Origin of the sequence: Bradyrhizobium sp. Bra78 (genome assembly GCF_024519855.1) — a bacterium.
In the GTDB taxonomy this organism is placed as follows: Bacteria; Pseudomonadota; Alphaproteobacteria; order Rhizobiales; family Xanthobacteraceae; genus Bradyrhizobium; species Bradyrhizobium japonicum_G.
This window is the reverse complement of the sequence record NZ_JALJRE010000005.1, coordinates 306,340-421,682: the sequence shown is the minus strand read 5'-3', so window position 1 is coordinate 421,682 and position 115,343 is coordinate 306,340. Positions and strand designations below refer to the sequence as shown.

General features: G+C 62.4%; 101 protein-coding genes and 1 pseudogene (2 of these 102 only partly in view). 51 read left to right on the top strand and 51 right to left on the bottom strand.

The genetic code is table 11. The features are described 5' to 3' along the window. A protein-coding gene (locus OC450_RS15000; RefSeq protein ID WP_262048181.1) for a PD-(D/E)XK nuclease family protein crosses the window boundary here: on the bottom strand, window positions 1-355 show its 5' end (the start). Its footprint begins 689 nt before the window's first position; only the first 355 of its 1,044 coding nucleotides appear in the window; it begins with the start codon at window positions 353-355; its stop codon lies off the left edge, out of view. Window positions 356-692: 337 nt separating this feature from the next. Then, window positions 693-2,009 carry an alpha/beta hydrolase gene (locus tag OC450_RS14995; RefSeq protein WP_262048180.1) on the bottom strand — a complete coding sequence of 439 codons (1,317 nt, stop codon included), beginning with the start codon at window positions 2,007-2,009 and terminating at the stop codon, window positions 693-695. Window positions 2,010-2,565: 556 nt separating this feature from the next. On the opposite strand from OC450_RS14995, the gene OC450_RS14990 reads away from it, so the two are divergent. The 5 genes from OC450_RS14990 to OC450_RS14970 all read left to right on the top strand — a co-directional run bounded on the left by OC450_RS14990 (window position 2,566) and on the right by OC450_RS14970 (window position 11,086). Further along, window positions 2,566-7,470: a CHAT domain-containing protein gene (locus OC450_RS14990; protein WP_262048179.1), complete on the top strand. Its 4,905-nt coding sequence runs from the start codon at window positions 2,566-2,568 to the stop codon at window positions 7,468-7,470. A gap of 73 nt (window positions 7,471-7,543) precedes the next feature. Further along, window positions 7,544-8,998, top strand: a complete 1,455-nt coding sequence (locus OC450_RS14985; protein ID WP_262048178.1) for a S8 family serine peptidase — start codon at window positions 7,544-7,546, stop codon at window positions 8,996-8,998. Between the two features lie 552 nt (window positions 8,999-9,550). After that, window positions 9,551-9,994, top strand: a complete 444-nt coding sequence (locus tag OC450_RS14980) for a hypothetical protein (RefSeq protein ID WP_262048177.1) — start codon at window positions 9,551-9,553, stop codon at window positions 9,992-9,994. Window positions 9,995-10,133: 139 nt separating this feature from the next. Continuing rightward, complete coding sequence (locus OC450_RS14975) at window positions 10,134-10,409, top strand: hypothetical protein (RefSeq protein ID WP_262048176.1); 276 nt, start codon at window positions 10,134-10,136, stop codon at window positions 10,407-10,409. Window positions 10,410-10,612: 203 nt separating this feature from the next. Beyond that, window positions 10,613-11,086: a hypothetical protein gene (locus OC450_RS14970; RefSeq protein ID WP_262048175.1), complete on the top strand. Its 474-nt coding sequence runs from the start codon at window positions 10,613-10,615 to the stop codon at window positions 11,084-11,086. A 64-nt stretch (window positions 11,087-11,150) separates the two neighbouring features. Here OC450_RS14970 and OC450_RS14965 read toward each other — a convergent pair whose 3' ends face one another. Next, the gene (locus tag OC450_RS14965; RefSeq protein WP_262048174.1) at window positions 11,151-11,282 is read right to left on the bottom strand and encodes a hypothetical protein; all 132 of its coding nucleotides are present in this window, start codon (window positions 11,280-11,282) and stop codon (window positions 11,151-11,153) included. A 454-nt stretch (window positions 11,283-11,736) separates the two neighbouring features. Beyond that, entirely contained in the window at window positions 11,737-12,498 is a 762-nt protein-coding gene (locus OC450_RS14960) for a hypothetical protein (RefSeq protein ID WP_262048173.1), read from the bottom strand. A gap of 141 nt (window positions 12,499-12,639) precedes the next feature. Between OC450_RS14960 and OC450_RS14955 the strand changes: the two genes are divergently transcribed. Next, window positions 12,640-12,927: a hypothetical protein gene (locus OC450_RS14955; protein WP_262048172.1), complete on the top strand. Its 288-nt coding sequence runs from the start codon at window positions 12,640-12,642 to the stop codon at window positions 12,925-12,927. A gap of 124 nt (window positions 12,928-13,051) precedes the next feature. On the opposite strand, the gene OC450_RS14950 is transcribed toward OC450_RS14955, so the two are convergent. After that, complete coding sequence (locus tag OC450_RS14950) at window positions 13,052-13,750, bottom strand: hypothetical protein (RefSeq protein ID WP_262048171.1); 699 nt, start codon at window positions 13,748-13,750, stop codon at window positions 13,052-13,054. Window positions 13,751-13,947: 197 nt separating this feature from the next. On the opposite strand from OC450_RS14950, the gene OC450_RS14945 reads away from it, so the two are divergent. Both OC450_RS14945 and OC450_RS14940 read left to right on the top strand, forming a co-directional pair. Then, entirely contained in the window at window positions 13,948-14,691 is a 744-nt protein-coding gene (locus OC450_RS14945) for a DUF2786 domain-containing protein (protein WP_262048170.1), read from the top strand. A 380-nt stretch (window positions 14,692-15,071) separates the two neighbouring features. Beyond that, window positions 15,072-15,263: a hypothetical protein gene (locus OC450_RS14940; RefSeq protein ID WP_262048205.1), complete on the top strand. Its 192-nt coding sequence runs from the start codon at window positions 15,072-15,074 to the stop codon at window positions 15,261-15,263. A 137-nt stretch (window positions 15,264-15,400) separates the two neighbouring features. Here OC450_RS14940 and OC450_RS14935 read toward each other — a convergent pair whose 3' ends face one another. Further along, window positions 15,401-15,625 carry a hypothetical protein gene (locus tag OC450_RS14935; RefSeq protein WP_211386455.1) on the bottom strand — a complete coding sequence of 75 codons (225 nt, stop codon included), beginning with the start codon at window positions 15,623-15,625 and terminating at the stop codon, window positions 15,401-15,403. Between the two features lie 254 nt (window positions 15,626-15,879). Between OC450_RS14935 and OC450_RS14930 the strand changes: the two genes are divergently transcribed. Further along, the gene (locus tag OC450_RS14930; RefSeq protein WP_211386456.1) at window positions 15,880-16,197 is read left to right on the top strand and encodes a DUF1476 domain-containing protein; all 318 of its coding nucleotides are present in this window, start codon (window positions 15,880-15,882) and stop codon (window positions 16,195-16,197) included. A 19-nt stretch (window positions 16,198-16,216) separates the two neighbouring features. On the opposite strand, the gene OC450_RS14925 is transcribed toward OC450_RS14930, so the two are convergent. Further along, window positions 16,217-16,807 carry a TIGR00645 family protein gene (locus tag OC450_RS14925; RefSeq protein WP_211386457.1) on the bottom strand — a complete coding sequence of 197 codons (591 nt, stop codon included), beginning with the start codon at window positions 16,805-16,807 and terminating at the stop codon, window positions 16,217-16,219. A gap of 151 nt (window positions 16,808-16,958) precedes the next feature. On the opposite strand from OC450_RS14925, the gene OC450_RS14920 reads away from it, so the two are divergent. Next, entirely contained in the window at window positions 16,959-17,249 is a 291-nt protein-coding gene (locus tag OC450_RS14920; protein WP_262048169.1) for a hypothetical protein, read from the top strand. Between the two features lie 32 nt (window positions 17,250-17,281). On the opposite strand, the gene OC450_RS14915 is transcribed toward OC450_RS14920, so the two are convergent. Next, window positions 17,282-17,410, bottom strand: a complete 129-nt coding sequence (locus OC450_RS14915; protein ID WP_008132129.1) for a hypothetical protein — start codon at window positions 17,408-17,410, stop codon at window positions 17,282-17,284. 802 nt (window positions 17,411-18,212) lie between these two features. On the opposite strand from OC450_RS14915, the gene OC450_RS14910 reads away from it, so the two are divergent. Further along, window positions 18,213-19,151: a septal ring lytic transglycosylase RlpA family protein gene (locus OC450_RS14910; RefSeq protein ID WP_262048168.1), complete on the top strand. Its 939-nt coding sequence runs from the start codon at window positions 18,213-18,215 to the stop codon at window positions 19,149-19,151. Between the two features lie 65 nt (window positions 19,152-19,216). Here OC450_RS14910 and OC450_RS14905 read toward each other — a convergent pair whose 3' ends face one another. After that, complete coding sequence (locus tag OC450_RS14905) at window positions 19,217-19,741, bottom strand: hypothetical protein (protein ID WP_349643116.1); 525 nt, start codon at window positions 19,739-19,741, stop codon at window positions 19,217-19,219. 138 nt (window positions 19,742-19,879) lie between these two features. Here OC450_RS14905 and OC450_RS14900 point away from each other — a divergent pair, with 138 nt between their 5' ends. Then, window positions 19,880-20,407, top strand: coding sequence for a GNAT family N-acetyltransferase (locus OC450_RS14900; protein WP_262048167.1), 528 nt, complete (start codon window positions 19,880-19,882; stop codon window positions 20,405-20,407). Here OC450_RS14900 and OC450_RS14895 read toward each other — a convergent pair. After that, window positions 20,404-21,360 (bottom strand): alpha/beta fold hydrolase, encoded by a 957-nt coding sequence (locus tag OC450_RS14895; RefSeq protein ID WP_262048166.1) that lies wholly within the window; start codon window positions 21,358-21,360, stop codon window positions 20,404-20,406. The two genes, OC450_RS14900 and OC450_RS14895, sit on opposite strands and share 4 nt — an antisense overlap. Before the next feature lie 152 nt (window positions 21,361-21,512). Here OC450_RS14895 and OC450_RS14890 point away from each other — a divergent pair, with 152 nt between their 5' ends. From OC450_RS14890 to OC450_RS14850, 9 genes are all read left to right on the top strand, one after another. Continuing rightward, a complete protein-coding gene (locus tag OC450_RS14890) occupies window positions 21,513-22,775 on the top strand; it encodes a D-alanyl-D-alanine carboxypeptidase family protein (protein ID WP_256806674.1) in 1,263 nt (420 codons plus the stop codon). A gap of 2 nt (window positions 22,776-22,777) precedes the next feature. Continuing rightward, a complete protein-coding gene (tmk, locus tag OC450_RS14885; RefSeq protein WP_211386462.1) occupies window positions 22,778-23,464 on the top strand; it encodes a dTMP kinase in 687 nt (228 codons plus the stop codon). Further along, window positions 23,461-24,507: a DNA polymerase III subunit delta' gene (locus tag OC450_RS14880; RefSeq protein WP_262048165.1), complete on the top strand. Its 1,047-nt coding sequence runs from the start codon at window positions 23,461-23,463 to the stop codon at window positions 24,505-24,507. Before tmk ends, OC450_RS14880 begins: the two co-directional genes overlap by 4 nt. Before the next feature lie 109 nt (window positions 24,508-24,616). Next, window positions 24,617-26,545, top strand: a complete 1,929-nt coding sequence (gene metG / locus OC450_RS14875; RefSeq protein WP_211386464.1) for a methionine--tRNA ligase — start codon at window positions 24,617-24,619, stop codon at window positions 26,543-26,545. Window positions 26,546-26,557: 12 nt separating this feature from the next. Further along, the gene (locus OC450_RS14870) at window positions 26,558-27,334 is read left to right on the top strand and encodes a TatD family hydrolase (protein WP_211386465.1); all 777 of its coding nucleotides are present in this window, start codon (window positions 26,558-26,560) and stop codon (window positions 27,332-27,334) included. A 13-nt stretch (window positions 27,335-27,347) separates the two neighbouring features. Beyond that, the gene (locus tag OC450_RS14865; protein ID WP_211386466.1) at window positions 27,348-28,145 is read left to right on the top strand and encodes an MBL fold metallo-hydrolase; all 798 of its coding nucleotides are present in this window, start codon (window positions 27,348-27,350) and stop codon (window positions 28,143-28,145) included. Between the two features lie 166 nt (window positions 28,146-28,311). Continuing rightward, complete coding sequence (locus tag OC450_RS14860) at window positions 28,312-28,905, top strand: TRAP transporter small permease (RefSeq protein ID WP_211386467.1); 594 nt, start codon at window positions 28,312-28,314, stop codon at window positions 28,903-28,905. Between the two features lie 2 nt (window positions 28,906-28,907). Next, the gene (locus OC450_RS14855; protein WP_262048164.1) at window positions 28,908-30,221 is read left to right on the top strand and encodes a TRAP transporter large permease; all 1,314 of its coding nucleotides are present in this window, start codon (window positions 28,908-28,910) and stop codon (window positions 30,219-30,221) included. Window positions 30,222-30,260: 39 nt separating this feature from the next. Beyond that, the gene (locus OC450_RS14850) at window positions 30,261-31,238 is read left to right on the top strand and encodes a TRAP transporter substrate-binding protein (RefSeq protein WP_211386469.1); all 978 of its coding nucleotides are present in this window, start codon (window positions 30,261-30,263) and stop codon (window positions 31,236-31,238) included. A 69-nt stretch (window positions 31,239-31,307) separates the two neighbouring features. On the opposite strand, the gene OC450_RS14845 is transcribed toward OC450_RS14850, so the two are convergent. From OC450_RS14845 to OC450_RS14780, 14 genes are all read right to left on the bottom strand, one after another. Further along, the gene (locus OC450_RS14845; RefSeq protein WP_262048163.1) at window positions 31,308-32,708 is read right to left on the bottom strand and encodes an autotransporter outer membrane beta-barrel domain-containing protein; all 1,401 of its coding nucleotides are present in this window, start codon (window positions 32,706-32,708) and stop codon (window positions 31,308-31,310) included. A gap of 242 nt (window positions 32,709-32,950) precedes the next feature. Further along, entirely contained in the window at window positions 32,951-34,600 is a 1,650-nt protein-coding gene (locus OC450_RS14840) for an acyl-CoA synthetase (RefSeq protein ID WP_211386471.1), read from the bottom strand. Between the two features lie 23 nt (window positions 34,601-34,623). After that, entirely contained in the window at window positions 34,624-36,513 is a 1,890-nt protein-coding gene (locus OC450_RS14835; protein ID WP_262048162.1) for a TRAP transporter large permease subunit, read from the bottom strand. A 15-nt stretch (window positions 36,514-36,528) separates the two neighbouring features. Further along, window positions 36,529-37,548, bottom strand: coding sequence for a TRAP transporter substrate-binding protein (locus OC450_RS14830; protein ID WP_211386473.1), 1,020 nt, complete (start codon window positions 37,546-37,548; stop codon window positions 36,529-36,531). Window positions 37,549-38,028: 480 nt separating this feature from the next. Further along, window positions 38,029-39,162, bottom strand: coding sequence for a DUF2235 domain-containing protein (locus tag OC450_RS14825; protein ID WP_262048161.1), 1,134 nt, complete (start codon window positions 39,160-39,162; stop codon window positions 38,029-38,031). Then, a complete protein-coding gene (locus tag OC450_RS14820; protein WP_262048160.1) occupies window positions 39,159-39,980 on the bottom strand; it encodes a hypothetical protein in 822 nt (273 codons plus the stop codon). The genes OC450_RS14825 and OC450_RS14820 overlap by 4 nt, the downstream gene beginning before the upstream one ends. Continuing rightward, window positions 39,977-42,274, bottom strand: a complete 2,298-nt coding sequence (locus OC450_RS14815; RefSeq protein ID WP_262048159.1) for a thiamine biosynthesis protein ThiF — start codon at window positions 42,272-42,274, stop codon at window positions 39,977-39,979. The genes OC450_RS14820 and OC450_RS14815 overlap by 4 nt, the downstream gene beginning before the upstream one ends. Before the next feature lie 2 nt (window positions 42,275-42,276). Further along, on the bottom strand, window positions 42,277-43,449 hold the full coding sequence (locus OC450_RS14810; protein ID WP_262048158.1) for a metallohydrolase: 1,173 nt from the start codon (window positions 43,447-43,449) through the stop codon (window positions 42,277-42,279). 1,200 nt (window positions 43,450-44,649) lie between these two features. Further along, window positions 44,650-45,096 carry a hypothetical protein gene (locus OC450_RS14805; protein WP_262048157.1) on the bottom strand — a complete coding sequence of 149 codons (447 nt, stop codon included), beginning with the start codon at window positions 45,094-45,096 and terminating at the stop codon, window positions 44,650-44,652. Between the two features lie 559 nt (window positions 45,097-45,655). Beyond that, the gene (hxsC, locus tag OC450_RS14800) at window positions 45,656-46,837 is read right to left on the bottom strand and encodes a His-Xaa-Ser system radical SAM maturase HxsC (protein ID WP_262048156.1); all 1,182 of its coding nucleotides are present in this window, start codon (window positions 46,835-46,837) and stop codon (window positions 45,656-45,658) included. Further along, on the bottom strand, window positions 46,834-48,282 hold the full coding sequence (hxsB, locus tag OC450_RS14795; RefSeq protein WP_262048155.1) for a His-Xaa-Ser system radical SAM maturase HxsB: 1,449 nt from the start codon (window positions 48,280-48,282) through the stop codon (window positions 46,834-46,836). The genes hxsC and hxsB overlap by 4 nt, the downstream gene beginning before the upstream one ends. Window positions 48,283-48,299: 17 nt before the next feature. Next, window positions 48,300-48,659: a hypothetical protein gene (locus OC450_RS14790; RefSeq protein ID WP_262048154.1), complete on the bottom strand. Its 360-nt coding sequence runs from the start codon at window positions 48,657-48,659 to the stop codon at window positions 48,300-48,302. Then, window positions 48,634-48,915, bottom strand: a complete 282-nt coding sequence (gene hxsA2, locus OC450_RS14785; RefSeq protein WP_262048153.1) for a His-Xaa-Ser repeat protein HxsA2 — start codon at window positions 48,913-48,915, stop codon at window positions 48,634-48,636. Before hxsA2 ends, OC450_RS14790 begins: the two co-directional genes overlap by 26 nt. Window positions 48,916-49,332: 417 nt before the next feature. Next, window positions 49,333-50,187 (bottom strand): DUF3883 domain-containing protein, encoded by an 855-nt coding sequence (locus tag OC450_RS14780; protein WP_262048152.1) that lies wholly within the window; start codon window positions 50,185-50,187, stop codon window positions 49,333-49,335. 1,156 nt (window positions 50,188-51,343) lie between these two features. Here OC450_RS14780 and OC450_RS34435 point away from each other — a divergent pair. The 5 genes and pseudogenes from OC450_RS34435 to OC450_RS14755 all read left to right on the top strand — a co-directional run. Next, window positions 51,344-51,682, top strand: a pseudogene (locus OC450_RS34435) (sulfite exporter TauE/SafE family protein); the annotation flags it as partial. A gap of 100 nt (window positions 51,683-51,782) precedes the next feature. Continuing rightward, window positions 51,783-52,064, top strand: coding sequence for a metal-sensing transcriptional repressor (locus OC450_RS14770; RefSeq protein ID WP_262048150.1), 282 nt, complete (start codon window positions 51,783-51,785; stop codon window positions 52,062-52,064). Window positions 52,065-52,075: 11 nt separating this feature from the next. Further along, window positions 52,076-53,236: an efflux RND transporter periplasmic adaptor subunit gene (locus tag OC450_RS14765; protein WP_262048149.1), complete on the top strand. Its 1,161-nt coding sequence runs from the start codon at window positions 52,076-52,078 to the stop codon at window positions 53,234-53,236. A 3-nt stretch (window positions 53,237-53,239) separates the two neighbouring features. Continuing rightward, window positions 53,240-56,488, top strand: coding sequence for an efflux RND transporter permease subunit (locus OC450_RS14760; RefSeq protein WP_262048148.1), 3,249 nt, complete (start codon window positions 53,240-53,242; stop codon window positions 56,486-56,488). Window positions 56,489-56,494: 6 nt separating this feature from the next. After that, window positions 56,495-57,817, top strand: a complete 1,323-nt coding sequence (locus OC450_RS14755) for an MFS transporter (RefSeq protein WP_262048147.1) — start codon at window positions 56,495-56,497, stop codon at window positions 57,815-57,817. A 119-nt stretch (window positions 57,818-57,936) separates the two neighbouring features. Here OC450_RS14755 and OC450_RS14750 read toward each other — a convergent pair whose 3' ends face one another. Beyond that, the gene (locus OC450_RS14750; RefSeq protein WP_410050513.1) at window positions 57,937-59,805 is read right to left on the bottom strand and encodes an FTR1 family protein; all 1,869 of its coding nucleotides are present in this window, start codon (window positions 59,803-59,805) and stop codon (window positions 57,937-57,939) included. Between the two features lie 693 nt (window positions 59,806-60,498). Between OC450_RS14750 and OC450_RS14745 the strand changes: the two genes are divergently transcribed. From OC450_RS14745 to OC450_RS14735, 3 genes are all read left to right on the top strand, one after another. After that, the gene (locus tag OC450_RS14745) at window positions 60,499-60,735 is read left to right on the top strand and encodes a DUF6894 family protein (protein ID WP_262048145.1); all 237 of its coding nucleotides are present in this window, start codon (window positions 60,499-60,501) and stop codon (window positions 60,733-60,735) included. Window positions 60,736-61,458: 723 nt separating this feature from the next. After that, a complete protein-coding gene (locus OC450_RS14740; RefSeq protein WP_262048144.1) occupies window positions 61,459-61,599 on the top strand; it encodes a hypothetical protein in 141 nt (46 codons plus the stop codon). Window positions 61,600-62,305: 706 nt separating this feature from the next. Then, window positions 62,306-62,473: a hypothetical protein gene (locus OC450_RS14735; protein WP_262048143.1), complete on the top strand. Its 168-nt coding sequence runs from the start codon at window positions 62,306-62,308 to the stop codon at window positions 62,471-62,473. A gap of 483 nt (window positions 62,474-62,956) precedes the next feature. Here OC450_RS14735 and OC450_RS14730 read toward each other — a convergent pair whose 3' ends face one another. The 7 genes from OC450_RS14730 to OC450_RS14700 all read right to left on the bottom strand — a co-directional run bounded on the left by OC450_RS14730 (window position 62,957) and on the right by OC450_RS14700 (window position 69,464). Continuing rightward, complete coding sequence (locus OC450_RS14730; RefSeq protein ID WP_262048142.1) at window positions 62,957-64,195, bottom strand: efflux RND transporter periplasmic adaptor subunit; 1,239 nt, start codon at window positions 64,193-64,195, stop codon at window positions 62,957-62,959. Between the two features lie 2 nt (window positions 64,196-64,197). Then, a complete protein-coding gene (locus tag OC450_RS14725; RefSeq protein ID WP_262048141.1) occupies window positions 64,198-66,561 on the bottom strand; it encodes an ABC transporter permease in 2,364 nt (787 codons plus the stop codon). Window positions 66,562-66,565: 4 nt separating this feature from the next. Beyond that, window positions 66,566-67,273 (bottom strand): ABC transporter ATP-binding protein, encoded by a 708-nt coding sequence (locus OC450_RS14720; protein ID WP_262048140.1) that lies wholly within the window; start codon window positions 67,271-67,273, stop codon window positions 66,566-66,568. Continuing rightward, the gene (locus OC450_RS14715) at window positions 67,270-67,710 is read right to left on the bottom strand and encodes a hypothetical protein (RefSeq protein WP_262048139.1); all 441 of its coding nucleotides are present in this window, start codon (window positions 67,708-67,710) and stop codon (window positions 67,270-67,272) included. The genes OC450_RS14720 and OC450_RS14715 overlap by 4 nt, the downstream gene beginning before the upstream one ends. A gap of 13 nt (window positions 67,711-67,723) precedes the next feature. Further along, a complete protein-coding gene (locus OC450_RS14710) occupies window positions 67,724-68,398 on the bottom strand; it encodes a methyltransferase family protein (RefSeq protein WP_262048138.1) in 675 nt (224 codons plus the stop codon). Next, window positions 68,398-68,655 (bottom strand): DUF2933 domain-containing protein, encoded by a 258-nt coding sequence (locus tag OC450_RS14705; protein ID WP_262048137.1) that lies wholly within the window; start codon window positions 68,653-68,655, stop codon window positions 68,398-68,400. The genes OC450_RS14710 and OC450_RS14705 overlap by 1 nt, the downstream gene beginning before the upstream one ends. Window positions 68,656-68,804: 149 nt before the next feature. Beyond that, window positions 68,805-69,464 carry a Spy/CpxP family protein refolding chaperone gene (locus tag OC450_RS14700; RefSeq protein WP_262048136.1) on the bottom strand — a complete coding sequence of 220 codons (660 nt, stop codon included), beginning with the start codon at window positions 69,462-69,464 and terminating at the stop codon, window positions 68,805-68,807. A 185-nt stretch (window positions 69,465-69,649) separates the two neighbouring features. Here OC450_RS14700 and OC450_RS14695 point away from each other — a divergent pair, with 185 nt between their 5' ends. Then, window positions 69,650-69,919: a hypothetical protein gene (locus OC450_RS14695; RefSeq protein ID WP_262048135.1), complete on the top strand. Its 270-nt coding sequence runs from the start codon at window positions 69,650-69,652 to the stop codon at window positions 69,917-69,919. 90 nt (window positions 69,920-70,009) lie between these two features. On the opposite strand, the gene OC450_RS14690 is transcribed toward OC450_RS14695, so the two are convergent. The 4 genes from OC450_RS14690 to OC450_RS14675 all read right to left on the bottom strand — a co-directional run bounded on the left by OC450_RS14690 (window position 70,010) and on the right by OC450_RS14675 (window position 72,272). Further along, entirely contained in the window at window positions 70,010-70,492 is a 483-nt protein-coding gene (locus OC450_RS14690) for a DUF411 domain-containing protein (RefSeq protein WP_262048134.1), read from the bottom strand. 13 nt (window positions 70,493-70,505) lie between these two features. Next, entirely contained in the window at window positions 70,506-70,946 is a 441-nt protein-coding gene (locus OC450_RS14685; RefSeq protein WP_262048204.1) for a cupredoxin family protein, read from the bottom strand. 35 nt (window positions 70,947-70,981) lie between these two features. Then, on the bottom strand, window positions 70,982-71,518 hold the full coding sequence (locus OC450_RS14680; RefSeq protein ID WP_262048133.1) for a Spy/CpxP family protein refolding chaperone: 537 nt from the start codon (window positions 71,516-71,518) through the stop codon (window positions 70,982-70,984). A 133-nt stretch (window positions 71,519-71,651) separates the two neighbouring features. After that, the gene (locus OC450_RS14675) at window positions 71,652-72,272 is read right to left on the bottom strand and encodes a class I SAM-dependent methyltransferase (RefSeq protein ID WP_262048132.1); all 621 of its coding nucleotides are present in this window, start codon (window positions 72,270-72,272) and stop codon (window positions 71,652-71,654) included. A gap of 34 nt (window positions 72,273-72,306) precedes the next feature. On the opposite strand from OC450_RS14675, the gene OC450_RS14670 reads away from it, so the two are divergent. Further along, complete coding sequence (locus OC450_RS14670; protein ID WP_262048131.1) at window positions 72,307-73,095, top strand: nucleoside phosphorylase; 789 nt, start codon at window positions 72,307-72,309, stop codon at window positions 73,093-73,095. A 154-nt stretch (window positions 73,096-73,249) separates the two neighbouring features. Continuing rightward, on the top strand, window positions 73,250-73,453 hold the full coding sequence (locus tag OC450_RS14665; RefSeq protein WP_262048130.1) for a GDCCVxC domain-containing (seleno)protein: 204 nt from the start codon (window positions 73,250-73,252) through the stop codon (window positions 73,451-73,453). A gap of 216 nt (window positions 73,454-73,669) precedes the next feature. Here the strand turns inward: OC450_RS14665 and OC450_RS14660 are convergent, their stop codons facing one another. From OC450_RS14660 to OC450_RS14640, 5 genes are all read right to left on the bottom strand, one after another. Next, window positions 73,670-76,861, bottom strand: a complete 3,192-nt coding sequence (locus OC450_RS14660) for an efflux RND transporter permease subunit (protein WP_262048129.1) — start codon at window positions 76,859-76,861, stop codon at window positions 73,670-73,672. Then, window positions 76,858-78,285, bottom strand: a complete 1,428-nt coding sequence (locus OC450_RS14655; RefSeq protein WP_262048128.1) for an efflux RND transporter periplasmic adaptor subunit — start codon at window positions 78,283-78,285, stop codon at window positions 76,858-76,860. The genes OC450_RS14660 and OC450_RS14655 overlap by 4 nt, the downstream gene beginning before the upstream one ends. A gap of 82 nt (window positions 78,286-78,367) precedes the next feature. Beyond that, a complete protein-coding gene (locus OC450_RS14650) occupies window positions 78,368-78,760 on the bottom strand; it encodes a FixH family protein (protein WP_262048127.1) in 393 nt (130 codons plus the stop codon). Window positions 78,761-78,858: 98 nt separating this feature from the next. After that, window positions 78,859-79,224 (bottom strand): hypothetical protein, encoded by a 366-nt coding sequence (locus tag OC450_RS14645; protein WP_262048203.1) that lies wholly within the window; start codon window positions 79,222-79,224, stop codon window positions 78,859-78,861. Window positions 79,225-79,325: 101 nt separating this feature from the next. Beyond that, window positions 79,326-79,601: a metal-sensitive transcriptional regulator gene (locus OC450_RS14640; RefSeq protein ID WP_262048126.1), complete on the bottom strand. Its 276-nt coding sequence runs from the start codon at window positions 79,599-79,601 to the stop codon at window positions 79,326-79,328. Between the two features lie 50 nt (window positions 79,602-79,651). On the opposite strand from OC450_RS14640, the gene OC450_RS14635 reads away from it, so the two are divergent. Next, window positions 79,652-82,081: a heavy metal translocating P-type ATPase gene (locus tag OC450_RS14635; RefSeq protein WP_262048125.1), complete on the top strand. Its 2,430-nt coding sequence runs from the start codon at window positions 79,652-79,654 to the stop codon at window positions 82,079-82,081. A gap of 215 nt (window positions 82,082-82,296) precedes the next feature. On the opposite strand, the gene OC450_RS14630 is transcribed toward OC450_RS14635, so the two are convergent. Further along, window positions 82,297-82,524 carry a hypothetical protein gene (locus tag OC450_RS14630; RefSeq protein ID WP_262048124.1) on the bottom strand — a complete coding sequence of 76 codons (228 nt, stop codon included), beginning with the start codon at window positions 82,522-82,524 and terminating at the stop codon, window positions 82,297-82,299. 258 nt (window positions 82,525-82,782) lie between these two features. Between OC450_RS14630 and OC450_RS14625 the strand changes: the two genes are divergently transcribed. From OC450_RS14625 to xerC, 5 genes are all read left to right on the top strand, one after another. Further along, window positions 82,783-83,448 (top strand): hypothetical protein, encoded by a 666-nt coding sequence (locus tag OC450_RS14625; protein WP_262048123.1) that lies wholly within the window; start codon window positions 82,783-82,785, stop codon window positions 83,446-83,448. Continuing rightward, complete coding sequence (locus tag OC450_RS14620) at window positions 83,445-83,981, top strand: hypothetical protein (RefSeq protein WP_262048122.1); 537 nt, start codon at window positions 83,445-83,447, stop codon at window positions 83,979-83,981. The genes OC450_RS14625 and OC450_RS14620 overlap by 4 nt, the downstream gene beginning before the upstream one ends. A 150-nt stretch (window positions 83,982-84,131) precedes the next feature. Next, on the top strand, window positions 84,132-84,620 hold the full coding sequence (locus OC450_RS14615) for a hypothetical protein (protein ID WP_262048121.1): 489 nt from the start codon (window positions 84,132-84,134) through the stop codon (window positions 84,618-84,620). Continuing rightward, entirely contained in the window at window positions 84,617-86,572 is a 1,956-nt protein-coding gene (locus tag OC450_RS14610; protein ID WP_262048120.1) for an AAA family ATPase, read from the top strand. The genes OC450_RS14615 and OC450_RS14610 overlap by 4 nt, the downstream gene beginning before the upstream one ends. Before the next feature lie 104 nt (window positions 86,573-86,676). Continuing rightward, window positions 86,677-87,537, top strand: coding sequence for a tyrosine recombinase XerC (gene xerC, locus OC450_RS14605; protein WP_262048119.1), 861 nt, complete (start codon window positions 86,677-86,679; stop codon window positions 87,535-87,537). Here xerC and OC450_RS14600 read toward each other — a convergent pair. Further along, entirely contained in the window at window positions 87,509-87,955 is a 447-nt protein-coding gene (locus tag OC450_RS14600; RefSeq protein WP_262048118.1) for a site-specific integrase, read from the bottom strand. The genes xerC and OC450_RS14600 overlap by 29 nt on opposite strands. A gap of 603 nt (window positions 87,956-88,558) precedes the next feature. Between OC450_RS14600 and OC450_RS14595 the strand changes: the two genes are divergently transcribed. The 6 genes from OC450_RS14595 (at window position 88,559) to OC450_RS14570 (ending at window position 99,062) form a co-directional block, all read left to right on the top strand. Further along, a complete protein-coding gene (locus OC450_RS14595; protein WP_262048117.1) occupies window positions 88,559-89,431 on the top strand; it encodes a hypothetical protein in 873 nt (290 codons plus the stop codon). Continuing rightward, on the top strand, window positions 89,425-91,662 hold the full coding sequence (locus tag OC450_RS14590) for a hypothetical protein (protein WP_262048116.1): 2,238 nt from the start codon (window positions 89,425-89,427) through the stop codon (window positions 91,660-91,662). The genes OC450_RS14595 and OC450_RS14590 overlap by 7 nt, the downstream gene beginning before the upstream one ends. After that, the gene (locus OC450_RS14585; protein WP_262048115.1) at window positions 91,659-92,666 is read left to right on the top strand and encodes a TniB family NTP-binding protein; all 1,008 of its coding nucleotides are present in this window, start codon (window positions 91,659-91,661) and stop codon (window positions 92,664-92,666) included. Before OC450_RS14590 ends, OC450_RS14585 begins: the two co-directional genes overlap by 4 nt. Window positions 92,667-93,160: 494 nt before the next feature. Next, the gene (locus OC450_RS14580) at window positions 93,161-93,544 is read left to right on the top strand and encodes a hypothetical protein (protein WP_262048114.1); all 384 of its coding nucleotides are present in this window, start codon (window positions 93,161-93,163) and stop codon (window positions 93,542-93,544) included. Next, complete coding sequence (locus tag OC450_RS14575) at window positions 93,541-94,473, top strand: hypothetical protein (protein WP_262048113.1); 933 nt, start codon at window positions 93,541-93,543, stop codon at window positions 94,471-94,473. The genes OC450_RS14580 and OC450_RS14575 overlap by 4 nt, the downstream gene beginning before the upstream one ends. Window positions 94,474-95,246: 773 nt before the next feature. Further along, complete coding sequence (locus tag OC450_RS14570) at window positions 95,247-99,062, top strand: Dyp-type peroxidase (protein WP_262048112.1); 3,816 nt, start codon at window positions 95,247-95,249, stop codon at window positions 99,060-99,062. 46 nt (window positions 99,063-99,108) lie between these two features. Here OC450_RS14570 and OC450_RS14565 read toward each other — a convergent pair whose 3' ends face one another. Beyond that, window positions 99,109-102,222, bottom strand: a complete 3,114-nt coding sequence (locus OC450_RS14565; protein ID WP_211386475.1) for an ATP-binding protein — start codon at window positions 102,220-102,222, stop codon at window positions 99,109-99,111. Window positions 102,223-102,636: 414 nt separating this feature from the next. On the opposite strand from OC450_RS14565, the gene OC450_RS14560 reads away from it, so the two are divergent. From OC450_RS14560 to OC450_RS14545, 4 genes are all read left to right on the top strand, one after another. Continuing rightward, on the top strand, window positions 102,637-103,833 hold the full coding sequence (locus OC450_RS14560; RefSeq protein ID WP_211386476.1) for a M24 family metallopeptidase: 1,197 nt from the start codon (window positions 102,637-102,639) through the stop codon (window positions 103,831-103,833). Between the two features lie 165 nt (window positions 103,834-103,998). Then, window positions 103,999-104,793, top strand: coding sequence for a sensor histidine kinase (locus tag OC450_RS14555; protein ID WP_262048111.1), 795 nt, complete (start codon window positions 103,999-104,001; stop codon window positions 104,791-104,793). 193 nt (window positions 104,794-104,986) lie between these two features. Next, window positions 104,987-106,933, top strand: coding sequence for an ABC transporter ATP-binding protein/permease (locus OC450_RS14550; RefSeq protein ID WP_262048110.1), 1,947 nt, complete (start codon window positions 104,987-104,989; stop codon window positions 106,931-106,933). A 198-nt stretch (window positions 106,934-107,131) separates the two neighbouring features. Continuing rightward, window positions 107,132-107,650, top strand: a complete 519-nt coding sequence (locus tag OC450_RS14545) for an Hsp20/alpha crystallin family protein (RefSeq protein WP_211386479.1) — start codon at window positions 107,132-107,134, stop codon at window positions 107,648-107,650. A gap of 207 nt (window positions 107,651-107,857) precedes the next feature. Here OC450_RS14545 and OC450_RS14540 read toward each other — a convergent pair whose 3' ends face one another. The 6 genes from OC450_RS14540 to OC450_RS14515 form a co-directional block, all read right to left on the bottom strand. After that, the gene (locus OC450_RS14540) at window positions 107,858-108,685 is read right to left on the bottom strand and encodes a hypothetical protein (protein WP_262048109.1); all 828 of its coding nucleotides are present in this window, start codon (window positions 108,683-108,685) and stop codon (window positions 107,858-107,860) included. Window positions 108,686-108,801: 116 nt separating this feature from the next. Further along, the gene (locus OC450_RS14535; RefSeq protein WP_256806682.1) at window positions 108,802-109,020 is read right to left on the bottom strand and encodes a DUF6894 family protein; all 219 of its coding nucleotides are present in this window, start codon (window positions 109,018-109,020) and stop codon (window positions 108,802-108,804) included. 201 nt (window positions 109,021-109,221) lie between these two features. Further along, the gene (gene fsrB, locus OC450_RS14530; RefSeq protein ID WP_262048108.1) at window positions 109,222-110,514 is read right to left on the bottom strand and encodes a siderophore utilization protein FsrB; all 1,293 of its coding nucleotides are present in this window, start codon (window positions 110,512-110,514) and stop codon (window positions 109,222-109,224) included. Between the two features lie 228 nt (window positions 110,515-110,742). Next, window positions 110,743-111,438 carry an anion permease gene (locus tag OC450_RS14525; protein ID WP_262048107.1) on the bottom strand — a complete coding sequence of 232 codons (696 nt, stop codon included), beginning with the start codon at window positions 111,436-111,438 and terminating at the stop codon, window positions 110,743-110,745. A gap of 113 nt (window positions 111,439-111,551) precedes the next feature. Then, entirely contained in the window at window positions 111,552-112,358 is an 807-nt protein-coding gene (locus tag OC450_RS14520; RefSeq protein WP_262048106.1) for an enoyl-CoA hydratase/isomerase family protein, read from the bottom strand. Between the two features lie 31 nt (window positions 112,359-112,389). Then, entirely contained in the window at window positions 112,390-113,148 is a 759-nt protein-coding gene (locus OC450_RS14515) for a hypothetical protein (protein WP_211386484.1), read from the bottom strand. A 63-nt stretch (window positions 113,149-113,211) separates the two neighbouring features. Between OC450_RS14515 and nthA the strand changes: the two genes are divergently transcribed. The 3 genes from nthA to OC450_RS14500 are packed head-to-tail and all read left to right on the top strand — an operon-like array spanning window position 113,212 to window position 114,871. Continuing rightward, window positions 113,212-113,838, top strand: a complete 627-nt coding sequence (nthA, locus tag OC450_RS14510) for a nitrile hydratase subunit alpha (RefSeq protein ID WP_211386485.1) — start codon at window positions 113,212-113,214, stop codon at window positions 113,836-113,838. Next, entirely contained in the window at window positions 113,835-114,494 is a 660-nt protein-coding gene (gene nthB / locus OC450_RS14505; protein WP_262048105.1) for a nitrile hydratase subunit beta, read from the top strand. Before nthA ends, nthB begins: the two co-directional genes overlap by 4 nt. Then, window positions 114,494-114,871 (top strand): nitrile hydratase accessory protein, encoded by a 378-nt coding sequence (locus OC450_RS14500; protein ID WP_262048104.1) that lies wholly within the window; start codon window positions 114,494-114,496, stop codon window positions 114,869-114,871. Before nthB ends, OC450_RS14500 begins: the two co-directional genes overlap by 1 nt. 116 nt (window positions 114,872-114,987) lie before the next feature. Here the strand turns inward: OC450_RS14500 and queC are convergent, their stop codons facing one another. Continuing rightward, a protein-coding gene (queC, locus tag OC450_RS14495) for a 7-cyano-7-deazaguanine synthase QueC (RefSeq protein ID WP_262048103.1) crosses the window boundary here: on the bottom strand, window positions 114,988-115,343 show its end. It continues 358 nt past the right edge of the window; 356 of the gene's 714 nt are visible here — the last part of the coding sequence; its start codon lies off the right edge, out of view — the gene reads right to left on this strand; the stop codon is at window positions 114,988-114,990.

The following is a 115,343-nucleotide window of genomic DNA, read 5'->3' as shown; positions in this document are numbered from 1 at the left end:
TCCCTTCGCCACCTCTCATGAACTCGGGCGGCGGCGAGGTGAGGTGGGTCAGTAGACACACGACGGCCAACCGACGCGAACGCGCCGCGGCCTTTATCCAACGACCATAAGACGTGAGTTGGTCATCCTGAAACTGTGCGGCTATTTTGTTCTCGATGGCAACAATCGGAACGTCGTCAGCCAGAAGCACCATGTCGATCCGACCGGACCCGATCTGGCGCTGAGTTTCAAGCCTAAACGACGTGACCTCCGCGACGACAGCGGCAAACGCGGCCAACAGACCGTCTGGTATAAATATCCGCGAAACAAAGGCACTTTGGAGCGGTAAAGGCAACCGATTAAAAAAATCGGCCAAGCATTCGCTGAGGTAATCCTCGCGAGGAGACCTCAGCTCGCTTTCCCGATATCTGAAGAGATTGCCGTATAGAGAAGACATTAGGCTAAGGGGAATTACCTGAAAAAGACACCATACATAAACCGTCATCAATCGCAATGTGAGATTGTATCATCATAAAGAGTCGTGCGCCGCAAGCTAGGTCAGCTTCTATGGATTGAAACAGTCGGCGAGTTGGCGGATACAGCATCCGCCAAGTTGGCCTAAGTTTCCCGAGCGTTCCGATGTTTTCTTATTTTTGCTCCACGGCGTCACCCCCGCTAAAGATGCCAAAACACACAATACCAGGTTGCGCCTGCTATTTTATCGTCCACCAAATATTCGGTGGGGTGCCTAGGCGTGAGAGGTTTCGTTGATCGGCGCCCATTTGCCCTGTCAATGTTTGAGCGATGTCTTTGATGACATCAGCGCTATCAACGACGTAGGAATGGCCAAAAGATCTGATGAGCGGGGCCGCCGCCGAGACGTCAATAGTTTCAAATTGCGGGAAGATTCCGACGCCGCCGTCCGTCTCGCCCACCCGACGGTAGTCATGCACAATTTTAGAAGCGCGCAAAGCGACGTCCGAACTCGAAGCGTAGATAGTTCTATGTGTGTCAATTCCGGCGATCACTGGGGCAATTTTTTCTTGGAAAAGCTCTGAGTTGATATCGGGCGCTGCTAGCAATATCTCCCGAACATGTGGCGTTGGCTTCCCTCTAGCTATGCGATTAGCCAGTACCGTTGTAACAAGCCGATTCCCCATGCTGTGAGCAATTAGGAAGATGTCATCGGAGCCAAAGCTATCGATCCTGTCTAAGAACTCATCGAAAGCCGCTTCGGAAAGTTGGACAGCTTCTTCGTCATGCCAATAGCCCCTTGCGGTCGCGGCAGACGGCCAGCTGAAAAATAGTGTGGCGCCTTGAAACGCGAGATCATGTGCGAGTTGAGCGCTTCGCAGCGCAGCGTCAGAGAAGCCAACATTGTATCCGTGCACAAATATGAGAAGTGAACGTTTCGTACTGCTCGCAAGATACGACTCAAGTTCGTGTTGAATACCGTCTGAGCTAATAGAAACAATGTCTTTCAGGACGAAATGTTTGCGAGGATCGGGGCTGAATTCAAGCTTCCACATCTTCGGGAGATTTAAGTCGCCAGGCTTTCGATTGGTCGGGATGGAAACAACGACTTTTCCGTACTGAAGAGTCTGTTGGCGATCGGGGCCGAAGTACGTATCGAGCGTGCCGTTGCCAGTTGGCTTGCGGTTGGTCGCGAAGAATGTTGCTATATCTACCCAGGCCGGTGGCGGATCGGATGGTCCTCGCAAGACCTGTATTTTGAAATCCGATCGCGCACATTCTTGCTCAAAGAGGAGCGTCAGTAATTGCTCTTGAACCTCCACAAGCTGCTTTTCGAGAGTGCTTCGTTCTAGGCTCTCTAGCTGAGCGTTGGTGATGCTTGATTTGATATCGGCGGCCCTTTTGTTCAGCGTCTCGATGCGAGCCTTAACGTTGGCATCAAGGGATGTTTGGACGGCGATACAAGGCTGTGAGGAAGTGATTGCTGATTCAGTTTGTGCCAGGCAAGGCTCGTAGGAAAGGAAAAAGAGCACCAGGTAGGTCAAAGGTCGATACACTGTCTAGTTCTCCAGTATTGGGGAGCTCGTTCCGTCTGGGAGGAGCGGTGATTTGTGGCCGGCACCGAAATATGGACCAGGCTATCATGTCTGGTTGCCGAGTGGGCAACAATCTACTATAGATCTACTCATAGTGTTCTTACCGACTAGTATGTTCTGACCGACGATCTCGTACTCGCCGAAAAGTTAGTTCAAGCCGCAGTTGGCTGCCGTTTTTTTGCGGTGCATCATGATGGCCCGTGCTCTGCTATTGCGTCGAATTGCTGCGTTGGTCGATCGTGCGCGAGACCTAAGGTCCGTGTCGTTACGTTTGCTGCGGTCAGTCCGTTGTTCGGGTGTGCCAGCTATTTCGATTATGCTTTCGCTTTGCTTCTCCATCGAAGCAGCTCTTGCGTCGAACGAGAGATCACACAGAAGAGATCCCGCCATCCATCATCATGTTCGCCGGTCGCCCCAGCCACTCGACCTGCGACAAGGCGCCGAAGACGCTGCAACGCAAGGAGACTACGACAGAGCCTTGACGCTCCAACTCGCTGCTGTGGAGAGGCGAATCCGGTTGAGCGACCCAGCTCTGAAATCCGAACAATTGAGCTATCTTGCTTGGCTTTATCAGGCGAAGGGGCAATTCCGCGAGGCGCAGGCTGCGGCCGCGCGGGCCGTGACAGAGGATGAAACCGCGAATGTGCGTGGTGCTCCGCTGGCTCGTGTATTGGCGCGACTTGCGAGGATATATCACGGGACGGCGAGATACCGAGACTCCGAGTCGACCTATCTCCGGGCTCTCAATGAAGTTCGCGGAGATCCTGCGGCGAGTAAGTTGGCCGAAGCCGAGGTGTTGAGCGGTCTTGCTTGGCTCTTTACAACGACGGGGCGCTACGACGAGAGTCTATCGCTCGCTAAGCAATCCTTGGCCATTAGAGAGGCCGCCCTCGGCAGAGATCAAGTTGAGACCGCGGAGAGCGAATATCGCCTCGGATCGCTGTACGACAGCTTGGGCCAGCACGAAGACGCAAAAACCCACTATGAACGTTCGCTGACGATAAGAGAACATAAGCTCGGGCAGCTCCACCCCGATGTGGGCCTGTCTTTGTCGGGTTTGGGTAGCTTGCGCTACGCGGAAGGTGATTTTAATGGCGCAAAGCGGCTCTACGAGCGGGCTGCCGCAATTTTTGCCAAACGTTTGGGTCCCAATAGCCCTGACTTTGCGCAATCACTTAGCAGTCTAGCAGGCGTCTACAAGCAGCTCGGGAACTACTCCAAGGCGGAAAGTCTATACCGGCAAGCCGCAAGCATTATTAAAAGGTCGTTGGGCGACCAACATCCGATTCTTGCCTCGATAAATTGGGGACTCGGAAATCTCTATCGTCTGGAGAGCAAATACGAACAGGCCGGGCAACTCTTGAGGCGAACCATGGAGATTCGTGAGAGTGTGTTTCATGAAGGCCACCCGACCATTGCATCGGCGCTGCTTGAGCTAGGTAGTATTTACAAGGCTCAAGCGCGGTACTCCGATGCTCAGGCTGCTTTTGACCGGTCGGCCGAAATCTACAAGCAGACGGTAGGCGATGCGCACCCATGGTTCGCGACTGCAACTACGTATATTGCGGGACTTTGTATTACGAGGGCAGAGTTCGATAGGGCCGACGCGCTTTATCGCAGAGCTATTGAGATATACGAGAGTGTCCCGTGGTCGGATCCACGCGACTTGGCAAATTCGATCGCTAGTTTGGGTTGGCTCTATGTTTCGCTGGAAAAGAATAGGGAGGCGGGCGACCTGTTCTCTCGTGCTTTTGAAATCCGAAAGAGAGTCGACGGTCCAGACGCGCCTAGCGTTGCCTATTCGCTTGAAGCACTTGCGAGAATGGCTGTCTCTGAAGGAAGGTTTAGGGACGCAGAAAACCAGTACAAAAGGGCGATGATCATTTTGCAGCAGCGCCTAGGTCCGAAGACTATTGAGGTTGCATGGCTCTTCAATTCAATGGGGGCTCTGTACGATCGCGAGGACCGGAATTCCGAGGCGGCAGGTTTCTACAAGCGAGCGCTTGTTCTCGACGAAGAGATTCTCGGGCGGAACCACCCTACCTTAGCGCAGTACCTTGAAAATCTAGCATCGGCCTACAATGATCAGGATCGATTAGATGAGGCCGAATCGCTTCTCAAACGAGCTCTCTCCATACGCGAGAATTCGTTCGGCGCCGATCATCCCGAAGTTGCTTCGAATCTAGAGAGGTTGGCCAGCCTCTATTATTCGATCGATAGAAACGCGGATGCGGAACAGGCGTACAGCCGAGCGCTCTCCATCAATAGAAAGGCTTACGGGGCTTGGCATCCGTCGCTAGCGGTGGACCTGGACGGTCTCGCAGCAATCTACAGAGATCAGGAGCGCTATAGCGAAGCAGAGCAGTTTTACAAACAAGCGCTGGAGATCAGAGAGAAGATCTTTGGCTCAGATAGCGCGTCGCTGACTGTCAGTCTGATCGGGTTAGCTAGGCTATACAACGCCATGGACAGGTTCGGAGAAGCAGAAGCTCTGTGCAAGAGGGCTGTATTCCTTGATGTGAAAAAGTATGGCCCCGATCATACCGAAGTCGCTGCTGATTTGCTCCTTTTAGGTACCCTGTACAATAATCTCGATCGGTACGTTGAAGCAGACGAACAGTACAAGCGTGCTCGGGATATCCGTATAAGAGTGAATGGCCCGAATTCAGCTGCGGTTGCTGAAGTGTTAGCCTCGATGGCCTCGAACTATTTCGACCAAAGCCGAAATAGCGAGGCCGAGCAGCTATTCAAGCAGGCGCTAACGATTAGAGAGAAAGCGTTTGGTCGTAACAGCTCAAGTGTGAGCGATACGCTGACTGGCTTGGCTCGTTTATACAAAGACGAAGGACGGAACGATGAGGCCGAGCCTCTGCTCAAGGAAGTGATAGTAATCGACGAGCGCGTATTTGGTTTGGATGACAATGCTGTTGGTGAGGATTTGTCGGATCTCGGGTCTTTTTACTATAAGTCGGGTCGGTACAACGAAGCTGAGCCGCTTCTAATCAGGGCTCGATCGATCATGGAGAAGACGGACGGGCCTGATAGCTCATCGATGTCGGACGTCTTGGATGTCCTTTGCCCACTTTACGACGATATGAAACGATATCTTGAGGCGGAGCCGGTCTGCAAAAAGTCGCTAGCTATTAAAGAGAAGGTGTTTGGGTCCGAGTCGTATAGCACTGGAGTGGCCCTCAGCAACTTGGCATCCTTGTATCTCGATATTGAAAGACCTGCGGAGGCCGAAGAGCTGTTTGCTCGGGTCATGGCCATCGACGAGAGAAAATTCGGCGGGAGCAATCCAGAGGTTGCTATTGATCTGGGAAATATTGCGAGGGCCTACATCGCCCAGAAGCGCTACGCGGAAGCAGAATCGGCGGCTCGCCGGGCTTTGAAAATTCGAGAGGAGAGTTTCGGCCCGGAAAGCCGCTTGGTCGCGAGTACCCTCCGTTTGCTTGGTCGCGTGTACTCTGTGCAAGGAAAATGGCTTGAGACCTTCGAGTCCTTATCTCGCGCAATAGCGATTCAGGTCGAGAAGAGCAAGATTTCTGGTGTTGACGTAGATAGGTCGCTGACGCGCAATGATCAGTTGGCTTTGGGCGATCTGAATGTCACGTTCAATCGATTGTTGAAAGCGATGATTCGATTAGCTGAACAAGATCATTCCCGCGCGAAAGTGTTGGAGGATGCAATGTTCGAATTTGCGCAAAGGGCTACGAGCACCGAGGCGTCGTCGGCATTTGCAGATATGGCCGCTCGTCACGCAGGTGGTGGTTCGTCCTATGCAGGCCTCATTCGCGAAAGGCAAGACCTGGAGCGGGAGTGGCACGCGGTTGACAACGGTGTGATGGACGCACTTGGCAGAGCTTCTGGCGAAAGAACTCCCGCCAAAGAAGAATTGCTTAGGACGAAGCTCGTAACGATAAAAGCGCGCTTAAGCGAAATTGACGAAGTGCTATCGCGGAATCACGAGTACACAGAATTCGCGGCGTTTTTGAACCCCGAACCCGTAAGCTTGCAAAGGATGCAATCCGAACTCTCGCCGGATCAGGCGTTGATCTTCATCTATGTATCAGCCGCCGTGGACACCGCTCCGGACGAGGCGTTTGTATGGGTCGTAACTAGGAGCAGTAGGCCGAGCTTCAAACGAATAGAGGTGGATCGCAAGGTATTGGTGAACGAGGTCCTAACCCTGCGTTGCGGATTAGACAAAGCCAATTGGAACGAGTGGGCAAAGCTCAGCGACCGCACAGATAACGAACGAGTGTTCAAGAGCGAGCAGAAGGAACGCTTTGAGACCTGTTGGTCGTTGGTAAAGGGCGGCATGAAGCAGGGCCTCCCCCCCTTCAATCTCCGTGTGGCGTACAGCTTGTATAAGCGGTTTCTTGAACCTGTGCAGGATCTCATTGAAGGCAAGCAGCTACTGGTCTCTGTACCCGATCCATTGGCGCAATTGCCATTTGGAGTACTTGTGACCGAAACGCCAAGCGAGGACCTACCTGCGACGATTGCTGGTTATCGGAGTGTTAAATGGTTGGGAGCGGAACACGCGATCACGGTATTGCCATCGCTTGCTGCGTTGACACAGGTGCGCGAACGAAGCCGAGCGGCACATCCGTTCCTTGGGTTCGGAAATCCACTCCTGAGTGGAAAAGACGGCACCGATCGTACAGCCTGGGCCAGGCAGAGTTGCCGGGAGCGAACTGGAGAGCCCAAGGAAATGTCTTCAGAGTTGGCAGCGTGGACTCTCTTCGTTGTGCGTGGAGAAGGGGCGGCAGCTGATTTGAATGCGCTGCGCCGTTTGCAACCGTTGCCAGAAACCGCCGACGAGCTCTGCGCCGTCGGAAAGAGTCTCGATGCTGTTAACTCCGACATTTTTCTTGGAATGAACGCCACTGAAGCGGCAGTAAAGGAGTTGAGCCGCAGTGGAAAGCTAGCTGGTTATGGAATCGTTCAATTTGCAACCCATGGGCTCCTGCCGAGCGATGGGGCAAAGGGAGCGCAGCCGGGCCTAGTGCTCACACCGCCATCGAATGGAACGGCGGAAGATGACGGGTTTCTCTCTGCTTCGGAGATCGTGGAGCTAAAACTGGATGCAGATTGGGTAATTTTGTCGGCTTGTAATACTGGTAGCGGTCAGACGGCGCAGGGAGAGGCTCTATCGGGCCTTGCACGAGCGTTCTTCCTCGCTGGTGCACGTTCGTTGTTGGTCTCCTATTGGCATGTTTACTCAGAGGCGGCCGTAGATATTCTAACAACCACGTTTCAAGAGCTCAAATCAGGGAGCGCGCTTCCTGTGCCGATTAACCGAGCCGAAGCCCTGCGGCGCGCCGTAAACAAAGTTAGGTTATCTCCAAAGTTCAGCGAATTTGCACATCCCGCTATGTGGGGGCCGCTAACGCTAGTTGGTAGTGGCAAGTTCTAGCTACTATTGCGGGCCAACGGAGATGAATTGAATGCGATGTTCTCTCAGCTGTCTTCTAACCGCAGCCGGTCTGGTGGTCGGCGTGATAATTGCCAGCGGAACGATCGCCCAAACGACACTGCCAGAATTCGAGCACGGCGAGCTCATCATCGGTTACACGTCTGGTGCTTCGAGAGAGAAGGCTGTTCAAGAGCTGAATGAGGCTGCGAGACGTCTTAAAGTGCGCGGTGACGATGTCGAAGATATGCGGTTGCAAAAAATTGGCACCTCTGCTCTGAAAGTCAAGATCAAGTTACCAACCTCCGTACGAGGAGACGCTGCAAAGGACAGTGCGTTCGAACTTCAGTTGTTGCGTGAGACAGCAGACAACATCAAAAGGAGCGATGGTCGGGTCCTCTATGCTCATCCGAACTGGATCCTTAGAACCAATCGAAGTCCGCCGCGCGTTCCTCTCGATGTAAGACCGCTGGAAGGCTGGTTGCGTACTCAGTCAGTTGGCGATCCTGGAACTCCGGACGATTACGCATTTGTTCGAGGACTTCATTGGAGTTATTCAAAACTTCCAGTGGGTATCAATGCTGTTGGCGCCTGGAAATCTGTAACGGGAAGCAAGGACGTAGTCGTTGCAGTTATTGACACCGGATTGGTTGCCGACCACCCCGACATTGTGAACTCGGGAAATGTGATCACAGGATACAACTTTGTTTCTGCAACTGGCCGTGGCCCGGACCCGCGGGATCCAGGTTTGGCTTGTATCGATGCAGGAGAAACAGCTCCCTCGTGGCACGGGACGCTCGTCGCGGGCATAGTAGGGGCGGCCGGATCAAACAATAAGCGGGGGATCACCGGGATAAATTGGGACGTTTCGGTAATACCGGTAAGAGCGGTAGGCACCTGTGGAGGATCACTCGTCGACATTGTCGATGGCATGCGATGGGCCGCAGGCTTGCCTGTTGATGGTGTTCCTCCCAACGAGCGGCCAGCGGACATTATTAACCTGAGCCTTGGCGGCGTAATTCCGTGCACAGCAGAGCAGGCTGGTCTGATGATTGATGCGCTGGCTGCCATACGCGCCGCGGGAACGGTTGTCGTCGTGGCTGCTGGAAATGACGGACTGGACGTAAACGCCACGACTCCTGCGGGATGTTCCGGGGTAATCTCCGTCGCCGCGGCCGACAAAGACGGCCGCTTAGGCTGGTATTCAAACCATGGAAAAGTGACAATAATGGCGCCCGGTGGCGACATGAAAGTTAAGCTCGCGGAGTTTCCGGCGGGTGTGTGGAGCACTATTCAGACAAGCCCCATCAATCCCGAAGGGATCGAGCCTGAGGAAGGTACCTCGATGGCAGCGCCGCATGTGACCGGAGCACTAGCGCTGGCACTTGCGAAACATCCGGAATGGCGACGCAAACCAGAGCTGATCGAGCGCAAGCTGATATCGACGGCGGTCGCGGTGGCTAATGAACGCTGTGCGAGCCCTTGCGGGGCGGGGCAACTTGAGGCGGAAAGACTAGTCAATGCACCATAGGGCTCAGGTGGGCAGGTCACATTGCCTTCCGCTCTCGGGCTATCATTCAAGATGTTGAAGTTGGTGGCGAGCTTTGAGCGTCGGCCGGGAGTGGCAGCAACACGGGTCAAGCGACGTTAAACGAAGGGGGAGTGCTTAGCAGCACTAGTGCATGTGCTAGCGTTGATCCACCGCGCACCGGTCGTCATTTATTCCAACCTTGACTGAGATTAAATCATCTGGCGAATTGGCGGATGCAGCTTCCTCCTAACGCCGTTGATCTTACTGGATCTTTTAACTGATCTTGTTTTCATTCCACGGCGCAGTCCCCGTTTCCTTTCAACGCGAGACGCTACCTTGCGAATCACGGTCAGTTGAGCGGAACGCGCATCAGTCTACTGGTCACAGAAATCGGCGGCGCTGCTAGCGATCTTGCGGGCTGAACCAGAGGACACGATCTGCGTACACTAAGTAGGTTGTTGATCAACAGGGCCGGGGCAATGCATGAGAGAATCGGGCGGTCTCCGATCGGTCGGTCTAAATCAATGAAACAGGGCTCAGGGAGAGAAACAGGTGCGCTTCCAGTCAGGCAAATACGAGGGAAAGACTACGGAGGAGGTGCTGCTCAAGTATCCGGACTGGGCGCGCTGGAATACGCAAAACTATCGTGAGGCTAAGCACTCAAGAGAGTTCGGTGCGCTGGCAAAGAAGTTTACGGCCAAGCCCTACGTGATCGACTGCGCCAGCACGCACTGCGGTAATAAAGCCACAAGGGCAAGTGCGTATCGAGGTAGTGGCGACTTGATGTTTTGGTGCGATGGCTGCAACCCGAGCCAGTCAGGAGCAGAGCCGTCGAAGTTGAAGATCGTGAAGACGATCGGCGATGTATTGAACCACGTGGAGTACACTATGGATGCTAGCCGCAGCTGGGCTAGGACAATGGTGCGGTCCTTGGCGGAAGCAAAGGGACTTCCAAAGCGAGTCGGTGAAAAGCAGGCTCTCGCGTTCTTCCGATAGCTGAACAATGCAGAAGAATTCGCGACTTCCGGTCGGGCAAGACGCCCGTCAGCGCAGGTTAGCGCATTTAAGGCCAGGCGTTCGCCGGACCTAGCGAAAGAAGTTTGACGGCGACTGAACCGCTAAATTGGGGAACACGATGGAAGGGTTTGGAATTGTATTTCAGTCGGTAGGGGCGATCCTGCTTATGTACTCGCAGTTTGAGATGAACCGGACGGTTTCGCTGTGGCTGCAATCACTTGACCTAGCAATTTATCAGGTCGTGAGCGGTTCGGACATCACTCGAATCCGCGGGATCGATATGCACTGGGGTCGTGATCTGCAGCGGGATAAGTGGCTCGCGCTATTCGGCTGGCTGTTTTTCGTTGGCGGCTATTTGCTGCTTATCTGGCACGTCGTCAACGTCAAGGCGTGACAATTCTTTCGTCTATCACGTCTCTGCGTGCTTAGTGAGTTCGATGTCCGTGCTGGCTGCTCCCGTATGCTTGCGCCAACGCGCTTCATCGCTGCTCTGGTAAAGGTCGCACTGATGATAGGCCTTTGGATTGTGGGATGGAGCAACTTTTTATGGGTTATGGAGGCCCGTAAAGTGCTGAGGCGACTCGGGGGAGGACTGCTATGTCGATAATCGACTCCAAATACGAAGCGGAAGAGAACGACCAGTTTGCACAATCGCGGAGTCATGAGGCATCAAAGATAGCCTATGACTTCAGCAAGTCTTCGGCTCAAGCCTGCTTAGTCATCAATGGTGGTGCCGCGACTGCTGTAATTGCCTTGGTGGGTAAGAGCGATGTCAGCAACGTTCGCGTGATTGGTTGGTGTCTGGTGCTGTATGCGGTCGGAGTGGCTGCCGGTGCCTTTATGATGTTCGCCTCGATGCGAATGGCCGACCACTGGAATTACTTCTGGTACCACATGTCCTATACCGGCGAAGAGGAGCGCGGTCGGCAGCATGAAAAACATGCCAGCAGATGGGACAATGGTGTGAGAAGCTCGTTCGGGCTTTCGATCGTCTGTTTCATCGTGGCCAGCATTATACTTTCATACTCGCTGACCGCCAAGATCACTGCAGGACTTTCGGCAGCACCATGATGATCTGAACGTCGCACTTGACGATGGAGGCGGCGATGATGGAGATGTGCAGGGCAAAATTGTCCTAGATCTCGGCAGCGGTCTCCTCATCCTTGGCATAGACGAAGAGGATATCGCCATGCGGCTGATCGCCGGGGTCGGCAGCTGCGCTGCCCGCTCTGCTCGTCCACTTTTTCGGCTGGCGGGTGGGTCTCATGGTGCGAACTAGGAGGCAGAAGCTGGCCGCGCGTAGCAACGTGGAGCACGTCGTGGACCAGGTAACCGATCCACCAAAGTCCAAAGCGAGATCAATAACGCTTGGCGGAGGGTAGATCCGCCATGGTGCCGCTGCGCGTCAGGGACGTCAGCGCGCCGCTGCGCGCGCTCGCTAATGGGCACGATTCTTACGCTAGACCCGCAATCGCTTCATCGAAATGGACGGAGGCAGCTAATATTGTGGCGTTGAAGGGTCCGAGACCCTGTCGTAAGCAACCGCCGTTTCATTGATCTGGCCTCGATTCTACGTTCGGTGTAACAGGTCAGGGACCCCCAGACCGCATGCCTCGGGGACTAGATGGAAGGCCCATAATCGTCACGCGGCTCTTGAGCAAGCTAGTTGAAGGCGGTGAGGTCGTGAAGTCCGGAGACAATAGACAGGCGTAATAAAGGCCTTAACGTGATCTTAGGGAACGGGGACTGAGGATCGCGCTTTGGGGCCACACGGCGGTTGCGTCGTCCGCAGGACGCCTGAAATCGACGGGTTTAAATCTATCTAAGTCAGGCTGAGCTGCCTCGAATATGCTCTCCCGCTTCTCATCGCCCCAAAGCTCTGCACGCGCTTTCAACTTCGCCTTGTTGACGCCGTGACGCTCCCAAAACAAGGGAGAATTGACTCTGAGCGGCACGGGGTTGCCTTTGTCATCCCGCTTGAACGGCTGCCCGGTGTCGAAGGAGAGGAGGGTATCCGAACGCCTGCCATGCCTATCGCAATAATGATAGTGCCAGCCGACGACGTCGTGACGTTCACCGTGCAGCACGGCATCCGGGAAGCCTCTGACCTTTAGATAGAGGACTAGGCCAGGATCGTGCCTTAACGCGACGGTGCGAACGTGTTCAACGTACCCCCTAAGGATGGGGCGGACGTCGTCGACCACATGGATGGGTACGAATTCGTCGCCTGAGTCATTGCGTTCTTGCTCATACAGCAAGCCAAGTTCGCTCAATCCATCCAGAACCTCATTTAGCTCTGGGCAATCCCAAACGAATCCGGGGGCAGGAGTCACAAGCGTGCCCTTCGAGTCTATTTGGGAAAATTCCGAACGAATGTGGCCGAACGTTCGAATGTCGGAGAGAATGCCAAGCGTGACACGGCTCTCCTTGGCGATCTCGGAGCCTTGCAAGTAGGCGCGAGGAAACGTTTCGTATTTCGGCATCTGGTTTCTTCCGGCCAACCGTGCAATCGACCGTGCAGCATGGCACGATGCGTCGGCCTCAGCTGGCCGCTCGAGCTTTTGGCAGCCGCCCCACAGCTACGTTTATTGTTTCGATGAGACGTGAGCTTGCGGTGGAGCTGCATGCTTGATCAGTTCGGCGAGATCGTTCGGGTCAATGGACATAGGAACCAAAATGGCAGTTCGTTCGATGGTTGTAAATGGCGAAGCCGCTACTTCGAACTCTCCGAGATTCTAGGCGATGCGAAAAAAGGTTGTCAGTCCAAGGGCCAGCTTATTGCGGCTTTCCCCGCTGTTGTTGAGCGTGTCTTGCCGGAACTGTTTCTCGAAACGATTACTGGGCACCTTGGCGTCTTGGTCGGTGTACCGCTTGCAGCTTTGGTCAACATTACTCGCCGGCTGTGGCGGTAGCCACGCGCTGAAATCTATCCCATGAACAGCGGCCGATACCCAATGTGTCGGATGCGATACGGCAGTTGATCGAAATCGGATTGATGGCGCCACGGGCGAAGGATCGCGACTGAAGCGCCAACGTTCACTTTGGCGGATGAGACTGGCCAAAGTACTCGCCCAGGCCGGCCAGAAGACCACCGCTCGGCAACGGAGGCGGCTTCAACGTTTTAAGCGCGTCCGATAAATAATCGGCCAACCGATGATACATGAACATCTTCAAAGTCGGGGCGAGAGTAGGGGAAGGTAGCTTCAGAGATATGCCCGTGACGTCTTCAACAATTTTCCCGTTGCCTTGCTGCTCTTCGGCGAGGATGTCCTGAAGCGTTCGGTGCATGTTCCGAACGTTATGCGCGTAGCGGTTCCTCACCCTGGCGACGCCTTCGATAAATCGGACTTGATCCGGTCGGAGCAGACCCAAACCTTTCGCTAGCGCCACTTTCCCCGTGCGTCCTGAGATGCTCAGCCGCGCAACAAACCCTTGGAAGCTCTCTTCGCTTTCGTCTTGCGACGTCACACCAAAAACCGACCGTGGCCGGCGCGTGGAGATTAGGTCATTCAACATCGGCTCGATGACCGCATAGGTCTTCACCGTTGCGACGTAATCCGGATCGTGCAGGATCGATGAGATCGTTGCGGTCGGAACCTCTAAATATTGCTCCGCGGCGGTCACACTCTTTTCGACCTCCGCGGCGTACTTTGGCCACCAGACGTCGAAGGGTTCTTTGGCGGGCTCCGTGATAAGGCTTTCGGGAATTGCCCCGGAGATCGGCTGCTTTGGCATTCTGCTCTCGAATCGAACCGTCATGCGTTTGTAGCATATGGATATAGTGGCCCGGTTTGCGCACGTGGGGCAGGGCGTGGGTCAAACCGTAGAAAATCAAAATAGCACAACAATTCCAGTGCCCTTCGGTTGACACCCCTTCCGCCAGTATGATCCGACCGGGGTCTGTTGGTTGGGCTTTCCCGGGCAGGTGATCGGTGAATCAGACGTCCAATCCAACCGCGCTCGACAAGCTGAAGCTCCGCATTCACGCGTTGCGCGCCAAGACGATCGCCAATGGCTGCACCGAGGACGAGGCGCTGTCGGCCGCCGCCAAGGTCGCCGAGCTGCTGGATCGCCACGATCTGTCGCTCTCCGACGTCGAGCTGCGCGCCTCGCCGTGCGAACGGAGGGTCTTTGAGACCCATCGCAAGAAGCGCATTCCCCTGGACGACTGCATCGGCGCGATCGCTCATTTCTGCGATTGCCGGGTCTGGCGCGAGAAGAACGCGGCGGGCGAGAGCAGCTATGTGTTCTTCGGTCTCGGCGCGGATGTCGAGGTCGCGCATTATCTGGCCGAATTGATCGACGGCGCCGTGCGCGCCGAGCTCGGCCGCTTCAAGACCTCGGTCGACTACAGCAGGTTCCGGCACCAGGAGCGCCATCTGGCCAATGCCTCCTTCGCGCTCGGGATGGTGGCATCAGTCGCGGACAGGCTGCTGGCGATCAAGGCCAGTCGCGATCAGGTCAACGAAAGCACCGGCCGCGGGCTGGTCGTCCTCAAGACCTCGGTGGTCGATGCGGAATTCGACAAGCTCGACCTCAGGATCCGAACCCAGCGCAGCACCAGCCGCATGGTGTCGATGACGGCCTATGAAGCCGGCGGCGCCGCCGGCGCGTCGCTGGCCATCAATCCCGGCCTTGGCGGGTCGCAGTCGGGGACCGCTCCCAAAGGAAGCTGAACGCCCAGGCTTTCGATTGACGGTAGGGGCCCTGGGGCACGGCAAGCGATCGTCAAATCCGCGAGCCTGGGGGCAAGTGACGATGCGCCGATCGATTTCGGAATAATGGCATTATGCCACTGTTTTGCCCGACGGGTCAAATGGGTTTTGATCCGAAACGGATCGGCTACTGTGCATGGGGTTGTTTTCGAATTTTTGTTGGAGAAGCCCGCGGGCAGGCGGCCGGGCCGAATTCCCTCTTGGAAGGCCGCCGGCAGATTGAGGTTTTCGGGCCATTATGTCCTCAACGAGCGGGACATTCCGGTTGGCTCACGCCGGCCGGACGGTTCGACTCATGGAACTCCTTTGGAACTCTTTTGCCGTGTCCGCGTTGTCGGTTCATGACTGAAGACGTTTCCTACCGACGCAAACCCCTGACCCCCGAACAGCGCCAGGCGCGCGATGCGGTGCGCCGCATCGAGGCCGAAAAGGCCATGCGCGATCACGAAGAGGCGCAGAAGCAGTTTTATGCCAACAAGGAGCGGCTGAAGGCCGAACGCCTTGCGCGTGAACAGGCGGACGCGAAGGGCTGACCATACGTGGTCGGTCGCGCCGGCAATTTTCGGTGCCTAAAGCATGATCCGGAAAAGTGCGAAGCGGTTTTCCGAAAAGATCATGCTCAAACAAGAACCTGAAGCGCGATGACGATTCATCCCAATCTCATCGCGCTTTAGTGCCGGCTGGGAATGCGCGTCGCGCTTAAGGCATGCTTGAGCGCGTGGACGGCGCCTGCCAATGCCCCACGCGGCGGTTGCGCCTCGATGGCTTCGGCCGCCATCCGACAATCGTCGGCGACCTTGAGCAGCCCGCTACGCGCGAGATCCATGGTGGAGAGGGCGGCCTGCTCCAGGCAGACCCGTTCAAGCCTTCGAAACTCCCGCAGCTCTCTGTTCATGCGTCGGCTCTCGATGTCCCCCGCGCCATGCGGCGCTGAGTCTGCTTAACAAATGGTTAACATCCCGCCCTAGCCGTCCTGGCTGGCGCGGAGCTGGAGCGTGCGGTGCACAGCCCGGTCCGCGGCAGCAGCTGCGGGCTTGACGCCATTTGGCTTCCGCCGGAAGCTTCAAATGTGCCTAAACTGACGTGAACACGGAGACGTTCGCTTCCAGCCAGTCCGATCCCATCAGCGACAACGCAATGGAGCTGACCATGACCACGTTCGACAAGCGCGAGCAGGGCTTTGAGGCCAAATTCGCCCACGACGAGGAACTCATGTTCAAGGCCACGGCCCGATCCAACAAGCTGCTCGGGCTCTGGGCTGCAAGCCAGCTTGGCCTCGGCGGCGATGCTGCGGCCGGTTATGCAACGGCGCTGGTAACGGACCATCTGGAGCACCAGACGATGGACGAGGTCCTGGACAAGGTGTCAGGCGATCTTGCCGCCAGGGGTGTGGCGCGCGAGCAGGTCGCGGCCAAGCTTCAGGAATGCCTGCACCAGGCGTTGCAGCAACTCGAAGCGGACAAGTGAGACAAGCCTGCCTTTGACCTCACTCCGCATGCTTCCGCGTCCCGGAATCGCTGAGCCTGTCGACATAGGCTATGCCGATCGCCGAGACGACGAAGGTGAGGTGAATCAGCACCTGCCACATCACGCCGGTCTCGGTATAGCCGGCCCGGTTCGAACCGAGATTGCCGGCCTCGATGAAGGTCCGGAGCAGCGCGATCGAGGAAATGCCGATGATGGCCATGGCGAGCTTGATCTTCAGGACGCTCGCATTGACGTGGCCGAGCCATTCCGGCTCGTCAGGATGGCCCTGGAGGTCGAGCCGCGAGACAAATGTCTCGTAGCCGCCGACGATGACCATCACCAGCAGGTTGGAGATCATCACGACGTCGATCAACGCGAGCACGCTCATCATGATCTGCTGCTCGGTGAGATCGAGGGCGTGCCAGGAGAGATGCCAGAGCTCCTTGAGGAACAGTGCGATGTAGACGCATTGCGCCACGATCAGCCCGAGATACAACGGCAGTTGCAGCCAGCGCGAGCCGAAGATGATCATCGGCAGCAGGGCCAGGCGCGGCAAGGGCGGGCGGGGCTCGGCGCGAAGGTCCGACTTGGGTCCAGGCTCAACCGACATTCAGGCAACATCCTCGCATCGAGAGATCTCGCTGTCGTGTAACCCGGCACGATGGCCGGCGGAAGACGCGATGCGTTCCGGGGACCGTGCCGTTTCGTGCTAACGTGCCGGGCAGCCGTCGTGCGGCGACCTGACGGGGAGGAGTCGCATCGTGTTTTGGAGCGGTTTTGGCAAATGGCCCGGCGCGATCGCGCTCGCTGCCGCGATCCTGGCTTGTGCAAGCGGCGCAGAGGTGTCGGCGACGCCGCTGACGCCGTTTCGCTACGAGGCGCTGGCGCAGCGTCATTGCCCGCACGACCAGGTGGTCTGGCTCGATTTCAGGAAGGGCGTCTACTACGGCAAAGGCCAGAAGCGGTACGGCCAAGGCTCCGACGGCAGCTTCGTCTGCCTGAACGAGGCCCGCGACAGCTCCTATCGCCGCTCGCTATTGGGCCTGCGCTGAGCGGCCCTGCTCGGGAAGTTCGTGGACGCCGGCTATTTCTGACCAGGCAGCTTTACCGGCACATGCGCGGATGTGCTGATGACCCGGGGACTTCCGTCAGGATAGGTGCGGTCGCCGCGGATCAGCGATTCAAGAACCAGGAAAAATTTCTCAGCAAGCATTTGCGTCACCTTCGTTGGTGATGGCCTCTTGAAATGCGTCGAGGCGCCGAACGCAAGAATTCAATCAACTAAATGGGAGCGCGGTAATCCAAATCGGATCCCATGCTGCATCGCGGTTTAGTTGTGTTTGAAATAAGGAAAGTGATGGTAGTGGTGCTCAGCCGAAGGCCAACGCCACGAGGCTCGAGCAGAGCAGGAACAGGCCGCCGGCGGTCAATGCCAGGAAGCTGTCGGATACGAGGTCATGGTTGCGCATGGGACACCTGCCGCTCTCGTCTTCGATGCTCGATCGGATCGATTAAGATTGTCCGAACGTGCCGTCTTGAAAGAGGTGATGCTTGCCGCCCGCGCGAGTGCCTCAGGCCCTCGTGCGGTAACCTTCAAACGCATGGGCCAGGAATATGCCCGCGCTTACCAAACCCATCAGTGCCGAAACCGTCTCGATCATCGTCCAATTCCATTCCGCCCTGTGCGCGAGAAAGCGCGTGCGGCCTTGCACAGTCAAAAGAATTCCAGTGCGCGGCTCGACAATGGGAGTGGAGTGAGGATTCGGCGCAACAGAACGTCCAGCGGTGGCACAGAGCAGGGTGCCTGTGCTCCGTAGATCAACGGGGAGAAAGCGAACGCCCCGTTTACCATGCCGGAGTGATCGCTGCGGGCTCCCCATTTCCGCCGTGTTCGGGTTGCGTTATCCTTACTGCTTCCGACGCGGTGGTGGGCCGCCTCGGATTGAAGAACCGGACAGCGCTCCCCGTAACCAAGCGGGTTGGGTACGCCTCCGGCAAAGTGGTATTTGGGGCGCATGGGGATCCGACGGTCAGATTCGGTTTTGCGGGCCGCGCGCGGTTTTGCCGCGGTCGCGACCTGCCTCGCGCTCGCCAATTGCGCGTCCTCCGGTAAATTCGCCAGCCGCGTCGATCCGAAATACGGCGTGTCCTCGAGCCCCCGGGTCGTGGCTTTGGGCGATCCTGTCCCGAAGGGCGGCGGCACCTACCGCGTCGGCAAGCCCTATGTGGTCGCCGGGCGAACCTACGTGCCCGAGGAGGACGTCAACTACCGTGCCGAGGGCATGGCATCTTGGTACGGCGACGATTTCCACGGCCGCCTGACCGCCAATGGCGAAGTGTTCGACATGGGCTCGCTGACCGCGGCGCATCCGACCCTGCCGATGCCGTCCTATGCCCGGGTAACCAACATGTCGAACGGCAAGTCCCTGATCGTCCGCGTCAACGACCGCGGGCCCTATCACGGCAACCGGCTCATCGACGTCTCGAACAAAGCCGCCGAACTGCTTGAATTCAAAGGCAATGGCGTCGCCAAGGTCCGTGTCGAATATGTCGGTCGGGCGCCCCTCGAGGGCTCTGATGACCGCCAGCTGATGGCCACCTTGCGCACCGGCGTCCCGGCGCCGTCACCCTCCATGGTCCGGGTCGCCTCCGCCAGGCCGTTCGTGCCGGAATTGCCGTCGTCGAACCGCGGCGCCATACGTGGCGAGGTTCCGATGCCGGAGGGACGTCCCTACAGTCTCGGCAATACGACCGCCGACATGGCTTCGCTCAATGCGACTTCGGAGATGTCGGCCTCGAGCCGCAGCCGGGGCCGGGCGCTCCAGAACGCGCGCGCCGTGTCCTATGACGAAGATGGCCGCTACGCGGCCGGGAGCGCGGCGTCCGCCGCCTACGTCTCCGATGGCGGCGCTGCCGAGGCTCGCGGGATCCTGAGCGGCCGCGGCCTCTACTAAACGACACCAGGCGGGCAAGACCGGCTGGCTGCGCGGCACGGCAGACTCGCCATTGTTGGCAGGGATCAGAACGGGATGCGCGCCCGTCCCGTGAAGGTCCATATCTGCGTGTTGCCGCCGATGCCGCCGAGCTCGGCACCGAAGCCGACCGTAGATCCGCCCGCAAGCCGGGCGCCAATGCCGCCGGTAACGCGCGCCGACCAGCCCTGAAGCAGTGGTGTGGATGCCAGCGGAATACCGCCGGCGGCAACGATCGCCGCCGCGTCGTCCTGGGTGAAATAGTAGTCGGCATAGACGCCGGCAAAGGGCATCAGCAGCACGCTATCGAGCCACGGTATGGGGTAGGAGACCCTGTTGCCGGCCGAGGCGCGGCCGCTGGAGAAGGTCCGCGCCGCCTGCTGGGTGCCGAGGGAATCGACATAGGCGTTTTCCCGCTCCCACAACGCGTAGACCTTCGCGGACGGCTCGACGTTGAAATTGGCCCAGCGGTAGCTGCCGGTGAAGCCGGTGGCGAACATCCAGCGATTGCCGTTGAAATTGCCTTGGGCCGTGCCGGCGGTGCCGTCATAGCCGATGCCCGAATAGGTCACCGCCGCGTCGTAGCGGAGCGTCGGGATGATCTTCCAGCCGAGATAGGCGCCGACGGTCCGACACGCAGCCCACCCAGGCGATCGTCTGGTGTATCGCCTATGCGGGAATGTTTCCGTCCTTCTCCTGAACGATATCGAGTGCGCGACGGCATGATTGACGGCGCGGCGCTACACATCGTCCCGGACGATCCGGCTCTGCGGCTTCGGCCCGCAGGGCCGCTCGACGAGCCTTTCATCCGGCGTCTCTTCGAGGAGGTGCGGACGGGGCAATTCACCGCGACCGGATTGCCGGGCCCGATCGTCAGCCAGATCATCGCGCAACAATTCCGCAGCCAGGCGGCCGGCTATGCCGCGCAATTTCCGGGCGCGGTATCGCTGATCGTGACACGCAACGGCACCGCGATCGGCCGGCTGCTGCTCCATTGCGCAAGCGAGCGCTGGCACATCGTGGACGTCGCGCTGCTGTCGGCTGATTGCGGTCACGGCGCCGGGACGAAGATCATCGACGCTCTCGCAGCCGGCGCGCGGCAGCAGGGTATCGCAGCGCTGACGCTCACGGTACTTGCGAACAATGTGGCCGCGCGCCGGTTTTACCTGCGGCACGGCTTCATAGAGACGCGGCGGGCAGGTAATGCGCACATCGCTATGAGAAGGGACCTGGCTTAGCGCGCGGCCGCCTCGCGCAGGAATTTTAGCAACGCAGCGTTGACCTCGTCGGGCCGCTCCTGCTGCACCCAATGGCCCGCACCCTCGATGATCAGCTTTCGCGTCAGATTGGGCAGCACGCGCTCGAGTTCGTTGACGCGCTTGGCCCCGATCAGGCCGGTGATGACGGCGTCTTTCGAGCCGGCGATGAACAGCGAGGGCTGGTGGATCTGCGCGTCCTGCCAGGGCGCCGTCAGCTCCCAGTTGCGATCGAGGTTGCGATACCAGTTCAACCCGCCGCGGAAGCCGGAGTTGCGGAAGGTCTCGGTGAAATAGGCCAGGTCGGTCTCGCTGAGCCAGTCCGGCAACGGTTCCTCGGTTGTCGCGTGGCCGAGGAATCCCTTGCCTTCCTGAACGAACATGGCCGCGGAGGGATCGGCAAGACCGCGGCCGCCGAGCACGATGCGCATGGTGCGGGCGACGTCGCGCTCGAACTCGGCTTCGGCAACGCCGGGCGTCTGGAAATACTGCCAGTAGAAATTGGTGACGCCGCCCTGACGCAGTAGGTCGAGCGGCTTGCCGCGACCGCGGAATGGCGGCGGCACGCTGAGGCCCGCCACCGCCGTGAAGATGTCGGGCCGGAACAGCGCCGCGTGCCAGGCCACCGGCGCCCCCCAATCGTGACCGACCACCATGGCCTTGCTCTCGCCAAGCGCCTGCACCAGGCCGACGATGTCACCGACCGTGTCGAAGATCGAATAGGCGCTCACATCAGACGGCGCCGCGCTCTGGCCGTAGCCGCGCATGTCAGGGGCGACGACGTGAAACCCGGCGGCCGCCATTGCCGGGATCTGGTGGCGCCAGGAATAGGACAATTCCGGCCAGCCATGGCACAGCACCACCAGCGGTCCCTGGCCGGCCTCGCGGATGAACAGATCGATCCCGTTGGCCTTGATCACGCGGGTGGAGGACATCGCTTTTCCGCCTTGTTTCAGGGGTTTGGTCAGCAAATATGAGGTGCCACGATAGGGGCCGGACGAGAATCGTGCAATCTCGGGACAAGCGGCCAGCCTCGTGTTGTTCGCACCGGTTCCAACTGTTAGAACGCCGCTCTCAGGGCTTGGCCATGGCATTTCGTCTTTCTTCGCTTCCTCGCACCCGGTTCACCGCCGGAGCGCTGGCGCGCGGGCTGATCGCTGCGGTCTTGGTGGCGAGCGTCGGCTGGGGCGGAGCCCTCTATGCCGCCAACCAGAGCGTCCAGGGAGCCAAGAAGGCCGAAGATTCCGGCTTCGACGGCGATGCCCCGACCGCGATCCTGATCGAGGCCTCCAGCGGCAGCGTGCTGTTCGAGAAGAACGCCGACGAACTGCGTGCGCCCTCCAGCATGATGAAGCTGATGACGGCGGAGGTCGTCTTCAATGCCATCAAGCAGGGCAACATGAAGCTGACCGACGAATACCGGATCAGCGAGAACGCGTGGCGCAAGGGTGGCGCGCCGTCGGGCGGCTCGACCATGTTCGCCGCCATCAACAGCAAGGTTTCGGTCGACGACCTCCTGCACGGTGCGATCATCCAGAGCGGCAATGACGCCTGCATCGCGCTGGCCGAAGGCATTGCCGGCAATGAGCGCATCTTCGCCGCCGACTTCATGACCAAGCGCGCCCGCGAGCTCGGCATGACCAGGTCGACCTTCGGCAATTCCAATGGCTTGCCCGATCCCGGCAACAAGATGACGGTGCGCGAGCTCGGCATCCTCGCCCGGCACATCATTCTAGACTTCCCGGAATTCTATAAGCTCTTTGGCGAGAAGGAGTACACCTGGAACAAGATCCGCCAGCCCAACCGCAATCCGCTGCTCAATTCGATGGAAGGCGCCGACGGTCTGAAGACCGGCTACACCAAGGAAGGCGGCTACGGCATGGTCGGCTCGGCGGTGCAGAACGGCACGCGGCTGATCGTCGTCGTCAACGGGCTTGAAGACCCCGAGGACCGCGCCACCGAAGCCAAGAAGATGCTGGAATGGGGCTTTCGCAATTTCGAGACCCGCACGCTGATCGCGGCCGACCAGCCCGTCGGCTACGCCAAGGTGTTCGGTGGCGAGAGCCGCTCGGTGAAGCTGGTCGCCAAGACGCCGGTGAAGGTGATGGTGCACAAGAACGGCAGCGACAAGCTGATCGCGCGGGTCGTGTATCGCGGTCCGGTGCGAGCGCCCGTCGCGCCCGGCCAGCAGGTCGGCGTGGTCAGGGTCTGGCGCAGCGGCAACATCGCGGTGGAGACACCGGTCTATGCCGCGGAGGCGATCGGCACCGGCTCGACCGTGCGGCGTGCAATCGACGGCGCCAGCGAGCTCGTCATCGGCATGTTCCGCGCGGGCGCCGAGAAGCTCTGATCATGAGTGAAAGCGCGGTAAAGTGGCCGTCCGGACGCGGGCGCTTCGTCACCTTTGAAGGCGGCGAGGGGACGGGCAAGTCGACCCAGATCAAGAAGCTTGCCGACCGCCTGAAGGCGGCAAGGATGCGCATTCTCGTCACGCGCGAGCCGGGCGGCTCGCCGGGTGCCGAGATCATGCGCCATCTGGTGCTGTCGGGCATGGGCAAGCTGCTGGGACCCGAGGCCGAGACGCTGCTGTTCGCGGCCGCCCGCGACGACCATGTCCGCACCGTGATCCAGCCCGCGCTCAACCAGGGTTCCTGGGTGCTGTGCGACCGCTTCGCCGACTCGACGCGGGCCTATCAGGGCAGCCTCGGCCGCGTGCCGGCCGGGCTAATCAACGCGATGCAGCGTGTCACGATCGGCGATCTCAAGCCGGACCTCACCATCATCCTCGACCTGCCGGTCGAGATCGGCTTGCAGCGCGCGGCTGCACGCCGCGGCAGCGGCACGCCAGACAGGTTCGAGGCCGAGAAGCTCGGCTTCCATCAGGGCCTGCGCGAGGCCTATCGCCAGATCGCGGCGGACGATCCCGGGCGCTGCGTGCTGATCGATGCAAATTCCGATCCCGATACGGTCGCCGGACGTGTCTGGGCGGCGCTGCGCGATCGCCTGCTTCCAACGCCGGCATCGGTGGTGTCGGCATGAGCCCGCGTCAGACCGAGCGCGAAACCGCCATTCCTCATCCGCGCGAGACGAGCCGCCTGTTCGGCCATCGCGAGGCCGAAACTGCGCTGCTGGCGGCGTATCGCAGCGGGCGCATCCCGCATGCCTGGCTGATCGGCGGCCCGCAAGGCATAGGCAAGGCGACGCTGGCCTACCGCATGGCGCGCTTCGTGCTCGCTCACGGCCAGCCGCTGGCGCCTTCGGTGCAGCGCGCCGAGGACCTCGCGATCGATCCTGGTCACGCCGCGGCGCGGCAGGTTGCGGCGAGCTCGCATGGCGGCCTGCTGACGCTGGAGCGCACCGCCAACGACCGCGGCGTGATGCGCACCGTGATCACCGTGGACGAGACCCGCGAGACGATCGGCTTCTTCGGCTCGACGGCCGCCGCCGAAGGATGGCGCGTCTGCATCGTCGACACCGTCGACGAGCTCAATCCGAATGCCGCCAACGCGCTGCTGAAGATTCTCGAGGAACCGCCGCAGCAATCGCTGTTCCTTTTGGTGAGCCATGCGCCTGCACGCGTGCTCGCAACGATCCAGTCGCGTTGCCGCAAGCTGCGCCTGCGCGCGCTCGCAACCGAGGACGTGATTGCTGCAGCCGCCGCAGCCGCCGAACTCGATCCGAACGATCCCGCGCTGCGCGAGGCGGCGGAGGCCTCCGAGGGCAGCGTCGCGCGGACGCTGACGTTGCTCGGCGGCGATGCCCTGAAGCTCCAGCAGCGCACGGTGGCTCTGCTGGCGCGGCTGCCGCAGGTCGATCCGCGCGAATTGCACACGCTCGGCGATTCGCTTGGCACCAGCGACCGCGTCGCGCTCGCCGCCTTCATCGACGGCATCGACCGCTGGATCGCCGAACGCCTGCATGCGGACGAGGCCAATGCGAACCAGAACCTGCCGCGCCTTGCGCGCCTAGCTGAGGTATGGGAAAAGATCGTCCGCGCCGCGCGCGACACCGAAACCTACAATCTGGAGCGAAAGCCCTTGGTTTTCTCGGTGTTCGGCTGGCTGGCGGACGCAACGCGCTAGAGCATGATCCGGAAAAGTGTGCAGCGGTTTTCCGAGAGGATCATGCTCAGAACAATAACCTAACGCAGGTTCGTTTCCAGATTTCGAGAAGCCGGTAAAGGAATTCGTCGTGGCCACGCGAACTAAGAAAACCGCCAAAGGCAAAAGCAGCAAGAAGGCTGCCAAGAAAGCCGTGAAGAAAGCCGCGAAAAAGGCCGTGACGGCGCGCGCGTCCAAGAAGACCAAGAAGGTCGCCAAGAAGAGCGTGAAGAAGAGCGCTGCGAAGAGGGCAAAGAAAGCCGGCAAGAAGGCTGCGAAGAAGCAGGTCGTCGCCAAGAAAGCGGCGAAGCAAGCGGCCAGGAAGGCGAGGGTGACCGCGCCTGCCGTGATCGCCACGCCGGCTCCCGTCGCCACGCCGCCGAAGGCCGTGAAGCCCAAGGTATCGAAACCAAAAGCGCCGCGCGCGCCGAAGCCCGTCGCGGTGCCGCAAGCCACCGCGCCCGTGATCGCTCCCGCGCGCGACAACGTCTTCTACATCACGACCGCGATCGCCTATCCCAACGGCAACCCGCATATCGGCCACGCCTACGAGGCGATCGCCACCGACACGCTGGCCCGATTTGCAAGGCTCGACGGCAAGGACGTGTTCTTCCTGACCGGGACCGACGAGCACGGCTTGAAGATGATTCAGACCGCGCAGAACGAGGGCCTGACCCCGTCCGCGCTAGCGGCCCGCAACGCGGCCCGCTTCAAGGCGATGGATGAGCGGCTGAACGTGTCGTTCGACCGTTTCATCCGTACCACCGAAGAGCAGCACCACCGCTCGAGCCAGGAAATCTGGCGGCGCATGGAAGCGAACGGCGACATCTATGCCGATACCTATGCAGGCTGGTATTCGGTGCGAGACGAAGCCTATTACGCCGAGGACGAGACGCGCCTGAACGACGACGGCGTGCGCCTCGGACCGCAGGGCACTCCGGTCGAATGGGTCGAGGAGAAGAGCTATTTCTTCCGCCTCTCGGCCTATCAGGACAAGTTGCTCAAGCTTTACGAGACGCAGCCCGATTTCATCGGCCCGGACTCGCGCAAGAACGAGGTGGTGAGCTTCGTGAGAGGCGGCTTGCGCGATCTCTCGATCTCACGCACGACGTTCGACTGGGGCGTCAAGGTGCCCGGTGACGAAGAGCACGTGATGTATGTCTGGGTCGACGCACTGACCAACTACATCACCGGCGTCGGCTTTCCCGACGAGAGCGACAACAACTGGCGTTATTGGCCGGCCGACGTGCACATCATCGGGAAGGACATCATCCGCTTCCATGCGGTGTACTGGCCGGCGTTCCTGATGTCGGCCGGCATCCCCGTGCAGAAGCGGGTCTATGCCCACGGCTTCCTGTTCAACAGGGGTGAGAAGATGTCGAAGTCGGTCGGCAACGTCGTCGATCCCTTCAACCTTGCCGACCAGTACGGCGTCGACCAGATGCGCTATTTCTTCCTGCGCGAGGTGCCGTTCGGCCAGGACGGCAACTACAACCACGAAGCCATCGTCGCGCGCATCAATGCCGATCTCGCCAATGATCTCGGCAACCTCGCACAGCGCTCGCTGTCGATGGTCGCCAAGCAACTCGGCGGCGTGCTGCCCGAGCCCGGCGAGTTCAGCGACAACGACAAGGCCATCCTGGCGATGGCCGACGGCATGATCGCGGCAAGCCGCGAGGCGATGGCGACGCAGCAGATCCATCATTGGCTCAACGCCGTCTGGGCCGTGGTCGCGGAGGCCAACCGCTATTTCGCGGGCGAGGCGCCGTGGGCGCTGGCCAAGACCGATCCGGCCAGGCAGAGGACGGTGCTCTATGTCACCGCTGAGGTCGTGCGCCAGATCGCGATCCTGGCTCAGCCGGCGATGCCGACCGCCTCGGGATTGCTGCTCGACAGCCTCGGCGTCCCCGTCGGCGAGCGCAATTTCGCGACGCTCGGCGGCGCCAGGCGCATCGCGCCGGGTTCGACACTGCCGGCGCCGACGCCGGCCTTCCCGCGCTACATCGAGCCGGCAGCCTAGGGCGTTGGTTTGATGTTGGTCGACAGTCACTGCCATTTGGATTTTCCGGACTTTGCGGACGATCTCGACGGGATCGTATCGCGCGCGCGAGCGGCCGGAATCGGCCGGATGGTCACGATCTCGACGCGGGTGCGAAAGCTCGATCAGCTTCTCGCCATCGCCGAGCGTTACGATGACGTCTACTGCTCGGTCGGCACCCATCCGCACAACGCGGACGAGGAAGACGGAATCTCGCCGGACGAACTGATTGCGTTGACGCAGCATCCCAAGGTCGTCGCGCTCGGCGAAGCCGGGCTTGACTATTTCTACGACGACGGCTCGCCGGAGGCGCAGGCGCGGGGCTTTCGCGTTCACATCGCCGCCGCTCGCGCCACCGGCCTGCCGCTGGTGATCCACACCCGCGAGGCGGACGAGGATTGCGGCCGCATCCTGGAGGAGGAGGCCGCAAAGGGATCGTTTCGCGCCGTGCTGCATTGTTACACCGGCGGGCGCGAGCTGGCGCTAAAGGCGGTGTCGCTCGGGCTGTATATCGGTTTCACGGGCATCCTGACCTTCAAGAAATCCGAAGCTCTGCGCGCACTGGCGGCTGAATTGCCGTCCGACCGTATTCTGGTTGAAACGGACTCGCCCTATCTTGCACCAGGCAAGTTTCGGGGCAAACGCAACGAGCCGGCCTATGTGGTCGAGGTGGCAAAAGTTCTGGCTGAGGCCCGCGGCGTGTCGCTCGAGGACATCTCACGGCAGACCACCGACAATTTCTTCCGCCTGTTCTCCAGGGTGAAAACTTAGGACTGGGAGCCGCATGACGCTGACGCTGACGATCCTGGGCTGCGGTTCCTCCGCCGGCGTGCCGCGCCCTGCGCTCGGCTGGGGCGCCTGCGATCCGAGCAATCCAAAGAACCGCCGACGGCGCTGCTCGCTGCTGGTCGAACGGACCTCCGAGCATGGCACGACGCGCATCGTGATCGACACCTCGCCGGACTTGCGCGAGCAATTGCTCTCGACCGACGTCGACCATATCGACGCGGTATTTCTGACCCACGAGCATGCCGACCAGACCCACGGCATGGACGATCTGCGCTCGGTCGTGATGCACATGCGCCGGCGCATCCCGACCTATTTCAACCAGTCGACCGCCAAGGACATCATGGCGCGGTTTTCCTATTGCTTCATCTCGCCGGAGGGCAGCGACTATCCGCCGATCCTGACGCGGCATTCGATCGAGGCCGGTGGAAACCAGACCATCCTGGGGAAGGGCGGTGCGGTGACGATGACGGCCTTCCTGGTGCAGCACGGCAACATTCCCGCGCTTGGCTATCGCATCGGGGATGCCGCCTACACGCCCGACCTCAACGACATCCCGCGCGAGAGCTGGGGCGCATTGGAAAATCTGGACCTCTGGATCGTCGACGGGCTGCGCTACACCGGCCATGTCAGCCATTTCAGCATCAACGACGCGTTGTCCTGGATCGACCGCTTCAAGCCGAAGCGCGCGGTCATCACCAACATGACCGCCGACGTGGATTACGAGGTGATCCGCCAGTCGCTGCCCGCGGGGGTGGTGCCGGCCTATGACGGGCTGCGGCTGGAAACGCGCTGAACCTGCAGTAGAAATTCCTGTATTGACCGGCATACTCCTTGCTTGCGCACGGCCCATCATGTTGATCTAACGTCTGAAAGACAGGGCGCCAGGCAGGGGCGATATTCAAGCGGAACGGGTGGCGCCTCCTGCGCGATCGCCGGCGCCGTTGAACGCTTCGTGCGAGATGGGGATTGCGTTGGCAGGGGACGATGTAGCGACGAGGGGACCGGTGCGACGCGCCCTGGATCTCCTTTATCTCGGTGCGGGCTACGCCGCCGGCGCCTTCATGGTTGCAATCTTCGCGATCATGATGATCATGTCGGTCGGGCGCCAATTCGCGATCAACATTCCCGCGGGCGATGATTTCGCGTCCTGGTGCATGGCCGCGATGGCGTTTCTCGGCCTCGCTCACACTTTCAAGCGTGGCGAGATGATCCGCGTCGGCCTGCTGCTGGAGCGTCTGCACGGGCGGACCAAGCAGGTGGCGGAGAGCGTGGCGCTCGGTATCGCCACTGCCTTCATCCTCTATTTCACCCGGCACGCCGTGCAGATGACTTACGACTCCTGGCGCTTCAACGACGTGGCGCAGGGTGTCGTTGCGCTTCCGCTGTGGATTCCCCAGCTCGGCTTTGCCGGCGGTCTTGCGATCCTGTCGATCGGGTTGATCGATGAAATGGTCAATGTCGTCAGCGGCAACCGGCCGAGCTACGAGAAGGGCTCTCCGGACGAGACCCCGGACGAGTTCATCGAGCGGATATCGCAGGGCGGCGGAGGTTGACCATGGCCAATCTCGGCATGATCGAACTGTCGTTCATTCTGCTCGGCGTCATGATCCTGCTGCTGGGAAGCGGCGTCTGGATCGCGGTTTCGCTCGGGCTCGTCGGATTCGTGGCGATGGCGCTGACCACGAGCCTACCGCTCGGCTCGGTGCTTGCGACCACCACCTGGAGCGCGAGTTCGTCCTGGACGCTGGCTGCGCTGCCGCTGTTCATCTGGATGGGCGAAATCCTCTTCCGCACCAAATTGTCGGAGGAAATGTTCCGGGGGCTGTCACCCTGGGTTCAGTGGCTGCCCGGGCGGCTCACTCATGTCAACGTGATCGGCTGCGGCATCTTTGCTGCGGTGTCGGGCTCCTCGGCGGCAACCTGCGCGACGATCGGCAAGATCGCGCTGCCCGAGCTCGACAAGCGCGGCTACGACAAGAGCCTCAGCCTCGGATCGCTCGCAGGCTCCGGCACGCTCGGCCTGCTGATCCCGCCGTCGATCCCGATGGTCGTCTACGCCGTGACGGCGAATGTGTCCGTGCTTCAGGTGTTCCTCGGCGGCTTCCTGCCGGGGGTACTCGTGATGGTGCTCTATTCCGGCTACATCATCATCTGGTCGCTGCTGAACCCCAAGAAGATTCCGCCGCGTGATCCGCCGATACCGTTCCGACAGAAGCTGCGCGAGTCGGCCAGGCTTGCGCCCTGCCTGTTGCTGATCCTTGCGGTCTTCCTCTCGCTCGTGCTCGGCTTTGCGACCGCGACCGAATGCGCCGCCTGGGGCGTCAGCGGCGCCTTGCTGCTGGCGTGGTGGAGCCGCACGCTCACGCGCAAGAATTTCCTCGAGAGCATCATGAGTGCGACGCGCCTGACCTGCATGATCATGCTGATCCTGGCAGGCGCGGCCTACACCACGGCTGCAATGGCCTATACCGGAATTCCGGCAGCGCTCGCCACCTGGGTCCAGGGCCAACAGCTGACGCCCGGCATGCTGGCGCTGTATCTGAGCATCATGTACATCATCCTGGGATGCCTGATCGACGGCATATCGATGATCGTCCTGACCGCCGTGATCGTCCTGCCGATGGTCAAGCAGGCCGGTCTCGACCTGGTCTGGTTCGGCGTCTATCTCATCATCCACGTCGAGATGGCGCAGATCACGCCGCCGGTCGGATTCAATCTTTTCGTGCTCCAGAACATGAGCGGCCGCGATACGCTCACCGTCGCTCGGGCGGCGTTCCCTTTCTTCGTCCTGCTGCTCGCCGCCGTGTTCATCATCACGGAATATCCGCAGATCGTGATGTTCTTGCCCAAGCTCGCTTTCCCAGACTGAGCGTCCCCGTTTTTCAGATTGACTGTGAGGAGAAGCCCGATGATGTCTCGTTTATTCCGCGCATCCTTGATCGCCGGCGCCGTGCTGGCTGCGACACCCGCGTTGGCTCAGACCAAATGGAATCTGCCGGCGGCATATCCGGCCGACAATCCGCACTCCGAGAATCTAGTGGCCTTCGCCAAGGACGTCGAAGCGGCCACATCCGGAAAGCTCCAGATCACGGTTCATCCCGGCGCTTCGCTGTTCAAGGCACCCGATATCAAACGCGCGGTGGTCACCGGGCAGGCCCAGATGGGCGAAGTGTTGCTGTCGATCCACGAGAACGAGGATCCGGTGTTCGGGGTCGACGTCGTGCCGTTTCTGGCGACCAGCTTCCCGGACGCCATGAAGCTGTACCAGGCGTCGAAGCCGTTGATCACGAAGAAGCTGGAGGCGCAGGGGCTCAAGCTCCTATTCGTGGTGCCGTGGGCGCCGCAGGGCGTCTATGTCAACAAGCCGCTCGCGACGATCGAGGACATGAAGGGCTTGAAGTGGCGCGCCTACAACGTTGGGACAGCACGCATCGGCGAATTGGTCGGCGCCCAGTCGGTGACGATCCAGGCTGCCGAGCTGCCGCAGGCGCTTGCGACCGGCGTGGTGAATTCCTTCATGTCGTCAGGCGGCACGGGTTACGATTCGAAGGCTTGGGAGTCGCTGAAATATTTCTATGACGTGCAGGCCTGGATTCCGAAGGACTACACTTTCGTCAACAAGGCTGCGTTCGAGGCGCTCGACAAGCCGACCCAGGAGGCGATCCTCAAGGCGGCTGCGACGGCGGAAACCCGCGGTTGGAAGGCCTGGGAAGAGAAGGCCAATTGGTACATCGATCAGCTCAAGGCGAAGGGCATGACGGTCGAGCCGCCGACCCCGGCCCTCAAGGCCGGCTTCCAGAAGATCGGCGAGCAACTCACCACCGACTGGCTCAAGAAGGCAGGGGCCGATGGTCAGGCGCTGGTCGACGCCTACAAAAAGATGTGAGGGAGCGAGAGGCCTTCCGCTCGCCGCCCTCCGTGTGGGCGGAAGTCTTCTCCTCGATCACGAGGCGGGTCACCACGCGTAGCGCAGCACGGCCTTGCCGGTATAGGAGCGCATCACGCTCGACACCTCGCTGTCGAAGTTGGCGGTGGCGGACCAGCCGTTGAGGTCACGCAGCTCGATTGCGACGCCCGTGAGCGCCGCGTTCCGCGCCAATGCCGTGCCGCCTGTGACAAATCTCTGAGCGGGCAGGGGCTGGAATGCCGCCGGCATTGCTTGTCCCGCGCTGAAATCATGCGCCCAGGCAAGACGTCCGCGCAGGCTCATCACGCTGCTGAACAGCGCAAAGGATGCGCTCGTGCGCAGTCCGAGTTCGGTGCGGGTATCGGTGAAACTGTCATTGCCGGATGCTGCCGGGAACGCATTGGCCGCGGAGGGTGGTTGTGTTGCATCGGCGGGCAGGCGGAAGGCGGTGATTTGCGCCGCCGCATAGGGCGTGATGCCGACCCAGGGCACGGCAAGGCGATAGCCGCTCTCGAGGCGGCCGGAATAGGCGTAGGCGTTGACGGCGGCGTTGAGTGAACCCGTGCCGGCCGGCGTCACCTGATAATCGCCGGTGATGGCCTGCCAGCCATACCCCAGCGCGCTCGCGACATAGGCCGGGCCAACCGAATGTCTGACGAAGCCGCCGGCCTGGAACAGGTCGGAGCGGCCACTTGTAAAATTGTTGGCGAAGCCGGTGCCGCCGCCGGCAAGCGCAAAGCCTATCCGGGTTTGCGGCGAGAGCGAATAATCCGCGCCGGCCACGGTCCCAAAACTCCGGCTGGCCGCGCCGCTGCCACCGGTCGACACCTGCGAGCCGCCGAAGCCGGCAGCCCAGACGCTCCAGTGCGGGGCTGCGAGCGAAGGTTTACCGTAGATCATTCCATAGACTTCGCGTCCGATGCCGCCATGCGTCCGGTCAGCTCCGGGATCGGCGTAGGCCGCGAGCTCTGCGTCGAGCCCGGCGGGGCCGACGCCGCGCCCGTCAATGGCGGGATCGAGCAGGGTCTGCGTGAACTGCGTCATCGCCAGGAAAGTCGCCTGCGCGGCCTCGCTCTGCGAGGCACCCTCTGAGCCGCCGCCAAAGGCTTGCCGCATGCCGAAGCGTGCCCCGCCGGCGACGCCCGGTGGCTCGGCAGGCTGCATGCCGCCTCCACCGCCGCCATTGCCGAACCATGCGCCCGCGAAACTCGACGGCTGCGGGCCGCCAAACCCAGCGCCCGCGAAATTATTGGAGCCATAGCCCGAGGCGCTTGGGCCGCCGGCTCCAAACCCTTGAGCCCCGAACCCTTGAACCCAGACCCCTTGGACCGCAAATCCTGGCAAGGCGGCGAATGCGCCGTACTCGCGCGTGGCCTGCGCGGCCGCTGCATTGGGCAGCAGCAGTCCCGTCAGGAATAGCAGCAGACGCGCACGCACGTCTGTGCTCACGACACCAACCGCAGCATGAAGCGCCCCAACCGCGCCGGTCGCCGTCGGCCGCGCAGCCCGCGCGACGAATCATTTGGAATCAGCGAATCCGGTGAGGCGGAATCGTAAATGCGTCTCTAACGATTTCCAAACTTTTCCTGTCGTGTCCCGACGTCGTCAAACCTACGCGTTCGGTTTCGGAGCGACGCATGATCGGCGCGCAAATGCGATTTGTGTTTCCATATGTTTCCAAAGAGACAAGCTCAGGTCGAGATTGCCTTCATCGATCCCACTTCGTTGCGCAGCAGGAATTTCTGGATCTTGCCCGTGGACGTCTTCGGGATGGGCCCGAACACGACGGCCTTCGGCGTCTTGAAGCCGCTCATATGCGAGCGGCAGAAGGCGATGATGTCGGCCTCGCTCGCACTCGCACCGTCCTTCAGTTCGACGAAGGCACAAGGCACCTCGCCCCATTTCGGATCGGGCTTTGCGACCACGGCGGCGAACAGCACGGCCGGGTGCTTGTAGAGGATGTCCTCGACCTCGACGGAGGAAATGTTCTCGCCGCCGGAGATGATGATGTCCTTGGAGCGATCCTTGATGATGATGTAGCCGTGCGCGTCGAGCACGCCGAGATCGCCGGTGTGAAACCAGCCGCCCTCGAAGGCCTCCTTCGTCGCCTTCTCGTTCTTGAGATAGCCCTTCATCACGATGTTGCCGCGGAACATGACCTCGCCGATGGTCTCGCCGTCGCGCGGCACTTGTTTCATCGTCTGCGGATCGATGACGGTGACACCTTCCTCGAGCGGGTAGGGCACGCCCTGCCGGCGCTTCATGCTGGCGCGCTCGGCGGCGGGCAGGTCATCCCAGCCGGGCTGCTCGGCGCAGACGGAGGCGGGGCCGTAGACCTCGGTCAGGCCGTAGACGTGCGTCAGCTTGATGCCGATGTTTTCGGCGCCTTCGAGCACCGCGACGGGAGGGGCGGCGCCGGCGATCAGGCCAACGACGCGGCGCGCGGCGTTGCCCTTCGGCGCGTCGGGCGCGTTGATCAGCGTGTTGTAGACGATCGGCGCGCCGCACATGTGGGTAACGCCGTGCTGCTTGATCAGCTCGAATATCCGGGTCGGCTCGACCTTGCGCAGGCAGACATTGATGCCGGCGGCGGCCGCGATCGTCCAGGGGAAGCACCAGCCGTTGCAGTGGAACATCGGCAGCGTCCAGAGATAGACCGGATGCTGGCCGAGTTGGCCTGCAAGGATATTGCTGACGGCGTTCAGATACGCGCCGCGATGATGGGTGACGACGCCCTTGGGATTGCCCGTCGTGCCCGAGGTGTAGCTCAGCGCGATGGCGTCCCATTCGTCGCGCGGCGGGATCGCAGCGAAGTCCGGATCGCCTTGCGCGACGGCGGCCTCGTACTCGATCTCGCCGATGCGCCTGCCACCCTTGAAGGCAGCGTCGTCGACGTCGACCACGAACGGCTTTGGCCCGCTCATCCGCGCCAGCGCGTCGGTGATGACGCCCGAAAATTCCGGATCGACCAGGATGATTTTCGCCCCGCCATGATCCAGCTGGAACGCGATCGAGGGCGCATCGAGGCGGATGTTGAGTGCGTTGAGCACGGCGCCCGTCATGGGCACGGCGAAATGCGCTTCGTTCATCGCCGGAATGTTCGGCAGCATCGCCGCGACGGTGTCGCCGACGCCGATGCCCCTGCCGGCGAGCCAGGACGCAAAGCGCCTGCAGCGCTCGTAGGTCTGCGCCCAGGTGAAGCTGCGGCCTTCATAGACGGTGCTGACATGATCGGGATAGACGGCGGCGCTGCGCGCGAGGAAGCTCAGCGGGCTGAGCGGCACGTAATTGGCGGGCGTCTTGTCGAGGCCGATATTGTACTGGTTCTGCCGCTCGCTCATCGACACCTCCCTTACGCGCCGGCCTACAGGAATCCGATCGAGATCCACGGAAAGACGGCGACGACGATCAATCCCATCAGCAGCGCCAGCAGGTAGCCCCAGATCGGCCTGATGCCTTCAGCCGGATCGACGCGTCCGATGGCGCAGGCGGCATAATAGCCGACGCCGAACGGCGGGGCGAATAGCCCGATACCCATCGCCAAAATGATCACCATCGCATAGTGCACCTCGTGCACGCCGACGGCACGGGCGATCGGAAACAGCAGAGGCCCGAACAGCACGATCGCCGGAATGCCCTCCAGCACGCTGCCGAGGATGGTGAAGGCTAGGATCGACACGGCGATGAAGGTCGCCGCTCCGCCGGGCAACCCGGTCATGGCGGACGCCAGCGACCGCGAGAAGCCGGATTGCGTCAGGCCCCAGGCCATGCCGGTCGCAGTGCCGATGATCAGGAGGATCGCGCCCGACAGGGCGGCGGTTTCGACCAGCATCGGAAACAGCCGGCGCCAGTCGAAGCGGCGGTAGACGAGGAGGCCGACCAGGGCTCCATAGACAATGCCGATGGTGGAGACTTCGGTCGCGGTGGCGATGCCCTCGACGACGGCGTAGCGGATCACGAAAGGCAGGGCGAGCGCGGGCAGGGCGATGATGAAGGTCTTGCCGACCTCGCTGGGGCTGGCGCGTTGGACATGGCTCATGTCCTCGTGGCGGTAGCGCCACCACACCAGCATGCACAGCGTGATCGCGAGCACGACGCCGGGCAGCAAGCCGCCGGTGAACAGCGCGGCGATCGAGACGCCGGTGACGGAACCGATCGTGATCAGCACCAGGCTCGGCGGAATGGTCTCGGTCTGGGCGCCGGTCGCAGCAAGAAGCGCGACGAGATCACCGGGCTTGGCACCGCGCTGCTTCATCTCGGGGAACAGCACGGGCGCGACCGCCGCCATGTCGGCAGCCTTGGCGCCGGAGATGCCGGAGACGAGGTACATCGCGCCGACGAGGACGTAGTGCAGGCCGCCGCGGACATGGCCGAGCAGGCTCGCCAGGAACGCCACCATGGCCCGCGCCATGCCGGTCATTTCGATCAGCAGCCCCAGGAACACGAACAGCGGCACCGAGAGCAGGATGAGGTGGCTCATGCCCTCGTCCATCCGCCCGACCAGCACCATGACCGGCGTGCGTGTCGTCAGCGCCAGATAGCCGAAGATCGCGAGGCCGAAGCCGAAGGCGATGGGAACGCCGGCAAAGACGCAGAAGCCGGCAACGCCGACGAAGAAGATGACGAGGTTGAGGTTGCCGAGGGGCCGCAGACAAGGCTGCGCCAGCCAGAACAGGCCGACGACGACGGCAACGCAGATCACCGCCGTCAGCACCATGCGGTAATCGGCCGCGCGCAGCAGCCGCAACAGCGCAAACGCCGCCATCAGGCAGATGCCGGCCGGCAGCGCCGCGGCGCGCCACATGTTGGAGATCTGGAGCGCCGGCGTGGTGATGAAGCTCTCTTCGTAGGCGTAGTCGTAGGACGGCCAGACGATCAGGGCCAGGAAGGCCAGCGCCGCGCAGGTCGCGACCAGATCGAGCCAGGCCCGCATCGCGGGCTTTGCGCTGGCGACGACCGCGGTCATGCGCATGTGCTCGGAGCGGCGGAACGCGACCGCCGCGCCCAACATGGCGAGCCACAGGAACAGGATCGAGGCGAGTTCGTCCGACCAGATCAGCGGCCGGTGCACACCGTAGCGTGCGACCACGCCGGCGAACAGGATCGCGATCTCGGCGACGACCAGGGTCGCCGCCGGGATTTCGACGAGCAGGCCGAGTGCGCGCTCCAGCGAGGCCAGCAGCGAAGGTCGGCGAGGGGACTGAACCGCCGCCTCGCCCGCCACTCCGGTCACCTCGACCTCGATATGAGCCATGTCGGCCCCAACGTGTTACGACAGCTTGCCGACGGCCTTTTCCAGCAAGTCCCAGGCCTGGTCGCCATACTTGCCCTTCCACTCGGAATAGAAGCCGGCCGTGCGCAGCTTGTCGCGGAACGGCGCCACGGTGGGCTGGTTGAAGGTCAGGCCCTTGGTCGCGAGCTCCTGCTGGAGATTGGCATTGAGCTTGGCGGTATCCTCACGCTCCTTGATGGCGGCCGCATTGATGTTCTTGGCGACGATCGTGCGGACGTCCTCAGGAAGGCTGCTCCAGGCCTTGCGGTTGGCGAGGAACCAGAAGCCGTCCCACATGTGGTTGGTCAGCGAACAGTACTTCTGCACCTCGTAAAGCTTGGCGGTCGAGATGATCGCCAGCGGGTTCTCCTGGCCCTCGACGATCCTGGTCTGGAGCGCGGAATAGACCTCGGCGAAATTGATCGAGGCGGGCGCCGCATCGAATGCCTTGAACATCGAGGTCCACAGCGGCGACACCGGCACGCGGATCTTGAAGCCCTTGAAATCCTCAGGCCCGTTGATCGGCTTGCTCGACGACGTGGTCTGGCGGAAACCGTTGTCCCAGATCTTGTCCATGACCTCGAGCCCGGCCTTCTTGATCTCGCCGCGGACGAAGGCGCCGAGATCGCCGTCCATGGCCTTCCAGACCGTGCCGTAGTCCGGGAACGCGAAGCCGATGCCGTTGATGGACGCCGCCGGCACCAGGGTCGACAGGATCAGGCCCGACAGCGTGAAGAACTCGACGCCGCCGGAGCGGATCTGGCTCAGCATGTCGGTGTCCGACCCGAGCTGGTTGTTCGGGAAGATCTGGAGGTCGAACTTGCCGCCTGTCTCGGCCTTGATCGCCGCGGCCATCTCCTTGGCGCGCACGTTCAGCGGATGGGTGTCCGGCAGGTTGTTGGCGTATTTGTAGGTGAACTCGGCGCTCTGGGCGCGGGCCACATGGGGCGCGCTGAGGCCGCCCAGGACCGCGGTCGCGGCGGAGGCCTTGAGAAGCGTGCGTCGGGAAAAGCTCATGGGTCTGCTTCCTCGGAAGGTTTGTTGTTGTTCTGAGACGCAAACCTATAAGGACGGAAGGCCATGAGGTCATCTGCGATCTCGCGAAGCCTCGCTTATTGCAGCCGGACATCGTCGCGGCAATATCGGCTTTCGGCGAGATGGGCCGGATGCAAAATGTGAAAAACAACCCCATGCACAGTAGCCGTCAAGCCCTGGCACAGTGGTCGAGGCACGGCGTGGAAACGGCGCCAAAGCGAAGGCGCGGCAGTAGGAGTTTTGCCTAAGCTATTGATCCAATTCTATATAAATATATTCCATAATATACCTTATGCGAATCGGCGATATGGCTCGGGATGCCTGGATGCGGTGAACCTTCTCTCCGAATCCGAGTCTGTTTTCGGCAATTCTGAGTCCGTCCCCTACGACGCACCGAACCGCGGGGCGTGATCGGTCCGCCAGATCGCACGGTACAATACCGTGCGATCTGGCGTGCCAGGGTCAGCTTACGGCGACGCCTGGGTGAGCCGCCATGACAGCTCCGACCAGCTTGGCAGGATCTAGCTTCTTCGCCTCGGCCCATGCGACCAGATTTGCCGGGCGGTATGTGGCATCGCTGCGCCATCGGTCGAATACGGAGCCGTCGATGGTTTCATTGATCCGGGACGTCGTCGCCGCAGTGCCCGTCTCCGGCGGGGTTCCAACTGGCCGAAAGAACCGCTTTGAGAAGAAGTGGTAGAACCCCTTCCCGAACTCGCTGTAGGAATCGTTGATCGCTGAGAGCTTCTCGGTTGCGTCGATTTCGACCTTACCCCGATAGGCTAGTCCCAGCTTTCCGGCCTTATCCATGAGCCAGACCAGCGGAAGTTGGGACAGCGGATCGCTCGCGTAACCGCCGCCGACGTTCGCGTGGCAACCGACGAACCACCGTTGCTCAACGTTTCCGATCGGCCGTTCTGGCGCCCCCGCCTCCCCAGTCTTGACGGTCCGGGTCCAGAAAGTCGCGTCGAAGTCCGCGCGGTGCTCGTCGAGTGCCAGTGCATGAAAGGCATATTCGTTGTCGAGACGAAGATGTGTGTCGAGGAAGCGGTACTTGTGGACCTTGGCTTCCGCGCTTGTGATGGGAATGCCCATCGAGCCGACGGTGTCCCAGACCCCGATGAACCTGATTTTCGCTGGCTGCGAATACTTCGTGAGCCACCTCTCCTCGATCGAAGCGTCGGCAGCCAGAGGCTTTCCGAGGAGCGATCTGATGGTCGGAGCAACGTACAGGCGGTACCGGGCGTACAACTGCTCTATGGACAACGGCGCGCCGAGCCGCAGGATTCCGCACTTGCTGATTAGTCCTGACAGTGACCTGGCGGTGTAGGCGCCGCGGCTGAAGCCGAAGATGAAGATCTCGTCGCCGTCGTCGAAGTTCTCTATCAACCACGTGTAGGCATGGATGATCTCGTCGTCGATACCGTAGCCGGCAACGCCGCCGCGGACAGCTTCGCCCCGGAGGGTGCCGACGCCCTGCGAGTAGTACAGGCGCTGGTCGGCGGCCTCCGCCGTCAGGCTCTTCAACCGCCAAACGTTCGTGTTGTTGTTGAGCGTGTTGAAGGTGCCGTCCAGGTAGATCACGAGCCTCTTCACGATGCCCTCCTTCCGCTGTCACCCACACTTCCAGTTGCGTCGGCCTTCGGCATGCGCGGCTTGCGAGCGGCCGCCGGCGGCTTAGGCTGTCCGCCCAAGTGAGGTGATTGCGTACAGAGCAGGAGTTGACGGGCGTAGGTCCTGGCGGCCTCGAATACCCCCGCTTCCGTCACAAAGAGCGCCAGATAGAGCGCATGCAGGACTGCGATCACGACGACAGCGAGAAGCTTCGTATCGAATCCGTTCGACAGATCGATCGGCCACCGATGCCAGAAGATCGCGAGGCACGTCGCGATGATCACGGCATTGAGAATGAAGCCAGGCAGCTTCAGCCCGAGCAGATTTCTTCGAAAGCCGTAGCTGATGTTTTCGTTGAGCAGTATTTCGAACTTCTTCGCATCGCGCGTGTTCTCTCGCAGCCACGACACCCCTCGCGCATAGTAGTTGTCGGCGGCAGTCGGGTCTGCGATTTCCTCCTCCTTGGTCGGGGCCGGTTTGGCGAGCTTCGCCGCGATGAACGCGTGGAACCCCGCCTTCGCGTCGGCGTCGTAGGTCTCGTCGCGATGCCGCAGCGTGGTCGTCGTCGGTAGTCCGCCCATCCGCTCGATGAGCTTGGGTTCTATCGCTTTGCCGCGCCGGCGCGCGACGTCGGCGAAGGCGGCAAACAGCACGGTGAGCGCGGTGCCGGCGATGGCGTGCGTTAGCCCGATCTTGCCCCATGACACGAATATCGCGGCGAAGGCGAAGGCGGGAGCGCCGGCGATGATCGCCGGAACGAGCCGCGCCTTCATCGTATACGCGTCGAGCGGGTTCTTCATGTGCGGGCCTTTGACCTGAATTGCAGGAGATCGCCGGTGTCGGAGATCGTCTCGACCGTCAGGTGCGAGTAGCCGGACGGCGTATGGATCAGCATCAGAAGCGGGAAATACTGCAGGCCGGAAAGCAGGGCGGCGGTCCGCATGTCTTTCGCAGATGGACCGCTCGGGATCAGGTGATTGTGCCAGGTTCCGAGCGGATAGAGTGCCCCACCCGTCCCCTCGATGAGCCCCCGCAGCATCGGCTTCAGGCCTTTCGTCCCCAGCACGAACTCTTCCGCCGAGAATTTGCTATCGGGCGGCGCCGGCAGTGTTCCGACCACGTGGAAATGTCCGGTGACGTCGCAGTAGCGGCCGAAAAGGATACCGCCGGTCTCCGAGCCCGGTCGCTTCGCGACCTCCTCGCCGATGACACGGTCCACGTCAGGGCTGATGCGGATTTCGCATCCTGCGCCCTTCGAGACGATGCGTGGTCCGATCGCGCGCTCGGTCCAGGATTGGCTAATTCCGTCCGGACCGAGACCGCCGAGCAGCAACATGCCGTCGCTCTTCGGCAGTCCCTCTTGCTGCAAACGATGAAACCTTTCGGCGAAAGCCGCGGCGAAGAGAGAAAGTTTGGAGTCGCGCAGCGGCATCGTCAGTGCGGAACAGCCCTGCCCCACGGCCACTTCGGACGCCTCAGTGCCGAATATGCGATCGGCCAGATCCGGCCGGCCGTGGATCGCGAGGTAGGCTTCGCAGATCATATCGGTCGTTGAGGGATTGGCGGACGCTCCCTCGACCGTCATAAGGCCTGCGTCGCCCGAACCGAGCATGCAGGCCTCGACGATTCGCGGCCGATCCGAGGAATGAGGAAGCGATCCCAGCGTCTCGCGCACGGTAGCCGAGCCGGTGGTGTTCACGAAAGCGAAGCAGCCTTCGTCGATCAGGGTCTTGATGGAGTGCTTAGATGCCACGTGACTGGCGACGTCCACCGTATGGCCCTTCGGTTCGACGCCAAGTTCGCCCAATGCGTCCTTGAGGAGCGCGACCTTGCCTCCGAGAAGGCCGAAGTCCTTCGTGATGCCGGCGGGATAGACCGCGTGCCGGGCGTAGTTGTGCGGCAGCATGTTGGCGCGGTCGATGATCGATGTGGGCCCGCGCCCTGCCCGTGCCATGTGCATGGCCAACTTGGACCCGACGCTCCCGCATCCGACCAGCGACCATGGCGCTGGTTTGCCGCCCTCCTCTTCGCCGGATGCGCGCCGCATCAGCGCGTCAGAGATATCTTCGCGGTGCATGGCTGGCCTCACGATCTTCGGGCTGCGGCCGGAGAGATCGTCCTTGCCGCGCAGTTCGACCACATAGGGACACAGTTCGTAGAGGGATTGGCTGCCGATCACCGGATAAGGCCGCCGCGCAAGCATCACCACAACGAGCGGCACCGCCACCTTCATCCGCGACTCGCGGAAGCGCTTTTGGAGCAGCAGAAGCATCGGTTCGAGGTGGTCGCGACATCCTAGAAGCTTCGCTCTATCGAGGAGATCGTCCATGGTCGCGACCGTCTCCGGCACATAGCGGTCGGCGAGAAAGGGCGAACCGTCGGGCTTCTTTCCTGACCACCCCACCAGCGCGATGCCGCTGCCGGTGCGCGCGTCGTCGATCTGCTTGAAGGTGAACTCGTCGGATATGTCCGGTCCCAAGGCCACGCGCTCCGACCGGCGCAGCGTGATCCAGTACGTGTCCGCGCCGTCGTCCTGCAGCGCCAAATAACGAACCTTGAATGCCGAACAGCCGGCGTCGGTCCTGGCGAGGCTCTTAAGCCATGCTCCATCTGAGACAACGACATCTTCGATGTGATCGCGTCGCACTGGCTCCCAGCCTTGCTTCGCGTCGATCAGGTCGAGTGTCGCGGCTTTGTCCAGCCAGTCCGCCAGTTGCTCGACGAGGCCGAGGATCCCGCGCAACCGCAGAAGCTCGCGCGGCGAGCCCGCGAACAAACAAGGTTCGGGAAGCTCGTCAGCAGAACCAGGTTGCAGATGGGGGTGGCTGCGGTCGAAATCGGCACGTAGGCGAATGTCCGGAGGCTGCACCGGGTACCGCGGCCCGAACCGAAAGGTGACGGGCTCGACCTTGCGAACGCCGGAGGGGCTCTTGCCGGCAGCGCGCCATTCGGATGGCAGTTCGGTCTTGACCTCGACCGTAGCGAGGACGCCGCCGGTGGATTCACTCTCGACGACGACGCTCGCTACCGCGTCGTGCGCACGGATCAATCGTAACGCACGCGCGATCGCGATCGTGTTCGGCGTCGAGGCCACGTTCAATCCTCGTCGTCGGCCGAACTACCGTGCGCCAGGGGCTGGCTTCCGATGCCGGTGCCGAGACCGAGGGCGGTAGCGAACGCGGCGCGCTTGATCTTCGTGCCCGAGGACGCGATCTCGATGACCAGCGGCTTGTCGCCGGACCCGTCGGCCACACACTTGAACTCGCCGTTCGGCTGCTCGAGTATCTCAAGGTATTCGCGTTTGGCCCGTATGCACGGTGGATCGTCCTCGTCGTCTTCGACGGGCTTGCTGCTGGAAATGATCAACGCCCCCTCGCGCGCCTGGGCCAACGCGCTGCGCGCCGCCTCGTTGACCTTTGCCTTCTCGCCCTTTTCGGACCAACTGTCGTACGACAGGCTCCGCCAAGAGCAGTGGTGTGGCGCGATCAGCACGTCGTACTCGAGGCGAGAGGCTCGGTTCTTGTTGCGGTCCCAAAGCCGCTCCCAAATCGCTACCCCCGCATCGCCCCCGATCAGGTACCGTGCCTTGACAACCTGCGACACCTTCAGGTCGACACGGAGGATCACGCTCGAGTCGTTCTTTGAGATTAGGGCCTCTTCTTCCTCGTCATCGGCTTTCAGCGGTGCTAGGAGCCGGGCTTCGAAAGATTCGTCACCCGCCCCTGCGATCGTCGAGAACAGCGAGTCGACCTTGACGACGATGGCGCCGATATCGTCGGTCTTGCCGTCCACGTCCTCTCCCATGATCAGGATCCGGTTTCCGTCGACTTGGGTCCCCTCCTCCCGGAACTTCTTGACCCGGCGACGAGCCTCGGCCGACCAGTCGCAGGCGTCGTCACAGAGGGTGTGATCCTTCGATGCGCGACGGAACACGATCGGCGACGACCATTGCTCGCGGATCAAGATCTTGTCGGCTGACTTCGACCAGTCGCCGGGCGGCCCCAAGTGGAAATGGTTCTTCAGCCCGCGGATATGGTCCTGGTCGGGATGGGTCAGGAGGAACGCGTCGACGTACAGCCGGCCCTTGGAATCCCGTCCGAGATCTTCCAGTTCCTTGCGGAGTTGGCCGCCGACGTCGGGGGTGTCGGTGTCTTCATCGTCGGCGTCCGCGCGGATGTCGATATCGACGAGAATTCTCTTTCCCGAATCGAGCACCATGAGCATCATGTCACCGTTGCCGACACGGAAATGCATTGTCTTAGCTGCCATTCCCATCTCCTTGAGATAATTGAAGATACAGTCCATGGCCGCCCCCCGATTGAAGATCGGATGGACGCACCTTTTGAGATATGGCGCTAGGTTCCACGGCGCAAGATGTGCTACAGACTTAATTTTGAGCCACTATATATATGAAATCGCTAAATTTTTAGGCGTCTCGCACGGACCGTGTTCCCTGACGTTCTTGTTTGCTGTTCCACGTTCGCAGGCGGCACGCAGTGCCATCGCTGCGGCCCTGGGCCATGACCCCGCCAAGAGGGACCCCTGTGTGGCGGTGCCTCCGTCCGGGAGCGCCGTACCGTTCGATTTGGCTGCGGATGCGGAATTTCTGACGATCGTACCGCCCCGCTGGCGCCCAAGAAGCGTCGGCAATAACGCCAGACGCGAGCTCTCGCGTCAGGCGAAGCGTCGCTGCGGCCTGGGAACTACGTTCAGCCGACGGCCCGGCCATGGCTTCGAAGTCGACCGACCATCGGAAAACCCCTGTCGAGCAGGACATCTCGCTGCTGCGTCTTCGACCGTCTCATCTTGAACTCGGCGTCGATCGTGATGCCACCCGATAAGGGCGACGTCGCCGATGCCCACCTTCGGTGCACTTCCGCGCAGACTCAGAATATCTGAGAAAACTCGCCCCAAGCTAGAACGCGCGTTTCCGCACATCCGAATTTTCAAGCACTCGGAAATTTCCAGCGAAATCAGTCAGTCTCTCGTCACCTATTCTGAGTCCCGAACCCACGAATTGTGAGTCCGCAGTTTCTGATGCACTCGAACTTTGAGTCCGCGTCTGCTTTGGGGCGACGGGCACAGTTCATCTCCTTCGGTCGAATTCGCATTTTGCCGCTAACGGCACACGGTTTGTGAATGCAAGTAAAGCCGCTCGCCGCCTCGTTTGCGCGTCGTGGATCGGAGGGAGCCGCCTGCATCAAGGGTTGCCAAGCCGTCGGCCCCGGGGCAGCATTGGGAAGCTAATTTATCTACAGACCGGATCGCACCGTATTCTACCGTCCGATCCGGACGATGTCGGGGTGCCCTCAAGGGCGCTGCGGAACACGTGGATAGGCCCCCGCCCTACCCATTGGGAATCCCTGCTCTGTGATAACGGCGCGGATGACGAAGGAACGAAGACCGGGGGCAAGGCGCCGCGGGGATAGGAGCCGGAATGCCACTGAGCTCAGGCGATTTGGTACTAGGTCACGGATGCTTTTCAGTCTTTGACGCCCTGTTTTCGCCGGCGATCGCGTCCTTCTCGCACATGTAGGCACCGCGCTTCGTGGTGCCGAAACTCTTCGTTCCTGCGAAGTGATAGACCTTTGACGGCAGATTGACCCACACGACGGTGTCGGTCGGGCAGCGGGTTTTTGCGGAAGCTTCATTTGCAAACTGCCCGGCCTCCAGCGTTGCCTGGTCTTTCGGCGCGGAAGTTTGCGGTGCCGGAGCCGGCGCAGGTGCCGCAGTCGTCGTAGGAGCCGGCTTTTGCGGCGCTGGGGCTGGCGCAGCTTGCGTCGCAGTTGGCGCGGGCCGACTCGTCGGCGGTGCAGCGGGGGTTGGCTTGGGTTCGGGAGCGGTCGCAGTCGGCATGGTGCCGCCGGCCCTGCACTGCTCGACATAGGCCTTTTCGGTGACACCACGGGCTTGCATGCCCGCCTTATCAGCTCGCCATTCGGCGATGCACTCCTTTGCGGTCTTCTGGGAAGAAGAGGTACTTGTCGGCGGTGACGGCGCTACAACGGGCGGAGGTGTCGCGACCGTCGGTTTCGGCGGAGGCGCGGAAGCCGCTGGCGCCGCACCGGTTCTGCATTGTTCGACGTACGCTTTTTCGGTTACGCCGCGGGCTTGCATCCCCGCCTTATCAGCGCGCCACTCGGCGGTACATTCTATTGCCGTTTTCGATCCGGTGGCCGTCGCTGGCCTGGGCGCTGGAGGTGGCGCCGGCTCAGCCGGCCTCGCCGCCGGCGCGGCGGCGGTTGGCTCGGCTCCGCCCCTGCATTGTTCAACATACGCTTTTTCGGTTACGCCCCGGGCTTGCATCCCGGCCTTGTCGGCCCGCCACTCCGCCGTGCATTCCTTCACAGTCTTTGCGAATGCCGGAGCTGCGGACATGCTGCATACAACCGCAGCGGCGATAAGGAGACTATTACCGACCTTCATGTTCGTTCTCCTGGCTCTGTGGCTGCTAATCCGCCAACTGGCTCAATTCTTATTCGGAAGTGATCGCGCGTACGCCGCGGCTGAACCGCGTGCGTCCGGTCGTAAAAAAGCCGCTACAGGTGGTCTTTGCGTCGCAGCGATCGCATTCCTCCACGAAGCCGTTTTTCCAGTCTGAGATCGATTGGAGCGCATGCGGCCACACCGACTTCGGAAGGACACATTTCGGAAGGTTGTAGACCGACACGTTGACGCCAGCGGCACTCAAGTGATCGACGGCTCTTGCGAGCCCGTCGCCATAATCCACCGGATCCATCCAGAGCATGGCATCGTTTGCGATGGCAAAGCCCGTGTTTTCGAGGCCCATCAACGCGACGTGATCGACGAACGGCAGATTGCGGGCAAGCCACCGGCCCGTGTCCTCAATGATCGGCGCGGTCAATGCATGCAGGACGACACGGATTTCCACGCGTTGTCCTCGGTCCTTGAGCTTTAGGATGCCTAGGATTGTCTCGTCGAACGCACCCTTGGCCTGCACCACGTGATCATGGACATGATCGACGGCAGCATAGACCGGAATGGCCGCCATCAGGTTCGGGTGGTCGATCTCTTTCCAGGCGTCGACGATCCGCGAGTCGGCGAACGCCCGGCCGTTGGTCAGCACCTGTATGGAGGTTGCCGGCAGCCGATCGCGACACTCCTTCAGGACGGCGATGAAGTCTTCCCAATCCGACAGGGTCTCTCCGCCGGTGAACGTCAGCGCGCGGGTTGCCGGGTCGACGAGCGGCAGGCTTTCTTTGATTTCGCTGAGGATCCACCGGTCATCGACATCTTTCGGTGGTTGCGAGCACATCAGGCAATAATTGTTGCACCGTTCCGTGACAAGAAACGAGTTGTGCGCTGAATTCCGGCGATAAAGCGTACGGAATTTCCTCGACACATGATCGATCCCGATGATGTCTCCGTCCGCGAGATAGTCATATTTCGGGGGAACCGCGACGAGCCGTCCTTTGAACGTGCCGAATAGATCGATCGGGCTGTCGGAGATGACAAGGATGGATGGCCAATCGGCTTCTATCGCGCGCTGGACTTCGTCTGGCGTTCTGGCGAGCGCGAAATCAGCCACGTGACGTTCGGCGTTGCTGTCGACCGACCTGAGCCTGAGGGCTGATCGGGCCTTGTTCGATGAAAATCCATCACTCTGCGAAGCTGTGCCATAGAGAGGGAGGGTCATGCAGTGGCCCATCGTCGCAAGATGGCAGCATCTTCCGGACAGTTCTCCATAATTTCCAAAAGCAGCCCCATGATGCCTTTTTGCCGAGCGCAAAATGCCGACAGAGGCTTGATTCCCAGAGCGTCACCCTGCGTCGCGTGATGATAGACGGGGTCCGCCCCGCAGTGGCTCTCATACACGCAGGTCGAGCATTCGGGCGCGCACTGCGTAAGCGACGACGAAATCGCGCCGATCAGCTTATCCGACAGGATGAGAGAATTGTAACTGTCACGTTCGACGTGACCGAGCCGGAAAGCGTCGTCACCGGTCTCGGCCAGCATCCTGCCTTCATCCGATGCGAAAACACTGCCGTCATAGTTGTAGACCAGCGCGCCAAGGCCGGCGCCCGCGGGGCTGCGCAAATCAACGTAGCCGATAGGCCGGTCCGAGAGCATCCGTGTGAGAAGCAGCGCCGCATAGAACTCCCGGAACGGGGTGCCTTGTCGGTTGATCTCCAGAACGCGGCGCAATCCTCGCTCATAGAACGCAAGCCACTTCTGCGCGTCGTACTTGGCGAACTGCTTCGTTTTGATCGCAAATCCGAACGGAGAAAGTGGGCGCAGGAAGATGCCATCCAGCCCCAGTTGGAGATATTCGTCGATGATTTCATCGACGCGGTCGAGGCTCGCCTCCGTGGTAGTCATCAAGGCCCCGATCATGTCGGGACCTAGAATCTCCCTGGCTCGCCGGATTCCAGCGACAGCTAGTTCATGACTGTTTGCACCGGGTCGGGGACGGTTCTTGTTGTGCAGATCGGCGGGACCGTCGAGGGAAGTGGAGAGCAGGACGTTGTTCGCTTTGCAAAACTCGAGAACGGCGTCATCTAATAAGGCCAAGTTCGACGCGATCACGAAGTCGAGCTTCTTTCCGGACCGTTGCTTCGCAGCGGCAACAATCTTCCTGATCAACGGAAAATTGAGAAGTGGCTCCCCACCCTGGAACTCGATCTTGATCCGTGCCGTCGGGCTGGCGAACGCGATGTCGAGCGCACGCATCGCGGTTTCTTCGCTCATGTCGAAGCGGGAGCGGTCGGTACTTTGACGCGAGACCTGGCAATATGGGCAAGAATGTTCGCACCGCAGCGTCACGACGAAAATATGAAGCGGGGTCGTCTGCTGCAGGAACGACATCCGGCTTCTCAGTCGGGCCGCCAAAAGCTGCCGTTGCGCCTTCTGGTTCGCTCCGGTGACCAGATGAGCGGCATAGGCCTTTTCGTAAAGGCCGTCGCCGGGTCGGACCCGAAGGTCGACAAGCCTGCTCAGTTCATCCTCCGTCAGGCGGATGAAATCGCCGATCATGTTGGCGACGAGATACCGGTTTGCTCCGGTGCGCTCAAAATTGAACGGCAACAACGATAGATCTTCGGTTGCCGCTCTAAAGGTCTCAGGAGATAAAAACCGAGCCATGGTCCTCCGGCAGGACTCTATCCGGCATTATTTTGGTTAGTGGCCAGGGCCCCGAAGGCAAGTGCGAGGATGACGTTCCGAACACCTTCGGTTTTTTCAGCGACGCGAATCCGCAAGTTTTCGTCGGCGATAAGGTACAGAAACCGCTCCTTCAGTTCGTCCGAACTGAGCACGGCTCCATTTTGCGGATTGCCCGAAGAAACTAAGCGGCAAATATAGCGGTCGCCTGCCCGGTCAACCTGGCAGGTTGCCGATCCGATCAGACGATAGGCTGCCGCATCCAAAGCGCTCAGGCTTTGGATGCTTGAATCGAAATCGACAGCTATCTCGACCTGAGACGCCGCAGGAAGCTTAGCGGCTGGAGGCATGAGAGGCATGTGAAGCATGCGACGCGTGGGAGCTATGTCCCGCGACGATGGTGCCGTCGGCCTGCTTCGTCATGACGAAACCGAGAAGGTCTTCCCCCGCCTGATAATACGCATTTGCCTTAGGCTTAGTGCCGGTGTTTTCGGCCGCTACCGCGGTTGTATCGTTGGCAACTGCAGTCTTGGCCTCAGCGCCCTGAATCGACATTCCGGTGAGCGATGCGAGCGCCGCGCCAAGCGAAAGCACAACTTTTGATTTGTCAGTCATGTAGCCCCCCACTTCTAATTTGCTCAATGAATAGTCACTCTTACAACTTCCGAGGGCGCAAAGTCCATAGTTCTATTGATCGAAAGCTGTTCGGTCCGAACCGGCGCTCTTGGTGTGCGAAACCTGCCGGCCATTGATTTTGCTGCATCTTTTCTTCGAAAAGCCGTCAGCGGGTACGACGTTCTGGCCCAAACCCGTGGGTGTCATACGACGGCCGCGGCGCCAACGACGCCTTGATCACGTAGAAGACGTGCAAATCCGGCGTCGATATCTGAATCGGCGCAATTCTCAGGAAGCACCGCTAGGATTCGTAGGCCGTTGCTGCGGAGATCAGAGCCCCGAGGTCAACTCCGTTGCGGCTTGGCTGTCGACTTCTTGTGTTCACGGCTTCATGGCCGCCGCCCTACGCAAACAGTATCACCTGGGCACGGCCACGTACTTGTCCGGGATGAGCCACAGGCCGGCGTCGAGCGGCGGCTTGATGTCGAACATCTCGGCGCCGTTCCGGAAGTGGAAGACCCTCCGGATGCGGTAGGTCAACGGATTCTGGGCGGCAACTTCGTACTGGGTGCGGGACAGCCAGAACCGCGTCCGCGCGTGACCGTTGGTGGTCTTGATCTCAAGAAGGCTCTCTTCGCCGTCCGTCTCGAAGGACCGAATGTCGTAGCCCCGATGGTCTTCGCCGCGATCGGCGGGCCAATCCATCTCCTTGGCCAGGTCGCGCCGGCCGACCCGGCAGAGCCGATCGAATTCGAACCTGAACACCATTTCCTCGCCGGCGCGCCCGAGGAAACGGTTGAGCTCGTCCCGGGCCGCCGGGTCATACCTGCTGACCAGGCGCCGCAGCGCCGGGTGACGGTCCTGCAGGTCCGAATTCAGAAGTGCGGGCGGCGGCACCAGCGCCGGCCCTCCCGCCGACGTGAAGCGCGGCTGCATCGACACCGGGTCGGTAAGAACATTCGGATGCAGTCCCAACTGGGCCTCGACGGCCTCCACCAACGCGTCCTGGTAATTATGGGCGGGCAGCAGCCCCGGGATCCAGGCAATCCCAAGCTCGTCTAGAACCGCGGACACGTTGCGGAGCTTCCACTCGATCGACTTCTCGGAACGACCCACCTCCGGCGCCAGCCGCCGGTAGAGATCGGCCTTGTTGACCTTGTCGCCGGTACGCTCCTGCACAAGCATCAGGAAATAGTTCGCGACTACGATTCCGACCTGCTCGGCCGTCCAGTCGGTCCCCTTGGCTCCTCGTCCTGCCCCCTCGGCGTCCACCGATCACTTCCCCAACTCCCAGGAGAAAGCCTACCAAGCCGCAGCCGATCGCAAAAGTGCGAGCCTGCAGCAGGAAATCGAGCACCCGAAATAGGCGGACGAGCTGCAGCCCAGCCGATTTCGAATGCTGTCCCGTGCGAACCGCCCGGAAGGAACGAAAGGGCGGAAGGATTCCTCCCGGCAGGAGCGATCTCCATGCTGATGAGCAAGGAGAGATAGCCGGCGATCCGGACGCTGCGCGGAGGCCATCGCGGTGCTGGACGAGGCATGCGCCGTCCGCGAGTGCGAGGAGCAGGGCCGGATGCAGGACCGCGCCGACCCGCACGCGCTGGAGCGCGCCTTCGACATCACCCGCCACGATGCGCCGGCCGGCATCTCTCCGGCGACACCTGCTGGGAATGCCCGCCGGAATGATGGGCACCGCCGGGACCGTTTCAGCGCGCGAGGCGTATTCTTGGCGGCCATTTTCTCGGCTGCCCGAACGCCCGGTCTTCTCCGCTTCGGACCGCACACCGTAGCCCTGCGCGCCCCCCAGCGTCCGAGCAGGCTGCCATAACTGGGCCAGCCTGCCGAGGCCACCCTAGGCCCCAAAAGGGGGGAGTGGGTGCCGTTTCGACCGGAAAACTGACCTTCGGGTCCCTTTCGGAAAAGATGGGAAGCTAAGCCGCGTTCGCTGCTTGGTCAGGAGCTTCGAAGCGGTCGCGAATGAGGACAATCAACTGTGGCATGCAGTTCGGAGGCGACTATGTACCCGAGCGAGCCCGCAAAAACCTCTGAGACCCCCGTTTTCTCCGACGAGAGAGGCCTTGGCCAAAAGGACTCGTCACTCCCCCTCAACCATAAGACCGACCTTTCCACAAACAGCCTAGGCCCGGCAAAACCGGGGTGACCCTCCTTGGTCGAGAGTTTTGGCACCCTCGCCCGCCTGGTAGGTGGCGCGATCGATGGTGGACGCCACCTGCCTCCAGATCGACGGCCGACCAGCGGAAGATCGGGGTTTGAGGAGAACCATGTCTGCGATCACCCGCAGTTGAGTGGTGAGTGCTACCCTCTCAGCGCCCTTCCCGCTGCCCGATCCTGCTTCAGTCGGCGATCCAATCACTTGGGTGCAGCACCAGTTTGCCCCCCAGCGAGCCCGGACAGAACGTCGGCCGTGCGGTTGTTAGCCGGACGCACCGTCACGACGCCGCAAATCATCCTGCTCGGTCTCACCGGCGGCCTGATCCCGTGCCCGGCGGCCATCACCGTCCTTCTGCTCTGCATACAGTTAAAACAGTTCAGCTTCGGCTTCGTTCTGGTGCTTTGCTTCGGCATCGGCCTGGCCATCACGATGGTATCCGCGGGCGTCGTCGCCGCTCTCAGCATCCGGCACGTCGAACGTCATTGGAGAGGCTTCAGCCGCTTCGCGCATCGCGCGCCCTACTTGTCCGCTGCGTTGATCGTCCTGGTCGGCCTCCACACGGGCTGGGCGGGCCTGCACGGATTGATGATCTGAACCCGCGGCCGCGTCGATTTGCCGTCTCGCGCGGCCGCAAAGACCGTTGCTGGAACGGTCGGTCTGGAATATCCCATCCCAGAGGATAGGATATCTGGCGATGAGTAAGGATCACGTTCACGAAAGCCATCCGGAGATAGTCAAGCGGCTGAAGCGGGCCGACGGTCATCTCCAAAAGGTCATCGCGATGCTGGCCGAAGGCCGACCGTGTCTCGACCTGGCGCAGCAGCTCCACGCCGTCGAGAAGGCGATCTCCGAGGCGAAGAAGACCCTGATTCACGATCACGTCGACCATTGCCTGGACGCGGCCGCCAACGGCGGCGCGGGCAAGTCGCCTAAGAGCGTCCTCGCCGAATTCAAGGCGATCTCGCGCTATCTTTAGCGGAGCAAAAGATGGTCCCGCGTCTTCGGACGGCATCCATGATCCTCGTCGGGACGCTCGCGGCGATGGCGGGCACCATCGTGCCGGCAACCGCGCAGTCGAACTCCGCGAAGCCGGCGGTCATCGTCATGGACGACGAACGCATCAAGCTCGCAGGCATCGAACTCCGTCAGGCGAGGTCCGCTTCAATCGCCAAGCGGCTGACCGTACCGGGCACGATCGTTCCCGACGCAGGCCGCGTCGCGCACGTCTCCATAAAGGTTTCCGGAACGGTCGCGGATTTGCGGAAGAACATCGGCGATGACGTCGCAAAAGACGAAATCCTGGGCATTCTGGAGAGCCGCGAGGTCGCCGACGCCAAGAGCGAGTACCTCTCCGCCAAGCTCTCGAACGAACTGCAGCAGGACCTCACCGCGCGCGACAAGTCGCTTTGGGAAGGCCGCGCGGTTCCCGAGCAGCAGTACATCAAGTCGCGCAACGCGGCCGCGCAGACCGAGATGCGCTTCGGCATCGCTCGCCAGAAGCTGATAGCCCTCGGCGTCAGCGACGCGGAGATCTCCGGGCTGCCTCAGGCGCCGGACGGGACGCTGCGCAGCCAGAACGTCCGCGCCCCCATCTCCGGCCGTATCGTCGAGCGAAAGGTGGAACTCGGCACCGCGGTCGGAAGGGATAGCCTGGAGACTGAGCTCTTCGTCATCGTGGACCTCAGCCGCGTCTGGGTGGATTTGGCGGTTTCGTCGACCGACCTGCCCCTGGTCAGGGAGGGCCAGGATGTCGCCGTGGCCGTACGAGGAATCGCCGAGGCCGGCTCGGGCAAGATCATTTTCGTCAGCCCCCTGCTCGACAAGGACACGCGCACCGCCCGTGTCGTGGTCTCGCTCGACAACGCCGGCGGCCGATGGCGCCCCGGCTCCTTCGTGACGGCCAATATCGCGGTCGAACGCCATGATGCGGCGGTAACCGTCCCCTTTGCCGCGCTCCAGGCCCTTGACGGGCGCAAGACCGTCTTCGTCCGGACCAAGGACGGTTTCGAGGCCCGCAGCGTCGTGCTCGGCGGACGAGACGGACCGGTCGTCGAAGTCGTCTCGGGCCTGGCTGCCGGCGAGACCGTAGCCGCCTCGAACACGTTCCCGCTCAAGGCGGAGGTATCCAAGCCTGGTGACGAGGACTGAGCGATGATCGAACGCATCGTAGAATTCTCGGTCCGCCGGAGATGGCTGGTCGTGCTGATCGCCTTGGCCGCGGCTGCATCGGGCTTCTGGTCACTGACGAAGCTTCCGATCGACGCCGTCCCCGACGTCACCAACGTCCAGGTACAGGTCAACGCGGTGGCCCCGGCCATGACGCCGGTCGAGATCGAAAAGCAGGTCACCGTCATGCTGGAGACGGCGCTCGCCGGCATGCCCGGTCTGGAATCGACACGCTCTTTCTCGCGCAACGGCTTCGCGCAGATCACCGCCGTCTTCGCCGACCGGACCAACATCTATTTCGCCAGGCAACTCGTCGCCGAGCGTATCAGCGAAGCCAAGACCGATATGCCCCCAGGGGTCGACATCCGGATGGGACCGGTTTCCACCGGCCTCGGCGAGATCTACTGGTGGGCCGTGGAATACGAAAAGCCTGGCGCGTCCGGACCTGTCCGCGACGGAAAGCCGGGCTGGCAGACCGACGGTAGTTACCTCACTCCGGAAGGCGAGCGGCTGACCGACGATTTCCAGCGCACCGTCTACCTTCGGACCGTGCAGGACTGGATCGTCCGGCCTCAGATGAAGACTGTGCCGGGCGTCGCCGGCGCCGATGCCATCGGCGGCTTCGTCAAACAGTACCAGGTACAGCCGGATCCAGCGAAGCTCGTCGGCTACGGGTTGTCCTTGAAACAGATCATCGAGGCGATCGAGGCCAACAACGCCAGCCGCGGCGCGAACTACATCGAGCAGAACGGCGAAGGGTACGTCGTGCGCGCCGCTGGCCGCGTCGAGAACCTGGAAGACATCGAGAACATCGTCGTCGCGACACGTGGCGGCGTGCCGGTCCGCGTCAGGGACGTCGCCGAGGTCGCTATCGGAAAGGAGCTCCGGACCGGCAGCGCGAGCGTCGACGGGCGCGAGGTCGTGCTCGGCACAGCGCTGATGCTGGTCGGCGGCAACAGCCGGACGGTAGCCGCCGCGGCGGATGCCAAGATCAAGGCGATCCGCAAAACGCTACCACCGGGGATCTACGCCCACACGGTCCTCAATCGCACGCAACTGGTCGACGCCACCATCCAGACGGTCGCCAAGAACCTCGCCGAAGGCGCCCTCCTGGTGATCGCCGTGCTATTCGTCCTGCTCGGAAACTTCCGCGCCGCGCTGGTCACGGCCCTCGTCATCCCGGTCACGATGCTCGTCACCGCGAGCGGGATGCTGCAGGGGCGGATCAGCGCGAACCTCATGAGCCTCGGTGCGCTCGACTTCGGCCTCATCGTCGACGGCGCCGTCATCATCGCGGAGAACAGCCTCCGGCACCTCGCCGAGCGCCAGCGCGAGTTTGGCCGCGCGCTGTCGCTGCAGGAGCGGCTGGATACCGTGACGGCGTCCGCGGTCGAGATGATCCGTCCATCCGTGTTCGGTCAGATCATCATCATCTTGGTCTACACGCCCCTGCTCGCCTTCTCTGGCGTCGAGGGCAAGACTTTCGAGCCGATGGCGCTCACCGTGATGATCGCCCTTGCCGTTGCCTTCGTGGTGTCGCTGACATTCGTCCCGGCGGCGATCGCCATCGCGGTCCGCGGACGCGTCACCGAGCGCGAGAACGTCATCGTCCGAACGCTGAAGCGCTGGTACGCCCCGCTCCTCGCGGGCTCCATCGCAAGACCTCTCCCCGTGGTGGCCGCTGCCGGCCTTCTCTTTGTCGGCGCCGCGCTCCTGTTCACGCGTCTCGGCCAGGAATTTACCCCGACGCTCGACGAGAAGAACATCGTCATGGAGGTGAAGCGCGTGCCGTCTACGGCGCTCGCGCAGTCTCAGAGGATGCAGCTTCTCATCGAGCGCCAGATCAGCACCCTAGAGGAGGTCTCGTTCGTTTTCTCGCGCACGGGCACGCCCGATCTCGCCGCCGACCCCATGCCGCCGTCGGCGTCCGACACCTACATCATCGTCAAGCCGCAGGAGGAATGGCCCGATCCTTCGATGACGAAGGAAGATTTGATCAAGAAGATCGAGGAGGTGACCGCGAAGCTTCCCGGCAACAAGGTCGGCTTCTCGCAGCCGATCGAAATGCGGTTCAACGAACTCATCGCCGGCGTCCGAGAGGATCTGGCCGTCAAGGTCTTCGGCGACGACTTCGAGCGGATGCAAAAGACCGCGGGCCAGATCGCCGAGGTCATCCGCAAGATCGCGGGCGCCGAGAACGTGAAGACCGAGCAGACAACCGGTCTTCCGTTCCTCGACATCAATATCGACAAGGGCGAGATCGCGCGGCGGGGCCTGAGCCTGGCCTCGGTGCAGGACCTCATCGCGACCGCGATCGGCGGCACCGACGCCGGTCTCGTCTTCGAAGGCGACCGCCGATTCAAGATCGTCGTGCGGCTTCCGGACGATCTACGCGACAGCATTCCGGCGCTCGAGGAACTTCCTCTCCCGCTCCCGAACGCAAATCCGAACGCGGCCGCGGCGTCCATCCCGCTCAGGACGGTAGCGTCGTTCGAGCAGACCGTCGGCTACAACCAGATCAGTCGCGAGAACGGCAAGCGCCGCGTCGTGGCAACGGCCGAGATCCGTGGTCGGGACATCGGCTCGGTGGCAACGGAGGCGCAGGCGAAGGTCGCCGAACAGGTGAAGCTGCCGCCGGGCAGCTATCTCGCCTGGGGCGGCCAGTTCGAGAACTTCGCGGTCGCGCGCCAGCGCCTCGTCTTCGTCGTGCCCGGCGTCTTCGCGCTGATCTTCATGCTCCTGTTCGGGGCGCTGGGCTCTGCACGGGACGCGGCGCTCGTCTTCAGCGCGGTTCCACTCGCGCTGACCGGCGGAATAGCCGCGCTCTGGCTTCGCGGCATGCCCTTCTCGATCTCGGCGGCCGTCGGCTTCATCGCGTTGTCCGGCGTCGCCGTGCTGAATGGTCTGGTCATGCTGACACAGATCCGGCGGCTGATCGTCGAGGGGATAGATCCAAGAACCGCGATCCGCGAAGGGGCGCTGACCCGCTTTCGACCCGTCGCGATGACCGCGCTCGTCGCCTCGCTCGGATTCGTACCGATGGCGCTGGCGACCGGCACGGGTGCCGAGGTCCAGAAACCGCTGGCGACCGTCGTGATCGGCGGGCTCCTGACCGCGACCCTGCTCACACTGGTCGTTCTACCTGCGCTGTACGCCCGCTTCGCGGTCCCCGCCGCGGCGGACCGGCGCAGCGGCTCGGTCGCGCCCCTCGTCCACGACCGAGCCGCGGAGTAACGGCCCATGCTGTCAGTCCTTGCTAACCGCACCTACCGCCATCTGTTCGCCGCCCAGGTCATCGCGTTGATCGGGACGGGGCTGATGACCGTAGCGCTGGGATTGCTGGCGTTCCGTATCGCCGGCGAGAACGCCGGGGCGGTGCTGGGGACGGCGCTCGCCATCAAGATGGTCGCCTACGTGCTCGTCGCGCCGGTCGTAGGCGGTCTTGCAGGCCGCTTGCCGCGGCGAACCTTCCTGGTGGCGATGGACCTGACCCGTGCCGGGGTCGCGATCGCGCTGCCCTTCATCGACCAGGTTTGGGAGGTCTACGTCCTCATTTTCGTGCTGCAGTCCGCCTCTGCCGCCTTCACTCCCACGTTTCAGGCGACCATCCCGGACGTGCTTCCGGAGGAGCGCGACTACACGCAGGCGCTTTCTCTGTCCCGCCTAGCGTATGACTTGGAAAGTCTTCTGAGCCCAACGCTTGCGGCCGCCTTGCTGACCCTGGTCACCTTCAACTGGCTCTTCTTCGGAACCGTGATCGGCTTCTTCTGCTCGGCCGCGCTGGTGGTCTCGGTCACGATTCCGCAAGCGCCGGCAACCCGCCCCCGCCGCGGCTTCTACCAGGACACCACGCGCGGCATGCGCATCTACCTGGCGACGCCCCGCTTGCGGGGCTTGCTGGCGCTCAACCTGTCCGTGGCCGCAGCGGGATCGATGGTGTTCGTCAATACGGTCGTCCTGGTGAAGGGGGCGCTGGGCGGAACGGACGGTAGCGTCGCGGTCACACTCGCCTGCTTCGGCGGCGGCTCCATGGCGGCGGCCCTCCTGCTGCCTCGCCTGCTCGACCGGCTGCCCGACCGAAGGATCATGCTCTCGTCGGCGGAAATGCTGGCTACAGTGCTGGCCGCCTTCGGCGCGATCATGGTGATATATGGAAACGAGGTCGTCAGGTACGCGCTTCTGCCGACATGGGTGCTATTGGGGATCGGCTACTCCGGCGTGATGACACCCGCCGGGCGCCTACTGCGCCGGTCGGCCGGTGCTGCGGACCGGCCCGCCGTATTCGCCGCTCAGTTCGCGTTGTCCCACCTATGTTGGCTGCTGACGTACCCACTTGCTGGATGGCTTGGCTTGTCCGCCGGGATCGCGCCGACCGCTTTGGTGCTCGCAACCCTGACGTTGAGCGGCGTCGTGCTGGCATTCTATTTTTGGCCGGTCGCCGTGGCAGACCTCATTCCTCACGACCATCCCGAACTACCGCCCGATCACCCTCATTTGCGCGGACAGCCATCGGTGCATGCGCACGCCTATGTGCTCGACGACCTGCATCCTCGGTGGCCTTAGGACCACGCGCAGCTGCCTCTAAATCTGCGATCGCAGCCCGGCTGCATGGACTACGCGGAGCGGATGCGGAGCCGGTACTTTCCCGAGCTATTCGCGGCGCCGGCAACGGCGCTGAGCGCCTAGACTTTACGTCGATTGAGGGCGAATCCGAGGGCCAGTGCCACTATCATGACGATCTGAGCGGCGACGGTCTGTGTGGTCGGAAAGAAACCGACGAGCGACAGGCGCGGCATCGCGTGCAGCGGCGAGATGCCGACGATGCCCGCTTCCTGTAGCGCGGAGACTCCCTTTCCGGCCAGCACAACGGTGAGGACCGCCATGAGCCAAGAGCTGTAGATGAAGAACTTGCCGATCGGCAGTCGGCTGCTGTAGCGCAGCATTGCCCAGCCCATGACCGTCAGCGCGATACAGGCGCTGAGCGCCCCGGCGAGAATCGCTCCGCCGTTCCCCTGGTGCCAGAGCGCCGCGTAAAACAGGATTGTCTCGAACACCTCCCGGTAGACCACGACGAACGCGAGGACGAACAGAAACCAGGCCGACCCGCCGGATAGCGCCTTCGACATCCTCTCGCGGATATACCGCTGCCACTGATCCGCCTGCGCCTTGCCGTGCATCCAGATTCCGACCGACAGCAGCACCACTGCGGCAAAGACCGACCCGAACCCTTCCGTCAGTTCGCGGCTGGCGCCGCTGATGCCGATCACCCAAGTGGCGACGACCCAGGTCAGGAAGCCCGCCAAGAGCGCGCCGACCCAGCCTGCGTGCACGTACGGCATGACCTCCATTCGTTCGGCCTTGCGAAGAAACGCGATCATCGCGACCACGATAAGGAGCGCTTCGAGACCCTCGCGCAGCAGGATCGTCGCCGCCCCGAGGAATGTCGAAAGGGCGCCCGTCGCATCGGGAGACAGCGCAGCTTGCGCGTTGTCCAGGAGACCATCCAGAACCTGCACCCGCTCCGAGAGCGCGTCGGCGGTCTCGCCCTGCACCGCCGCGCGATACTCGCCCATCAGCCCTTCGATCCGCTCCATCAGGGTGCGGTCGCTCGCGGTCAGCGCCGGTTCGATCGGCTCGAAACCGTCCAGATAGGCGGACAGCGCCAGTTCGCCGGCGCGTTTGCGGTCGCCTGCCCGCACGGCGTCGATGCTCTCGGTCAGGCGTGCGCGGACCAGCGACAGCGATCCATCCTGCTGCGCGACGGCCTCCGGATGGCGACGCAGGTACGCCATAAGAGCATCAGCCTTATCCTGCCCGATCCTGGCGGCAAGCGCAGCGGGCGTCGTTCCGATCAGTGCCTTCAGATCGGGAAGGACGCGGTGCAGAGAGGTGTCCTGCTTCCAAAGACGTTCGCCTTCCGCTGCGCCCGCATCCGGAAAGGCCAACTGTCCGGCGTAGAAGGCCAGCGCCCAGCGCTCATCGGCCGGCAGGCCCTCGAAACTTGCCATCGCCGTTCCATCGAGTCCCTGCGTGATGACTTGGTAGAGCCCGAAGACGCTGCGCTGACGGGCACGATCGGCATCCGTGAAGGCGATGGGAGGCGTATCCAGCTTGGCCGCGTCCGGGCCGTGGCCGTCCCCGGTTTTTCCGTGGCAGGCCGCACAGTTCTGTTCGAAGGACGCAGCGCCGCGCGCAAGGTCGGGAGCCTTCGCCGGCGCGAGCGACACGGGATAGGCCGCCAAAAGGGCGGCTGCCAAGCTATGCGCGATCTCCGCGACCTGTTCCGGCTCGGCCTTGTCGGCGATGGCTCGCTTCAGCGTGTCCGCCTCCCCGAGGAGCGCCTCCTTCCCAGGCTTCGCCGGAAGCCCATGCAGCTTGTCGGCGACCGTGGCGGCGAACTCGTTCTGTTCGGCGTATTCCGAAGGACTCGACACCTGTCCATGCGCGACCGCACCCGCGTAGTCGACCGCGATGTAGTCGAGGAGGCGCCAGGTGGTCTCGACATCGCCGGTTTCGGCCTTGGCCGGCCCCAGGAGCACGACAGCGAACACGACAAATAATACGAATCGCAGCGGTCTGGCTCTCACGGTGGTGCCTGCTGATATGACGGACAGAGCTTCGTAGCGCCCGGGCAAGGGTGAGCTCAATTGGAGCCACTCTAATCTTGGTGCGGATCACCTCTTATTGAGATTTCCGCTTCAACTCTCAGGCATTCGCTGCGGCGGCGACCACCGCGAGCGCGCCATGACGCCATCCGCCTGGCCCTTTTCGAAGTCGCCTTCGTCGGCGCCTTGGTCGGCCCAAAGGGAAGCGAGCCCCGCGTCGGCCTGAACAAGTTCACCGGCTACTTCGCCCGCGGCGTCACGGCCCTCCTCACGTGATATCTCGCCAGCCGCTATGGGCGGCCTTTGCCTATTTATCTGTGTCCCCCAAAAGCAGAAACGAGTCAGTTTAACCCAATAGCGAGTCCGCCAATCGTCGCTAACGGTGATCGCTCGCCCCGACCGTCCGGTCCTGCTCCGAGAGCGGAAGCAGGATCCAAGTCGCATTTTGACCCTAACCGGACCCTTGCGGACCGCGGTTCATGATCAGTTCTGAAGTCGCCTAATTGTTCTCATCCGGCTCAGGGCACTGGCCTGTTTCCGGCCTCAGTGCCTCAGTTTGAAAACGGCAATGGTCTGATTTAGACTTAGGAACCCCCTCATAACGCTCGGCTTATGCTTCCAAATAAGGAAGGGCGCCCCATGCAGAGGTACTATTTTGATTTCATAGAAGGCCATAATCGAGCCCGCGATGACGATGGGGTGGAGTTCCAATCTCTGCACGAAGCCCACGACGAGGCTATGACCACGCTGGCGCAGGCAGTCAAAGACGCTGCAATGCAGGGCAAGCCGCCGCGCTCCCTATCAATCGAAGTCAGGGACCGCACGGGGCTGGTGCTGGCCGTCCGCGCCCGCCTTGAGTCGGAGCTGTTGAGGTAAGTTTATGGAGAAGGATCGGAAGCCAGCGGAACAGCCGGACCAGTCGCGGACCGACGAAGCCCGGCAGGTTGTCCAAGAGTACATTGACGACCAGAAGGCGCTGATTAAGAAGCTCCGTAAAGAGCAGTAAGTCAGCCTCAGTTGGCGCCAAAACGATAACGGCCCCAGTGTGTGGGGGCACACTGAGGCCTGTCCTCTTAGGGGGACGTGATCCCAGCGATGGGGGCATGCGCCGGGACTCACAGAGTAGAGTCGGCGATGCCCGTATCGTTCCGCTCCTAGTGGTCTGCTTGAAATACAAAGTGGCCTATTTCGGCCCGAACCAAGAGTGAGCAAAACGGAACAGCGGCGGAACTTCTGCGGTTCCATACTGAATAAATCACCGCCCCACCATCGGCATCATCGGTGACCGAGAGCCCCGTGCTCCCGCCAATACGCGGAGCCACTTTATGATGAAGCTCACCCCCTCACTCACGGAACGCCTAACTCAACTGGCAAACGCCGCTCGCAGCCGAGCAGAATCGGCAACGCCAGGCCCTAAACGAGAAGCCTTATTAAAGGCGGCGAAACTAAGCGAGAACGCCTTACACATTCAGAAATGGCTGAGTTCATCAGGGTTGCGTGCCCCTAATTAAAGCAGCTCGCGGAGAGCAGCGCCAAGTAACGATCGCCGATCAGGCCCCGACTGTCGTCCTGAAGAACGAAGGAAAGTGAGGTCCCACCATGGACAAATACATCCAACGGGAAAACCTATCCCTGTTTAAGAAACGGTTTGCGGAAGCCAAGGATGAAGCACAGCGCCAAATAGTGGCCAAGCTTCTGGTAGAGGAAGAGGCCAAAAACTTGCCACCCAAGGCTGAGTAAGGCCGCTCAGTTGGACCTGAGCAATTTTGCTCAGACCGCAGAATATGGATATGCAATTCGTAGGGACCGGGGTTTTGTAAACCCACCCGGGGCTGGGAAGCCGCTGCCCGCGATGCATATTAAGCGGGTGGCGTTTTTCCCATGAAATAAGGCCGCCTCAGTTGGCGGCGGCCTCTCGCTTTATTCCGAATATCGGCTATTGGCCGATTCTGTTGAAAAAGTCGAAAGTAACGGGGAAGCGAAAATCTTCCTGAGATCAGTTCGGCGCGAGTATTGCCAATAAAGGCGTTCGCCGCACGACCAGGAAGATCGCCGAGCGATCTTGTAGACGGATGTGGTCTTCCGCATTCAACGGCGTCAAATGCATGGACGGCCCTTAAAAAGTTGACACGCGAGCTACAAAAGACTTTTTCAACAGAATCGGCCCGTAGCTGACCTTCACGGCGAGGGCCGCTGAGGTCGCTTATGACCCCACACCGGACCTGCCCCGGCCATGTTCCTGAATTAGTTCAAGGACCACGATCCGTTCCTATAGGCAAACTGGCGCTGGCCTGTTTCCGACCTCAGTGGCCCGTTGTTCTGGGGGCTACAACTTGGTGTATCCAAGAGCGGAACGCGCCGTCATAAATCCGCAATTTTACAGCAATGAACCTTTCCACGGCTCCGGCCCTTCTGTATTTGGGACGTCGCGAGACGGGAGTGAGTGATGACGGAACGCCGCCAATTAGAAATGACGCCGCGTGACCGCCTGCTGGAAGCTGCCAAGGAAGAGATGGCCGCTTTCGAGCGGCGCGAGATTGAGTTCCGCAAGAAGGATCGAAAGGAGCGCGCTGCGGCGCTGAACCTCCCTTTGGATAACATCAACCTCCACTAACCTGTGCCGACAGTTTTCACGTGACTGTCATGGCACGTTTCTAGCTTTGTCATGCGACGGGGGTCCGGCGCGCAGCTCCCCGTCCGACTTCGGCCCAGACCACCAGCCCGGGCGGGGAGCTTGCCGGGCCGCCTCAGTTGGCGGCCTCTTGCACTTGACGGCGAACCGCATGTCGCCTTCTGGCCCTTCCCTGACTCTTGGCTCCGGCCGGATGTCCGGTTTAGGCAAGAAAGTGGCCGCGCCGTCGGGACCCGATATTCGACAGCGTACAGTGCCCGCGACTCGAAGTTGTTTAAAGTCTGACTCCAAATCCGCTTGATAGGCCGACTTGAAAACATTGACGGTCCTATCTCCCAGGATTCGTAATCCGCTTTGGGGGGCAATCTGGACGTCTTCGATGCCCCAGCGGGCTCCTGTCTTCGATCCTCATCGTCAGGGACACCCGCCAGCACCTCCGGTTCGATCGGCGAAATCGCGCGGGGGTCAGTGCCCTTCCCGCTGCGCGATCCTGCTTCCATCGCCGACCCGGTCGCTGGGATGAAGCACCACCCGGTCCCCCGCAGCCAGACCGGAGAGAACCTCCGCCATCCGGTTGTTCCGGTGCCCGATGCTCACCGGCACGGTTTTGGCACGGCCGCTCTCGTCGGCAAAAACGGCCCACTGGTCGCCCTTTCGGAATAAAGCGCTCACCGGCACGGCCAGGGCGTCCGGAGCGCTCCACGTGGTCACGTGGACGACGACCCGGTAGTCGTGTCCAAGCGAGGTCCAGGTCTCGGGGGCATCCGCGAAATCGATCGTCACGCGGACCCGCTGCTCCTCGATGCCGAGCGCCGAGACCTTCAGGAAGCCGGCGGGGTCTACTCGAACGACCTTCCCCTTGATGGGCTGCCCGCCCCAGCCGTCGATCCGGACGGGCGCGCCCACCTTGGTCTGCACCGCATCGGTCGAGAGCAGGTCAGCCACGATCTCCAGATCGAGCGGGTTGCCGATATCGACCAGCGGCGTCCCGGGCAGGACCGTCGCCTCGCTGTCCTGGATGATCTTCAGCACCCGTCCGCTCGCCGGCGCGAGAACCCGAACACAGCACGTCGCCTCGGCCGGCGGCGCGGCGTTGGCAGGGTCTATCAACCGTGCCGCCAGGCTGGTGCGTACTGCACGCCGCATCTCGACCTGAGCCTTCGCGCTCGCCAGTGCGGCCTCGTTCGTGGCAACCTCGAACTTCGCCTTGTCGAAGGCCTGAGCCGAGGTGGACTGCGTACGCAACAGCGTCTGCGCCCGCTGGAATTCGGTCCGGGCGAAGTCCAGCGCGGCTTCGATCCGCTGCACTTCGGCTTCCTGTTGCTGGATAGCCGCGTCCGCAGCCAAGACTTCAGCCTGAAGCTGGTCGCGGGAACGCACGTCGATGAAGCCCGGCAGCGTCGGCTGCATCAGAGCGACGACGGTCTGGTTGGCGGCGACCTCGTCGCCGACGTGAAGCGAAGGTCCCTGCTCGCCCAGCGGATGCGAAATCCTCAGCACCTTGCCGGCGATCGGCGCCGAGACCGTGTAGACGTGGCGGACGCGCGTCTTGCCGTCATCGTCGGCCGTGACTTCGATCGGGCCTTTCGCCACGGTGGCGAGATCCACCAGAACCGCCCGGGGCCAGGCGAACCACGCCAGTCCCCCCGCGATCGCGGCCAAGGCCGCGGCACCGATGATACGTTTGGTCCAGTTTGCCGGCATGGCTAGTCTCGCGTCTTGAGGACCGCGACGAGGTCCAGTTTATCGATGCGTTCGCGGATCACCGCCGCGGAGGCGACCGCAGCCAGCACCACCACCGACGTGGCGATGACGTAGGTCGAATGCTCCACCACCAGCCGGACGCGCATCAGTTCTCCGGCCAAGTTCGTCTTCATGACCCATGCGAGGCCGTAGCCCATCAACCAACCCGGCGGCTGGGCGATCAGCGTCAGGATCGCGAGCTCGAGCAGGAGGATGCGCAGCACCTCGCCGCGCGTGAAGCCGAGCACCCGCAGGCTGGCCAGCTCGCGGGCGCGCTCGGACAGCGAAATCCGGGCGTTGTTGTAGACCACGCCGAACGCGATCACGGCGGCGAGCCCGGTGTAGATGCTCGCCATCGTGGTGATGAGCAGCGCGACGGTCTTGCGGAAGTTGGCCAGGGACACGCGCTGCAGCGCCACGCCGCCGACCGTCGGCATGGACTTCACCGCCGCGTAGAAGTCCTCCTTCCGGTTCTCGTCGAGGCTGAGGTTCACGCTGTTCACGACGGGCGCCTCCCGCATCAGCTTCCGCAGCGCCTCGATGTCCATCATTCCCCGGATGCCGAAATAGTCCTCGACGGTGGCCACGATCGGCATCGTCACGGTGCGACGGGCTCCCTCCAGCAAATCGAGCTCGACGGTGTCACCCGCCCCCACCCCGAGGATGCGACCGAGCATGATGGAGATCGCGAGGCCCGTCTCCGGAAGCGCGACGGGCCGGAGGTCGGCGTCGATGATGCGCCTGAGGTCGGCATCGGCGGGCCGGCCGCTTATCGTGATCCGCCGTTCGACGTTGCCATGGCGGATCCGGACGGGCACCTCGCGGAACGGCTCGGCCGCGAGGACGCCCGGAAGCCGGCTCACCTGCTCCACCACGTTCTCGATCCGCTTCTCGGAAAAGCCGATGGTCGCGTCCTGCCGGTCGGCAAGGAAGTAGGTTACGTCTATCAGTTGCTCCATCGTGTCCCGCGTGAACAGCGAGACGACGAGGATCGCGGTGGCGAGAGCCATCCCGAGCGCCGTGAACGCGGCCCGGACGGGATGCCGCGCGACGTTACGGATCATCATGAGCGTCGGCTGCGACACGATCTGGTCGAGCTGGATGCTCTCCGGCAGGAGCCGGCGATAGACCGGCGGGGCCGGCGGTTGCATGGCGACGGCCGGCGGCAGCTTCACCACTTCGCGCAGCGCCCGCAGCGCGCCGATCGCGGCGGCGGCTGCGCTGAGCGCGCCTGCGGTGAAGTACAGGTCCGGCGCCTTCGCGAACACCAGGAACGGGAAGTGGAAGAAGTCGCCGAACAGCCCGGTGACGCGCAATCCGAGCCAGGTGCCGACGACGCCGCCCAGCGTGATTCCGATCACGACGATCAGGGCTACGAATTTGAAGTAGTGCAGCACGATGCTGCCATCGGAATAGCCCAGCGCCTTGAGCAGACCGATCTGCTCGCGCTCGAGCGCGACCAGCCGCGTCAGGGTGAGATTGACCAGGAAGGCGGCCACCAGCAGGAAGATCGGCGGCAGCGTGCGGCTCATGTTGTTGAGCATGTCGAGCTCATGATCGAGCCAGGCGTGCGAGGTCTGGTCCTTCCGGCCGTGGGCCGCCTGCCCGCCGTACGGGTCGAGCAAAGAGTCGAGCCGCGCGATCACCTCGCGCTCGGATGCGCCGGGCTGAAGCTTGACCGATACCGCCGAAAAAGCGCCGTCGAGATCGTAGACGCCGGCGAGCGCCCTTTCCGACATCCATACGATGGCGTAGCGGCGGTCATCTGGCATCAGATCGCCCGGCCCGACGGTGTAGACGAACTCGGGGGACAGCGCCGTGCCGACGATTACGAGCTCGCGCTTCTTGCCGTTCAGGATGGCCGAGAACCGCGCCCCTTCGGAGAACCCATGGGCCCGCGCGAAAGGCTCGTTAACGACGACTTCTTCGGTCCGTCCCGGCTCCGGAAGGCGCCCGGAGCGCATGTAGAGCCGGTTGAGATGCGGCTCGCCGCTGTCGGGCAGCGAAACGAACTGCGCGCTTGCGGGCTCCGAGAACCCGGGAATGTCCAGCAACGCGAGCTTGGCGATCCGGGTGTCGACGGCGGCGACGCCGGGTATCTCGCCGACCCTGCCGGCGAGCGCCTTGGGGGCGCGCTTCGCCTGCGCGAATACGTCGCCAAAGCCGTAGCGTTCGTAGTACGCGATCCGAGTCTCCTCCAAGGATCGATGGGAGCCGACCGCGAGCACCAGCGTCGCAACGCCCCCTCCGACGACCAGCGCGACGGCGAGCACCTGCGCCCAGAGCCGCCTGACGTCCCGGAACAGCTTGATGTCGAGCGCCGTCATGACGTCACCACGTGAGCTCGGCCGCTTCCCGCCGGGTCTCGTTCTTCTGGGTCCTGGAGATCCGGCCGTCGGCGAAGAACAGCACCCGGTCGGCGACCTCCTGGATGCTGGCGTTGTGCGTGATGATGACGGTCGTGGTGCCGAGCTGCCGATTCACCCCGAGCAGCGCCTCGATGACGCGAATGCCGGTTTTCGAGTCCAGAGCCCCGGTCGGCTCGTCGCAGAGCAGCACCGCCGGTCGTTTCGCTATCGCGCGGGCTATGGCCACGCGCTGCTGCTCGCCGCCGGATAGCTGGGCGGGAAAGTGGTGCATCCGCTCTTCCAGGCCCACCAGAGCCAAGGCGTCAGCGGGACGCATCGGTCGATTGGAAACCTCCGTCACCAGCGCCACGTTTTCGAAAGCCGTGAGGCTCGGCACCAGATTGTAGAACTGGAAGACGAAGCCGACGTGGTCGCGGCGGTACTTCGTGAGCTCGCGGTCTTCCAAATCGGTCAGGTCGAGATCGCGGAAGAACAGCCGGCCGCTGCTCGGCCGGTCGAGGCCGCCCATGATGTTCAGCAAGGTTGTCTTGCCGCTGCCGGAGGGACCCAGCAGCACGACGACCTCCCTCTCGGCGATCTCAAGATCGACGTCGTTGAGGGCATGAACCTTCACTTCGCCGGAGACGTAGGTCTTGGTCAGTCCTTTAGCCGTGAAGACGGGCTGCGTCATGAACGGACCGCCTCCCACGCGAACGCCGCCAGGCTGAACGCCCATACCAGCGCCATTCCCAGCAACACCCACTTGAAGTCGGAATCGATCATGAAGTTGACGGCCGCCATCAAGCCGATCGAGGCTGCGCCGGCGACCGCGGCGCCGGCCGCAGCGAGCGGATGGTGATCGCGGAAGGACGTTGCCGCCAAGGTGATCGCCAGAACGCCCGTCGCGGCGATGTAGCCGCCCATCACGCGGAACACGTGAACGAGCCAGGATCCCAGCCTGCCTCCGACCAGTTGCAGCTCGGCCGGGGTCAGATTCATGAACCTGACGTCCTCGGGCAGCAGCGAGGGCCGGACGAACAGGAAATAGAGGCCGACCCCGATCAGCAGGACTCCCGATCCGGCGAGGAGGAGCGAGGAAAGCGTCCACCGGGCTCCTGCCTCGCGCATCGGGCCGCCTCCATCAGCCGTGGCGATAGTCGCTCGAGGGCGCCCGTCCCAGAACACGGCCGAGCTTCGGAATGAATCCCGGCACCTCGGCGGCGTAGAGGTCGTATGCTGCGCCGAATTGCGCTCTCGCGTCCCGCTCCTCGCCGCGCGCCAGCTTCACGTACATGGCGGTCAGCACCGGAAACATCGCCAGCGTGAGGATCGTCGGCCACTGCAGAAGGAAGCCGAACATGACGAGGATGAAACCGACGTACTGCGGGTGCCGGACGTAGCTGTAGGGGCCTGTGGTCGCGAGGCCGCGGGTCTGCTGCGCATCGTACAGCACTCTCCACGCGGCGGAGATCAGGACGAAGCCCGCGCCGATGAAGATGAAGCTCAGGATGTGGAACGGTCCGGCGTGCGGATTTGTCTTCCAGCCGAACATCATCTCGAGCAGATGGCCAGCGTCGTGCGAGAACCAGTCGATGTTCGGGTAGTGCGACTGAAGCCAGCCCGACAGGAAGTAGATGGTGAGCGGAAAGCCGTACATTTCCACGAACAACGCCACCAGGAAGGCGCTGAAGGCGCTGAACGAGCGCCAATCGCGCGAGGTCTGCGGCTTGAAGAAGCTGTAGGCGAACAGGATGAAGACCGCCGAATTGACGATGACCAGGCCCCAGAGGCCGTAGGCGGGCGCTGTGTCGTGCATCACTCCCCCCTTTTGTCTGACGGCGGGGGCTCTGCGTGATGGTGGCCGTGGCCGCCGTGATGCATGAACATGTGCATCAGCAAGCAACCGAACAACGGAAGCCAGACCAGAAGCCCGAGCACGTGAGCCCTGTGCTCGGTGAACAGCAGCCCGCCGGCGATGATCAGGAATCCGATCAGAACCAAGCCGCCCTTGGATTTCGTGGACATGCCCTGTTGCGGGCGTTCTAGATGCGCGGGATGGTCCTGCACCGACATAGTCTGGCTCCTATCATTGATCGGAGCTTAGCGGCGCCGTTGCCATCATTGTTGCGCTAGATCAACGGCGGCAGGCCCGTAATACTCGCTGGCCTTGATCGTGGGCGCCACACCGAGCCAACGGGGACCGCCGACTCGCGCCCCGAAGGTCATTGCATCGGCTTGCCGGGCTGCATTCCCATGCCCATCGTCGCTCCGTCCCGCATCGCGGACATCATCGGCATCATGCCCATCTGCGGCGCGAGCAGTTCGTCGGCGGCCTTCTTCTGCTCGTCGGAAAACGTCGAGACCAGGTTCGTGAGCGCCGATTTCATCGCGCGGGTGCCTTCGAGCCGTGCCGCGAGCCATTTTTCCTGGAACGCGAGCTTTTCGACCAGACCGGCACCGGCACCCTGCTGCGACATCATCGAGCCGCGCATCTCTCCCAACGTTTTGGCGTTGGTCCTCAGCGCGTCGGCGAACGCGTTCCAGGCGGGCTGTTGCGCCTCGGTGATCTTGAGCTCGGTGCGGAGGAACGCGACCCGGCCCTCGATATGATCGATCGTATCCATGCCCATTCCGTCGCCGGACTGCCGCATCATCTCCATCATCTTCGCCATGTCCATCATGGGCATCTTCCCGCCCATCATTCCGCCGCCATTCATGCCCTGAGAGCCGGCAGGCGCCCGCTGGTCTGCCTTTGGCGTGGCCTGCTCCTGCTTCTGCTTCTGGTCGGGGTGATGCCCTTCGTGTTCCGCGGCCGATTGGGCCCAGGCGGCGTGCCCGAGCGTCGTGGCGAGTAGTGCGGCGGCGATGGTCATAGCGCGCATGGCAAGCTCCTGGTCGTGGATGGCCGGCACTCAGGATGACTCGTTCCCCACGCCGGCCGCTTGATGCACGTCAATAGGATGATGCAGGCGGCGCTCGGCACCGCTGCGATCTCTACTTGCGATGGATCAAGGAGCGGCCCGCTGTTCTCTGCTTCGATGTGCCACCATTTACCGGGAGAACGGACATGATCACCAGAACGCTGATTGCCATCGTTGCCGCCGCCGCGCTTGCCGTGCCGGCGATGGCGCAGACCACGGACAAAGAAAAGAACGGTCACCACTATAGCGGCGGGCCGAAGACCGAGGTCCCTCATCACATGGGCAAGAAGGACATGGGCACGGTCGGCTCCTCCAAGGAGACCGTCGGCTCCGCCAAGGACGGCGCGTCCGGAGGCCATCACTACACGGGCGGCCCCGGCACTTCGTCGCCCCACCACATGGGTGACAAGAAGTAACGACGCGTCCACCCCGTTCGCGCCGGCGTGAGCCGTCGCGCACGGAGCGCGCACCTTCAGTAGGTCGTCATCGGCACGCCTGCCGTGACGTCAGCCGACGGCTCGGTCTCCGACGAACCGCATGAACGTCTTCTGTCCGTCGGCTCCGAACAACATCACCGAATAGGCCGCGGGCCGCCCGCCTTCCATGCCGGGCGACCCGATCGGCATGCCGGGGACGGCCACACCTTTCGCATTTGGGCGCTCGGCGAGCAGGCGGCGTATGGCCGCCGCCGGCACGTGCCCTTCGACGACGTAGCCGGCGACCTCGGCGGTATGACATGCCGTCAGGTCGGCCGGAACGCCAAGGCGGCTCCGGATCGATTCCAGATCGGCGGTCTCGTCCACTCTTACGACAAACCCGGCGTCGCGCAGATGCTGCACCCAGCCCGCGCAGCAGCCGCAGTTCGGATCCTTGTGGACCGTGACGGCCAGCTCTTCGGCAAAGGCAGCGGCCACGGGTGCGATCAGTACCGCGGCAGCGACAAATCCCAGGACCGATCGGCGACTGGGCGGACAGGCTTCATGCTTCATCTCGACCTCCTGTTCACTTGACCGTCACATGCCCGGTCATGCCGTACTCCCGATGGTTCGGAATCAGGCACGAATATTCGAACGTCCCTGGCTTCGTGAACCTCCACAGCACCTCCGCCGTCTTCTTCGGCGCGACGCGGACGCCATTCGGCTCGTCGTGCTCCATGTGCGGATGCTTCTTCATGACGGCCGCGTGCTTCAGGTTCTCCTGCGTGGTCGCCAGCAGGAATTCGTGATCTTCGGTCCCGACGTTGCGCAGCACGAACCGGATCTGCTCGCCCCGCTTCACCTCGATGCGGCTCGGTTCGTAGTCCATCTCGCTCATCGCGATCTCGATGGTGCGCGCCGGCTGCGATGGATCGCCGGGTTCTCCAGCCGAGTAGGATGCGTGATTGCCGTGTTCGTGCGCCCGTGCGGCCGTGGCGGTCGCCAAAGACGCAGCGAGGGCGAGCATTCCGATGCGAGAGATCCCGTTCAAGCACTTGTCTCCTAGTTGTCGTGGTGGTGGTGCTGCTGTTGCATCGGCCCTGCGCTCGAATACCCGCGCAGCTCGGCGTATTTCGCCAATTGGGAGCTGTCGAGGGTCGCTGCGGTGAGCAGATGGTACTTGAGGTGAGCTTCGCGAAGCTCGCCTTGTGTCTTCGCGATAGCCGCGGTCGCGGATCTCAGGCTATCCGGGCTGATGGTCCGGGTGGCGAACTGCCGATCCAGATTGCTCTCCTCCTCGATCAGCCTGTTGCCGATCGGCGTTGTCTCCACCTTCATCGCCGCGAACATCTCTTGGACCTTCGTCCGCTGCTCCGCGCTCAATCCCAACCGATCCGCGAGGTCCAGCACGTGCGAGGGGCCCGGATACCCGTTGAGTTCGGCCGCGAGTGCGAGCCCCATGCCGCGGCCGGCGCGCAGGTCGGCGACCTGCTGGTCCGACAGGGCCTTGACCGGACGAGACTCCATGCCGGCGTAAGGGTTCTCCGCCCAGGCGAGCGCCGGGGCAAGGAAGGCGACGAGGAACGCGATCTTCTTCATGGGATTTCAGCCTCATGTCCGTGGAATCGAGCCAATTTAGCCTACTCGGCCGATTGCGGAATATGCGTCCGCCTCACGGTTTCGTCAGGACACCTGCAGGAAATCTGCTCTTGGGAAGCTTGCTTCCGTGCTCTCACACTCTCAGAAAGCGGCTGAATTGAAAGCGCTGCGTATTTCCGCCCGGGGTCACATGATCGTGCCGCCGGGAAGCGACGAGCTCGAAGGAAGGCCCCAGCGTCGCTGCCAACGCTTCCGGATCGTACCGGACGATCGGGAGGCCACTGCACCTTTCGGGACCATCGGACGCGAAAGTCGCGATGATCACATGACCGCGGGGACGTACTGCCTTCTTCAGACAAGCGACGTACGCCTCGCGGTCGGCGGAGTCCGTCAGGAAGTGGAAAGCGGCCCGATCGTGCCACAGGTCGTAAGTGTCCGAAGGATTCCAGGTGGTGACGTCCGCGACGATCCAAGCGACCGAGTCTCCACGCCGACCAAGCCGCATCTTCGCTGCTTCGAGCGCCTTGGCCGAGAGGTCCAGTACCGCAACCCGGCTGAAGCCCCGCTCTAGCAAACCATCGACCAGGCGCGAAGCGCCGCCTCCGACGTCGATGATGCGCGCGTCGGTCGAGATGCCGGCCTCCGCGATGACATCGAGCGATGGAGCCGGATCCTCCTGAAACCAGCTTACTTCCCTTTCCGCTTTGGTCGCGTATACGCTCTGCCAATGAGCCTGGCGGTCGAGGTCGTTCATGGCTTCCGTCCCTCCATCGATTCAAGGTGCATAGATGGCCATTCCCCCTATCCTCGACAACAAGGACCCGGCGGCTCCTTCCGTCTTCGTACCGGCTGCCCTGATGCGGGAAGCACGTCGACAGAAGAACTTGTGGGAGGTCGGCGTCCCCTCCGTTTGCCTGCTCGATCCGGACGGCGATGTCGTGCGCCATCTTCGCCGGACAGGGCGCGCAAAGCCCTTCGGAGGCTGGCCATGCTACCACACGGAGCTCGACGTGTTCTCCCTTGCCGGAAGGGAGGTCGGCATCGTCGGGCGAGCCGTGGGGGCCTCCTTCGCCGTTCTGGTGGCCGAGGAACTGTTTGCCAGCGGCTGCCGTCTGCTGATCAGCTTGACGTCGGCTGGTCAGATCGTCGCCGCCGGCGAACCGCCGTACTTCATCATCATCGAAAGGGCGCTTCGCGACGAGGGAACGAGCTACCACTACGCTCCGCCTTCGGAGTACGCCAGCGCTTGTCCTCGCCTGCTGAAGGCCGCAACGGAAGCAATCAAGCTCGGTGGACCGCGAACGATCGTGGGCGCAAGCTGGACCACCGATGCCCCGTTCCGCGAGACCAGCCAAGCCGTACAAGCAGCCGCGGACCGTGAAATCCTTGCGGTCGAGATGGAAGCGGCCGCGCTTTACGCCTTCGCCACCGCCACCGAACGCAAGGTACTCTGCCTCGCTCACGTGACGAACACCATGGCTCAAAAGGGCGCGGACTTCGAGAAGGGTGAAGACGACGGCGCGGTGGACGCCTTGGCGATCCTGGGCCCAATCGTAGCTGCTTTGGCTGAGGAATAGCGGGAGCACCTTCTGCGCCCACCTCCCGGCCGACTCCGGGCCGGCCCGCTGGGTTTCTCGCCTGGCGGCCGCGCACGTCGCCGTCGTTGCCGAAACGGCGCAGGGCTGGCAGGATGGCACCACGGCTTCGGACGACTGCAGGCAAGAGGAATGCATGAATTTGGAATCGACCCTCACGTGCCCGGCGTGCGCTCATCAAAAGACCGAAACCATGCCGACGGATGCCTGCCAGTTCTTTTACGACTGCGAAGAGTGTGGCCTTCGCCTCAAGCCCAAGAAGGGCGACTGCTGCGTGTTTTGTTCCTACGGGACCGTCCCATGCCCTCCGATTCAAACGAAGGGCTCATGCTGTTCGTGAACCGATGCCGGAGATCCCGTTCGCCTCGCACCCTAGCCTAGAGTGCTGCTACGCAACGGGAGAGCTCATAAAGGGCGGCACCGAATGCTCCTCAATCCTTGAGGAGATACTTCAGCAACGCTGCAGCCGCCAGCATCAGAACGATCACGACAAGGGCGAACGTGAGCCCCATCGTGCTGCTCATTCCTGACATCATGTCGTGCATCATGACTCACCTCATTCGGCCGGCTCCGACACTCGCAATTTCAGGACGGTTGGCTTCGTCACTTCCGGCGCTTGTCCCTGGGTCTTGTCTTCGGGAGGCAAGCGGAAGCCTTTGACCATCCCGAAGATGGCGGGGATCACGATCAACGTCAGGAGCGTCGACGAGATCATGCCGCCGATCATCGGCACCGCGATCCGCTGCATGATCTCGGAGCCGGTCCCGGTGCTCCACATGATCGGCAGCAGCCCCGCCATGATGGCGACAACGGTCATCATCTTGGGGCGGACCCGCTCGACTGCGCCTTCCATGATCGCCGCATGCAAATCCTGCCGGCTGATAGCTCGGCCCTCTGCGGCTCGCATCGCCCTCACCTCGGCCAGGGCGTGATCGAGGTAGATGAGCATGATGACACCCGTTTCGGCGGCGACGCCGGCCAGCGCGATGAATCCGACGGCGACGGCGACCGACAGGTTGAAGCCAAGCCACCACATCATCCAGATGCCGCCGACCAGCGCAAAGGGCAGCGAGAGCATGACGATCATCGTCTCCGTCATGGCCCTGAAGTTCAGATACAGCAGCAGGAAGATGATCGTCAGGGTCACCGGCACCACGATCTTCAGGCGCGCTGCAGCCCGCTGCAGGTATTCGTACTGCCCACTCCAGACCACGTAGTAGCCGGCCGGAAACTGGATGCTTTCGGTCACGGCGCGCTGCGCGTCGGCGACGTAGCTGCCGATGTCCCGATCCCGGATGTCGACGTAGATGTAGGTCGCGAGCTGCCCGTTCTCGGTCCGGATCGAGGTCGGTCCGCGCGCCGGTTCGACCTTGGCCACCTCGCCGAGCGGCACCGCTCCTCCGGCCGGCATCGGCACCAGGATGTCGCTGGCGATGGCTTTGGGATTGTCTCGGAGGTCGCGCGGATAGCGCATGTTCACGGTGAATCGCTGTCGACCTTCGACCGTCGTTGTGACCGTCTGGCCACCGAGCGCCGCCGCGATGGTGTCCTGGACGTCCTGGATCAGGATGCCGTAGCGGGCGAGCGCCTCGCGATCCGGTGAGATCTCCAGATAGTACCCGCCGATGCCTCGCTCGGCGTAGGCCGACGAGGTCCCAGGCACCGCCTTGATGACACGCTCGATCTGCTTGGCGAGCCTGTCGATCTCGACCAGGTCAGTGCCCATCACCTTCACGCCGATCGGCGTGCGGATGCCCGTCGACAGCATGTCGATGCGTGCCTTGATCGGCATGGTCCAGGCGTTCGAGACCCCGGGAAACTGCAGCGCCTTGTCCATCTCGGCGATCAGCCCGTCGACGGTGAGACCGGGGCGCCACTGCTCCTTCGGCTTCAGATTGACCACGGTCTCGAACATCTCCGTCGGAGCCGGATCGGTCGCGGTCGCCGCCCGCCCCGCCTTGCCGTAGACCGAAGCGACCTCCGGGAATGACTTGATGATCCGGTCCTGGGTCTGCATCAGCTCGGCCGCCTTCGTGACGGAGATGCCCGGCAGCGTGGTGGGCATGTAGAGCAGCGTGCCCTCGTTCAGCGACGGCATGAACTCGGTGCCGAGCTGGCGAGCTGGCCAGATTGAGACGGCCAGAACGGCTATGGACGCGAAGATCACCAGCGTCTTTGCCCGCAGCACACCCCTGATGACGGGCCGGTAGATCCAGATCAGGAAGCGGTTGATGAAATTCCTGCTTTCCGGAACGATCCTGCCGCGGACGAAGATCACCATCAGCGCCGGCACCAGCGTCACCGACAGCAGCGCCGCTGCGGCCATGGAGAACGTCTTGGTGAAGGCGAGCGGGCTGAACAGCCGCCCTTCCTGGGATTCCAGGGTGAAGATCGGCATAAACGATACGGTGATGATCAGCAGGCTGAAGAACAGCGCGGGGCCGACTTCGGACGCCGCATCGATCAGAATCTGGACGCGGGACTCACCGGGCTTGGCCCGCTCCAGGTGTTTGTGGGCGTTCTCGATCATGACGATGGCCGCATCCACCATGGCACCGATCGCGATCGCGATCCCGCCGAGGCTCATGATGTTCGATCCCAGCCCGAGCAGCTTCATGGCGCCGAACGCCATCAGGACGCCGACCGGCAGCATCAGGATGGCGACGAGCGCGCTGCGGACGTGCAGCAGGAAGACAATGCAGACGAGTCCGACGACGATGCTTTCTTCAACGAGCGTGTGCTTGAGGGTCTCGATGGCCGCGTAGATCAGGTTGGAGCGGTCGTAGACCGGGACGATTTCGACGGATTTAGGCAGGCTGCTCGCGATCTCCTTAAACCGCTTCTTGACGTTCTCGATCACGTCGAGCGCGTTGACCCCGAAGCGCTGCAGCACGATGCCGCTGGCGACCTCGCCCTCGCCGTTCAGTTCCGCGATGCCGCGTCGCTCGTCGGGACCAAGTTCCACGCTGGCCACATCGCGCAGCAGCACCGGCGTGCCGTTGCTGGTCTTCAGCACGATGTTGCCGAGATCGTTGATGCTCTTGACGTAGCCCTTGCCGCGGATGACGTACTCGAACTCGGACAGCTCCACGGTCCGACCGCCGACGTCCGCGTTCGACGCGCGGATAGCCTCACGGACCTTCTGCATGCTGATGCCGCGGTCGCGCATCCGCTGCGGGTCGAGGACCACGTTGTACTGCTTGACGAAGCCGCCGATGCTGGCGACCTCGGCGACGCCCCCGGCCTTGGCGAGTGCGAACTTCAGATTCCAGTCCTGGATCGTGCGCGTGTCCGCGAGGTTCAATTCCTTGGACATTACCGCGTACTGGTAGACCCAACCGACGCCGGTCGCATCGGGACCGATGGTCGGAGTGACACCCGCGGGAAGCCGCGAGGTCGCGCTGTTCAGGAATTCCATGACGCGCGAGCGCGCCCAGTAGATGTCGGTGCCGTCCTCGAAGATCACGTAGACGAACGAGACGCCGAAGAAGGAGAAGCCGCGCACCACCTTCGACTTCGGCACGGTAAGCATGGCTGTCGTCAGTGGATAGGTGACCTGATCCTCTATGACCTGCGGCGCCTGGCCGGGGTACTCGGTGTAGACGATCACCTGGGTATCCGAGAGATCCGGGATGGCATCGAGCGGCAGATGGACCAGCGCGTACAGCCCGGCGGCCGCCGCGAAGCCGGTGCCGAACAGGACGAGAAGCAGGTTGCGCGCAGACCAGGAGATGATGCGGGCGATCATTTGTGCTCTCCATGGGCGTGGTCGCTCGCAGCGTCCGGTGACGGGTTCGCATCGGCGAAGCCTTTCAGCGCGGCCTTGAGGTTGCTCTCCGCGTCGATCAGGAAGTTCGCGGACGTGACGACCACCTCCCCGTCCTTGAGGCCGTCGCGGACTTCGATGTAGCCGCCGCCACGGCGCCCGAGCTTCACGTCCCGCGGCTCGAACCTGCCTTCGCCCTTGTCGACGAGAACGGCCTGGCGGGTCCCGGTGTCGAGCACCGCGCTATCCGGCACGGCAAGCACCGGCGATCCGTCCGCGGTGTCGATGTCGGCATCGACGTACATGTCCGGCAGCAAGGCCGCGTCCGGATTCGAAAGCTCGATCCGGACGCGCGCCGTGCGCGTGTCGCGGTTCACCTGCGGATAGATCGCGGCGATCTTGCCGGAGAAGGTCCGGCCCGCGAAGCTGCGCGCCCGGATCGTCACGGGCTGCCCCACGGCGATGTTGCCGAGGTCGCGCTCGGCGACGTCGACGAGGGCCCACACCACCGAGGTGTCCGCGATCCGGAACAGCACGTCGCCGGGGTTGGCCCGCATGCCTTCGATGGCGTTGCGCTCGAGCACGATGCCGTCGCGCGGCGCCGTCCATTGCACCGTCACCGGAGCGACCTTCGACTTCTCCATCGCGGTGATGACCGGCTCCGGAACGTCAAGATTGGTCAGGCGCTGACGCGAGCCGCGGCCGTAGAGCTCCACGCCGCCGACCACCTTCGAATTGAGCGTCGCGAGATATTCCGCCGCCGCGGAAGCGATGGCGGAACTGTAGACCTCCATCAACGGCTGGCCCGCCTTCACCCGGGTGCCCGTGGTGACGTCGGCGATCTTCTGCACGAAGCTTTCCGAGCGCATCGCTATGACCGAGATCCGCCGCTCGTCGAGCTGGATCGTGCCGGGCGCCTTGACGGCAACGCGAATGCTGCGCCGCTCGACGGGCTCGGACTTCACGCCGGTGCGCTGGATCTTGCCAGGCGACAGCTTCACCGTGCCGTCGTCGGTGTCGTCGCCTTCGTAGACGGGGACGTAGTCCATCCCCATCTGATCCTTCTTCGGCACCGGCGAGGTATCCGGCAGCCCCATCGGGTTGCGGTAATACAGGATCTTCCGCGACGCGTTCGCCTGCTGCGGCTTTGCCTTCGGCTCGCTCGCCGGGCCGTCCTCGTCGTAGACCGGCAGGTAGTCCCGCCCGCGGTCGTCCTTCTTCGGGCCTGCCGACCAAAGCGGCGCACCGCTCGGATCGCGGTAGTAGAGCGGAGTTTGATCGACGACGGGAGCCGCCGTGGTCGCCTCGGCGTGAACGGACCAACGATCGCCGTTCACGGACCAGTAGGCGCCGAGGCCCAAGCCGCCCGTCAATGCGAGTACCGTCAGAAGACGTTGCGTGTTCATGGTGTGCTACCCGCGCGCTCGGGGCGCGCGTCCATGTGAACGAGAAGAGAAGTTCGGGCGCCCTCGGCGGACGCCCGAAGGCTCACTTGGTGGCCTTGACGACGACCTTGCCGGTGACCGTCTCCGACTCGCCCTGCACCTTCGCCGACAGCGTCACCTGATAACGGCCGGCCATCGGCAGGTCCGTCTTGAAGGCGTAGACGCCCGGTTCCTTCGACGGCAGCGGCGTGACCGCCGATTCCATCTCGGCCATGCCGTCGGGCGCCATGTCGACGCGGGTCTTGAAGATCACCGCGTCCGGCACCGGCTTGCCGGTCTGCTTGTTCGTCAAGCGAACGGCCAGCGTGACGTCGTCGCCCTTCTTCATCTCCGGATTGACCGGCTCGAAGGTGAAGTCGCCGGCGCCCGCCATGGCGGCCGAAGCGACGAGCGAAAGGGTGGCGGCAAGAGCCGCAGTCGTGAATTTGGAAAGCATTGTTCTGTCCTCATGAATTGATCTCGGCCGCGGCGCCTAGGGGCGCGCGCGTGGGTCGACTGCGCGTGCGAGCGTACGCGCGCAGGGCTTTCGCGAGATCAGATTCGAGGAGGTCGGAAGGGCGGACTGCCACCACGGAAATCGACGACCTGGTCCGAGGGAATTGCGATGGTACTCGCCGCCACGGCGGATACGCCGAACGCGACGGGACGAACGTCACCGATGGCGATGGCCCCGCCGATGCAGCAGAAGCTCATCCCGCACTTGTAGCTATCCTTCGAAGACGTCTTTCCGTCCATGTCGTCCGGACAGCAGTCCATCGACATGTCGGTGTGGTCCGTCATCTGCATGGCGAGCTTCATATCGCTCGACGACATCCCGCGCGCAGCGGCCGACGCGCCAAGCGGCAGCATCGCCAGCGAGACGGCGATCGCGAACGCCAGGATGGTACGGACGAGCCGCATCGAGATCATTTACCTTTCGGGCCGCAGCGCGGCCTGAGTAGCATATTCCGGCTCAGTACGCAGTCCTTGATCCGGGTCAAGCATCCGTGACCGCCGCCGGGTTACCTGTCCACCCGGCCGACGACGTCCATCAGTTCCGCGATCTTGCGGCGCTGATCGGCCTTGTCGCCGCTGTTGATCGCGTGTTCCACGCAATGGGCCACGTGATCCCTCAGAATCTCTTCTTCGACGCGGCGGAGCGCGGAACGGACCGCCGAGATCTGAGTGACGATGTCGATGCAGTACCGGTCTTCGTCGACCATCTTCGCGAGCCCGCGAACCTGGCCTTCGATCCGGTTCAGGCGTTTCTGACAGGAAGCCTTGATGTCGTTCCTCATGGCCCGTATATACCCCCCTAGGGTACTTTCCGCAAGAGACGGAGCGAACGATGGTTAAGCAAGACGGTGCCAAATCCGGATCGAACCAGGGAAGTTGTTGTGCCGGCTCGCATTCCCCTGCCGCCGGATCCGCGGGCGATCATGCCCACCATCACCACGATCACTCCAACCACGATCACGCCGTCGGTACAGTCTTAGACCCCGTTTGCGGGATGAAGGTCGATCCCGCTACCGCTCGCCACAAGATCGACCATGGCGGGAAGACCTTCTATTTCTGCTCGGAGCGCTGCCGGACGAAATTCGAAGCTGATCCCGCCAAGTACGCCCACGGAAAGGCGCAGCAGGCACCCCCGGCGGACGTGCCGGAAGGCACTATCTACACCTGCCCGATGCATCCGCAGATCCGCCAGGTCGGGCCGGGCAATTGTCCCATCTGCGGCATGGCGCTCGAACCCGAGGTCGCGACCGCGGACACGGGCCCCAATCCGGAGCTGATCGACATGACCCGCCGGTTCTGGGTGGGTCTCGCGCTGTCCGTTCCGGTCGTGATCCTCGAAATGGGCGGCCATCTCGTCGGCGCCCATGGCTGGATCGAGCAGTCGCTTTCGAACTGGATTCAGTTCGTTCTCGCCACGCCTGTCGTGTTGTGGGCCGGTTGGCCGTTCTTCGTGCGCGGCTGGCACTCGGTTCTGACCCGCAACCTGAACATGTTCACGCTGATCGCCATGGGCACCGGCGTGGCCTGGATCTACAGCGTGGTCGCCACCGTCGCGCCGGGGGTCTTTCCCTCCACGTTCAGGGCGCACGATGGCGCCGTCGCAGTCTACTTCGAAGCCGCGGCCGTGATCACGGTGCTCGTCCTACTCGGCCAGGTGCTCGAGCTGCGCGCGCGCGAGGCGACCTCGGGCGCCATCAAGGCCCTGCTTGACCTCGCGCCGAAGACGGCACGCCGAGTGCGCGCAGATGGCAGCGACGAAGAGGTTCAGATCTCGGAGCTGCAGGTCGGCGACCGGCTGCGCGTGCGGCCAGGCGAGAAGGTGCCCGTCGACGGCGAGATCGTCGAGGGCCGGTCGTCGCTCGACGAGTCCATGGTGACCGGCGAATCCATGCCCGTCAGCAAGGAGACGGGCGGGAAGGTCATCGCGGGCACGCTGAACCGCTCCGGCGGCTTCGTCATGCGCGCGGAGAAGGTCGGCAGCGACACAATGCTGTCCCAGATCGTCCAGATGGTCGCGCAGGCGCAGCGCTCGCGCGCGCCGATCCAGCGTCTGGCCGATCAGGTCGCCGGCTGGTTCGCCCCTGCCGTCATCGTGATCGCGGTCGCAGCGTTCGCGGTCTGGGCGGTCTACGGTCCGGAGCCGCGGCTCGCCTTCGGCCTCGTCGCCGCCGTCAGCGTCCTCATCATCGCCTGCCCGTGCGCCCTCGGGCTCGCCACCCCGATGTCGATCATGGTCGGCGTCGGGCGCGGCGCCCAGGCCGGCGTGCTCATCAAGAATGCCGAAGCGCTTGAGCGCATGGAGCGGATCGATACCCTGGTTGTCGACAAGACGGGCACCCTCACCGAGGGCAAGCCGAAGGTCGTCGCCGTCAAGGCCGTACAGGACTACTCCGAGGTCGAGGTGCTGCGGCTCGCCGCCAGCGTCGAACGCGCCAGCGAGCATCCGCTCGCCGATGCGATCGTGAACGAAGCCAAGGATCGGGGCATCCGGACGACCGACGTCCAGGACTTCGATTCGCCGGTCGGCAAGGGCGCACTCGGAACGGTCGACGGCAAGAAGGTGCTGCTCGGCAACGCAGCCTTCATGCGTTCGCAGGGAGTGGACGTGTCCGCGATGGAATCCGAGGCGGAGCGCCAGCGCGGCGAAGGTGCGACCGTCATCAACATGGCCGTCGACGGCAAGCTCGCCGGCATCATGGCGATTGCCGACCCCGTCAAGGGCTCCACGCCCGAGGCGCTGCGGGACCTCGCGGCGGAAGGCGTGAAGGTCATCATGCTGACCGGCGACAACCGGACCACCGCCCAGGCCGTGGCTCGCCGGCTGGGAATCGCAGACGTGGAAGCCGAGGTTCTGCCGGATCAGAAGAGCGCGGTGGTGACCAAGCTGCAGAAGCAGGGGCGGATCGTCGCGATGGCCGGCGACGGCGTGAACGACGCGCCCGCCTTGGCTGCCGCCGAGGTCGGCATCGCCATGGGCACCGGTACGGACGTCGCCATGGAAAGCGCCGGCATCACCTTGCTCAAGGGCGACCTGACCGGCATCGTTCGCGCCCGGCGCCTCTCGCGCGCGACGATGAGCAACATCCGGCAGAACTTGTTCTTCGCCTTCGCCTACAACGCGGCCGGCATCCCGATCGCGGCCGGCGTGCTCTATCCGACTTTCGGGCTTTTGCTGTCGCCGATCGTGGCGGCAGCGGCGATGGCACTGTCGTCCGTCAGCGTCGTAGGCAACGCGCTGCGGCTGCGGACAGCACGGGTCTAATATGGCGATGGGCGGTAGCGCCCCATGTCGCCGTGCATCTGGGAGCCGGCAAGTGGCGTTCTCTGCCTGACCGATTCAGGGGGAACTTTATGCTCCCGCAGCGAGTCGGCGTCCATGTGACTGAGGATTTCGACATTCGCATCGTTTATGGCCCCGGAAGTATTCTGAACCGCCCTCACCGCTTCCGCCTGATCGGCAAGCGCCCTTGGATCCAGCTACTCGCCCCTTGAGATCTTCGCCGTCCCCTGACGAATTTCGGCCTGATGGCTCTTTAGCCACTCTTCGATCGCCTTTTCCGCAAGCTCGAATGCCGGCTTGCCCATCGCCAGAGCTGCCAGCTTGAGCCGCCGGATCACGGACGGATCCATGTAGATAAGAATCTGGCTTCGGTTATCTGTCCGCTTCTTTCTAGCCTTCGCCGCCTTCTTCTTCGGCTCTCGCACCACAACCTCCCCCGGATCAGATAGCTGACCATCTAGGCTCTCTTAGCACCGCAGCGACTCGGGCGGAAGTGCTGATTTTCGGAAAAACCCAAGATATCCACATCCGTTAGAGGGGGCGCGGTCCTAGCTTCGAATAGTCCATGCGTGATCCTAGATAGCTAACTATCTTGACTCCAGTGACGCTCCCTGCTCTCTTTAGGCCAGCGGACTGGATGAGGCCAGCCGATCGGCCTTTTCCGGTGAAGTCGGAGACAGTTCGTGTCGCAGACAAAAGGCAGTTCACGTCGCTACCCATCGATCGATCTGCTTTCGGTCAGCGGCCGTGCTCTGATCGGCTGCGGAAATGAATCGAACTGTCGGAAGCTTGCAGTCCAGTTGACGTTGGATCCGGCTGTCCGCTCTCTGAGTTTTGTCCCCGCCCTGCCCCTCGCCGGCGAGCAAATCGAGGTCGGCATGCTGGTTGCTGAGCATGAAAATGGGTTCGTCGCATATGACATCGTGGACGAGCGCGTTGATCGAGACATCGATACCGAGGGAATGTTGTTGATCGCGCTTGATCAGCACGACATCACGCTACGCGCAGTGGACACATTTTCGATCTGTGCGCAGCCGCTCGCCCATCGGTGTGAGCGCATTTGGGAACATCGCGGGCTCGAAATCGCCCCTCATCTGGGCTCGAGAATTAAACGCGCTCTTGAGAGAGATTGCCTCAGCATTCGTGAACTGGGCCACGCCGTTGGGAAACGGAACATCATACCCATCGTCAGCAATTTGATCTGCAAACGCATTCTCTGCACCGACCTCGCGATCTTTCCCGATCTCGACGCTTGGGTGGCCCGTCGCTCCGATCGCCTGGTCGAGAACTCGTCACTGAGCTGCAGGACGGCGAAGTCGTCAAGTTCGAAACTCGGAGCCCCGAAATGACCTGGCAAGAGGAACTCATCCGGAGGAATCCAACCCTTTTCGTGCGGTCTTTCCGTGGGGTGCCCTTTGCGCCGGGATACCCGCGCTGCACCGCGGGTTGGCAGCATGTCGTAACACGTCTGGTCGAACGGGTGGCCGCGGCGGCGAACGACGGTTCTGTCTACTTCACCTGCATGGTCTGCGAACACGGCGTGCTGCGCACTCATTGGAGTAGTCGGTCGGAGATTTCGCAACGACAGGCCCTCAAAATCGAAGAAGCCATCGGGCTCGCCGAGGCTCGCTCCGCAAGCGCGTGCGTCGATTGCGGTGCCGAGGGGCGATTGTTCGCTACCGACTTCGTACTCGCACCGCTCTGCAAACTCCACCTGCGCGGCACGCCCGTTCCGATCGTCGCGGGTCGCGATGTCTTTCTTCGGCGGGGCGTCGTGAGGGAGCGCCCTGTTCTCATCAGATCCCGATACGACTGGGATGCGGACGCCTTCCTCGATCTTCCGATCTCCGCAGATCCAAAGGCGAAGGCGCCGCATGGATGATCGTGCACGCGCCGACGAGTGAGCGCCAAGAAAGGGCGAAAGATGGCCATAAAGAGAGGCGAACGACTGTCCCGCGTGGGCCAGTTCGTATCGGTGAAATGCGGAGGAATAGTCGTCCCGCTGCGGCATCCCCTCATGAGGGACGCGCTGATGCAGGCTTCGCTCGACCCGGCGGTCCGATCGATTGAGTATTTGCCGACGATTCCAACCGTGCCGACGACATGGGACGTCGACGCAATCGCGATCGAACGCGACCACGGCCGCTACTATCTCGACCTCATCGAAGCCAGGCCGCGCCGCTCCATTGCCCAGCGCCTCATGGTCGCCCATGCCTTGCTTGATCTGGGACTTCGACCGTTGGTCCAGACGGAGACTGATGTCATGCGCGAACCACGCTGCTCCAATGCCAGGACGGTGTTCGAGTATGCCGGTCGCCCGATCGACCTCGGGCTCCGCATGCAAATCCTCGGCGCGCTCACGGACGACGGCGCGATGCCGCTCGGCGAACTTCTGAGCCGCCTCCGGAGCCACCGCGATCCGGTGACTACTGTGATGTCCCTGGCTTGTCACGACCTCATCGAACTCGACCTCGTCTCGACGCCGCTGGGGCCGCACACAATGACGAGACTGCGAAAGTGAGCTTTGAACGACTGCGCTTTATCGGAGAAGACGAAGATTCAGAGACTACGGCGATGCCTGTCCGCGACAAGCGATCTCCAGCCGATGCGATAGTCGACGTGGCTTTTGAGCAGGCCATGACTTCGGCGCTCAGCCGCTCGCTTTCGGGGAAGGCAATATTGGCGGTCGTTGTCGTCGTTCCGACGGCTGCGTGGGTCGCGCCCTGCGAACGCTTCTGGAGACACCGCTTCGGTGACCGTTGGCATGTTGTCGCTCGAGACGGCGGAAATCGCGCCGAGCACAAGAGCACGGTTGGGAACTCAGTCATTGCTAAAGCGCTCGCAGAGGGCCGTCCGGTGGTTGGCATCGCGACCTCGACCAGCGTGCTGCCGTCCACTCTGATCGCCAGTATGGATCAGACGATCAATCTCGCCACCCCGACTGGCGGCACACTGAAAAAGGTCATCGAAAGACAGCTCGGTCGAGCCGTTGCCTTTCCTGTGCCCTCGCTGGTCGGGATCGGATTGGACATCGACGAGCTTGCCGCTACTTTCCGGCCAGGATCGACCTCTCGCCAGATCGTTAGCCGCATGGAGCGGGCCACGACGAGGAAGATCGGCTCCGACGATGATGATCGCTTGCCTTCTTTAGAGACCGCCTTGGAATTCGGAGCGGCTAGGAGCTGGGCTTTAGATCTTGCGCAGGATCTCGAAGACTATAGACAACTTAAGATAGATTTCAGTCAGGTATCACGATCCCTGATCGTATTTGGAGAATCGGGTACCGGCAAGACGATATTCGCGAGGATGGTATCCCGCTTTCTAGGCCTCCCCCTCCTTGCTTTTTCCATAGCGGATCTCTTTGCGAATTCGGACGGAATGCTCGGCGGTGTCGTCCAAGCGACAAACGCCATGTTCGAAAGGGCGTACGCATCTAAAAGTTGTGTTTTGTTCCTAGATGAGCTTGACGCTCTACCTGATCGCGCCACCCTTTCTCCGCGCGGTCGCGATTGGTGGCTACCTGTAGTTGCAAATTTCCTGGTCAAGCTGGATGGAGCTTTTTCGCGCGGGGGCCAGACGCGCAGCGGTGCCGGGCGCGGCGACGAAATAGTCTTTATTGGCGCTACGAATTACGTCGAACGTATCGATTCCGCGTTACTGCGGCCAGGTCGTTACGAACGGTGTATCGAGATTAGCCGTCCGGATCTTGCCGGCACAATCAATATCCTCGCCCATTACCTACCTGAGATCGAGGACGCCGACCGTGCCGAGCTTGGGCGGCTCCTGCGCGGATCGACCGGCGCTGAACTCATGATGGTGGCGCGGGACGCGCGGCGGATCGCACGCCGTGAAGCGCGCGGATTAGAGGTTGAGGACGTTCGTGCGGTTGCGCTCCCGAACGAGGCGATTCCCTCTGTGCGACTGCGTCGAATCTGCATTCATGAAGCGGCGCACGCGGTCGGAAGCTTGGCATTGGACTGCGGCACGTTGATCGGCATCGTCATTCAAACGCGGGTCGGCGAGGCCGCGCGAACCCAGATCGCCTACGACAATGACGACATGCCGACCCGGCGCGACTTCGAGTGCCGTGTCGTCGCCGCCCTGTGCGGTCGCGCGGCCGAGCGATTACTTATCGGAGAGGTCTCTGTTGGCAGCGGTCTCAGTGATCAGAGTGACATGGCGATGGCCACGCGCCTGATCGGATCGCTTCACACCACGGGTCTCGCGGGCGAGCTCGCGTTCACGGCAGACCAGGGACATGCCCTTGAGGCCGTGTCGCGCGATCGGACGCTGCGCCGTCGGGTAGAAGCCGATCTCGTCCGCTTGGAAAAGGAGGCCGAGCGGCTCGTTAAACGAAATCGGCATGCGATCCTGGCGATCGCCGACGCGCTTGCCGAAAGCCGATACCTCTCGGGTGAAGCGGTCCGCCAGATTTTCGACAGCACCAAGCGGCCGTACCGCTCCAAACCCTGATCGAAGCATGGAAGTGCACATGACTCCGGTAGCGAATTTTCTCAGAGTTACGTGCCTTTCGGCACGATGGTGATGAACGATCTTGCAGAAACGCGAGTCTTCCGATGATGTCCCGATTGCCTTTTGCCCCTGCAAGCGACCGTTGGCTTTCCGCCTTGAAGGCGGACGGCAAATCTCCGCATACGGTCGATTGTTATAGCCGCGATCTTCGAGATGTGGCGGCCATGCTGCAGATCGGAGAAGCCCGTCAGTTGGCAAAGGTGGACCAAAACGCTCTCGACAAGATGTCGAACGATTGGAAGTGCGCGGGGGTTTCTCCGGCGACGCGATACCGCCGGCTATGCGCCCTGCGCTCATTCGCCCGCTTTTTGACCGTCTCGGAGGGCTTACCATGCGCGGGAGTCCTTGCGGCTCAGTTGCCTTCTCTCGATCGCATGCCCCGACGCCTTCCGCCGGATGATCAGATGGATGACCTTTTGTCGTCTTTCGATGGCGCAGTAGACGATTGGGAGGCACTCCGGGATCACGCGATCAATCTGTTGATGAACGATGCCGGCCTGTCGGCCTCCGAAGCAGTGGCACTCGATCTTGGTGATGTCGGCGCATCCGTGGTGACCGTCAGGTCAACCACTTTTGCCCCGCGCACCGTCGCGATCACGGATCGGGCAAAAGGCGCCGTGAAACAGTATCGTTCAACCGTCCCTTTTCGTTTGACGATGAATGGCCCCCTTTTCGTCAACCGGCGGGGCACACGTATCTCGGTCCGGACGGTACAAGTGCGCTTTCGCAACCGTGTCCGGTTGCTTGGCATGGTCGGGGTTACCGGACCCGGCTCTTTGAGATGCCGCTGCGGCACCAAGCTTGCTGCGCAATCGGGATCGTCCGACATCGTGGCCTCCGTACTGGGCATTCATCCGCTCAGTACCCACCGGCTCTTCAATCGGTCTGGGGGAACAGAGATTTGACGAACCGATTGAACTCCTTGAGCCCTTTGAATCCTAACAGGTCTGCCACGTCCTCCAGGGTAGCACCGCGCTGGATGAGATCCCGGACGCAGGCTCTCCTGATAGCGCTTGGGGTAGCCGTGGGCCGTAAGCCGAGGATGAGCGATCTGCGCCTGATCTCAGCCAAGGCCAATTTGGCGAAGCGGTGCTGGTCTGAGGAGAACATCAACCCTTCTGCTGTGGGTCGGGAGAGGCTCTCGTACTTCCGCAGCCGATCACTAGACCAGACCAGCACGGGGACTTGCCGTGCCGCCTTTCCTTGCAGCGTCACTAGCCATTGCCCGACCTTCGATCTATCCGCATCCTTCCAGCGCAGGTTGGCGAGTTCGGAGGGCATCGCGCCGATCGAGTATATCAACGCCACCACGGCGTTCCACATGGCCGTTTCTCGGTCCTCCTCCGGCCCAAAGGATGCCAGAGCTTCGCACTCCGACGAGCTGGGTAGATTCTGCATGGCTCGACGTTCTCAGAGCCAGGTAAATGCTCCGTTTCGCCTTCAATTCGCTCGCGAATGCCATGGTTTTCGCCGTTGCCGCAACCGCAGCGAGTCCGGATTCGCGACGCAACTCACAATCAGAGATTTCGTCCGCGAATGCGCTCGCCACTGCATGCTCGGGCCAAATTTGTTGACGGAGCCTTGCCGGTCAAGGCGAAAATCAGGCCCTGTAAGACCAATTTCACAAACGAATACAAAGGGTTGAAAAGAGGCGCGGGCTCCTCGATACTCGCCACTGTCCTACTTGGAGAACATGACATGCGCTGAACGCACAGCAGCCGACTTAGGGTTCCAAGGCCCCAAGCCGGCTGCTGCAGAACTAAGTCGCCGGCCACGGTGGACGCCGTAGCCAACAAATATCGAGAGTACCGATCTCAATGGCCGGAGATTCGCACACGCGGATTCCGGACGCAAGCCTCGTTTTGCTCGGCTTCGGCTCTCTCGATCGGACGCCTTCGTGGCGTAGCTCGACTGGAGATGGCCGGCATGCTCGGCATCATGGGACATAAATTTGGACCGCCTGACATCGGCTCGCTCATCCCAAAGCGTCTGATCGAGGAAGCGGGTGGTCTGAAGAATTTCCGTACGTGCGAGTGCGGCAATGGATTGAAGGTCCATCGCAGGATCGATGACGAGCGGGTGCGCCGACCGGTGAACGGACGGCGCGGCTTTGAGACCGTGCGATTCACCAGTACGAAGAACGCCGCTCGCGACATCCACTGTGAGTCGAAGGGCGAATTTCCCCTCTTCTGCGTCCTCGAGATCCACGCGTCGATCGAGCTTTATCGGGATCAACTCGACGTTGTGGAGATTCATGACGAGCTTGGCGGGACCTGGGCTTGCCCCGACGCGTTCGCGCTTCTTCGGCCCACCCAAGAGCCCATTTGGATCGAAGGCAAGTATGCGACGCACCTACTCCGCGGGCCGAATAACCTCAAGAAACTCGAACACGGAATCTCGGCGAATTTAAAGGGCAAGCTCTCCAGGCTGCACCGCGCCTTCATGCGAGCTGGCCTGTCCTACGTTGCCCTGAACCAGAGCTTCTGTCGTTCGAAGACCGTCGCGGATAACGTGAACCGCGCCTTCTGGCAACGCGGGAAATTGCCGACGCCGGACGAGATAGCGCGCCTCACGGAACTGCTCGCGTCCGGCCCATTGCCGTTCCGCGATTGCCTTACCGCGTTCTCCGATCGCGCGTTTCCGGCCGATTGGCTCTTCGGGGCGATCGCCCGCGGGCACGCCGAATACCATCTCCGCAATCCATTCTCCCTCGAAAGCAAGGTCGAGCTCCCGACGGGGCGTCCCTTCTGGATCGAAGCTACTGCATTCGAAGACGACAAGGAGTACGCTGGATGCTAGTCACGCGCGCGCCGCAAGAAGACTTGTCCCTGGCCGGGCCGCCGGTGCTTCCGCTCCATTCGAAAGTGAAGATCGCCAGCGCGCGCTATGAGCTCACGGGGGTGACCGGAAACCAAATGGTATTCCGTCGACATGACCACATGCACACGCTTCCCATGACGTGGAATCAATACTGCTGGTATTGGAAGCATCATGAGCTGACGGTCGAGCGAAAGGAGCTTCGGTCCGCCAACAAGCTGCGCCTCGCGAATATTCCATTCGAGTTCTTCGATCCTAAAACGCAACAGTTCATCGAGCGCAAGCTCTACTATTGCGCCAAGTTGGACGAGGCGCTGTCTTTGGCGGAGAACGCAAAGATGGCCGGACTAGAGTTGCCTCCCGAGGCCGTTCGCTGCCGCTCCAAGGACGATGTTAAGAATTGGCTGGCGAAACTGGAACCTTATAAGGGCGAGACCAAGAAACCGTCCCGCGGTCAGGTAATGGGGGACTACGCCCTGTGGGTTGCGTCCGGACGCAACAAGTGTGTTCTGGCCCATGGCAACACGGGTTCGTCACGAAAGTCCATCTTCGACGACATCCTCGTCGATATTATCTATGATGTCATTGAGAACTATTGGGGGCCAAATCCAAATCTCTCGCTTGAGAATATTCAGAAGAAGATCGCCGACGAGGTCGGATCGCGCTTCGCAGAAGGCGAGTTGCTGGTCGAGATGATCCCTTCCTTGGCGACCATCGCGCGCTATCGGAAGAAGCTCAACAACTACCTGCTCGTCCAGCTCCGCGAGGGCGTCTATGAGGCGGATAGACAGCATCAGCCTAAAGGTAAGATTCTCATTCCGGATTTCCCGCACAGTCGTTGGGAGGTCGATCACAGCCTTTTGCCGATCCGGGTCGCGTTCGAATTCAAGGATGAGAACGGAGAGACGAAGAGGATCATCGTTGGCAAGGTTTGGATCACCGTCGTCATCGACGCAGCCACAAGGTTCGTCCTTGCTGCGGTTCTTGGCATCGACGGGCCGAACAGCCTCCGGACGATGAAAGCCCTCAAGTTGGCTATGTCGCCGAAGTTCGAGCTGTTCGCGGAGCTCGGAATCGAGAACGCCTGCGATATCGCGATGATCCCCGTGATGCTCGTCATGGACAACGGCAAGGATTTCCATTCGAAGGACGTGTCAGCGCTCCTTTCAGATCTGTTGATCACACAGCAATTCGCGGGCGTCTACCGCGGTGACCACAAGCCGTTCATCGAGAGATTTTTCAGGACGCTGAAGGCATTCCTTCGGAAGATCCGTGGTGCTGAAGCAAGGGACGCGTCCAGCAAGAAAGGACCAAAGGCGAAAGAAGACAATCCCGCGAAGCCACTGAGCATGAAGGAGCTCGAACGCTTCATCTGGCACTTCATCATGGACGTCTATCACATCCGACCACATGCCGGCCTTCGCGGCCGTACGCCCCTGATGGCGATGACATCCGGCCTTCGCCGGCTCGATGCCGAACGGTCTCGCGGCTATTCCCCGCCGCTGCGGTTCTTCAGCGACTACACCGCCCTCGAGTGGAAGCTGATGTTTTCGATCCGGCGGACCCTCACCTACTACAGGACGAAGGGGGTTCGCTTCGAGAACCTTTTCTACAACGGCGGCCTCGATGCCGTCACCGACGGCACCAGGCTGCCGAGCAGGTTTGACTTCGAAGATCTGGGCCAAGCTCTCGTTTATCACCCCGGTCGCAATGAATACGTCTATGTCGATTGCACGGATACAGTCTACGCGACCGGCCTCGATGTGACCATTCATCGCAAAATTTGGGCTCACATCGTCGATGACGAAAATAAGCAGGCGGCGCTGGAGAAGCGAAAACCTAAGCCGACGCTCGCCAAGTACCAGGCGAACGAACACGCCCTTCTATGTCAGCTCTTCGACATCACGGGCCATGCTAAAGCACCCTCGCGGTCCTTGCGGGACGGCGTCGTCGTGTTGGGACGCAACCTCGACCTGGCCACAGCGGTCGCCCGCCAGGAAGCTCGCGCGTGGCATACCGGTGTCAAGCCGCCAAGCGCCCTCATCGATCTCGTGAAGGGCGACAGCGGTTATTGGGAAGTCGAACCCAAGGCTCCGTCGTCGGCCGAAAAACGCAGCGAGTATGATTACGTTACGCTTCCGCCGGCAGAGGAGGCGTTGGTCGACCAAACGATCGATCCCTCAGCGGACTTCGACCCTCGGGCTACATCATGATCTCGAAACCAATGTCTATTCCAGCTCTCGCGGCACCACCACCGCTTGCGAAGGCCGATTTGATCCTCCTGCCCATTGAGGAGCGCCTTGCATCCATCGATGGCCATTTTTTTTACACCCCCGATGTCGGCAAAGCCGTCAGATCGATGAAGCACGTTCTCTACGAACGCACCACGTCGGGGCTGCACACCAATATCGTGATGCACGGTCCGGAAGGCTCCGGAAAGACCTCGCTCGCTGAACATTTTCTGTCACAGAACCCTCCCATCCCGGCCGATCCGATTGCTCGCCAGCCTGTACTGTTCAGCAAGTTCTCGCGGACAGCGAGCGCAAAAGACCTGGCGCATGCTGTGCTCGCAAGTGGCGGTTGGCCGCAAGTTCGCAACAGCAATAACGATGAACTGGCCTGGGTTCAGATCAAACTCTTTCTGGAGAAGGTTCAGGCCCGTCTCCTTGTTCTAAATCACGCGGATCGCCTGATCCGGGGGGACGCCATGTCCGAGAAGGGCATAGATCTTCTGGAGGATCTTCTCGACGTCACGCCCTGCCCTGTCATGATCGTCGGACAAGATGGGTTCGGTGATGTCATCGAGAGGTGCGACCGCCTGGCGAGCCGATTTCCCTTGCATCTTCCGATATCGCGGATGCCCTACGGGAAGGATTGGCTGGCAACCTGTAATCTGCTGAACGAAAAGCTGCCATTTCGGGCGACTGAAATTCTGACGGGCGAGATGCCCGAGCGATTGCAAATCGCAGCAGCCGGCGGCACGCCTGACTTAATGCGCCTAACCCAGACGGCATCCAGGATCGCGATCTTCGGCGAGAAGTCGCTTGAACTTACGCGCCGCCACTACCTCGCAGCATTCGCATGCCGGCCCGGACGCGGCCCCAACCCGTTCGACAAAATTCCTCTGGAAAAACTCCGAATGACGAAGCATTCCACAACACCCGTTTCCGACCGCGCGCAGGTCCTTTGGGCGAAAAACCTGAGCACTTCGTCATGAAGTCGCGAAGAACGAGGTTTTCACCATTACCAGGCGAGTCGATGCCGTCGCTTTTGCTAAGGGCTGCGAGTACGTTGACACCGTTTCCTGCAGATGTCGTACACGATCTCCTCGGCGACCCCGAGCATTTGGCATCGGCGGCGAACCGTGTCGATCGCGTCACGGAGTTCGCGGAATACCTTAACGTACCTCCGAGTGAACTTATTCCTACAATGCTTGTGCCGGACGTGAATCGCCCCGGTCACGTCCGTCTCGGGGAATTCGTCCTCCAGTGTGACCAAGTCTGTTTGACGCCAGTCCGGTTTGCGTTCGACATATTGCGCAAAGACGACCACCCCTACCATCGCCTTGTCTGGGCGGTTCGTGCTCTCCGCAGAGATCCCGACAGCGGTGCGCCTCTCGAGGAGCGGTGTGCATTCTGTTCGGCCCGTTTCTGTTGGTCCGCCGCCTTCGCGCTTGCGCGATGTCACAACTGCGGCGGAGACGCTACGCGCATGCCGGCAAAGGGGATGGTCGCCGACAGCGCGAAGGCAGTGTTTTGCGCGAAAGTCTTGTCGTCCTCTGTGCGGCAGCGTACCGATTTCCGACGCTCTCTGCCGGACGACATGACGACTTGGCCCGAAGCCGACCTGCTGGAAATGGCCGATGCTCTTTGCGATCTCGGCCCTTCGAGTGCGGAGGAAGCGGACGCCTTGAACGCCCTCTACCTGGGACAAGCTGCAGTCGTCTCGCTTATCGCGGACCGCCTATCGGAAATGCGTCGTCAAGCTCCGCGCATCTCCAGCTTGGTGGCGTTTGCAGACCTCAATGTTCGCATCAAACGCCTGCGCTCGCTCCGAGTGAGAAAGCGTCTCGCGCTGGTCTTGGAGGGCCTATGACGCTGGCCATCGAATATCAGGTCAAGGTCATAATTGAAGCCGTCAAAGCCTCGATTAGTCCTGCTGAAGCTTATAACATATCCATCATCCTTCCATGGTTCTCGGAGTTTCTCGGCAGGACCAACAAGGATTTTGTTAGCGCTGATCTTTTGGATTTGACCGCATTTTGCCAAGAGCGCGCCAAGACTCGCAGCGAGCGATCGATGAATCGGCTCATCTGGAGTCTTCGGACTGCAATCCAAATGCTCGTCAATGCGGAACTCCGCACTGATAACCCCGCTCTGCTGCTTCCCTTCTTTGCGAAAACCACAACCCCACCGAACTATTCGATAAAACGCGCGGAAGTCGACGCATTGATTGCGTGGCAGAGGTGCCGTCTTCAACAGACGCAAGGACCAAGATACCCCTTCGAACTCCGCGGTCTTGTTCTGGTTTGTCTTCTTGCTGCAGGAATTACCGTGGCCGAATTGGTTGGCCTCGATGTCGCCGACTACTCGTCTAACGGCGTGACAGCCGGGCGAAACGGCTCGCGCGAACGCTTGGTGCGTCTGGATGACTTGGCATCGGCTGCGGCGTCGGAGTGGTTTGAATATCGAGCGAGCATTCCGGCTGCTGACGAATCGCTATTTCCTGCCTCGCTCCCACCGTGGACCCGCCTTGGAGTGAAGGCCGTCTCCCACGTCGTGGCACGCATTATCGAAGCCGGGGGGCCTTGTTACTCCCACCTGACCGCTGGGACGCTTTACAGAAGCATGTACGCAGCAATCGTCGAGGATGGACACGGTTGGAATTTGGCGATCGGCGCAGGAGGCCGTAAAACCGTACCGTCCGTCGTCAGGCCCGCTCCGTCTATCGAGAAGCTTGCGGTGATGGTCGAGCGATTCCATCCGCTCGGGTCCTGCATCCCGCAAGCGCGGGTAGATGATTAGCCGAGCGAGGCCTTAGGTTCGTCTTCTACAAGCGTGATTGAAAAGAGCCGGCACGATGGCTCTTTCTTTGTGATTTCAATGGCTTAGATGGTCGTGATCTAGACTCGGAATCGGAGCACGCTGCGTGGTCGTGGACTCGTAATCCGGGGTTCCAGACTCGATATGCTGTATAAGTTAGTCACTGATTTCGCTTTGTATTTTGTCCCGCTGGACTCAATTGGCATGAGAAGTATCATGCGGTTCGCCCCACCGCCCTGATTTGAGTTGGTGCGCCCGGATCCTGAGTAGCCTGATACGCCAGAGGACCGTCAGAGAGCCGCCTGGTCGCGACTGCACCGATGTCGGACGGTTCGCCTCGTGAACAAGCTTCATGCACCCGCACGACCGCGCGAGATCGTGGGTCCCGAAAGCCAACCTCGAGCGCGATCGAACGTGGGATCGCCGGCGCCGGTCCCCCGGCCCTCAGCCATATCTGCGCAATGGGTTTCAGGACGCTTTCCGGGTCTGCGGACCGCGAAGGAAAGTTCGGGATTGTGGGCCAGTTCATAGAAGCAAGGCCGCGGGAACCCCAGAGTTGAATGGCTGTATCGGCTCGATACGCGGCTGCAAGGACCGTCCGTCCGACAGCCGTCGGTAAAAGTCCATGACCCCACCCGCAACATTGTGGGGCAGATTACATATTTGCGGAAAAAGACACGTTACGGTTGTGTTTTAGCAAGGCGCGACGAGGGGTCGGGCGCCTGCACCAGGGAGATAAATCGATGCGTCGCGATTTGACCATCAAGACCGGCAGCATGGCCGGCACTTCCGATTTCAGGGTGATGGCTCCGATCAAGAAGGGGTTCGTGCCTTCCCTCGATGCGACCACATACAAGACGCGCGTCAAATACGTGTTGCGGGCGCTGAATGGCGGGCGCGCCATCGCGTATGAATACGAGCTCGCCCGCGTCCTGTCAGACTCCGTGGACCGCGTGGGACGTATCCACTCCGTGGGCATCGCCGTGCTCGAACCCGAGGACGACGCCGAGGACGCCGTGGACTACGTGCTGCTGACCGCGACATTCGACGGCTCCTGGGAAGCCTATGTGCGCGTCATCTGGCAAAAGGCCGCGCGGCTGCTCGACCTCATCTTCTGCAATACCGACGGCTATGTGCTGGGCTACGAAAACACCTACGAAAACTGGGGCATCTGGCTCAAGAGCAGGCAGACCGAAGCGTATTTCCTCTATGCCACCCCCGACCTGACCGTCGATGACACGCGCTTCCTGCGGATGGAGGAGCGGGTCTATCGGCGAGCTTCGGGCGCCGGTGCCGATCAGATCGTCACGCGGACCAGGATTCCGTCGCCGGAAGACATCGCGCGACGCTCGATATTCCCGGTCGACGGCAAGGCTGGCGTCGATCCGACCAACTCCGGCTTCAGCAAACCACTCACCATCGAAGCCGCCGGCCGGCCTGCTTTTCACCACGGTATCCTGGCGCTGGCGGGGCTCTATCATCTGGCCGACTTCTATCCGCCGGGGACGCATGACGGGGTGGTTCTGCATCGGGCCGCCCACGAGCTGCTCCCGGAATTCGTCACCATGATCAACGCCCCGCCCTACGCGGAAGGCGTCAAGCGCGCCCGCCGGCGCTATGAAGAGGCCCTGAACTGGTTGCTGACCCCGCCCGACGTGGCGCCGATACGGAGCAATCTGCCGCTCGCCCTGCCGCCCGAACCGCCGTTGCAGGATCCCAGCAACGTGCAGGGCGGGATTCTCTCCGCCTACCCCGCTTCGGATCACGGCTGCCTGCTGCTGTTGCAGTTCGCCAATCCGGCCGCACTGGCGGCGTTTCTCGACGTCCTGCGGGTGACGTCCGAAGCTGACGAGCTCGCCCCCGGCCAGATCGTCACCAACATCGCATTCACGGTCGAGGGGCTGCGTCACGCCGGATTGACCGACGCAGAGGTGCGCACGCTGCCGGAAGAGTTTTTGCAGGGCATGGAGAGACGCGCCGGCCTGCTCGGCGACGTGCGCTGGAATCATCCCCAGCGCTGGCGCCTTCCGGCCAGCAACTGGGCGCGCGGCATCGATGCGCCAGACCTGAGCGAAAACGACCCGGCGCCGCGCATCAGCATGAGCTCCGTGCATGCAGTCCTTCAGCTTCGCCTGCTGACCAAGGACGCGAACAAGGACCCGCAAGCGGCGGCGGATGCGAGAAAACCGTTGATGGCTGAAATGAGCCGCCTGGTCGAGGTGGATTCGGGCGTCAGGCCGCTCTCGATTCAGTGGATGCAGCGGCAGCGCGATGGATCCAACATGAAGGACCATTTCGGTTTCGCCGACGGCAGCTCGAATCCGGTGCTGGATAAGAGCCGGGCCGGCAAGGGCTATTCCAATCAGGTGCATCTCGGCGAGATTCTGTGCGGCTATCCGACCCTTGCCGACGCGACGGCGCCGCTCGGCGACGCGACCAATCGTGCCCATGCGATGCTCCGCGATGGCAGCTTCATGGCGCTGCGTAAGCTGCGACAGGATGTCGAGCAGCTCGAGGACGTCCTGTCCCGGGCCACGCGACAGGCGACCGAGACGGTTGCGGCTGATACACCTGCACTGACGCGCGAAACGCTGATGGCCAAGATGATGGGACGCTGGCCGACGGGCCATCCCCAGGCTGGCCAGCCGCTGACCCCTACTCCGCCCCCCGACAAGGACTGCAACGACTTCAACTACGAGGCCGATGCGCAGGCCCAGCTGTGCCCGTTTCACGCGCACATACGGCGCGCCAATCCGCGCGTTCCGATCACCAAGGCGGATGCCGGCGCCCGGCCCCCTCGGATCGTCAGGCGCGGCATGTCCTATGGTCCGCCCGTCGACCCGCAAGCCGCCAAATCCGCCCCGCCACCCGAGCGCGGCCTGGTTTTCATGGCCTACAATGCCAGCCTCGGCGAGCAGTTCGAGGTGGTGCAGAGCTGGCTCGCCGGCGGCAACAGCTCGGGCTCGTTCTCCGGCGAGAGCGATCCTTTCCTCGGCCTCGCCGAACCCGGCCGGCTTCGACATTTCCGTTTCGAGCATGGCGGTCAGACCGTTCGCGTCGCGCTGGACGGCTCGGACCGGCTCCACGACGAACCCCGTCCGTTCGTCCGTCTGGAATGGGGCGCGTATTTTTTTGCGCCATCGAAAAAGGCGCTTGCCGACCTGCAGCAATGGGCGGCGAGCCAGGGGCGCAAGCCGGCGGTGACGTGGAGCGCGGATGAGGGCGAAAAAGAGATCGCGCGTCTGCGCCTGATCGAGAGGCGGCAGGGCGAAGCCGCGGCGATGGACGCGTGGAAGACGGCGCTCGAAGATCCGGATTCAGCCTCGCATTTCGTCAACGCGTCGATCTGGGCTGCGATCCGCGAGCGTCACGGCGGCGCGCTTCGCACTCCCTTCGGAGTCCTGGTGGCCGACCGCGACCTGGTCTACCAGGTCTTCGCCGATTCCGACACCAAGCTGACCATCACCGGCTACCTGCCCCGCATGACGCGGTCGTTCGGCATCCTCTATCTTGGCCGCGACGCCAGACAGCCAGACCAAGTCTACGAGCAGGAATCTGCTGTCTGCAACGCTGCGATCATGGCCCTCGACCAATTCGCCACATTCGAGCTGGCGCGCGCGGTCGTACAGAAGGTGCTGGGCTTCATGGTCAAGGAGACCATTGGTTATGCCGCCGCCGACGGCGAAGCCAGCTGGGAACTGACCGTCGACGTGCACGAATTGGTGGATCCGCTGCTCGGCGCCTTCTGCGAAGAGTGGTTCGGGTTGAGCGAGGCCGGCGGCCATTTCCGCCGCGCCGGCTATCGCTGGGATTGGAAGCAAGGCGAGCCGCCTGGCTATCCCGGCCATTTCCTGTCGCCCTCGCGCTACATCTTCCAGCCCCATCCAAACAAGAAGGTGGAAGAGGTCGGCGCGGCACATGGCGATGCTGCACGCCGCGCCATGGAAGGTTTCCTGACGCAGTCCGGGCCGACAAACGGACCCGTGACGAAGGCCGTTTACAACTCGCCGCGGGGCACCGGCGACATCCCGTTCGTGGCGCGCACGATCGCCGGCGCCATGATGGGCTTCATTCCGACCGTCGACGGAAACCTGCGCAGGATATTGAACGAATGGCTGCGCGAAGGAACCCTGTGGGCGTTGCGCGCTCGCTATGCCGGCACAGTGGCAAAGGACTACACCGATGCCCTCAACCGGCTGAGAGACGACTTCATCCCGGCTATGCAATTGCGTGCGGTGCCCGAACTGATCTGGCGGACGGCCATCGTTTCGCACACCATCGGAGATGTCGAGATCAGACCGGGAGACATCATCGTCGCGGGCGCCATCTCCGCCACCCAGCAAAGCCTCGCCGCAGGCCGTCAGGACATCTATCACGCCTTCGGTGGCAACCGCAGGGTCGCGGGCCATCCCACGCATTCGTGTCCCGGAGCAGACCCGGCGCTGGCCGTGATGCTGGGATTCTTCAGCGCACTGGTGGAGACGACCCTGCCCTTGCGTACCGGCCCCATGCCACTGAGCTTGACGATGGACGGACGGGTCCCCGCGCAGCCGGGCTCACCCTCCCCCTAGACACCTAAAGCGCGATGACAATCGTCCTGATCTCATCGCGCTTTGGCTAGACGGCATAATGCTGGCCGCCACCGAGCAGGTTGCGCTGACCGTTGGCGCGGATGACGGGCGTACCGGCTACGGAGCGGATCGCCTGCTCCGCGTGCCAATGCATGCCGAGCGCGGATAGTTTCTCGGCGGCTTCCGTTGCGGCCTGGTGGGCCGCCTCCCCGTGCCCCTGCTGCGCGAGCAGCTCGCCGCGCGCGGCCAGATTCAGGGCCGCATCGCGCAGCGAACCGCGCCAGCCTGCGGAGGTTTCCGCTCGGAGCAACCAGCGCTGGCTTCGTCCAAAGTCCCCGCGCAGGGCTGCGAGCTTCGCGAGCGAGCGGCAAGCCGCCGCCTCGCCCAGCCGCTCGCCCTCACGCGCGCGGCTGAGGATATGGGCGGCGTACCGCCGTGCAGTTTCGACATCGCCTTCGGCCGCCGCCGCCTCGACCAGCCAGCTATATTGAACCGACGTGTAGAAGTGGAAGTTCCGCCGCTCCATCCATTGGGCTGCGTTGCGCAATTGCTGCAAGCCGTCGGCATCGCCGGTCGCCGACCAGCGGGCAAATCCGGACGCGGCGCGGCATGCCGCCAGCAGCAGCAGGCTGCGCATGTTCTCGGCGACACGCGCGCCCTCGACGGCCAGTCGCTCGGCCTCCTGCCAGCGGCCTTGCCAGATCAGCGCGACCGAGACCCAATTGCGCACCGAACTGACGACCGGGTGGGTCGAGCCTTCGACCAGGGCCATCGCTTCGCTGAAACAGTCCTGGGCACCGTCGAAATCGCCGCGATCTGCCAGGACACTGCCCTTGCACGACAATGCGTAGGCCGAGCCGAAGGAGATCGCGCCGTGCCGGCGGCTGCGTTGCTGCTGGGCCGAGATGGCAGCGTCGATCAATGCGGTCGCTTCGTCATATTGGCAGCTTGCGGCGAGAATCTGGCCCAGCGCAGCTTCGATCTGGGCGATCAGTCGGTGATCACCGAGCTTGCGTGCCAATTCCAGGGCCGTCCGCGTGTGTGTCACGCCCTCGCGAAAGCGGCCGAACCCGTAGCACATGTAGCCAAGCCATTCGTATGCGCTGGCCATCGCGCCGGTATCGCCGAGCGAGGACGCGACCGCGACCGCCTGCTCGAACACGGTGGTGTCGTCGGTCAACGAGAGCGGGTCGAATATGTTGGCCATGCCGAGCTTGTTGGCGAGCAGGCACCAGTGCAGTGACTGCTCGCGCGAGCGATCCGGCACGCGATCGAGCGATTGCATGGCAATCTGATACTGGGCACGGGCACGGTCCAGCGCGAAAGCAGCCATGGCCTTGTCGCCGGCGCGTTCGGCATAATGGGCCGCGCTTTCCCAATGACCTGCGCCGCGCGAGTGGTAGGCCAGCGCCTCCAGCGTGTCTTCGCGGTCGACCTGCTCGGACCGCGCCAGCAGCGTGGCTTCGATGCGCCTGTGCAATGCCTGACGCTCGTGCAGGCCAATGGTGTCGTAGACCGCGTCCCGCGTGATGCCGTGCTTGAAGCGAAGCACGTCGCCCGCTGGATCGGCATAGAGAAAATCCGCGTCGGCCAATGCCCGCACCGTCGCCGGGTCGGGCTCGCAGCCGCAGGCCGAAACCAGCAGCCCGTTCGGCACCGTGTTTCCAATGACCGCAGCGGCGCGCACCATGTTCATTTCGTCCGGCGGAAGGCGCGCCAGCCGCGAGGCGACCAGCGTTGCGATCCATCCTTGCTTGCTGCGCATTTCGAACGAAACAGGATCGTTGGCCGCGATCGAGTGACACAGCTCTTCGATGAACAGCGGCACCCCGCCGGCATACGCGTGGACGCGCGCCACCATGAAGGGATCGGCTTGTGGCACCCAGCGTCGTACCGCAAGGTCGGTTTCCGCTCCCTGAAACGGCTCCAGGAGCAGGTGCGGCGCGCTGGAAATCCAGTCGGTGCCGTCGTCGCGCGGCCGGCTGGCGAGGACGACGCGCGGTCCATTGGGCAATTGCAGGAGCGCCTCCAGCAGCTGCCGGCTCGCGTCGTCGGACCATTGCCAGTCGTCGATCACCAGCACCAGCGGACCCCGCGCGGACAGGGCCGCAAAGAACCCGAGCAGGTCACCGACCACGCCATCGACGGTCATCCGGCCGCCGCGCGCATCGGCGCCGGTCGACGCCAGCCCGAGGATCGATTCAGCACGCGAACCGAGCTGGCCAGCCCATGGCTGCAGGGCCGCACGAGCCGTCTCGCCGGCCTCGATGACGGATGTGTCCGGTCTTACGCCCAGATACGCGCGCAGCATCTGCAGGAACGGCTGCAGGACCTCGGCACCGACATAACTCTCGCAGTTGCCCCGCAACAGTTTGAACTGATCAGTACCGCAGTGTCGCAGCGCTTCTTCCAGGAGCCGCGTCTTCCCGAGCCCGGGACCTCCGACGACGACCGCGCAACGTTGCGTCGCCGGCTGTGCCTGGCCGAGAAAGCCTGTCAGAAAGTCGAATATCTCGTTGCGGCCAATGAAGGGTGTCAAGCCGCGGCGCGACGTTGCTTCAAATCGCCGGGTTACCGTGCTTCGTCTCAGCACCACACGCGCCTTCGGCATTCCGGACGCCGACCCCGATGTGTCGAGGTGACCGCCGAGCTCGAAGAAATGCGCATGCGGCCCCAGGGCATCGATGCTGGCAAGGATCTGGCCGGGGGCCGCGTGACGAGACAGGTGCGCGGCGGTGTTCACGACGTCGCCGATCAGGTCATACCGGCCGGATTCGATATCTCCTTCCGTCAGCAGCAAGGTGCCGGCGTGGATGCCCGAGTGCATGCGAAGCGGCATCAGAGCCGGCGACACGCCACCGTGGCGCAACTCCCCGACCCACATGTGAATATCGATTGCGGCTTCTGCGGCGCGACGCCCGTCGTCCTCGCCCGAACGGGGATAGCCGAATACGGTGAGGGCACCATCCCCCTGCGTTCTGATGACGCGACCACCGTGCTTGGCCGCCGCGCGATGCCAGATCTCCCGCAATTGGCCGAGGAGTTCGGAAAGATGTTCCGACTCCATGTCCCGACCCAAAACGGTGGACCCGACGAGGTCAGAGAAAAGCACCGTCAGTCGATGACGTTCGCCTTTCAGATTGCGGGTCTGCGTGTTCATCGTCGCTGTCGAGGCCAGCTCGTTCCCGAACAGCAAGCACGGTCCCGCTGGCGCCGGACCGGATGCCGCAGGGCATCATACACACCCGTACAATCCCGGCTACCCTCCGCGAGAGGTGGGTATGGAAGCAAGGTTACCGTTGCCGCCGGCGGTCGTGATGCCGTTTTCCTGACCTGACGCAATTCCCCCGGGCGACATCCGGAAATGCGACCGGATCGGCCTTGAATTGACTGCGCCGTCCCGTTGGAATCATTGAAGTTTCGTATATTTCAATGTGCTCAAGGGATACACGCAGGTCAGTCCGGCCAAATCCTGGGCTACCCAGAACCCCGCTCCAGGACGAGAGTTGTCGCTGAGGCAAACCACACAGCGGACGCAGGCGTTCAAGCCGCGCCATTTATCGGAAGGTTCGTCATGCAGGAGAACGTCGCCCGCGCAGGTCGCTCGCGCGCCATTCCATTCGATGCCGCCAAGCTCGATCGCCTCATGGAGGCAGCCGGTCTCGACATCCTGATCGCGACCTCCAAGCACAATGTGCAGTACCTGCTGGGCGCCGAGCGCGCGATCTTCTTCGACTACATGGATGCGCTCGGCGTCAGCCGCTATTTGCCGGTCCTGGTCTATCCCAAGGGCAAGCCGGAGCACGCAGTCTATGTCGGGCACCGGCTGGAGACTCATCAGCGCACCGTTGCGCCGCCGTGGGTGGCGCAGGTCAGGACCGAGTCCAACGGCTCGGTCGACGCGATCACGCGCGCCGTGGCGCTGATCCGCGACACCGGCGTGCCGTTGAGGCGGATCGGGGTCGAGATGGCGTTCCTGCCGATGGATGCGGGCCGCGCGCTGGCCGACGCCCTGCCCGGCGCCGAGCTGAAGGACGCGCTGCTGGTGCTGGAGCGGCTCCGTGCGGTCAAGTCGGCGGAGGAGCTTGCAAAACTCAAGACGGCGTCCGAGCTCGTCATCGCCTCCATGCTGGAGGTGATCGCCGGGCACGGGCCGGGCACCACCAAGCAGCAACTGTCGGATGCGCTGCGGATCGCGGAGGCCAATCGCGGCCTGACCTTCGAATACTGCCTGCTCGCCTGCGGCAGCAGCCACAACCGGGCGCCTTCGGCGCAGCGTTGGGAGCAAGGCGAGGTTCTGTCGCTGGATTCCGGCGGCAATTATCACGGCTATATCGGCGATCTCGCGCGCATGGCCGTGCAGGGCCAGCCCGATGCCGAGTTGAAGAACTGCCTGGCCGAGATCGAGGCGGTGCAGCGCGCGGCTTTTGCCGCGGTCCGGCCGGGAGCCATGGGCGGCGACATCTATGTTGCGGCCGAGCGGCAGCTCGCCCAGATCACCCAGCGCGACTGCACGGAGTTCTTGGCCCACGGCATGGGCCTCGTCAGCCACGAGGCCCCTCGCCTGACCGCCAAGGGTCCGGTCCCCTACGACGACACCGATGCCCGACTGCCGCTCGAAGCCGGCATGGTGGTGTCGATCGAGACCACCATGAAGCATCCGAAGCGCGGCTTCATCAAGCTCGAGGACACAGTCGTGGTGACGGCGACGGGATACGAGATCTTTGGCGAGGGCGGCCGCGGCTGGAATTTGGGAGGCAGCGCGCTTTAGCGCAGCGCCATCATCGGCGGACTCTGACCAATGACGCCTCCAACGTCGGGGCGGACAATGTCGTGTGCCGTACATGGTTGATTTGGGTCAATCTGGCCCTCGCTATCCGGCTCTAGGCTCACTTCGTAGGGGAACGCCGCGAATACCTTTTACGGGGCCGGTAGCATGATCGATGAACGTTCGACAGGCGTTTCCGACCTCCCCCCGGGCGTGATTTTCCGGAACGAGGATCGGCCGTCGCTCGCTGCGGGGCTGACCGATCATCGCCTCGTGGAGAGCGAGCTGCGAAGAGCGCTGACGCAATGCCAGGCGCTGCTTCTTGAAAAGGACGAGCTGATCCACAGACAAGAACTGTTGAAGGCGGAATCCGATCATCGGCTGTTGAACGATCTCCAGATGACCATCAGTCTGCTTTCTTTGCAAAGCCGCAGTTCGACAAATCCGGAAGCGGCCTCACAATTGGCGCTGGCGGCCAATCGCGTTTCCATGATTGCGCGAATCCACCACCGCCTCAATTCCTATGGGGGTGCGAAAACAATAGCGTTCAGGAAGTTCCTGGAGGACCTTGGTCGCGACTTTTCCGCGATGTCGTCATCGGACGGCGTTCCCGGGAAAATCAGCGTAGAGGGTAGCGAACTCAACCTGCCTGCCCCGATCGCCATTCCGCTCGGCTTCATCGCCAGCGAGTTGATCACGAACGCCGCAAAGTACGGCGGAGGTCGTATCGTGATCAGGCTGGAGCCGGATCTCGCTCATCGCTACGCGCTATCGGTTTCCAACGATGGCCCGGCCTTGCCCGAGGGGTTCGATCCCGGCGCGAACAAGGGGCTGGGGATGAGAATTGTTCAATCCTTCACCAGCCAGATTGGCGGTGAGTTGCGGATCAGCCGTGGCGCCGATGGTCAGGGGGCCCGATTTACGGTTCTGTTTTCCGAACCGACGGGAGCAAGCGTTTCATAGTCCTTCGCCAAAAGCCGCGAACAGTTGGCGCTGAAAACCAGCTCGCGAAACAGTATAGGCCGATGTCAAACTCAAACCGCGAGAAGCATTCGGCATCCTTGCAAAGGTGGACCGACGGCCAGCGCATGCGATGCGGGGACTCGCTGGGCAAGTCAACACGGTTCAGCCACGCAACAAAGGTGGACCCCGGGGTATGAAGGCGGGCGCTGCATCACCTGCTGCTCCGGATGCCGTCGCTCGCCCGGCGGAGACAATTCCGACGCTGTCGCGGCCCGCGCAGCCTTCAATCCAAATGATGCCGGGAGCGGCCGCCAGGCCCGCTCTCGCCGACGCACTGGTCAAGGCTGCGCCGACAGGCGATTTCAATCTTGCCCGAGACCTGGGCGTGTTCACGCGTATTCGCGCCGAAGGGGGACGGCGCGTGATGGCGATCTTCGTAGCCTCGACTGTCGTCACCATTGCCAACATGTTTGGACAAGTCCAGCTCAATGATTGGAACGGCCGGTTCTTCGACGCCGTCGGGCGCAAGGATCTGTCGGGTTTCGTTCACGATCTCCAGACGTTCGTTGTCATCATCGCTGTCTTGTTGGCGCTTACGGTCGCAAACACTTTTCTCCAGGAGCGCCTGAAGTTTCGGCTGCGCGAATGGATCACCCGTCATCTCCTGGCCGAGTGGCTCAAGCCGTTGCGCGTCTATCAGCTCGGCTTTGCCGGCGAGTATGGTCACAACCCGGACCAGCGCATTCAGGAGGATACCCGTCTTTTGGGCGACTACACCGCCGACCTCGGCTGCGGCATGGTCTATTCCTTGCTCCAGCTCATAGCTTTCGTCGGCATGCTCTGGACTCTCTCGGCGCAGGTCACGTTCCAGGTCGCAGGCCATGACATCGCCATTCCCGGCTACATGGTCTGGTGTGCGCTCGCTTATGCCTCGATTGGCTCCGCTCTGACCTGGATCGTGGGGCGGCCGCTGATAGCCCTGAACGGCGAGCGATACGCACGTGAGGCGGAATTCCGCTTTGCGCTCGTTCGGGTCAACGAGTCCGGCGAGAGTATCGCACTGCATGGCGGCGAGCCGGACGAGCGACGGCATCTCGAGGCCGCGCTGGCGGCCGTCGTGGACACGATGCGACGGATATCCTCTTCGCTCGCTCACCTGACCTGGATCACATCGGGAATCGGCTGGCTGTCGCTCGTCGTTCCGATACTGGTGGCTGCACCAGCCTATTTCGGCGGCAACCTGACCCTGGGCGGCCTGATCATGGTGGCGGGCGCGTTCACCCAGGTACAATTGGCACTGCGATGGTTCGTCGATAATTTTTCACGGCTCGCCGACTGGCGTGCTGCGGTCCATCGGGTCGCGCGCTTTCGCGAGGCACTCGACAATCTGCCTGCGATCGAACAGGGCGCTGAGGAAATCAAACGCGCGCTGCACCCTGACGGACATCTTGCTTTCGAGGGCGTGCGGATCCTCTTGCCGGATGGGCATATCGTCATCGATGACGCGACGGTCAGCATCACTCCCGGCGAGCGGGTGCTGATCGTCGGCGACACCGGACGAGGAAAATCGACACTGTTTCGCGCCGTGGCGGGCCTCTGGCCGTGGGGTTCCGGGATCATCCTCACGCCTGCGCCCGGCGCCATGGCGTTCCTGCCGCAGCGCCCTTACCTGCCGCTGGGGACGCTCCGAAACGCCTTGAGCTATCCGAGCCCGCCCGACGCCTTCGTTGATGCGGACGTGCGACAAGCCCTGGAGCGGTGCGATCTCGGCGATCTCATTCCCAAGCTCGACAAGACCGAGCGCTGGGACAAGGAACTTTCGCTTGGCGAACAGGAGCGCCTCGCCTTTGCGCGCCTTCTGCTGCACAAGCCGGGATGGGTCTTTCTCGACGAAGCGACAGCCGCGCTCGACGAAGACAGCCAGCGACGGGTCATGCGCCTGTTCGACGATGAGCTGAAGCAGACCACCGTGTTGAGTATTGGTCACCGGCCGGATCTTGCCGTCTACCACACGCGAACGCTTCAGCTTGTTCATGGAGTTGATGGTGATCGCCTCAAGCTCAAACCGCCCCCTGCCTCGCCTCCGTCTCGGCGCTGGCTGCAACGGCTCGACGACTGGCTGCTGACCATCCGGCCATGATGCGGGTGCTGCAGCGAGGCAAGCTCCAGACTATCATCGGGTCAACCTTGTTGACGCGCTCTCTTGCCTGCGAGCTCCGTCATGATGACCGGCCCCTCCTCTTCGAAATAACCCAGCCAATTTGCGCTACATCAAGGCCGTCGCGAGCGCGAGTAGCAGGCTGCTGCTTGATATTTCTCTAACTTGTGGAGAGAGCAGATGAGCCTTCCGAGATTATGGACCACCAGCCAGGAGCCTGCATTCGACCCCTTCAGGGCCATGCGGCGTGACGTGGAAAACGCGCTTCGCGCCTTCGATCAGAGGTCGCCCTCGTCCAGCATCGGCGCAGGCGCGCCGGCAGTCAATGTGGCGGAAACCAAGGATGCCTTCGAAGTGACGGCCGAACTTCCCGGCGTGGACGAGAAGGATATCAAGGTCAGCCTGGACGGCAACCAACTGGTCATCGCCGGCGAGAAAAAGGCGGAGAGCACTAAAGAAGAGAAGGACTGGCATGTCGAGGAGCGCAGCTACGGTTCATTCTATCGATCGATGTCTCTGCCTTTCGAGCCGGAGGAGGGAGCCGTCGAAGCTCATTTCGACAAGGGCGTGCTGCATCTGGCTATCAGGAAGCCCGCCAAGGCCGTGAAGACCACCAAGACAATCGATATCAAGACGGGGGCGCCGCCGAGCGCGAGCCCTGCATCGAACAGGGCCGCTGCACCGGGCAAGGCGGCCTAGCCCTGTACAGTCGCTGCAGCAGGTGAGCGCAAGGCCGGCAGGCATACCGTGCTGATGTTCGCTGGCGACGGCGCCTCGCCAAAGGTGGAAGCGAGCGAGGATACGGACCTTGTCGTCTTTCTGGTAGACCGTCGCGCGAGATATTCACGTGAGGGAACGATCAGCGGTTGAGGGCGGCCGTGACTGGAATCTCGGCGGCTGCGCGATTTAGCGCAGCGGCAGCAAATCGAGCTGGCTCTGCGCCTTCTTGACGACCGATGCAAACCAGCTCTGGCTTGGTGCTTGCTTGGCGAAGCACGCCGTGAAGGCCGTCATGGCATTGTCTTCGCGGGTCATGTCGCCGCGCGGGTCCTTCTTGTCGATGGGCTTGGCCATCATCTGCGTCCAGACCTTCTCGCAGGCCGGGATCGGGGCCGTCTTCACGGCGTCGCTTGCGGCGAGGAACAAGACCTTCTCGCCCTGGATCGCGACGACGTCTATTTCGGCGGGAGGTCCCTTCAGATCGCCGTTGCCGCGGACACCGAGCACGGCGACGGCGGCAGTCGCGTTTGCGGGCTTGGTGATCGGCAGCTCCGCATATTTGGCGAAGGCCGAATCCTGGATCGCATAATAGTAGAAGCGATCCGACTTGAATGCCGCGCCGATCTCCTGCGGCATGCCGTCCTCGCGGTGCTCGCGCAGCCAGTGCTTGAGCAGCGTGGAGGTGGTCACGACGGCTTGCATCCTGTCGCCTTCGGAGGCGAAGCCGAGGCCGTCGAGATGGCCGAAGCCCGAATCGCCCTTGAACAGCGTGTCGGCGTTCGACTTGCCGTCCGCCGGAAGCCCCTTGATCGTGACGGGTCCCACGAAGCCCCGCAGCACGCCGGTCAACTCCTTGAGCGCCGCATCGTGCTGCTTATAGGTCTCGTCATTCTCCTTGGCTTTCGAGAATTTTGCGATGTAGCGATCGCGCAGGTCGAGATAGTGCTGCTCGGGCTGGGCCGCATTTGCACTGGTGGCCAGGACGAGCAGGCAGATTAAGGCAAGGCACTTCATAGCGATCCCGGGAGGCACGAGTTGTCTTCTGTCTTTGTGCCTCTGTTTCACGGGAAGGTTCATCCGCGGTGAGCTGGCAGGCCGTCATGGGCCCTGCTCGGCCGGCTCCGCGATGGTCAACCGTTCTTCGAATAGACCGTTTCGCGATGAACTTCCCGACCGTTCTCGTCGATGACGACGATCCGGAGATCTGGATGTCCTCCCGGCCTTTTCGTGCGAACGTCTTCCGCCAGGCTCTTGCTGTAAGCAATGGCGGCGCCATCGCTTCCAAACTCCAGACCTGACCTGTCCCGAGCCGCAACGCCGTCCTTCATGTCGAAATAGTAAGTGCGCATCAGCATCCTCTCACGTCCACCTGTCCTGGAGTGCTTGGCCATCCTGTCGGAGAGGAAGGCAAACAGGGGCACAACGCCCTGGGGGGACGTAACTGCAAATCGGTTAAACACGCCGCGAGGCTAGCGAAGGTTCCCAAGGGCGGTTTGATTCCGATCAAACTCTGCTGTCGTGGCCCAGGCCTCGGCTCGAAGCCGAGCGCCCTACTCGGCCGGCGTCAGTTGCTGCCGGCTCGAGCGCATCGCCGCGGTCTCGCGCACGCGGACGCGGGCGCGGCGCTTGCGCCACCAGATCACGACGCCGGTGACCGAGAGCGCCGCCACCACCAGTCCCATGATCGAGATCAGAATGCGGCCGAACAGCCCGACGATGCGGCCCGAATGCAGCGGAAACTGCGCCTGCACGAAGATGTCGGCGGCGGTACCGACCCAGGGCAGCCGCTCGCCGATCGGGCGGCCGTCCTCGCTGTCGTAATAGAGCTGCGCCGGGCCGACGCCGCCGGCGCCGTGGTCGTCGCCGGGGTGGAAGAACGCGGCGGCATAGACGCCATGGGCCGGCCCGTAATTGATCGAGCCGACCGGGATCGTCCAGCCTCGCGCCTTGCCGTCCGCGGCGGCGCGCGCGGCGATGTCGGCGAAGGTCACCTTTGGCTCGATGGGGTCGTCGAGATCGCGATACGGCCGCTGCTCATAGGGCGTCGGCGTGTAGTTCGACACCATCTTCATCAGCGGCGAGAACACCTCGAAATAGAGGTTCAGCGAGAAAGCCGTGAAGGCGATGATGAACAATACGCCCCAGGTCCACAGGCTGAAGGCGCGGTGGATGTCGAAATTGATCCGGTAGGCACTGCCCGAGGTCTTGATGGTCCAGGCCGGCGCCCAGCGGGCCCAAAAACCTCGGTCGAGCTGGCGCGTGACCGCGGGCGCCCGCGCGGCCCTGGCGCGCCGCCGCGAGGGCAGCGTCAGGTAGAAGCCGACGAAGCAATCGATGGTCCAGATGATGGCGATGATTCCAAGCAGACGCATGCCCCAGCGGTCGCTGCCCCAGAACTCCGGGATATGCATCGTGTAGTGCAGCTTGTAGAGGAACGAGACGAAGTTCTCGCGCGTCACCGGCCAAACCGCGCCCCAATAGCGCCGGCCCAGCTCCGCGCCGGTGTTGGGATCGAGGAAGACCTGATTGTAGTCGAGGGCGTAGCGCTTGCCGGTTGCGGGATCGATCCGCGGCATGACGAAGAACCACAGCGAGTGGCCCTCCTCCGGCGTCATGAAGAGGTAGACGACGCGTGCGCGGGGATCGCGCTGCTCGATCGTCCTGGCAAGCTCGATCGACGGGATCGCCGGGCCTTTGCTGCTGACGTCGAACAGATGGCTGTTCAGGACGTCGTCGATCTCATGGTCCCAGGAGATGACCGCGCCGGTGATGCCGGAGAAGAACAGGAATCCGGCCGTGAGCAGTCCCGCCCAGCGATGCAGACTGCCGAATATCGCTCTCATCGAAGACTTCCATCAAGCGGGCCCGGCCGCCATCACTGCCGGCTTTGCCGGTATCGTTTTTGATGCCTCGCCGTAACGCAGCCGATTTCGGAGCGCGATAGGAACCGCGTTAGAATTTCTCCAGACGCGTGCACAGCGCATGCGGCGAATGCGCCCAGTCACGTTGTGGATTTGGAATGTTTCCAGATGGACAAGAACCTGCTTGTCCGCGACGTCTCGAAAACGACGTCAGCGATACCGCAGCCGGCGGTTGACCCGGCGCGCAAGATAGTCGCCGGCGCTCTGGACGAGCTGCACCGGCGCGATCAGCACCACGACGACGGCGAGCATCATGACGGCGGTCGACGCGAACGCCGTCCACATCACATAGGTGCCGATCCTGCCGGCGGTCGGCCCCGGTTCGGAGCCGTAGATGCGCGGGATGTTGTTGATGATGGGATAGACGATGCCGCCACTGCGCGCGGTGTTGGACGGCGTCGCCGGCGCGAGCAGGAAGTCCGACATCGCGACCGCATAGCCGAAGCCGAGCGTGTTCCGCCCGAGCTTCTGCACCAGCACGAGCGCAATGCGCCGGCCAAGCTGGCTCTTGCGATAGCCGATTGAGAACACGAAGGCGCCGACGATCAGCCACACCGTGCTCTCGGCAAAGTCCGCCAGCATCCAGCGCAGCGACTTGGTCGAATCGGGATCGATGTAGCCGCTGATGCCGGCGACCGTGAGCCCGATCAGGCCGACCGCGCCGACCGGCATCGATTCCAGGATCAGCCCGGTGATGACGGCCGCGAACACCGCAAAATAGTGCCACTGATTGACGTTGAGCCCCGATGGCACCGGCCACAGATAGATCGCCAGCCACACCACGAGCGGCGCGATCAGCTTCCAGCTAAATCCTTTCGCCTCAGGCGTCTGAGAACTGGCTGTCATGAGCCCTCCCCCGATTGTCATCGTGTCCTGCCGGCCCGTTGACCGAGCCGCTCTTGTCCGAGCGCGGCGTATACGGACCGTCCGCGGCCCGATCAATGGCTTGACCTTGCGTTCTACCGCCCCTTGAACCGCGGCTTGCGGCGGGCCAGGAACGCCTCGACGCCCTCCTTGTGGTCCTCGGTGAGGCTCGCCAGCGCGAACTGGTCGACGTCCATGTGGCTGGCGAGATCGTCCAGCGCATGCGCGAGCCGGTTGACGGTCAGTTTGGTCATGGCGACCGAAAGCGGCGGCTGCGCGGCAACCTTGCGGGCAATCTCCATGGCGGCATCGAACGCATGGCCGGGGTCGGTCACCTGCTCCACCAGGCCCCATTCATAGGCCTCGTCGGCGCTGATACGCTGGTCGGCCAAAATCACCGCCTGCTTGGTCCGGGCCGGCCCGATCAAATGCAGCATGCGCGGAATGCTCTGCCAGCTCATGTTCATGCCGAGCCCGATCTCGGGCACGCGCAGATGGGCATCGTGCCCCATCACGCGGAAGTCGAGCGCCACCGCGAGCGCCACGCCGCCGCCGACACAGAAGCCCTCGATGGCCGCGATCGTGATCTGCTCCATCTCCTGCCAGGCATGGGTAAGTCGCGGCCCGAGCTTGAGGTGCCGCCGCAGCGTGCCGAGGTCCATGTCCTTGCGCGAGCGTCCTTCGGCATCCTTGAGGTCGAAGCCGGCGCTGAACGCGGCGGCGCTGCCCGTCAGCACCACGACGGACGTCGCGGCATCATCCTCGAAGCTGCGCGCCGCCGCGGTCAGCTGGCGCAGCGCCTCCGGCGACAGCGCGTTGATGCCGTCGCCACGGTCGAAGCGCACGACCGCGATCCGTCCCTCCGGCCCGAGGCCTTTCTCGATCTTCACATAGTCGGTCAACGCAACCTCCCTGGTCTTGTTGTTCTTTATGCTAGAGATGACCGGTGCGGTGATGCTCGGGCTGTGCCCCGGGTACCGGAAACCGGATCGTGGTGCCGACGGTGATCCAGTTGGCGTTCTCGCCGGTAATGTTGCGGCCGTAGATCACGTCGACGGAGAATATCTCGTTCGGCCGGTAGCGCACGCCGGTCTGGAAGCGCGGCTGCACCACGCTCGCGATCTCGGAGGCGCCGGCCTGACCGTATGCCTCGATCGTCCATTGCAAGGTGTCGGTGAATTTCCAGTCGAAGCCGATGCCGTAGGTCAGATAATGGCGGTCGACCGTGCGATCCCAGAGCCAGCCGCCATTGACGTTGATGCGCATGGTCTCGGACAGGCGGTAGGTCGCGGGGATGACGACAAAGGCGGACAGGGCATCGCCGGTCGCCGCGTCGAATGATCCGCCGCCATACGCCGACAATCCCCACCGGCCTATTCCGGTCGGGATGAAATTCGTCTTGGCTTTTGGGGCGACCGTCGTGCTCCAGTCGCCGTCGCTGCGGGCCCGGATCGTCTGCAGGCTCAGCTCGATCGGCCTGAAGGGATCGACGACGCAGGAGGGATTGGCGACAGCGGAAAAATCCGTGTTGGTCGCCGCCGACATCCAGCTTTCCACCTTGCAGGAGCCGACCTCGGAGATATCGGCGGCATCCACCGCATAGGCGCCATTCGCGGCGCGCGCATCCTGCGCCGCGAGTGCGACAAGAGCCGCGATTGCGGCGGCCATTCCGGTTCGTGCAGCCCAGCCCATGGCGCGATGTTAGCAGAGTCTTCGCCTCGACAACGCCCGGATTCTGGGACTATCTTCACCCCCATGAGCGAGCATCATCACCACCACGATCACGATCATTCCGAGCTGTCCGAGACCGAGCTGCGCGTGCGCGCGCTCGAGACGATCCTGACCGAAAAAGGCTATGTCGAGCCGGCCGCGCTCGACGCCATCATCCAGGCCTACGAGACCAAGATCGGCCCGCATAACGGCGCGCGGGTCGTCGCCAAGGCCTGGACCGATCCGGCCTTCAAGACGGCGCTGCTTGAAGACGGCAGCAAGGCGATCGGCACGCTCGGCCATGTCAGCCGCGTCGGCGACCATCTCGTCGTGGTCGAGAACACGCCGCAGCGGCACAACATGGTCGTGTGCACGCTGTGCTCCTGCTACCCCTGGGAGATGCTCGGTCTGCCGCCGGTCTGGTACAAGGCCGCGCCCTACCGCTCGCGCGCGGTGAAGGACCCGCGTGGCGTGCTCGCCGATTTCGACGTCACGCTGCCCAAGGACATGGAAATCCGGGTCTGGGATTCGACAGCCGAGACGCGCTTCCTCGTGCTGCCGATGCGGCCCGAGGGCACCGAAGGCTGGAGCGAAGAACAGCTCGCCGAGCTGGTCACGCGCGATTCCATGATCGGCACCGGCTTTCCCAAGACGCCCGGAGCGCCGTCATGAACGGCGTGCACGACATGGGCGGCATGGACGGCTTCGGCAAGGTCGAGCCGGAGTCGAACGAGCCGATGTTTCACGAGGAATGGGAGTCGCGCGTCCTCGCCATGGTGCGCGCGATGGGCGCGGCCGGCGCCTTTAACATCGACACCTCGCGCTTCTATCGCGAGACGCTGCCGCCGGATGTGTATCTGTCGAGCTCCTACTACAAGAAATGGTTTCTCGGGCTCGAGGAGATGCTGATCGAGAAGGGCTACCTCACGAGAGAGGAGGTCGCCGCCGGGCATGCGATTCAACCGGCAAAAGCGCTCATGCACGGCAAGTTCGATCTCGGCCAGGTCGAGCGCATCATGGTGCGCGGCAAGTTCGCCCGCACGGCGCCTGCGCCCGCAAAATTCAACATCGGCGACCGCGTGCGCGCCAGGAACATCCATCCGACCACGCACACCCGGCTGCCGCGCTATGTGCGCGGCCATGTGGGCGTCGTCGAGCTGAACCATGGCTGCCACGTGTTTCCGGATTCGGCGGCGATGGAGCTCGGCGAGAATCCGCAGTGGCTCTACACGGTCGTATTCGAAGGCAGCGATCTCTGGGGCACGGACGGTGACCCGACCTCGAAGGTGTCGATCGACGCGTTCGAGCCGTATCTGGACCCGGCGTAATGAGTGGTAGCGCTGCTGCCGCCGCGACAGCGGCGATCCCGAGCATTCCGCGCGACGAAGAAGGCCCGGTGTTCCGCGCGCCCTGGGAGGCGCACGCCTTCGCGATGGCCGTGAGCCTGCACGAGCGCGGCGTGTTCACGTGGCCCGAATGGGCCGCAGCCCTGGCCTTCGAGATCAAGCGCGCGCAGGCAGCGGGTGATCCCGATACGGGCGAGACCTATTATCTGCACTGGCTCGCCACGCTGGAGGGTTTAGTCGCCAGCAAGGGCGTCGCCTCGACGGAAACCCTGCATCGCTACCGCGACGCCTGGGACCACGCCGCGGATCGGACGCCGCACGGCAAGCCGATCGAGCTGCGGGACGAGGATTTTCGGTAAGCTCGCGCCACGTTGGTCATTGCGAGGAGCTCTTGCGACGAAGCAATCCAGACTGCCACCGTAGAAGGATACTGGATTGCTTCGCTTCGCTCGCAATGACAGCGCAGATTGGCGCGCTACCTCCCCGCCACGTATTCCCGCCACCCCTTCGCCCGCAGGCTGCATGCCGGGCACTCGCCGCAGCCGTATCCCCACTCATGCTGCGCGCCGCGTTCGCCGAGATAGCAGGTGTGCGACTGCTCGCGGATGAGATCGACCAGCCCCTCGCCGCCGAGGTCATGCGCAAGCTGCCACGTCGCGGCCTTGTCGATCCACATCAAGGGCGTATGCAGCTCGAAGGACCTCGCCATGCCGAGCGAGAGCGCTGCCTGCATCGCGCGGATGGTGTCGTCGCGGCAATCGGGATAGCCGGAATAGTCGGTCTCGCACATGCCGCCGACGATGTCAGTGATGCTGCGCCGGTAGGCCAGCG

What these genes read in the sequence shown, in the direction of transcription:
- OC450_RS14550 (WP_262048110.1), top strand. Translation starts at nt 104,987, where the DNA reads ATGAAGGCGGGCGCTGCATCACCTGCTGCTCCGGATGCCGTCGCTCGC.
- OC450_RS14695 (WP_262048135.1), top strand. Translation starts at nt 69,650, where the DNA reads ATGATCACCAGAACGCTGATTGCCATCGTTGCCGCCGCCGCGCTTGCC.
- OC450_RS14565 (WP_211386475.1), bottom strand. Translation starts at nt 102,222, where the DNA reads ATGAACACGCAGACCCGCAATCTGAAAGGCGAACGTCATCGACTGACG.
- OC450_RS14595 (WP_262048117.1), top strand. Translation starts at nt 88,559, where the DNA reads ATGCTCGGCATCATGGGACATAAATTTGGACCGCCTGACATCGGCTCG.
- OC450_RS14950 (WP_262048171.1), bottom strand. Translation starts at nt 13,750, where the DNA reads ATGCCAAAGCAGCCGATCTCCGGGGCAATTCCCGAAAGCCTTATCACG.
- OC450_RS14705 (WP_262048137.1), bottom strand. Translation starts at nt 68,655, where the DNA reads ATGTCGGTGCAGGACCATCCCGCGCATCTAGAACGCCCGCAACAGGGC.
- OC450_RS14710 (WP_262048138.1), bottom strand. Translation starts at nt 68,398, where the DNA reads ATGCACGACACAGCGCCCGCCTACGGCCTCTGGGGCCTGGTCATCGTC.
- OC450_RS14765 (WP_262048149.1), top strand. Translation starts at nt 52,076, where the DNA reads ATGGTCCCGCGTCTTCGGACGGCATCCATGATCCTCGTCGGGACGCTC.
- OC450_RS14500 (WP_262048104.1), top strand. Translation starts at nt 114,494, where the DNA reads ATGAGTGGTAGCGCTGCTGCCGCCGCGACAGCGGCGATCCCGAGCATT.
- nthB (WP_262048105.1), top strand. Translation starts at nt 113,835, where the DNA reads ATGAACGGCGTGCACGACATGGGCGGCATGGACGGCTTCGGCAAGGTC.
- OC450_RS14715 (WP_262048139.1), bottom strand. Translation starts at nt 67,710, where the DNA reads ATGCGCGAGGCAGGAGCCCGGTGGACGCTTTCCTCGCTCCTCCTCGCC.
- OC450_RS14850 (WP_211386469.1), top strand. Translation starts at nt 30,261, where the DNA reads ATGATGTCTCGTTTATTCCGCGCATCCTTGATCGCCGGCGCCGTGCTG.
- OC450_RS14835 (WP_262048162.1), bottom strand. Translation starts at nt 36,513, where the DNA reads ATGGCTCATATCGAGGTCGAGGTGACCGGAGTGGCGGGCGAGGCGGCG.
- OC450_RS14665 (WP_262048130.1), top strand. Translation starts at nt 73,250, where the DNA reads ATGAATTTGGAATCGACCCTCACGTGCCCGGCGTGCGCTCATCAAAAG.
- OC450_RS14965 (WP_262048174.1), bottom strand. Translation starts at nt 11,282, where the DNA reads ATGAGACCCACCCGCCAGCCGAAAAAGTGGACGAGCAGAGCGGGCAGC.
- OC450_RS14685 (WP_262048204.1), bottom strand. Translation starts at nt 70,946, where the DNA reads ATGCTCGCCCTCGCTGCGTCTTTGGCGACCGCCACGGCCGCACGGGCG.
- OC450_RS14810 (WP_262048158.1), bottom strand. Translation starts at nt 43,449, where the DNA reads ATGGCAGCTAAGACAATGCATTTCCGTGTCGGCAACGGTGACATGATG.
- OC450_RS14735 (WP_262048143.1), top strand. Translation starts at nt 62,306, where the DNA reads ATGACGGAACGCCGCCAATTAGAAATGACGCCGCGTGACCGCCTGCTG.
- OC450_RS14600 (WP_262048118.1), bottom strand. Translation starts at nt 87,955, where the DNA reads ATGTGGAACGCCGTGGTGGCGTTGATATACTCGATCGGCGCGATGCCC.
- OC450_RS14915 (WP_008132129.1), bottom strand. Translation starts at nt 17,410, where the DNA reads ATGCTTGCTGAGAAATTTTTCCTGGTTCTTGAATCGCTGATCCGCGGC.
- OC450_RS14560 (WP_211386476.1), top strand. Translation starts at nt 102,637, where the DNA reads ATGCAGGAGAACGTCGCCCGCGCAGGTCGCTCGCGCGCCATTCCATTC.
- OC450_RS14655 (WP_262048128.1), bottom strand. Translation starts at nt 78,285, where the DNA reads ATGAACACGCAACGTCTTCTGACGGTACTCGCATTGACGGGCGGCTTG.
- OC450_RS14730 (WP_262048142.1), bottom strand. Translation starts at nt 64,195, where the DNA reads ATGCCGGCAAACTGGACCAAACGTATCATCGGTGCCGCGGCCTTGGCC.
- OC450_RS14955 (WP_262048172.1), top strand. Translation starts at nt 12,640, where the DNA reads ATGCTTGATCAGTTCGGCGAGATCGTTCGGGTCAATGGACATAGGAAC.
- OC450_RS14640 (WP_262048126.1), bottom strand. Translation starts at nt 79,601, where the DNA reads ATGAGGAACGACATCAAGGCTTCCTGTCAGAAACGCCTGAACCGGATC.
- OC450_RS14755 (WP_262048147.1), top strand. Translation starts at nt 56,495, where the DNA reads ATGCTGTCAGTCCTTGCTAACCGCACCTACCGCCATCTGTTCGCCGCC.
- OC450_RS14585 (WP_262048115.1), top strand. Translation starts at nt 91,659, where the DNA reads ATGATCTCGAAACCAATGTCTATTCCAGCTCTCGCGGCACCACCACCG.
- OC450_RS14855 (WP_262048164.1), top strand. Translation starts at nt 28,908, where the DNA reads ATGGCCAATCTCGGCATGATCGAACTGTCGTTCATTCTGCTCGGCGTC.
- OC450_RS14690 (WP_262048134.1), bottom strand. Translation starts at nt 70,492, where the DNA reads ATGAAGCATGAAGCCTGTCCGCCCAGTCGCCGATCGGTCCTGGGATTT.
- OC450_RS14975 (WP_262048176.1), top strand. Translation starts at nt 10,134, where the DNA reads ATGGAAGGGTTTGGAATTGTATTTCAGTCGGTAGGGGCGATCCTGCTT.
- OC450_RS14670 (WP_262048131.1), top strand. Translation starts at nt 72,307, where the DNA reads ATGGCCATTCCCCCTATCCTCGACAACAAGGACCCGGCGGCTCCTTCC.
- OC450_RS14540 (WP_262048109.1), bottom strand. Translation starts at nt 108,685, where the DNA reads ATGAAGTGCCTTGCCTTAATCTGCCTGCTCGTCCTGGCCACCAGTGCA.
- OC450_RS14935 (WP_211386455.1), bottom strand. Translation starts at nt 15,625, where the DNA reads ATGAACAGAGAGCTGCGGGAGTTTCGAAGGCTTGAACGGGTCTGCCTG.
- OC450_RS14740 (WP_262048144.1), top strand. Translation starts at nt 61,459, where the DNA reads ATGGACAAATACATCCAACGGGAAAACCTATCCCTGTTTAAGAAACGG.
- OC450_RS14820 (WP_262048160.1), bottom strand. Translation starts at nt 39,980, where the DNA reads ATGAAGAACCCGCTCGACGCGTATACGATGAAGGCGCGGCTCGTTCCG.
- OC450_RS14590 (WP_262048116.1), top strand. Translation starts at nt 89,425, where the DNA reads ATGCTAGTCACGCGCGCGCCGCAAGAAGACTTGTCCCTGGCCGGGCCG.
- OC450_RS14870 (WP_211386465.1), top strand. Translation starts at nt 26,558, where the DNA reads ATGTTGGTCGACAGTCACTGCCATTTGGATTTTCCGGACTTTGCGGAC.
- OC450_RS14895 (WP_262048166.1), bottom strand. Translation starts at nt 21,360, where the DNA reads ATGTCCTCCACCCGCGTGATCAAGGCCAACGGGATCGATCTGTTCATC.
- OC450_RS14635 (WP_262048125.1), top strand. Translation starts at nt 79,652, where the DNA reads ATGGTTAAGCAAGACGGTGCCAAATCCGGATCGAACCAGGGAAGTTGT.
- OC450_RS14660 (WP_262048129.1), bottom strand. Translation starts at nt 76,861, where the DNA reads ATGATCGCCCGCATCATCTCCTGGTCTGCGCGCAACCTGCTTCTCGTC.
- OC450_RS14680 (WP_262048133.1), bottom strand. Translation starts at nt 71,518, where the DNA reads ATGAAGAAGATCGCGTTCCTCGTCGCCTTCCTTGCCCCGGCGCTCGCC.
- tmk (WP_211386462.1), top strand. Translation starts at nt 22,778, where the DNA reads ATGAGTGAAAGCGCGGTAAAGTGGCCGTCCGGACGCGGGCGCTTCGTC.
- OC450_RS14970 (WP_262048175.1), top strand. Translation starts at nt 10,613, where the DNA reads ATGTCGATAATCGACTCCAAATACGAAGCGGAAGAGAACGACCAGTTT.
- OC450_RS14860 (WP_211386467.1), top strand. Translation starts at nt 28,312, where the DNA reads ATGGGGATTGCGTTGGCAGGGGACGATGTAGCGACGAGGGGACCGGTG.
- OC450_RS14650 (WP_262048127.1), bottom strand. Translation starts at nt 78,760, where the DNA reads ATGCTTTCCAAATTCACGACTGCGGCTCTTGCCGCCACCCTTTCGCTC.
- OC450_RS14760 (WP_262048148.1), top strand. Translation starts at nt 53,240, where the DNA reads ATGATCGAACGCATCGTAGAATTCTCGGTCCGCCGGAGATGGCTGGTC.
- hxsC (WP_262048156.1), bottom strand. Translation starts at nt 46,837, where the DNA reads ATGACCCTCCCTCTCTATGGCACAGCTTCGCAGAGTGATGGATTTTCA.
- OC450_RS14745 (WP_262048145.1), top strand. Translation starts at nt 60,499, where the DNA reads ATGCAGAGGTACTATTTTGATTTCATAGAAGGCCATAATCGAGCCCGC.
- OC450_RS14525 (WP_262048107.1), bottom strand. Translation starts at nt 111,438, where the DNA reads ATGACAGCCAGTTCTCAGACGCCTGAGGCGAAAGGATTTAGCTGGAAG.
- OC450_RS14910 (WP_262048168.1), top strand. Translation starts at nt 18,213, where the DNA reads ATGGGGATCCGACGGTCAGATTCGGTTTTGCGGGCCGCGCGCGGTTTT.
- OC450_RS14930 (WP_211386456.1), top strand. Translation starts at nt 15,880, where the DNA reads ATGACCACGTTCGACAAGCGCGAGCAGGGCTTTGAGGCCAAATTCGCC.
- OC450_RS14675 (WP_262048132.1), bottom strand. Translation starts at nt 72,272, where the DNA reads ATGAACGACCTCGACCGCCAGGCTCATTGGCAGAGCGTATACGCGACC.
- OC450_RS14890 (WP_256806674.1), top strand. Translation starts at nt 21,513, where the DNA reads ATGGCATTTCGTCTTTCTTCGCTTCCTCGCACCCGGTTCACCGCCGGA.
- OC450_RS14865 (WP_211386466.1), top strand. Translation starts at nt 27,348, where the DNA reads ATGACGCTGACGCTGACGATCCTGGGCTGCGGTTCCTCCGCCGGCGTG.
- OC450_RS14960 (WP_262048173.1), bottom strand. Translation starts at nt 12,498, where the DNA reads ATGCCGAAATACGAAACGTTTCCTCGCGCCTACTTGCAAGGCTCCGAG.
- OC450_RS14555 (WP_262048111.1), top strand. Translation starts at nt 103,999, where the DNA reads ATGATCGATGAACGTTCGACAGGCGTTTCCGACCTCCCCCCGGGCGTG.
- OC450_RS14720 (WP_262048140.1), bottom strand. Translation starts at nt 67,273, where the DNA reads ATGACGCAGCCCGTCTTCACGGCTAAAGGACTGACCAAGACCTACGTC.
- hxsA2 (WP_262048153.1), bottom strand. Translation starts at nt 48,915, where the DNA reads ATGACTGACAAATCAAAAGTTGTGCTTTCGCTTGGCGCGGCGCTCGCA.
- OC450_RS14925 (WP_211386457.1), bottom strand. Translation starts at nt 16,807, where the DNA reads ATGTCGGTTGAGCCTGGACCCAAGTCGGACCTTCGCGCCGAGCCCCGC.
- OC450_RS14840 (WP_211386471.1), bottom strand. Translation starts at nt 34,600, where the DNA reads ATGAGCGAGCGGCAGAACCAGTACAATATCGGCCTCGACAAGACGCCC.
- nthA (WP_211386485.1), top strand. Translation starts at nt 113,212, where the DNA reads ATGAGCGAGCATCATCACCACCACGATCACGATCATTCCGAGCTGTCC.
- OC450_RS14790 (WP_262048154.1), bottom strand. Translation starts at nt 48,659, where the DNA reads ATGCCTCTCATGCCTCCAGCCGCTAAGCTTCCTGCGGCGTCTCAGGTC.
- xerC (WP_262048119.1), top strand. Translation starts at nt 86,677, where the DNA reads ATGATGTCCCGATTGCCTTTTGCCCCTGCAAGCGACCGTTGGCTTTCC.
- OC450_RS14580 (WP_262048114.1), top strand. Translation starts at nt 93,161, where the DNA reads ATGCCGGCAAAGGGGATGGTCGCCGACAGCGCGAAGGCAGTGTTTTGC.
- OC450_RS14830 (WP_211386473.1), bottom strand. Translation starts at nt 37,548, where the DNA reads ATGAGCTTTTCCCGACGCACGCTTCTCAAGGCCTCCGCCGCGACCGCG.
- OC450_RS14535 (WP_256806682.1), bottom strand. Translation starts at nt 109,020, where the DNA reads ATGCGCACTTACTATTTCGACATGAAGGACGGCGTTGCGGCTCGGGAC.
- OC450_RS14770 (WP_262048150.1), top strand. Translation starts at nt 51,783, where the DNA reads ATGAGTAAGGATCACGTTCACGAAAGCCATCCGGAGATAGTCAAGCGG.
- OC450_RS14940 (WP_262048205.1), top strand. Translation starts at nt 15,072, where the DNA reads ATGACTGAAGACGTTTCCTACCGACGCAAACCCCTGACCCCCGAACAG.
- OC450_RS14575 (WP_262048113.1), top strand. Translation starts at nt 93,541, where the DNA reads ATGACGCTGGCCATCGAATATCAGGTCAAGGTCATAATTGAAGCCGTC.
- OC450_RS14805 (WP_262048157.1), bottom strand. Translation starts at nt 45,096, where the DNA reads ATGCAAGCCCGTGGTGTCACCGAAAAGGCCTATGTCGAGCAGTGCAGG.
- OC450_RS14700 (WP_262048136.1), bottom strand. Translation starts at nt 69,464, where the DNA reads ATGCGCGCTATGACCATCGCCGCCGCACTACTCGCCACGACGCTCGGG.
- OC450_RS14645 (WP_262048203.1), bottom strand. Translation starts at nt 79,224, where the DNA reads ATGCGGCTCGTCCGTACCATCCTGGCGTTCGCGATCGCCGTCTCGCTG.
- hxsB (WP_262048155.1), bottom strand. Translation starts at nt 48,282, where the DNA reads ATGGCTCGGTTTTTATCTCCTGAGACCTTTAGAGCGGCAACCGAAGAT.
- OC450_RS14880 (WP_262048165.1), top strand. Translation starts at nt 23,461, where the DNA reads ATGAGCCCGCGTCAGACCGAGCGCGAAACCGCCATTCCTCATCCGCGC.
- OC450_RS14725 (WP_262048141.1), bottom strand. Translation starts at nt 66,561, where the DNA reads ATGACGGCGCTCGACATCAAGCTGTTCCGGGACGTCAGGCGGCTCTGG.
- OC450_RS14515 (WP_211386484.1), bottom strand. Translation starts at nt 113,148, where the DNA reads ATGGGCTGGGCTGCACGAACCGGAATGGCCGCCGCAATCGCGGCTCTT.
- OC450_RS14615 (WP_262048121.1), top strand. Translation starts at nt 84,132, where the DNA reads ATGCAGGCTTCGCTCGACCCGGCGGTCCGATCGATTGAGTATTTGCCG.
- OC450_RS14545 (WP_211386479.1), top strand. Translation starts at nt 107,132, where the DNA reads ATGAGCCTTCCGAGATTATGGACCACCAGCCAGGAGCCTGCATTCGAC.
- OC450_RS14620 (WP_262048122.1), top strand. Translation starts at nt 83,445, where the DNA reads ATGACCTGGCAAGAGGAACTCATCCGGAGGAATCCAACCCTTTTCGTG.
- fsrB (WP_262048108.1), bottom strand. Translation starts at nt 110,514, where the DNA reads ATGAGAGCGATATTCGGCAGTCTGCATCGCTGGGCGGGACTGCTCACG.